The 114257-nt window shown below is 59.2% G+C and carries 106 protein-coding genes, 2 pseudogenes and 1 riboswitch (2 of these 109 cut by a window edge); of the genes and pseudogenes, 52 read left to right on the top strand and 56 right to left on the bottom strand.

The genetic code is table 11. From position 1 onward, the window contains the following. Together CGA21_RS29795 and CGA21_RS02925 are read left to right on the top strand one after the other, a co-directional pair. Positions 1 to 371 carry the 3' portion of a hypothetical protein gene (locus CGA21_RS29795; RefSeq protein WP_223193979.1) on the top strand. Its footprint begins 148 nt before the window's first position, so only the last 371 of its 519 coding nucleotides appear in the window; its start codon lies off the left edge, out of view; its stop codon occupies positions 369 to 371. A gap of 164 nt (positions 372 to 535) precedes the next feature. Further along, positions 536 to 1372, top strand: a complete 837-nt coding sequence (locus CGA21_RS02925; protein WP_188263483.1) for an RHS repeat-associated core domain-containing protein — start codon at positions 536 to 538, stop codon at positions 1370 to 1372. Between the two features lie 58 nt (positions 1373 to 1430). On the opposite strand, the gene CGA21_RS02920 is transcribed toward CGA21_RS02925, so the two are convergent. Next, entirely contained in the window at positions 1431 to 1937 is a 507-nt protein-coding gene (locus tag CGA21_RS02920) for an ATP-dependent zinc protease (RefSeq protein WP_110750450.1), read from the bottom strand. A gap of 273 nt (positions 1938 to 2210) precedes the next feature. On the opposite strand from CGA21_RS02920, the gene CGA21_RS02915 reads away from it, so the two are divergent. After that, on the top strand, positions 2211 to 3098 hold the full coding sequence (locus CGA21_RS02915; protein WP_188263482.1) for an acyltransferase: 888 nt from the start codon (positions 2211 to 2213) through the stop codon (positions 3096 to 3098). A gap of 1 nt (position 3099) precedes the next feature. Here the strand turns inward: CGA21_RS02915 and CGA21_RS02910 are convergent, their stop codons facing one another. The 9 genes from CGA21_RS02910 to CGA21_RS02870 form a co-directional block, all read right to left on the bottom strand. Then, complete coding sequence (locus CGA21_RS02910) at positions 3100 to 3681, bottom strand: DUF2780 domain-containing protein (RefSeq protein WP_188263481.1); 582 nt, start codon at positions 3679 to 3681, stop codon at positions 3100 to 3102. Positions 3682 to 3944: 263 nt separating this feature from the next. Beyond that, positions 3945 to 5144: a formaldehyde dehydrogenase, glutathione-independent gene (gene fdhA / locus CGA21_RS02905; protein WP_020796056.1), complete on the bottom strand. Its 1200-nt coding sequence runs from the start codon at positions 5142 to 5144 to the stop codon at positions 3945 to 3947. A gap of 174 nt (positions 5145 to 5318) precedes the next feature. Then, complete coding sequence (gene purU, locus CGA21_RS02900; RefSeq protein WP_110750444.1) at positions 5319 to 6176, bottom strand: formyltetrahydrofolate deformylase; 858 nt, start codon at positions 6174 to 6176, stop codon at positions 5319 to 5321. A gap of 170 nt (positions 6177 to 6346) precedes the next feature. After that, entirely contained in the window at positions 6347 to 6979 is a 633-nt protein-coding gene (locus tag CGA21_RS02895; protein ID WP_020796059.1) for a sarcosine oxidase subunit gamma, read from the bottom strand. Between the two features lie 170 nt (positions 6980 to 7149). Continuing rightward, positions 7150 to 10167 carry a sarcosine oxidase subunit alpha gene (locus CGA21_RS02890; protein WP_110750442.1) on the bottom strand — a complete coding sequence of 1006 codons (3018 nt, stop codon included), beginning with the start codon at positions 10165 to 10167 and terminating at the stop codon, positions 7150 to 7152. Beyond that, entirely contained in the window at positions 10164 to 10493 is a 330-nt protein-coding gene (locus CGA21_RS02885) for a sarcosine oxidase subunit delta (protein WP_008057118.1), read from the bottom strand. The genes CGA21_RS02890 and CGA21_RS02885 overlap by 4 nt, the downstream gene beginning before the upstream one ends. 14 nt (positions 10494 to 10507) lie before the next feature. After that, a complete protein-coding gene (locus tag CGA21_RS02880; protein WP_007980419.1) occupies positions 10508 to 11758 on the bottom strand; it encodes a sarcosine oxidase subunit beta in 1251 nt (416 codons plus the stop codon). A gap of 23 nt (positions 11759 to 11781) precedes the next feature. Beyond that, on the bottom strand, positions 11782 to 13035 hold the full coding sequence (gene glyA, locus CGA21_RS02875) for a serine hydroxymethyltransferase (protein ID WP_110750440.1): 1254 nt from the start codon (positions 13033 to 13035) through the stop codon (positions 11782 to 11784). Between the two features lie 283 nt (positions 13036 to 13318). Then, positions 13319 to 14047: a TraX family protein gene (locus CGA21_RS02870; RefSeq protein ID WP_110750438.1), complete on the bottom strand. Its 729-nt coding sequence runs from the start codon at positions 14045 to 14047 to the stop codon at positions 13319 to 13321. Between the two features lie 131 nt (positions 14048 to 14178). Between CGA21_RS02870 and CGA21_RS02865 the strand changes: the two genes are divergently transcribed. Next, positions 14179 to 15219, top strand: a complete 1041-nt coding sequence (locus CGA21_RS02865) for a low specificity L-threonine aldolase (protein WP_188263480.1) — start codon at positions 14179 to 14181, stop codon at positions 15217 to 15219. Positions 15220 to 15409: 190 nt separating this feature from the next. Beyond that, entirely contained in the window at positions 15410 to 15595 is a 186-nt protein-coding gene (locus CGA21_RS02860) for a hypothetical protein (protein ID WP_188263479.1), read from the top strand. 77 nt (positions 15596 to 15672) lie between these two features. Here CGA21_RS02860 and gbcB read toward each other — a convergent pair whose 3' ends face one another. Then, on the bottom strand, positions 15673 to 16773 hold the full coding sequence (gene gbcB, locus CGA21_RS02855) for a glycine-betaine demethylase subunit GbcB (RefSeq protein WP_188263478.1): 1101 nt from the start codon (positions 16771 to 16773) through the stop codon (positions 15673 to 15675). A 295-nt stretch (positions 16774 to 17068) separates the two neighbouring features. Between gbcB and gbcA the strand changes: the two genes are divergently transcribed. Beyond that, positions 17069 to 18364, top strand: a complete 1296-nt coding sequence (gbcA, locus tag CGA21_RS02850) for a glycine-betaine demethylase subunit GbcA (protein WP_110750432.1) — start codon at positions 17069 to 17071, stop codon at positions 18362 to 18364. A 28-nt stretch (positions 18365 to 18392) separates the two neighbouring features. After that, a complete protein-coding gene (locus CGA21_RS02845) occupies positions 18393 to 18905 on the top strand; it encodes a hypothetical protein (RefSeq protein WP_188263477.1) in 513 nt (170 codons plus the stop codon). A gap of 377 nt (positions 18906 to 19282) precedes the next feature. Here the strand turns inward: CGA21_RS02845 and CGA21_RS02840 are convergent, their stop codons facing one another. From CGA21_RS02840 to CGA21_RS02805, 8 genes are all read right to left on the bottom strand, one after another. Continuing rightward, entirely contained in the window at positions 19283 to 20128 is an 846-nt protein-coding gene (locus CGA21_RS02840; protein WP_158539254.1) for an RHS repeat-associated core domain-containing protein, read from the bottom strand. A gap of 176 nt (positions 20129 to 20304) precedes the next feature. Then, positions 20305 to 20871 carry a GNAT family N-acetyltransferase gene (locus tag CGA21_RS02835; protein WP_110750428.1) on the bottom strand — a complete coding sequence of 189 codons (567 nt, stop codon included), beginning with the start codon at positions 20869 to 20871 and terminating at the stop codon, positions 20305 to 20307. Positions 20872 to 20893: 22 nt separating this feature from the next. Then, positions 20894 to 21664 carry an electron transfer flavoprotein subunit beta gene (locus tag CGA21_RS02830; RefSeq protein ID WP_110750426.1) on the bottom strand — a complete coding sequence of 257 codons (771 nt, stop codon included), beginning with the start codon at positions 21662 to 21664 and terminating at the stop codon, positions 20894 to 20896. A gap of 15 nt (positions 21665 to 21679) precedes the next feature. Next, positions 21680 to 22900, bottom strand: coding sequence for an electron transfer flavoprotein subunit alpha/FixB family protein (locus CGA21_RS02825; protein WP_188263476.1), 1221 nt, complete (start codon positions 22898 to 22900; stop codon positions 21680 to 21682). Next, positions 22900 to 24846, bottom strand: coding sequence for a dimethylglycine demethylation protein DgcB (dgcB, locus tag CGA21_RS02820; protein ID WP_188263475.1), 1947 nt, complete (start codon positions 24844 to 24846; stop codon positions 22900 to 22902). Before dgcB ends, CGA21_RS02825 begins: the two co-directional genes overlap by 1 nt. 134 nt (positions 24847 to 24980) lie before the next feature. Beyond that, positions 24981 to 27041 carry a dimethylglycine demethylation protein DgcA gene (dgcA, locus tag CGA21_RS02815; RefSeq protein WP_110750421.1) on the bottom strand — a complete coding sequence of 687 codons (2061 nt, stop codon included), beginning with the start codon at positions 27039 to 27041 and terminating at the stop codon, positions 24981 to 24983. Positions 27042 to 27056: 15 nt separating this feature from the next. Continuing rightward, on the bottom strand, positions 27057 to 27587 hold the full coding sequence (locus CGA21_RS02810) for a DUF5943 domain-containing protein (protein WP_020796073.1): 531 nt from the start codon (positions 27585 to 27587) through the stop codon (positions 27057 to 27059). A 78-nt stretch (positions 27588 to 27665) separates the two neighbouring features. Continuing rightward, the gene (locus tag CGA21_RS02805) at positions 27666 to 28643 is read right to left on the bottom strand and encodes a dipeptidase (protein WP_008019494.1); all 978 of its coding nucleotides are present in this window, start codon (positions 28641 to 28643) and stop codon (positions 27666 to 27668) included. Between the two features lie 235 nt (positions 28644 to 28878). Here CGA21_RS02805 and CGA21_RS02800 point away from each other — a divergent pair, with 235 nt between their 5' ends. From CGA21_RS02800 to CGA21_RS02785, 4 genes are all read left to right on the top strand, one after another. Then, positions 28879 to 29280: a lysozyme inhibitor LprI family protein gene (locus CGA21_RS02800; protein ID WP_110750511.1), complete on the top strand. Its 402-nt coding sequence runs from the start codon at positions 28879 to 28881 to the stop codon at positions 29278 to 29280. A 92-nt stretch (positions 29281 to 29372) separates the two neighbouring features. Beyond that, the gene (locus CGA21_RS02795) at positions 29373 to 29618 is read left to right on the top strand and encodes a type II toxin-antitoxin system RelE family toxin (protein WP_188263474.1); all 246 of its coding nucleotides are present in this window, start codon (positions 29373 to 29375) and stop codon (positions 29616 to 29618) included. Continuing rightward, entirely contained in the window at positions 29602 to 29925 is a 324-nt protein-coding gene (locus CGA21_RS02790; RefSeq protein ID WP_179056962.1) for a helix-turn-helix domain-containing protein, read from the top strand. Before CGA21_RS02795 ends, CGA21_RS02790 begins: the two co-directional genes overlap by 17 nt. 33 nt (positions 29926 to 29958) lie before the next feature. Then, positions 29959 to 30375 (top strand): DUF3010 family protein, encoded by a 417-nt coding sequence (locus CGA21_RS02785; protein ID WP_110750414.1) that lies wholly within the window; start codon positions 29959 to 29961, stop codon positions 30373 to 30375. Between the two features lie 161 nt (positions 30376 to 30536). Here CGA21_RS02785 and CGA21_RS02780 read toward each other — a convergent pair whose 3' ends face one another. Then, entirely contained in the window at positions 30537 to 31481 is a 945-nt protein-coding gene (locus CGA21_RS02780) for a GlxA family transcriptional regulator (protein WP_110750412.1), read from the bottom strand. A 209-nt stretch (positions 31482 to 31690) separates the two neighbouring features. Here CGA21_RS02780 and CGA21_RS02775 point away from each other — a divergent pair, with 209 nt between their 5' ends. The 6 genes from CGA21_RS02775 to CGA21_RS02750 all read left to right on the top strand — a co-directional run bounded on the left by CGA21_RS02775 (position 31691) and on the right by CGA21_RS02750 (position 37130). After that, positions 31691 to 32635: a choline ABC transporter substrate-binding protein gene (locus CGA21_RS02775; RefSeq protein ID WP_110750410.1), complete on the top strand. Its 945-nt coding sequence runs from the start codon at positions 31691 to 31693 to the stop codon at positions 32633 to 32635. A gap of 74 nt (positions 32636 to 32709) precedes the next feature. Further along, a complete protein-coding gene (locus tag CGA21_RS02770) occupies positions 32710 to 33597 on the top strand; it encodes a 3-keto-5-aminohexanoate cleavage protein (RefSeq protein WP_110750408.1) in 888 nt (295 codons plus the stop codon). A gap of 138 nt (positions 33598 to 33735) precedes the next feature. Next, the gene (locus CGA21_RS02765; RefSeq protein ID WP_110750406.1) at positions 33736 to 34701 is read left to right on the top strand and encodes an L-carnitine dehydrogenase; all 966 of its coding nucleotides are present in this window, start codon (positions 33736 to 33738) and stop codon (positions 34699 to 34701) included. 137 nt (positions 34702 to 34838) lie between these two features. After that, a complete protein-coding gene (locus CGA21_RS02760; RefSeq protein WP_110750404.1) occupies positions 34839 to 35315 on the top strand; it encodes a thioesterase family protein in 477 nt (158 codons plus the stop codon). A 12-nt stretch (positions 35316 to 35327) separates the two neighbouring features. After that, the gene (locus tag CGA21_RS02755) at positions 35328 to 36491 is read left to right on the top strand and encodes a gamma-butyrobetaine dioxygenase (RefSeq protein WP_110750402.1); all 1164 of its coding nucleotides are present in this window, start codon (positions 35328 to 35330) and stop codon (positions 36489 to 36491) included. 372 nt (positions 36492 to 36863) lie between these two features. Continuing rightward, a complete protein-coding gene (locus CGA21_RS02750; protein ID WP_110750400.1) occupies positions 36864 to 37130 on the top strand; it encodes a hypothetical protein in 267 nt (88 codons plus the stop codon). Between the two features lie 102 nt (positions 37131 to 37232). Here CGA21_RS02750 and CGA21_RS02745 read toward each other — a convergent pair whose 3' ends face one another. After that, positions 37233 to 38336 carry a GlxA family transcriptional regulator gene (locus CGA21_RS02745; protein ID WP_007975492.1) on the bottom strand — a complete coding sequence of 368 codons (1104 nt, stop codon included), beginning with the start codon at positions 38334 to 38336 and terminating at the stop codon, positions 37233 to 37235. Between the two features lie 526 nt (positions 38337 to 38862). Then, on the bottom strand, positions 38863 to 40239 hold the full coding sequence (locus CGA21_RS02740) for an L-serine ammonia-lyase (protein ID WP_179056956.1): 1377 nt from the start codon (positions 40237 to 40239) through the stop codon (positions 38863 to 38865). A gap of 438 nt (positions 40240 to 40677) precedes the next feature. Here CGA21_RS02740 and CGA21_RS02735 point away from each other — a divergent pair, with 438 nt between their 5' ends. The 3 genes from CGA21_RS02735 (at position 40678) to choV (ending at position 43723) form a co-directional block, all read left to right on the top strand. Then, positions 40678 to 41625, top strand: a complete 948-nt coding sequence (locus CGA21_RS02735) for a choline ABC transporter substrate-binding protein (protein WP_020796088.1) — start codon at positions 40678 to 40680, stop codon at positions 41623 to 41625. 77 nt (positions 41626 to 41702) lie between these two features. Further along, on the top strand, positions 41703 to 42548 hold the full coding sequence (gene choW / locus CGA21_RS02730) for a choline ABC transporter permease subunit (RefSeq protein WP_020796089.1): 846 nt from the start codon (positions 41703 to 41705) through the stop codon (positions 42546 to 42548). Beyond that, a complete protein-coding gene (choV, locus tag CGA21_RS02725; protein ID WP_020796090.1) occupies positions 42545 to 43723 on the top strand; it encodes a choline ABC transporter ATP-binding protein in 1179 nt (392 codons plus the stop codon). The genes choW and choV overlap by 4 nt, the downstream gene beginning before the upstream one ends. A gap of 194 nt (positions 43724 to 43917) precedes the next feature. Here the strand turns inward: choV and CGA21_RS02720 are convergent, their stop codons facing one another. Next, a complete protein-coding gene (locus tag CGA21_RS02720; RefSeq protein ID WP_238543155.1) occupies positions 43918 to 45858 on the bottom strand; it encodes a BCCT family transporter in 1941 nt (646 codons plus the stop codon). Positions 45859 to 46237: 379 nt separating this feature from the next. Here CGA21_RS02720 and betI point away from each other — a divergent pair, with 379 nt between their 5' ends. From betI to yccS, 9 genes are all read left to right on the top strand, one after another. Beyond that, complete coding sequence (gene betI, locus CGA21_RS02715) at positions 46238 to 46831, top strand: transcriptional regulator BetI (RefSeq protein ID WP_188263473.1); 594 nt, start codon at positions 46238 to 46240, stop codon at positions 46829 to 46831. 62 nt (positions 46832 to 46893) lie between these two features. Then, complete coding sequence (gene betB, locus CGA21_RS02710; protein ID WP_188263472.1) at positions 46894 to 48366, top strand: betaine-aldehyde dehydrogenase; 1473 nt, start codon at positions 46894 to 46896, stop codon at positions 48364 to 48366. Between the two features lie 183 nt (positions 48367 to 48549). After that, entirely contained in the window at positions 48550 to 50250 is a 1701-nt protein-coding gene (gene betA, locus CGA21_RS02705) for a choline dehydrogenase (RefSeq protein ID WP_110750392.1), read from the top strand. A 251-nt stretch (positions 50251 to 50501) separates the two neighbouring features. Further along, positions 50502 to 51944: a TldD/PmbA family protein gene (locus tag CGA21_RS02700; protein ID WP_110750390.1), complete on the top strand. Its 1443-nt coding sequence runs from the start codon at positions 50502 to 50504 to the stop codon at positions 51942 to 51944. Next, positions 51944 to 53281, top strand: coding sequence for a TldD/PmbA family protein (locus CGA21_RS02695; RefSeq protein ID WP_188263471.1), 1338 nt, complete (start codon positions 51944 to 51946; stop codon positions 53279 to 53281). The genes CGA21_RS02700 and CGA21_RS02695 overlap by 1 nt, the downstream gene beginning before the upstream one ends. Before the next feature lie 173 nt (positions 53282 to 53454). Beyond that, entirely contained in the window at positions 53455 to 54882 is a 1428-nt protein-coding gene (gene mdtD, locus CGA21_RS02690; RefSeq protein ID WP_110750386.1) for a multidrug transporter subunit MdtD, read from the top strand. A 105-nt stretch (positions 54883 to 54987) separates the two neighbouring features. After that, positions 54988 to 56325 (top strand): ATP-dependent RNA helicase DbpA, encoded by a 1338-nt coding sequence (dbpA, locus tag CGA21_RS02685; RefSeq protein WP_231989930.1) that lies wholly within the window; start codon positions 54988 to 54990, stop codon positions 56323 to 56325. Positions 56326 to 56469: 144 nt separating this feature from the next. Next, positions 56470 to 57648 (top strand): NAD(P)/FAD-dependent oxidoreductase, encoded by a 1179-nt coding sequence (locus CGA21_RS02680; protein ID WP_188263470.1) that lies wholly within the window; start codon positions 56470 to 56472, stop codon positions 57646 to 57648. A gap of 226 nt (positions 57649 to 57874) precedes the next feature. Next, positions 57875 to 60058, top strand: coding sequence for a YccS family putative transporter (gene yccS, locus CGA21_RS02675; RefSeq protein WP_188263469.1), 2184 nt, complete (start codon positions 57875 to 57877; stop codon positions 60056 to 60058). 31 nt (positions 60059 to 60089) lie between these two features. Here yccS and CGA21_RS02670 read toward each other — a convergent pair whose 3' ends face one another. Then, complete coding sequence (locus CGA21_RS02670) at positions 60090 to 60827, bottom strand: substrate-binding periplasmic protein (RefSeq protein ID WP_188263468.1); 738 nt, start codon at positions 60825 to 60827, stop codon at positions 60090 to 60092. A 254-nt stretch (positions 60828 to 61081) separates the two neighbouring features. On the opposite strand from CGA21_RS02670, the gene CGA21_RS02665 reads away from it, so the two are divergent. Then, positions 61082 to 61534, top strand: coding sequence for a GNAT family N-acetyltransferase (locus CGA21_RS02665; protein ID WP_110750378.1), 453 nt, complete (start codon positions 61082 to 61084; stop codon positions 61532 to 61534). Positions 61535 to 61634: 100 nt separating this feature from the next. Here CGA21_RS02665 and CGA21_RS02660 read toward each other — a convergent pair whose 3' ends face one another. Genes CGA21_RS02660 through CGA21_RS02650 form a run of 3 tightly spaced genes read right to left on the bottom strand, consistent with a single transcriptional unit; the run spans position 61635 to position 64668 of the window. Further along, complete coding sequence (locus CGA21_RS02660) at positions 61635 to 61934, bottom strand: helix-turn-helix domain-containing protein (RefSeq protein ID WP_020800873.1); 300 nt, start codon at positions 61932 to 61934, stop codon at positions 61635 to 61637. 58 nt (positions 61935 to 61992) lie between these two features. Then, entirely contained in the window at positions 61993 to 62499 is a 507-nt protein-coding gene (locus tag CGA21_RS02655; RefSeq protein ID WP_110750377.1) for a M48 family metallopeptidase, read from the bottom strand. Between the two features lie 45 nt (positions 62500 to 62544). Further along, positions 62545 to 64668 (bottom strand): putative bifunctional diguanylate cyclase/phosphodiesterase, encoded by a 2124-nt coding sequence (locus CGA21_RS02650; protein ID WP_188263467.1) that lies wholly within the window; start codon positions 64666 to 64668, stop codon positions 62545 to 62547. A 322-nt stretch (positions 64669 to 64990) separates the two neighbouring features. Between CGA21_RS02650 and CGA21_RS02645 the strand changes: the two genes are divergently transcribed. Both CGA21_RS02645 and CGA21_RS02640 read left to right on the top strand, forming a co-directional pair. Beyond that, positions 64991 to 65659, top strand: a complete 669-nt coding sequence (locus tag CGA21_RS02645; protein WP_110750373.1) for a polysaccharide lyase family 7 protein — start codon at positions 64991 to 64993, stop codon at positions 65657 to 65659. A gap of 402 nt (positions 65660 to 66061) precedes the next feature. After that, positions 66062 to 66442: a hypothetical protein gene (locus CGA21_RS02640; protein ID WP_110750371.1), complete on the top strand. Its 381-nt coding sequence runs from the start codon at positions 66062 to 66064 to the stop codon at positions 66440 to 66442. 50 nt (positions 66443 to 66492) lie between these two features. Here CGA21_RS02640 and CGA21_RS29790 read toward each other — a convergent pair. Next, positions 66493 to 66603: pseudogene (locus tag CGA21_RS29790) on the bottom strand (fructose-1,6-bisphosphate aldolase); the annotation flags it as partial. Positions 66604 to 66937: 334 nt separating this feature from the next. Here CGA21_RS29790 and CGA21_RS02635 point away from each other — a divergent pair. Continuing rightward, complete coding sequence (locus CGA21_RS02635) at positions 66938 to 67390, top strand: hypothetical protein (RefSeq protein WP_110750369.1); 453 nt, start codon at positions 66938 to 66940, stop codon at positions 67388 to 67390. 205 nt (positions 67391 to 67595) lie between these two features. On the opposite strand, the gene fba is transcribed toward CGA21_RS02635, so the two are convergent. The 6 genes from fba to tkt form a co-directional block, all read right to left on the bottom strand. Then, positions 67596 to 68660, bottom strand: a complete 1065-nt coding sequence (gene fba / locus CGA21_RS02630; protein ID WP_007975467.1) for a class II fructose-bisphosphate aldolase — start codon at positions 68658 to 68660, stop codon at positions 67596 to 67598. Positions 68661 to 68899: 239 nt separating this feature from the next. Then, positions 68900 to 69232 carry an MliC family protein gene (locus tag CGA21_RS02625; protein ID WP_110750367.1) on the bottom strand — a complete coding sequence of 111 codons (333 nt, stop codon included), beginning with the start codon at positions 69230 to 69232 and terminating at the stop codon, positions 68900 to 68902. A 56-nt stretch (positions 69233 to 69288) separates the two neighbouring features. Continuing rightward, positions 69289 to 69510 (bottom strand): hypothetical protein, encoded by a 222-nt coding sequence (locus CGA21_RS02620; protein ID WP_188263466.1) that lies wholly within the window; start codon positions 69508 to 69510, stop codon positions 69289 to 69291. Between the two features lie 35 nt (positions 69511 to 69545). Beyond that, complete coding sequence (locus CGA21_RS02615) at positions 69546 to 70709, bottom strand: phosphoglycerate kinase (RefSeq protein WP_020800881.1); 1164 nt, start codon at positions 70707 to 70709, stop codon at positions 69546 to 69548. Between the two features lie 26 nt (positions 70710 to 70735). Next, on the bottom strand, positions 70736 to 71791 hold the full coding sequence (gene epd / locus CGA21_RS02610; protein ID WP_033044723.1) for an erythrose-4-phosphate dehydrogenase: 1056 nt from the start codon (positions 71789 to 71791) through the stop codon (positions 70736 to 70738). A gap of 173 nt (positions 71792 to 71964) precedes the next feature. Beyond that, positions 71965 to 73962 (bottom strand): transketolase, encoded by a 1998-nt coding sequence (gene tkt / locus CGA21_RS02605; RefSeq protein WP_020800883.1) that lies wholly within the window; start codon positions 73960 to 73962, stop codon positions 71965 to 71967. A 272-nt stretch (positions 73963 to 74234) separates the two neighbouring features. Here tkt and CGA21_RS02600 point away from each other — a divergent pair, with 272 nt between their 5' ends. The 4 genes from CGA21_RS02600 to CGA21_RS02585 all read left to right on the top strand — a co-directional run bounded on the left by CGA21_RS02600 (position 74235) and on the right by CGA21_RS02585 (position 78772). Continuing rightward, complete coding sequence (locus CGA21_RS02600) at positions 74235 to 75230, top strand: ArsR/SmtB family transcription factor (RefSeq protein ID WP_110750361.1); 996 nt, start codon at positions 74235 to 74237, stop codon at positions 75228 to 75230. An 18-nt stretch (positions 75231 to 75248) separates the two neighbouring features. Beyond that, positions 75249 to 76439: a methionine adenosyltransferase gene (metK, locus tag CGA21_RS02595; RefSeq protein ID WP_110750359.1), complete on the top strand. Its 1191-nt coding sequence runs from the start codon at positions 75249 to 75251 to the stop codon at positions 76437 to 76439. A gap of 159 nt (positions 76440 to 76598) precedes the next feature. Next, positions 76599 to 78272 (top strand): NAD-dependent DNA ligase LigB, encoded by a 1674-nt coding sequence (gene ligB, locus CGA21_RS02590; protein ID WP_110750357.1) that lies wholly within the window; start codon positions 76599 to 76601, stop codon positions 78270 to 78272. A gap of 104 nt (positions 78273 to 78376) precedes the next feature. Then, positions 78377 to 78772 (top strand): DUF1090 domain-containing protein, encoded by a 396-nt coding sequence (locus tag CGA21_RS02585; protein ID WP_110750355.1) that lies wholly within the window; start codon positions 78377 to 78379, stop codon positions 78770 to 78772. Between the two features lie 116 nt (positions 78773 to 78888). Here CGA21_RS02585 and CGA21_RS02580 read toward each other — a convergent pair whose 3' ends face one another. After that, positions 78889 to 79338, bottom strand: a complete 450-nt coding sequence (locus CGA21_RS02580) for a c-type cytochrome (RefSeq protein WP_110750354.1) — start codon at positions 79336 to 79338, stop codon at positions 78889 to 78891. A 128-nt stretch (positions 79339 to 79466) separates the two neighbouring features. Here CGA21_RS02580 and CGA21_RS02575 point away from each other — a divergent pair, with 128 nt between their 5' ends. After that, a complete protein-coding gene (locus CGA21_RS02575; RefSeq protein WP_188263465.1) occupies positions 79467 to 80639 on the top strand; it encodes a murein transglycosylase A in 1173 nt (390 codons plus the stop codon). 123 nt (positions 80640 to 80762) lie between these two features. Here the strand turns inward: CGA21_RS02575 and CGA21_RS02570 are convergent, their stop codons facing one another. Together CGA21_RS02570 and CGA21_RS02565 are read right to left on the bottom strand one after the other, a co-directional pair. After that, positions 80763 to 81146, bottom strand: coding sequence for an MAPEG family protein (locus CGA21_RS02570; RefSeq protein WP_110750350.1), 384 nt, complete (start codon positions 81144 to 81146; stop codon positions 80763 to 80765). Between the two features lie 31 nt (positions 81147 to 81177). Continuing rightward, entirely contained in the window at positions 81178 to 82011 is an 834-nt protein-coding gene (locus CGA21_RS02565) for an EamA family transporter (protein ID WP_110750348.1), read from the bottom strand. Positions 82012 to 82293: 282 nt separating this feature from the next. Here CGA21_RS02565 and CGA21_RS02560 point away from each other — a divergent pair, with 282 nt between their 5' ends. Further along, on the top strand, positions 82294 to 83463 hold the full coding sequence (locus CGA21_RS02560; protein WP_188263464.1) for an MFS transporter: 1170 nt from the start codon (positions 82294 to 82296) through the stop codon (positions 83461 to 83463). Here CGA21_RS02560 and CGA21_RS02555 read toward each other — a convergent pair whose 3' ends face one another. Next, the gene (locus CGA21_RS02555) at positions 83464 to 84351 is read right to left on the bottom strand and encodes a formate/nitrite transporter family protein (RefSeq protein ID WP_188263463.1); all 888 of its coding nucleotides are present in this window, start codon (positions 84349 to 84351) and stop codon (positions 83464 to 83466) included. It abuts the gene before it with no gap. 72 nt (positions 84352 to 84423) lie between these two features. After that, positions 84424 to 84828, bottom strand: coding sequence for an acyl-CoA thioesterase (locus CGA21_RS02550; RefSeq protein ID WP_188263462.1), 405 nt, complete (start codon positions 84826 to 84828; stop codon positions 84424 to 84426). Between the two features lie 198 nt (positions 84829 to 85026). After that, a riboswitch (S-adenosyl-L-homocysteine riboswitch) is annotated at positions 85027 to 85129 on the top strand. A 23-nt stretch (positions 85130 to 85152) separates the two neighbouring features. On the opposite strand from CGA21_RS02550, the gene ahcY reads away from it, so the two are divergent. The 4 genes from ahcY to CGA21_RS02530 all read left to right on the top strand — a co-directional run bounded on the left by ahcY (position 85153) and on the right by CGA21_RS02530 (position 90685). Next, positions 85153 to 86562 (top strand): adenosylhomocysteinase, encoded by a 1410-nt coding sequence (ahcY, locus tag CGA21_RS02545; protein WP_188263461.1) that lies wholly within the window; start codon positions 85153 to 85155, stop codon positions 86560 to 86562. A 180-nt stretch (positions 86563 to 86742) separates the two neighbouring features. After that, entirely contained in the window at positions 86743 to 87588 is an 846-nt protein-coding gene (gene metF / locus CGA21_RS02540; protein ID WP_020797416.1) for a methylenetetrahydrofolate reductase [NAD(P)H], read from the top strand. 187 nt (positions 87589 to 87775) lie between these two features. Continuing rightward, positions 87776 to 88591 (top strand): substrate-binding periplasmic protein, encoded by an 816-nt coding sequence (locus CGA21_RS02535; RefSeq protein ID WP_110750341.1) that lies wholly within the window; start codon positions 87776 to 87778, stop codon positions 88589 to 88591. Between the two features lie 225 nt (positions 88592 to 88816). Continuing rightward, entirely contained in the window at positions 88817 to 90685 is a 1869-nt protein-coding gene (locus tag CGA21_RS02530; RefSeq protein ID WP_188263460.1) for a DEAD/DEAH box helicase, read from the top strand. Between the two features lie 159 nt (positions 90686 to 90844). Here CGA21_RS02530 and CGA21_RS02525 read toward each other — a convergent pair whose 3' ends face one another. From CGA21_RS02525 to CGA21_RS02515, 3 genes are all read right to left on the bottom strand, one after another. Beyond that, positions 90845 to 91432, bottom strand: coding sequence for a YceI family protein (locus tag CGA21_RS02525; RefSeq protein ID WP_008057034.1), 588 nt, complete (start codon positions 91430 to 91432; stop codon positions 90845 to 90847). Between the two features lie 32 nt (positions 91433 to 91464). Continuing rightward, positions 91465 to 92016: a cytochrome b gene (locus CGA21_RS02520; protein WP_110750337.1), complete on the bottom strand. Its 552-nt coding sequence runs from the start codon at positions 92014 to 92016 to the stop codon at positions 91465 to 91467. A gap of 639 nt (positions 92017 to 92655) precedes the next feature. After that, positions 92656 to 94392, bottom strand: coding sequence for a flavin monoamine oxidase family protein (locus CGA21_RS02515; RefSeq protein ID WP_110750335.1), 1737 nt, complete (start codon positions 94390 to 94392; stop codon positions 92656 to 92658). Between the two features lie 221 nt (positions 94393 to 94613). Between CGA21_RS02515 and CGA21_RS02510 the strand changes: the two genes are divergently transcribed. After that, positions 94614 to 96020: an adenosylmethionine--8-amino-7-oxononanoate transaminase gene (locus tag CGA21_RS02510; RefSeq protein ID WP_188263459.1), complete on the top strand. Its 1407-nt coding sequence runs from the start codon at positions 94614 to 94616 to the stop codon at positions 96018 to 96020. A gap of 134 nt (positions 96021 to 96154) precedes the next feature. Then, positions 96155 to 96874, top strand: a complete 720-nt coding sequence (locus tag CGA21_RS02505) for a 16S rRNA (uracil(1498)-N(3))-methyltransferase (RefSeq protein WP_188263458.1) — start codon at positions 96155 to 96157, stop codon at positions 96872 to 96874. Between the two features lie 81 nt (positions 96875 to 96955). On the opposite strand, the gene CGA21_RS02500 is transcribed toward CGA21_RS02505, so the two are convergent. The 3 genes from CGA21_RS02500 to CGA21_RS02490 are packed head-to-tail and all read right to left on the bottom strand — an operon-like array spanning position 96956 to position 99503. After that, entirely contained in the window at positions 96956 to 97858 is a 903-nt protein-coding gene (locus CGA21_RS02500) for a transporter substrate-binding domain-containing protein (RefSeq protein WP_110750329.1), read from the bottom strand. Between the two features lie 25 nt (positions 97859 to 97883). After that, on the bottom strand, positions 97884 to 98234 hold the full coding sequence (locus CGA21_RS02495; RefSeq protein WP_188263457.1) for a RidA family protein: 351 nt from the start codon (positions 98232 to 98234) through the stop codon (positions 97884 to 97886). Positions 98235 to 98261: 27 nt separating this feature from the next. Next, the gene (locus tag CGA21_RS02490; protein WP_188263456.1) at positions 98262 to 99503 is read right to left on the bottom strand and encodes a D-amino acid dehydrogenase; all 1242 of its coding nucleotides are present in this window, start codon (positions 99501 to 99503) and stop codon (positions 98262 to 98264) included. A 109-nt stretch (positions 99504 to 99612) separates the two neighbouring features. Between CGA21_RS02490 and CGA21_RS02485 the strand changes: the two genes are divergently transcribed. After that, entirely contained in the window at positions 99613 to 100518 is a 906-nt protein-coding gene (locus CGA21_RS02485; protein ID WP_020797405.1) for a LysR family transcriptional regulator, read from the top strand. A gap of 26 nt (positions 100519 to 100544) precedes the next feature. On the opposite strand, the gene trhA is transcribed toward CGA21_RS02485, so the two are convergent. Then, positions 100545 to 101162 (bottom strand): PAQR family membrane homeostasis protein TrhA, encoded by a 618-nt coding sequence (gene trhA, locus CGA21_RS02480; RefSeq protein ID WP_020797403.1) that lies wholly within the window; start codon positions 101160 to 101162, stop codon positions 100545 to 100547. A 179-nt stretch (positions 101163 to 101341) separates the two neighbouring features. Here trhA and CGA21_RS02475 point away from each other — a divergent pair, with 179 nt between their 5' ends. After that, positions 101342 to 102256: a LysR substrate-binding domain-containing protein gene (locus tag CGA21_RS02475; RefSeq protein ID WP_110750323.1), complete on the top strand. Its 915-nt coding sequence runs from the start codon at positions 101342 to 101344 to the stop codon at positions 102254 to 102256. A 111-nt stretch (positions 102257 to 102367) separates the two neighbouring features. Here CGA21_RS02475 and CGA21_RS02470 read toward each other — a convergent pair. Further along, a pseudogene (locus CGA21_RS02470) lies at positions 102368 to 102577 on the bottom strand (malonate transporter subunit MadM); the annotation flags it as partial. A 421-nt stretch (positions 102578 to 102998) separates the two neighbouring features. Between CGA21_RS02470 and CGA21_RS30110 the strand changes: the two are divergent. From CGA21_RS30110 to CGA21_RS02450, 5 genes are all read left to right on the top strand, one after another. Continuing rightward, positions 102999 to 103124, top strand: coding sequence for a hypothetical protein (locus CGA21_RS30110; RefSeq protein ID WP_262927123.1), 126 nt, complete (start codon positions 102999 to 103001; stop codon positions 103122 to 103124). Positions 103125 to 103382: 258 nt separating this feature from the next. Then, positions 103383 to 105146 (top strand): B12-binding domain-containing radical SAM protein, encoded by a 1764-nt coding sequence (locus CGA21_RS02465; protein WP_188263455.1) that lies wholly within the window; start codon positions 103383 to 103385, stop codon positions 105144 to 105146. 24 nt (positions 105147 to 105170) lie between these two features. Continuing rightward, positions 105171 to 106034: a DUF692 family multinuclear iron-containing protein gene (locus CGA21_RS02460; protein WP_110750319.1), complete on the top strand. Its 864-nt coding sequence runs from the start codon at positions 105171 to 105173 to the stop codon at positions 106032 to 106034. Continuing rightward, positions 106015 to 106542 carry a hypothetical protein gene (locus tag CGA21_RS02455; RefSeq protein WP_110750318.1) on the top strand — a complete coding sequence of 176 codons (528 nt, stop codon included), beginning with the start codon at positions 106015 to 106017 and terminating at the stop codon, positions 106540 to 106542. Before CGA21_RS02460 ends, CGA21_RS02455 begins: the two co-directional genes overlap by 20 nt. Then, entirely contained in the window at positions 106539 to 107804 is a 1266-nt protein-coding gene (locus CGA21_RS02450; protein ID WP_188263454.1) for a hypothetical protein, read from the top strand. The genes CGA21_RS02455 and CGA21_RS02450 overlap by 4 nt, the downstream gene beginning before the upstream one ends. A 156-nt stretch (positions 107805 to 107960) precedes the next feature. On the opposite strand, the gene madM is transcribed toward CGA21_RS02450, so the two are convergent. From madM to mdcA, 9 genes are all read right to left on the bottom strand, one after another. After that, entirely contained in the window at positions 107961 to 108725 is a 765-nt protein-coding gene (gene madM, locus CGA21_RS02445) for a malonate transporter subunit MadM (RefSeq protein ID WP_179055099.1), read from the bottom strand. A gap of 1 nt (position 108726) precedes the next feature. Continuing rightward, positions 108727 to 109143 carry a malonate transporter subunit MadL gene (gene madL / locus CGA21_RS02440; RefSeq protein WP_188263453.1) on the bottom strand — a complete coding sequence of 139 codons (417 nt, stop codon included), beginning with the start codon at positions 109141 to 109143 and terminating at the stop codon, positions 108727 to 108729. 63 nt (positions 109144 to 109206) lie between these two features. Continuing rightward, the gene (mdcH, locus tag CGA21_RS02435; RefSeq protein ID WP_188263452.1) at positions 109207 to 110118 is read right to left on the bottom strand and encodes a malonate decarboxylase subunit epsilon; all 912 of its coding nucleotides are present in this window, start codon (positions 110116 to 110118) and stop codon (positions 109207 to 109209) included. After that, a complete protein-coding gene (locus tag CGA21_RS02430; protein WP_188263451.1) occupies positions 110115 to 110735 on the bottom strand; it encodes a malonate decarboxylase holo-ACP synthase in 621 nt (206 codons plus the stop codon). The genes mdcH and CGA21_RS02430 overlap by 4 nt, the downstream gene beginning before the upstream one ends. Beyond that, positions 110729 to 111532, bottom strand: coding sequence for a biotin-independent malonate decarboxylase subunit gamma (gene mdcE / locus CGA21_RS02425; RefSeq protein WP_110750306.1), 804 nt, complete (start codon positions 111530 to 111532; stop codon positions 110729 to 110731). The genes CGA21_RS02430 and mdcE overlap by 7 nt, the downstream gene beginning before the upstream one ends. Next, positions 111529 to 112380 (bottom strand): biotin-independent malonate decarboxylase subunit beta, encoded by an 852-nt coding sequence (locus tag CGA21_RS02420; RefSeq protein WP_110750304.1) that lies wholly within the window; start codon positions 112378 to 112380, stop codon positions 111529 to 111531. Before CGA21_RS02420 ends, mdcE begins: the two co-directional genes overlap by 4 nt. Then, complete coding sequence (locus tag CGA21_RS02415; RefSeq protein ID WP_188263450.1) at positions 112373 to 112672, bottom strand: malonate decarboxylase subunit delta; 300 nt, start codon at positions 112670 to 112672, stop codon at positions 112373 to 112375. Before CGA21_RS02415 ends, CGA21_RS02420 begins: the two co-directional genes overlap by 8 nt. Beyond that, positions 112672 to 113547, bottom strand: a complete 876-nt coding sequence (locus CGA21_RS02410; protein ID WP_188263449.1) for a triphosphoribosyl-dephospho-CoA synthase — start codon at positions 113545 to 113547, stop codon at positions 112672 to 112674. Before CGA21_RS02410 ends, CGA21_RS02415 begins: the two co-directional genes overlap by 1 nt. Next, on the bottom strand, positions 113547 to 114257 hold the end of the coding sequence (mdcA, locus tag CGA21_RS02405) for a malonate decarboxylase subunit alpha (RefSeq protein ID WP_188263448.1). The gene runs 960 nt beyond the window's last position; the window shows 711 of its 1671 coding nt (coding positions 961-1671); its start codon lies off the right edge, out of view; it ends in the stop codon at positions 113547 to 113549. Before mdcA ends, CGA21_RS02410 begins: the two co-directional genes overlap by 1 nt.

The raw sequence follows: 114257 nt of genomic DNA, 5'->3' as shown, positions 1-114257 counted from the left end.
CCGGCCAGGCTTATCAGCGGTTAGGGGGCATTGATTATAACATCTATATAAAACCTTTTAAGAGCTCCAAAGGCTATGACAATATCAAAATCAAGGCAGCCGCACGACGCCCCGAAAGCACTCTTCCTAATCTGACACTGTCTGATTTTCACAAACTGCGTTCGAGCACAAAAGGTAAGAATATTGGAGAGCCGGCTGCTTTGGAGCGTCGACTTATGGAGACCGTCTCCGGTAGATTCGACCAATCCTCACCTGAGTTTTCAGCTTTGCAGAAAAAATTTCAGATGTCTCTAAATCAGGAAAGTACAAGCACTCGTGAAAACGTGATGTTCAAAAAAGTTGCTGGCGGCGTAAGGGAGATTCGCCGCTGAAGCGTCTTAGAATAAGTAGAAACAAGGGGACAGATGTACTTTGATTCGGCAGCATTGGGCTATTGATTGTTGCACCATGGCCTATCTGTTCTGCAAGTAGGCAATGGCTGAAAAAGGATCGATGCTCAAGGAACAGCTTTTGGACATTGCTCGGAGCTCAATCAATGACTAATCCTTCACGTAAAACGATACTGTTGGCAACCGATCAACAGCGGTCGGTGCTGAACGCCCACGCAACGAATCAAGCCCATCCCCTCGCCTACTCACCCTATGGCCACCGTCCATGGGATAACGGTTTTCTCAGCCTACTTGGGTTCAATGGCGAACTTCCGGACCGATTCACCGGGCATTATCATCTGGGGAAAGGGTATCGGCAGTTCAATCCGGTGTTGATGCGATTTAACAGTCCGGATAGTTGGAGTCCGTTTGGGGAGGGAGGGATCAATGCGTATGCTTATTGTTCTGGAGATCCCATTAATAGAGTAGATCCAACAGGGCATTCATTTTGGGCACTTTTACCCTTCGTCCGACCGTCAAAATCTTTAGCAAAAGTTCCTACTATCAGTAAAAAAACAATAGACACCGCTGCCAGAATTGCGAATATGCAACAGGGGATGCTCTACAAAAAACAAACGCTAGGCTATCAACTCGGCGACAAAGCCTCCAGGCTGGATCTGAACGGCAAAAGCGTTGAAAAAATCAATAAATACACCAACATTATCAAGGAAAACAACGATATATTAAAAGACAAAACAAAACAATTACTTGATCAAATGCCAGACTCCCAGGAAAAGGCGACAGCAGTTAAAAACTTTCGGGATCATTTCATTCAATTTCCAACCGTCATAAATCCCACCTCGCATAAAGATCGTGCAGTCGTGGAACTCCATTCACAAGCAATGTACTTCCAAACACAAAAAAACCATATAGAACACCTCCAGAAAATTCAAAGAAGGCAACGACCAGCAATCGCAAACTCATCCATAAGACAACTCACATAAATACCATCAACTATAAGATCGCCTTAAAAGACTCAAGAGAATAAATGAACATTGTCAATCAACAGTCCGGCTTGTCCGCCGTAAACCTGCGAGCCGGATTCACCGCCGCGCCAAACTCGCGCAACGCCTTGGCGCCGATCAACAATGGGTAATTGAAGCTACTGCGATCTGTCAAATTGACCTCGACCGTGCGTTTCACATTGCCCAGGCACAATTCCAGATCGACCACCGGTCGCTTGGTGGGCGCGATCACTTCGCTGTCATCCTCGTCCTCTTCGGAACGGGTCTTGATCTTGCTGATGCGCGCGACCTTGTGTTCGTAAACCTTATTGCTCGCATCCTTCGTGGCGAGGCGGAAGCGCACCCAGTCTTCGCCGTCGCGGGTGAAGGTTTCGATGTCCTTGGCCGACAGCGACGCGGTCAGGGCGCCGGTGTCCATCTTGGCCTTGAGGACTTCGCCGCCGATTTCCGGTAGCGCGATGTATTCGTAGCGACCGTACAGGGTCGGCTCGGCAGCCATGACCGGTAGGGCGATGAGTGAAAGCAGTGCAAGAAGGGATTTCACGTACTGGGAGTCCTTGAGGGTGGGCAGCGCAATTTTAGACCGTTGTTGAATAGATCGTTCCCACGCGCCGCAAAGGATTGCCTCAACGTACGCTTCGCGTTCGGCCCCTGATTTGGGACGCAGAGCGTCCCGGGCTGCATTCCCACGCAGAGCGCGGGAACGATCGGTGTCAGGAGGTTAGCGCGTCAAAGGTGAAACATTCGTCACCGGCGATTTGGCCTGCCGCCCGAAGCTGCTTATCATGGCGCGCCCAAACGCTTCCAAGAGTTCTTTATGCGCCGCCTGCTCACCGGCTGTTTCGTTACATTGCTGCTGTTGCTCAACACCCTGGTCCTGATCGGCCCCTTGATGGTGTTTGCCCTGCTCAAGCTGGTCCTGCCCGGCCGTTTGCGCGATTACGCGTCCTGGGTGGTGATGTGGATTGCCGAGACCTGGTCGGAAATCGACAAGCTGATCTTTCGCCTGTGCATCCCCACGCGATGGGATATTCGCGGCGGCGACGATCTGCGCCGTGACACTTCGTATCTGGTGATCAGCAATCATCAGTCCTGGGTCGATATCCCGGCGCTGATCCAGACGCTGAACCGACGCACACCCTTCTTCAAATTCTTTCTCAAGAAAGAACTGATCTGGGTGCCGTTCCTCGGCCTGGCGTGGTGGGCGCTGGATTACCCGTTCATGAAGCGCTACAGCAAGGCGTTCCTGGCGAAACACCCGGAACTGGCTGGCAAGGATCTGCAGATTACCCGGCAAGCTTGCGAGTTGTTCAAGCGCCAACCGGTGACGGTGGTCAATTATCTGGAAGGCACCCGCTTTACCACCGCCAAAAGCGTTCAGCAGCAGTCGCCGTTCACTCACTTGCTCAAGCCCAAGGCCGGTGGCGTGGCGTTTGTGCTGGCGGCGATGGGTGAACAACTGGATGCGGTGCTGGACGTGACTGTGGTGTATCCGCAGCAGGCGATCCCGGGGTTCTGGGACTTGATCAGCGGTAAGGTGCCGAGGGTCATCGTCGACATCAAGACCCGCGAACTCGACCCGGAGCTGTGCCAGGGCGATTACGAAAACGATCCGCTGTTTCGCGAAAAAATCCAGAACTGGGTCAACCAGCTCTGGATCGAGAAGGACCGGCGTATCGACGATTTGCGCGCCGAGAGTCGCTGAGTCAGCTACCGGTGCTGGTGCCGAAGCCTGTGCCTGTGCCTGTGCCTGTGCCCCAGATGCTGCCCAAGCTACTTAGCAGGGAACCGCCGACGCCTTGTTGACCTAGGTACTGCAGGATCACCGGGGTAAACATCCCGATCATGCCGGTGTCCATGCCCAGGGCGCTGAAGGCGTTGTTCAGGTCATTGGTGTCCTTGACGTTGCCCAGGGCGTTATCCAGCCCTGCGGCCTTGCCGCTCGAACCGAGCAAACCGGCGAGCGCCCCCAGCTCTCCCCCACCCGAGAGAATGTCGATGCCCGGCACGCTTTTGGCCAGCTCCGAATAATCGGTCGAACTCAGCTGATTCTTCGCCAACCCAAGCATCGCCCCGGCGCCGCCGACGGCTTGCTCTGGCGTGATGTTCAATTGGGTCAGCGCGCCCAGCAGGTCTGCTGTCTCAGAGGTCGGCGCCGCCTCCGTGGCCTCGTTGCCCTTCATGCCGGAAATGACACTGGCTGCATCGCTCAGGCTGAATTGTGCAAAAGCCGGGCTGACCACCAGGGTCATAAGCGATGCCAGGACAAAACCGCGTGAAATCTTCATTCAGACATCCTCTTGCGTCGAGAAAAAACACCCAGCTTTCGGGCGCAAAGCTGCCGGTTTGACCGGGCAGCCGCGGGCATGTTCCTCAGGCCTGCATCCATTTCTCATCCGTTCGTCACAAAGGAGCCCTGAAGCCTGCGGCAATATCAGATTTTCAAACGAAAAAGTGATGTGCACACGCAGCTCTAAAAAACGCGCATTGAGCAAATGCAACTTACAAAAAAAGGGCGATCCAAGATCGCCCTTTTTTACCTATACAGCGTTTACGCCGCACTGAACAACTTATGCGGATCAATCACAAACTTCTTCGGCACGCCCGCATCAAACTCGCCATACCCTTCAGGCGCCTGATCCAGGCTGATCACCTGCACACCCACCACTTCGGCAATGTTGATGCGATCCCACATGATCGCCTGCATCAACTGGCGGTTGTACTTCATCACCGGGGTCTGACCGGTGTGGAAACTGTGGGATTTGGCCCAGCCCAGACCGAAGCGGATGCTCAGGCTGCCCATTTTCGCGGCGGCGTCCACGGCGCCCGGGTCTTCGGTGACGTAAAGACCTGGGATGCCGATCTTGCCAGCTACGCGTACTACGCCCATCAGCGAGTTGAGCACGGTGGCCGGAGCTTCGTGCTTCACGCCGTCATGGCCGTGGCCGCGGGCTTCGAAACCTACGGCGTCGATGGCGCAATCCACTTCTGGCTCGCCCAACAGTGCGGCGATTTGCTCGTGCAGCGGGGTGTCCAGGGACAGGTCGGCGATTTCGAAACCCTGGGCCTTGGCGTGGGCCAGGCGCACGGTATTGACGTCACCGACGATCACCACGGCCGCGCCCAGCAGGCGAGCGGAAGCGGCGGCTGCCAGGCCGACCGGGCCGGCACCGGCAATGTATACGGTGCTGCCTGGGCCAACACCGGCGGTCACTGCGCCGTGGTAGCCGGTCGGCAGGATGTCGGAGAGGCAGGTCAGGTCGCGGATTTTTTCCATCGCGCGATCGCGATCCGGCAGTTTCAGCAGGTTGAAGTCGGCGTAAGGCACCATCGCGTATTCAGCCTGGCCACCGGTCCAGTCACCCATGTCGACGTAACCATAAGCACCACCGGGACGTGCCGGGTTAACGCTCAGGCACACGCCGGTGTGCATTTCCTTGCAGGAACGGCAGCGCCCGCAAGCCACGTTGAACGGCACGGACACCAGGTCGCCGATCTGCAGGTTCTCGACGTCGCTGCCCTTCTCGATTACTTCACCGGTGATCTCGTGACCCAGGACCAGGCCGGTTTGCGCAGTGGTACGGCCGCGCACCATGTGCTGGTCGGAACCACAGATATTGGTGGAAACCACGCGCAGGATGACGGCGTGGTTGATTTTCCTGCCGCGCGGGTCCTGCATTTTCGGATAGTCGATTTTCTGTACTTCGACCTTGCCAGCGCCGAGATACACCACACCACGATTGCCAGACATGCTTTCACCTCGCTGTTGTTTTTATGGAACCGCACTGCCCAATCAGGCAGCGCGTTAAGTGCTCGGGTACAGATGCTGTTTCTTGTGTTGCCTGTTATGGCCTCTTCGCTGGCAAGCCAGCTCCTACAGGAGATCGCGGTCAACTGTAGGAGCTGGCTTGCCAGCGAAGGCGATCTAAAGAACGACCGTACGATTGGCGTTCAAGAACACTCTTCTCTCAATGTGATAACCCACCGCCCGGGCCAATGTCAGCCCTTCGATATCGCGCCCCTTGGCGATCAGGTCTTCCGGGTAATGACTGTGATCCACCACCTCGACGCCCTGGGCGATGATCGGCCCTTCGTCCAGGTCGTTGTTGATGTAGTGCGCCGTGGCACCGACCAGCTTCACGCCTTTGTTGTAGGCCTGGTGATAGGGTTTGGCACCCTTGAAACCCGGCAGCAGGGAGTGGTGGATGTTGATCGCCCTGCCGTCGAGTTTGCGGCACAGCTCCGGCGACAGCACCTGCATGTAGCGGGCAAGAATCACCAACTCGGCACCGGACTCCTCGATCACCTGCAAGACCTGACGCTCCTGGGACGGTTTGTCGTTCGGGTCCAGCGGGAAATGGTAGTACGGGATCTGGTGCCAGTCGGCCAGCGGCTTGAGGTCCGGGTGGTTGGAGACCACGGCGACCACGTCCATCGATAATTGGCCGATGCGTTGGCGGTAGAGCAAATCGTTGAGGCAGTGATCGGCCTTGGAGACCATGATCACCACTTTCGGCCGGTAATGCGGCGGCGTCAGTTCGAAGACCATGCCGAAGGATTCACCGCGTTCGGCCAGGCCTGCGCGAAACGACTGTTCGTCGAAACCCTCCGGCTGACGGAATTCCACACGAATGAAGAAACGCCCCGAGAGGCGATCATCGAAGGAGTGGTGTTCGGTGACATAGCAGCCCTGCTCGAACAAAAAGCGGGTCACCGCGTCCACCGTGCCGAGCACGCTGGGGCAGTCGGCGGTCAAAATCCATGTGTCTGGGGCGCGGCTCATAGTGCGGTGACTCCTGAGGCATCGATAAACGAAAGCTGCATCTTGTGGGAGCGAGCCTGCTCGCGATGAACGTTAACGATAACGCGTATTGACTGAATCAACGCGTTGCCCTCAAGTTCATCGCGAGCAGGCTCGCTCCCACAGTTGATCGCCTCCATGACTGGCTCTAATCAAGCCTGAACGCTAAGGCCGTATTCGGCAGACGCATCCTGCAACCACAACCACCAGTAGTCCGAGAAACTGCGACGAATCAGCAGCTCCCAGGTGTCTTCAGCGGTGTGACGGATCACCAGTTGCGATTTGGCGAACACCGTGCCGACAGCCTTGCCCACCGGGAAGTTGTTGGGGTGCACGTCGTAGCTGGTGGACTTCATCAATACCTGGCGCACGTTCGGGCCGCTCAGTTCGAGAATCTGCTGGCCACCGCTGACGTTGACGATCTGGATGTGCAGGTCGCCCAGCGCTTTGCGCAGTTTTTGCTCGGCGGCGAATTCTTCGCCGGTCGGCACGATCAGCAGCCACTCATCCGGCCCCATCCATTGCAGGCTGGTCTCGCCTTTGACGATAACGGTCAGCGCGCCCGGCAATTCGATGCCCAGGGCCTTGTGCACACCCGCGGCAAATGCGGCGTCGTGGCCATCACCACGGATGGTCAGGTGACCGAGGAGTTTTTTCTCACGCACGGTCACGCCGGCGTTCTTGCGACCCTTGCCCACCAGGCTGGCGAGGTCGGCGTGATGCAGCGACGACTCGGCCTTGGCCCCATTGGTTGGGCGTTGTTGGTAAACATTGGCTGCGGTCATAAAGCACCTGTCTTGAATTCTGTTGGTTCCGGCCCTTGTGGTGGCATTACCGTCGCCTTCGCGAGCAAGCCCGCTCCCACATTTGACCGCGTTCCCCTGTGGGAGCGGGCTTGCTCGCGAATCGATCAGACGACTCGCAGCAATTGCCCGCCCACAGGCCCCGAAGCCGCTTACACGTTCTGGCGTTCGCCTTTCGGATCGAAGAACACCGAGGAAACGATTTCCGCCTCGATCACGCTGCCATCCGCCAGTGGCGCGAACACACGTTCGCCCATGCGGTTCAGGCCGCCCTTGACCACGCCCATGGCAAACGAATAGCCCAGGGAGTTGTGCAAGTAGCTGGAGGTCACGTGACCGACCATGGTCATCGGGATGGCTTGCTTGGTGTTGAACACCAGTTGCGCACCTTCCGGCAGCCACTTGTTCGGATCGATCGGCTTGAGGCCGACCAACTGCTTGCGCTGATCACGCACGCAGTCTTCACGGTTCATCCCGCGCCAGCCGATCCACGAGAACGGTTTGTTGCGACCGACACACCAGCCCATGTTCAAGTCGTCGGGGGTCATCGAACTGTCAGTGTCCTGGCCGACGATGATGAAGCCCTTCTCGGCCCGCAGTACGTGCATGGTTTCGGTGCCGTACGGCGTCAGGTTGTACTTCTTGCCCGCGTCGACGATTTTTTCCAGCACGCCCATGGCGTAGTCGGCTTGCACGTTGACTTCGTACGACAGCTCACCGGTAAACGAAATCCGGAAAATCCGCGCCGGCACGCCACCGACCAGGGCTTCTTTCCAGGTCATGAACGGGAAGGCTTCGTTGCTCAGGTCGGCGTCGGTGACTTCGCTGAGCAGCTTGCGGCTGTTCGGCCCGGACAGGGTCATGGTTGCCCAGTGATCGGTCACGGAAGTGAAGTACACCTTCAGGTCCGGCCATTCGGTCTGGTGGTAGATCTCCAGCCATTGCAGCACGCGTGCAGCGCCGCCAGTGGTGGTGGTCATCACGAAATGGTTGTCGGCGAGGCAGGCGGTTACGCCGTCGTCGAAGACCATGCCGTCTTCTTTGCACATCAGGCCGTAGCGGGCCTTGCCCACGTCGAGCTTGGTCCAGGCGTTGGTGTAGATGCGGTTGAGGAACTCGCGTGAATCCGGGCCCTGGATGTCGATCTTGCCCAGGGTCGAAGCGTCCAGCAGGCCGACGCTGTCGCGCACGGCTTTGCATTCGCGCTTGACTGCCGCGTGCATGTCTTCACCGGATTTCGGGAAGTACCATGGACGTTTCCACTGGCCAACATCTTCGAACTCGGCGCCATTTTTCAGGTGCCACTGATGCAGTGCGGTGTAGCGCACTGGCTCGAAGATGTGCCCACAGTGACGACCCGCTACCGCGCCGAAGGTCACCGGCGTGTAGTTTGGACGGAACATGGTGGTGCCCATCTGCGGGATGGTCACGTTCAGCGAACGGGCAGCAATGGCCAGGCCGTTGACGTTGCCGAGCTTGCCCTGATCGGTGCCGAAGCCCAGCGCGGTATAGCGCTTGACGTGCTCGACCGACTCGAAGCCCTCGCGGGTCGCCAGTTCGATGGCGGCGGCGGTGACGTCGTTCTGCAGGTCGACGAATTGCTTCGGCGCCCGTGCGGTGTTCTTTTCGTGCGGCACCTGGAACAGTGCCAGGGTCGGCTCTTCCAGACGGGTCAGGGCTTTTGGCAAGGTCGCTTCGACCGCACCGAAACCGGCTTCGCTGGCAGCGCGAACACCGCCTTCAAAACCGTCAGCCAGGGAATCGCCGAGGCCGTAGACGCCGTTGATGCCACCGACGCATACACGTTTCTGCGGTGCTTCGCCCGGTACGAAACCAAGGATATCTTCGCGCCAGATCGGCTTGCCGCCCAGGTGCGAGGCCAGGTGAACCACCGGGCTGTAACCGCCGGAACTGGCGACGATGTCGCAGTCGAGCCATTCACCAGGGCTGGTGACTTTGTGGCCTTTGACATCGATCGCGGCCACGCGGGCTGCGGTCACGTGCTTGGTGCCACGGGCCTCGATCACGGCGCTGCCGGTGAGGATGCGGATGCCCTTGGCGCGTGCTTCTTCCACCAGCGCACCGCGCGGGTTGCTGCGGGCGTCGGCGACGGCCACCACTTGCAGGCCGGCATCGAGCCAGTCCAGGGCCACGCGATAGGCGTGGTCGTTATTGGTCGACAGCACCAGCTTCTTGCCCGGTGCTACACCGTAGCGGCGCACATAAGTCGAGACGGCACCGGCCAGCATGTTGCCCGGCACGTCGTTGTTGCCGTAGACCAATGGACGCTCGTGAGCGCCGGTCGCCAGCACGACACGCTTGGCGCGAACACGGTGGATGCGCTGACGTACCTGGCCAATCGGCGCGCGGTCGCCGAGGTGATCGGTGAGGCGTTCGTGAATGGTCAGGAAGTTGTGGTCGTGGTAGCCGTTGACCGTGGCGCGCGGCAACAGCAGCACGTCCGGGGTGTTCTTCAGCTCGGCGATGACGCTGGCGACCCACTCGGTCGCAGGCTTGCCGTCGAGGCTTTCGCGGGAGTCGAGCAGGCTGCCGCCGAACTCTTCCTGTTCGTCCGCCAGGATCACCCGGGCACCGCTACGCGCAGCCGCCAGGGCAGCGGCCAGGCCTGCAGGGCCGGCGCCGACGATCAGCACGTCGCAGTGCTGGTTCATGTAGTCGTAGGTGTCCGGATCGTTCTCGGTCGGCGAGCGACCAAGACCGGCTGCCTTGCGGATGTACTTCTCGTAGGTCATCCAGAACGATTGCGGGTACATGAAGGTTTTGTAGTAGAAACCCGGTGGCATCAGCTTGCCGCCGACCTTGCCGAGAATCCCCATCATGTCGTTGTTCACGCTTGGCCAGCCGTTGGTGCTGGTGGCGACCAGGCCCTGGTACAGCGCTTGTTGCGTGGCGCGCACGTTCGGGATTTGCGTGGCTTCGGTGGCACCGATCTGCAGCACCGCGTTCGGCTCTTCGGCACCGGCGGCGAAGATGCCGCGCGGACGGGAATACTTGAAGCTGCGACCGATGATGTCGACGCCGTTAGCCAGCAGTGCTGCGGCCAGGGAGTCGCCTTCAAAGCCTTTGTAGCTCTGACCGTTGAAGGTGAATGTCAGGACTTTGTTGCGGTCGATCCGTCCGCCGCTGGACAGGCGATTGATCTGGCTCATACCTTCTCTCCCAGAGCCGTGGTGGCCGCTTTCGGGCTATCGGTCTTGTCAGTGAATTGTGGCTTGGTGCCGATCTTGTAGGTTTCGAGAATCTCGTAGGTCACGGTGTCGCGGGTGACGTTGAAGTACTGGCGGCAACCGGCAACGTGATCCCACAGCTCGTGGTGCAAACCGCGAGGGTTATCGCGGAAGAACATGTAGTCGCCCCACTCCTCGTCGGTGCAGCTGTTGGGGTCCAGTGGGCGCGGGATGTGCGCCTGGCCGGATGCGTGGAATTCCTCTTCGGAGCGCAGTTCGCCGCAGTGAGGACAGAAGATATGCAACATGGGGATTTCTCCTGTTAGTGGGCAACCGCAGCAGCGCCGTGTTCATCGATCAACGCACCGTTGTGGAAACGGTCGATGGAGAAAGGTGCGGCCAACGGGTGCATTTCACCCTTGGCCAGGCTTGCGGCAAACACGTTGCCCGAGCCAGGTGTTGCCTTGAAGCCACCGGTACCCCAACCGCAGTTGAAGAACATGTTCGGGACCGGGGTTTTCGAAATGATCGGGCACGCATCCGGCGTGGTGTCGACGATGCCGCCCCACTGACGGTTCATGCGTACGCGGGACAAGACCGGGAACATCTCGACGATGGCCTGGATGGTGTGCTCGATCACCGGGTACGAACCACGCTGGCCATAGCCGTTGTAACCATCGATACCGGCGCCGATCACCAGGTCGCCTTTGTCGGACTGGCTGATGTAGCCGTGTACGGCGTTGGACATGATCACGCTGTCGATAATCGGCTTGATCGGCTCGGACACCAGTGCTTGCAGCGGGTGGGATTCGATCGGCAGACGGAAACCGGCCAGCTTGGCCATGTGCCCGGAGTTACCGGCGGTCACTACGCCGACGCGCTTGGCACCGATGAAGCCCTTGTTGGTTTCCACGCCGATGCACACGCCGTTTTCCTTGCGAAAGCCAATCACTTCGGTCTGCTGGATCAGGTCCACGCCCAGTGCGTCGGCGGCACGGGCAAAGCCCCAGGCCACGGCATCGTGACGGGCCACGCCGCCGCGACGCTGGACGGTTGCGCCCATCACCGGGTAGCGGGTGTTTTTCGAGCAGTCGAGGTACGGGATCTCATCGGCCACTTGCTTGGCATCGAGCAGCTCGCCGTCCACGCCGTTGAGGCGGTTGGCGCTGACCCGACGCTCGGAATCACGGATGTCCTGCAGGGTGTGGCACAGGTTGTAGACGCCGCGCTGGGAGAACATCACGTTGTAGTTCAGGTCCTGGGACAGGCCTTCCCACAGTTTCATTGCGTGTTCGTACAGGTGCGCCGACTCGTCCCACAGGTAGTTGGAGCGAACGATGGTGGTGTTGCGCGCGGTGTTACCGCCGCCCAGCCAGCCTTTCTCGACCACGGCCACGTTAGTGATGCCGTGTTCCTTGGCCAGGTAGTAGGCCGTTGCCAGGCCATGACCGCCACCGCCGACGATGACCACGTCGTAGACCTTTTTCGGGGTCGGCGTGCGCCACATGCGCTGCCAGTTTTCATGGTGGCTGAGAGAGTGTTTGAAGAGGCCGAAGCCCGAGTAGCGTTGCATAGTCATTTACTCCAAAACCGCACTCAGCGATAAACCGGGAAGTCCGCGCACAGAGCCGACACTTGCTGCGCAACATTGGCCTCGACGTCGGCATCGCCGAGGTTGTCGAGGATGTCGCAGATCCAGCCGGCCAGCGTCACGCACTGGGTCACCTTGAAGCCGCGAGTGGTCACCGCCGGGGTGCCGATACGCAGGCCGGAGGTCACGAACGGCGACTGTGGATCGTTCGGGACAGCGTTCTTGTTCACGGTGATGTGGGCGCGACCGAGGGCTGCATCCGCCTCTTTGCCGGTGAGGCCCTGACGGATCAGGCTGACCAGGAACAGGTGGTTGTCGGTGCCGCCGGACACTACATCGTAGCCGCGTTTGATAAACACGCCGGCCATGGCCTGGGCGTTGTCGATCACTTGTTGCTGGTAGGCCTTGAAGCCTGGTTCCAGCGCTTCCTTGAAGCACACCGCCTTACCGGCGATCACGTGCATCAGCGGGCCACCCTGGGCACCGGGGAACACTGCAGCGTTGAGCTTCTTCTCGATTTCTTCGTTGGACTTGGCCAGGATCAACCCGCCACGTGGACCGCGCAGGGTCTTGTGGGTGGTGGTGGTGACCACGTCGGCATAAGGCAGCGGGTTCGGGTAGAGGCCTGCGGCGACCAGGCCGGCAACGTGGGCCATGTCGACGAACAGCAGCGCACCGACTTTGTCAGCGATCTGACGGAAACGTGGGAAGTCGAGGGTCTTGGAGTAGGCCGAGAAGCCGGCGACGATCATCTTCGGCTTGCACTCGACGGCCAGGCGCTCGACTTCGTCGTAGTCGATCAGGCCGGTCTTGGTGTCGATGCCGTACTGCACGGCGTTGTACAGCTTGCCCGAGGACGACACTTTCGCACCGTGGGTGAGGTGACCACCGTGGGCCAGGCTCATGCCGAGAATGGTGTCGCCGGCGTTCAGCAGGGCCAGGTACACGGCGCTGTTGGCCGAGGAACCGGAGTGCGGCTGCACGTTGGCGTAGTCGGCACCGAACAGCTGCTTGGCGCGTTCGATGGCCAGGGCTTCAACCTTGTCCACGTGCTCGCAGCCACCGTAGTAGCGCTTGCCCGGATAGCCTTCGGCGTATTTGTTGGTCAGGCCGCTGCCTTGCGCTTCCATCACGCGTTTGCTGGTGTAGTTCTCTGACGCGATCAGCTCGATGTGATCTTCCTGGCGTTGCTCCTCGGCATTCATCGCCGCCAGCAGTGCATCGTCGTAACCCTGGATCTGGTCTTGCTTGCTGAACATCGCGTCTCTCCCAGCGGCGGCACTGCGCCATTCGTCTCGGTGAGGCACTGGCTTTTCGGCAGTGCCCTTTGATAGCGATGGTATGACCGGCTTCGAGTCGTCAAATGCCTACGCGCGCCACGCAAAGGTGCGTTTACGACATGGCGGGAAATGGACATGCCGAACACAGTCGCAAGACCGATACGCCCCCCTGTGGGAGCGGGCTTGCTCGCGAAAGCGGTGGGCCAGCAACATGGATGTCGCCTGACACGCCCTCTTCGCGAGCAAGCTCGCTCCCACAGGGTTATGCGGCGATCTGACGGACAATTAGCAACACCAGGAAATGCACGGGATACAACGCATACGCCCAGCGCCGCATCGGCGGTGGTTTTACGTCACTGGCGTGTCGCAACAGGAACAGCCCCAGCCATGGCGCAATCAGGCAAGTGGCAATGGCCGCCATCGCCACCTCATTACCCTGTCGAACGGAGTAATAAAGCACCTGCCATTGGTTGGCCGCCAGGCACACCACTCCCGGCAACAGCGCGAAATACCAGGGACGGCGGATCACCAGCAGCAGCGCCAGCGGCAACATCACGCCGAAGAATCCGAACATCAGTTGGGGCGCAAACAGTGCCGCCAGCACGACGGCGCCGGCCGCCACCAGACGCGCCTGCAGGGTCCGGTCCTGCCAGCCGCGCACCACCAGCAGACCGAGTGCCAGCGTGGGCATCACATTCAACGTGTCGGGGCCGGGAATGAACATTCGGTAGGGAATTTCACTCACTGCGCTAAACATCAGTAACCAACCCAGATAGCGCCACTGTCCGCTGGTCTCCACCGCCGGCTTGCGCGCCAGATTGATCGCCATCGCCAGGCAAAACCACGGGAACGCCAAGCGCCCCGGCACATACAGCCAATCGGCGGAGTAACCGATATATCGCAGGTGATCGAGCACCATGCTCAAAAGCGCCAGCCACTTGAGTAAATCCAGTGCACGGTCGCGCTGCTTTAAGTGTGTAGCCGTGTGCATAATTGCCCGACATCCTTGTAATGTTCTGACAGTGACATCCCGTGCGCCTCCCGAACGATCTTCGGTACAGTGCGCACCATCATCGACCACGAGGCGCTTCACCATAAGCGCCCCGACCACGGAAGCAGGCCATGACCGATAAGAGCCAACAATTCGCCAGCGACAACTACTCTGGCATTTGCCCTGAAGCCTGGGCTGCCATGGAGCAGGCCAACCATGGCCACCAGCGCGCTTACGGCGACGACGAATGGACCGCCCGCGCGTCCGACGGTTTCCGCAAATTGTTCGAAACCGACTGCGAAGTGTTCTTCGCCTTCAACGGCACCGCCGCCAACTCGCTGGCCTTGTCGTCGTTGTGCCAGAGTTACCACAGCGTGATCTGCTCGGAAACAGCCCACGTCGAAACCGACGAATGTGGCGCCCCGGAATTCTTCTCCAACGGCTCCAAGTTGCTGATCGCCCGCACCGAAAACGGCAAACTGACGCCGGAATCGATCCGTGAAGTCGCCCTCAAGCGCCAAGACATTCACTACCCCAAACCCCGCGTCGTGACCCTGACCCAGGCCACCGAGGTCGGCAGCGTCTACACCCCGAACGAAATCCGTGCCATCAGTGCCACCTGCAAGGAGCTGGGCTTGAACCTGCACATGGACGGCGCACGGTTCTCCAACGCCTGCGCGTTTCTCGGGTGTACGCCAGCGGATCTGACCTGGAAGGCCGGTGTTGATGTGCTGTGTTTCGGCGGTACTAAAAACGGCATGGCGGTGGGAGAAGCGATTCTGTTCTTCAACCATAAGCTGGCTGAAGACTTCGATTACCGCTGCAAACAGGCTGGGCAACTGGCGTCGAAAATGCGCTTCCTCTCGGCACCCTGGGTCGGCATCCTGGAAAACGATGCCTGGCTCAAATACGCGCGCCACGCCAACAGCTGCGCGCAATTGCTGGCTGAACTGGTGAGCGACATTCCCGGAGTGGAACTGATGTTCCCGGTGCAGGCCAACGGCGTGTTCCTGCAACTGTCGGAACCGGCCATCGCCGCGCTGACCGCCAAGGGCTGGCGGTTCTACACCTTCATCGGCAACGGCGGCGCACGCTTCATGTGCTCGTGGGATACCGAAGAAGAACGCGTACGGGAATTGGCGGCGGATATTCGCGAAGTGATGTCGCACTGATAACTGGCGAGGCCGGGCGCGTTGGAATGCGCGCCTGACCGCTCGTCAGGCCTGATATTTCTGACAGTACCGCCACCTGACTTTTCAAGGTTACGTTCTTTCGACCTGAAAAGAGATCCTTGCAGTCTTTCGGGCCCATCTCCTGCCGATGTCAAGGCTGGAGAGTAATCCAACAGGAGATTGCAAAAAAATGGAAACCAAACATTCCAACGAAATATCCGACATTCAAAAATTCTATGAGCTCGTTCAGGTGGGGGATCACTTCAAAGAGAAAGACAAGACGCACCGCATCGTCAAAAAGACCTTTGATATCCTTCCGGGTGGGACACAGTTCGGAATTGAAATTGAATGGGAAGACATTCCTGCCGACAAGTAACCCGCGCGACTTCCGCACACAGGCTCTTAACCCGTGTGCGGAATTTCATGCCTTACACGCCAATATTGGCGGCGCGATCAAAACTCAATCCGCACATCCCCCTTCGGCACGCTACAGCACGACAGAATGTACCCTTCGGCTTCGTCTTCCTCGGTGATCCCGCCGTTGTGCTCCATCTCCACTTCACCTCCCAGCTTCAGCACCTTGCATGTGCCGCAGATGCCCATGCCGCAGGCTTTGGGAATCAGCAAACCGACCTTGGCCGCCGCCGCATGCACGGTCTCGCCAGGCGCCACGCGAATGCTTTTGCCCGAAGTGATGAACTCCACTTGATGCAGATCGGCCGCATCGACTTCCGGTGCTTCGGCCGCTTGTTCAGCGTGTTCCACAGCGTCGGCACGCGCCTCTGGCGGCGTCGCGCCGAAGGATTCCTCGTGATAACGCTTCATGTCGAATCCGGCGGCTTCCAGCAGACGCTTGACCGCATTCATATACGGTGTCGGACCGCAGCAAAACACTTCCCGCTCCAGGAAGTCCGGCGCCATCAATTCAAGCATTCTGTGGTTGAGGTAACCGCGATAGCCGGCCCAAGGCTCACCCATACCGTGCTTCTCGCAGATCAGGTGCAGGCTGAAGTTGTCGATCCGCGACGCCATGTGCTCCAGCTCGCGGTGGTAAATGATGTCCTTGGGCGAACGGGCGCTGTGGATAAACACCATGTCGACATTGCCGTTGGTGTCGTAGAACCAGCGCGCCATGGACATGACCGGCGTGATACCAACGCCGCCGCTGAGGTAAAGCACCTTTGGCGCAGTGAAATCCATGGCGTTGAACAGGCCGACCGGCCCGTGTACCGCCAGCTCCTGGCCTTCGTGCAAGGTATCGTGCAGCCAGTTGGAAACCTTGCCGCCCGGCACTCGCTTGATGGTCACCGAAAAGCTGTACGGCACCGACGGCGAGCTGGAAATGGTGTACGAACGCATGATCTGCTGGCCTTCGATTTCCAGCTCCAGGGTGACGAACTGCCCCGGCTTGAAGAAGAACATGATCGGCTGGTCGGCCATGAAGCAGAAGGTGCGCACATCCCAGGTTTCCTGGATGACTTTGACACAACGGACGATGTGCCGACCATTGGCCCAGGTCTGGGTGGTTACCGGGTTCAGGAAGCTGTTGGACATGCTGATCTCCACGGCCGACTGTCGGCCTTCATGTTGGCGATTCTGCGTATAGCGCGAAATAGCCATTTACCTATCTGCGACATTCACATGCTTATCGCGACCAGCCCCCAACGACCGGGGCTTGCGCGTCGGGAACAGATTGCACCATGTCGCCCATGGATAAGGTTCTGGCCAGCGCCGGCCCCACACTCGCCCCATACCAAGACACAATCTCTACACCTTGCGTAGCACCCTTAGCAGTACACCTGATCAGCCACTTTCGCCGGCCACGCAGATGGCCTTTGAGGATTAAACGATGGACGTCACTACTACCCTGAGCCTGGGCGATCCGCTGGAACCCGCACGCAAGGCCACCGCGCAGATGCTGCAAGAGCGCGAGCGCACGTTCTCGCTGCCGCAGCCTTTCTACTCTGACGAGCGCCTGTTTGATATCGACATGCAGGAAATCTTCCAGAAAGAGTGGTTGATCGCCGGTATGACCTGCGAAATCCCAGCCAAGGGCAACTACCTGACCCTGCAAGTGGGCAAAAACCCGATTATCGTGATTCGCGGTGCGGAGGGCGTGGTGCATGCCTTCCATAACGTCTGCCGCCACCGTGGTTCGCGCCTGTGCACCAGCGAAAAAGGCAAGGTCGCCAAACTGGTCTGCCATTACCACCAGTGGACCTACGAACTCGACGGTCGCCTGCTGTTCGCCGGCACCGAAATGGGCGCCGATTTCGACATGAAGCAGTACGGCCTGAAGCCGGTGAACGTGAAGACCGCCGGTGGTTACATCTTCATCAGCCTGTCGGAGAATCCGCCAGCCATTGATGACTTCCTGTCGACGCTCAGCCATTACATGGAACCGTACGACATGGAAAACACCAAGGTGGCGATTACCACCACCTTGATGGAAAAGGCTAACTGGAAGCTTGTGCTAGAGAACAACCGCGAGTGCTACCACTGCAATGCCTCGCACCCGGAGCTGCTGAAAACCCTGCTGGAATGGGACGACGTCACCGACCCACGCGCCGACCAGGCGTTCAAGGACCACGTGGCCGCCTCCGCCGCTGCCTGGGAAGCCGAGAAGATCCCTTACGCCCACGCCAGCTTCGGCCTGCGTAACCGTATCGTGCGCATGCCGTTGCTCAAGGGCACGGTGTCGATGACCCTGGACGGCAAACAAGGCTGCGCCAAACTCATGGGCCGCATCAAGAACCCGGACCTGGGCTCGATGCGCATCCTGCACCTGCCACACTCGTGGAACCACTGCATGGGCGACCACATCATCGTGTTCACCGTGTGGCCGATCAGCGCGCAGGAAACCATGGTCACCACCAAGTGGATCGTGCACAAGGACGCCGTTGAAGGTGTGGATTACGACGTGGACCGCATGCGCCAGGTCTGGGACGCCACCAACGACCAGGACCGTCGCCTGGCCGAAGAGAACCAGCGCGGCATCAACTCCACGGCATACCAGCCAGGCCCGTACTCCAAGACTTACGAGTTCGGCGTGGTGAACTTCGTGGATTGGTACAGTGAGCGCCTGCTGAGCAACTTGGGCGCCGAACCTGCGTCGTACCTCAAAGGCGTCCCTGTCCAGGGCTAACGCCCACGCCCCCCCTGTAGGAGCGAGCATGCTCGCGATGAACCTGAGAACGCCGCTGGGTGTCAGGTTGCCAACGTTATCGTTGACGTTCATCGCGAGCATGCTCGCTCCTACAAGGGCGGGTTCGCTCACGAACTCATATCCAAACCACCTATTTAGCACTGTACGAAATATGATCTATTTCGTTCAGAGCTATACCGCGCGTGCCTCCCAGCCTTCCGCAAACAAGTTATCCACAACTCCACCCACAGCAAATGGGGACAACTGTGGAATTGTTGAAAATTTTTTCCACAAAAGCCAAAGAAAATCCGTGACTTATCCAGAACACGGGTTTTCCATGGCAGCTGATCAATTATTAATCAAACTTCTGAAACGCACGATACACGTGGCCTGCAGCGGATCGCGAACACCTTATCCACAGAAGCGCCAACAGACTTTGGGGGCAACTCTTGCGCCTCTGTGGAAAAGCGCTGAAAGCCACGATTTTCGCGGGTTTGCGCAGGGGATAACCGTTAAAAACCTCTCTTTGATCAATTTTTAACCAGAATCCTGAAAGCCGCTATTTATAAGGCCCTCAGCAGTAAGCGAACATCTTATCCACAGAAGCGCCAACAGAGATTGGGGGCAAGTATGGACCTGCACCTGATAAAAAATCGTTGGAAAATCGCTACTTATCCTGGTTATTTTTTGATCTAAGACTTCAAGGCCACGGTTTTTATGGGGCGGAGCAAGGGGCGAACATGTTATCCACAGAAGCGCTAACAGGGATTGTGGGTAAACAGGTCAATCCTTATTGATGCGGATTGACCGCACGCCAGCCCAGCAAAAACGAAGGTGGAATGGCGGGACCTCAGAAAACTCCGTAGAGCCGTGTCTACCCTAACAGCGCTCAATGAAATGTAGCTCAACGAAGCTCGATTATTCTCTGATCTTCCGAGCGTCAACCGCTGGCGGGGCGGGCATTTCCGGTGTAGGAATATTGATCGTAATCGGGAGGTCCACATTCAGGACCACATTCGGCTGAGCAGGCGGTTTAACGACCTTCGCCGAATCAGACCAGCCCACAATGTTTTTGACGTTATCCCTGACGGTTTTCCACAGTACGTTATTCTGATAGGCCGTCTTCACCGCAACAGCGCCACGCGTCACAGCGCCGGCTAACAGAGCTGTGGTACCTGCGGCGGAGATGTACGTTCCGACTGGGTTTCCAGCCACACTGATGGCCGCCCCGGCAGCAGTGCCGACAGAACCAAGCAGGCTGAATCGCGTGGCATGCAACGCGACACCGGAAACTTTGGGCCCGAACACCATGCCCGCCGGGATGACGGTATGCAGCGCTATAAGCAGGCCTCGCTGAACAACCTGAAAAATAGCCGATAGATATTGACCCGTCGGATCCGTGTAGTTGACCGGGTCCCCCATGCAATAGACATAGGCGTTCAACCCTCCCTTATCAAACGGGCTTAACCTATCAGGACTGTGAAACCGCATCACCACTGGGTTATAGACCCGATACCCATTGCCCAAGTGATACCAACAGGTAGGGTTTTCTTTGAGTTGCCCGTTGAAACCCAAGCGCCCTCTGGCAAGACTCTCGCCACTTTGCAGGCCATACGGGGAATACAAGAAGTGGTTCGGACTGCTGCGGTCCAACTCGGCGAGTACGCTTTGTTGCAGGTCAGTCGCCAGCAAAAACGTTTGGGAAGACCGCGGATTGGCTGCTGGGGAGCGAGCTAAGGGCTGGGGCTGGCGTGAAATGTGCATTTTCCGCTGCGTCCTCAGAAAGGCGTTATTAACCCGCAGCGACATGCCTGATTCGAAGTCGGAACCACAGCCCAACCCTGCGGAGAAAGTGGGTATTAACTATTAAATACCCTACCAAACTGCCCGTTCCGCCAACACTAGCAGCTCTGCTAGTTTTATCCGCCAGCAGGAGCCCACTAAGGCCGATACATCAAATAGGCTTCCCCGGTGACCCGAATCATCGGATGCGGCGTGATCTGGCAAGTATCGACAATACGGAAGCCATGACGCTCGTAAAACCGACGGGCGCCGGTGTTCGCCGCGTAGTCGATCAAGCTCAAGCCATTGAGCCCAAGCCGGTTCGCGCGGTCGTAGGCGTAGGCAAGGAACTGCTTGCCCAGTCCCTGGTTGCGCCAGCCTTCATGCAGCGCCAGGCTGGAAATATAAAGGGTGTCGGGGATTTCCATCCTGGCGTACGGCGCCAGCACCGGGTCGGTCACCGGGGCTGCGAACGGATCGTGACGCATCACGTAGCTGTGCAGCATGCCAATGACTTTACCTTCGGCTTCGGCGATCAGGCAGTTCTGCCAGGAAAAATCCACATCGTCACGGGCGTAACGCAGCGCCCCTACATCCAGCAGATCCTGCCCAGGTTCTGCTATCTGGCTCCAGATATAATCTGCAGCACCTTCCGATGAAATCTGGAACAAACGCGCAATCTCGCGCGCATCCGCGCGCACTGCCGAACGAAATTCAACTGCCATTGACCTGCCCCCAAATGGACCGCTAGCGGACCACACCTTCTTCGATCAGCAACTTAAGGATGGCTTCAGCCCCCGCCTGCGCCGTCACGCCCTTGAGCACTTGCCCGCCACCACCACTGGCTTTCGCCGTTGCGGCCTTCATGCGATCGGCGCCGCTCTTGGCCTTGATTACCTTCAAGCGCTTCGGCCGTGGCTTGGCCGGTTGCAGGGTAGCGACTGCCAGCAATTCGTCGTCGATGACTTCCACATCATTGGCCTGCAGTACCCCGCGCCGGGCCGGGCCGTAGGCGCTCTGCCGAGGCTTGGGCGCGGCGTTATCCACTGTAGCGAGAAACGGCAACCGCACCTTCAAGCGACGCCGCTGACCGCGCGGCAAGGCTTGCAACACCAGCGCCGAACCGCCATCGATGGACTCGACCTGCGCCAACCCCACCACCAGCGGCCAACCAAGGCCTTCGGCCAGCAGGAACGGCAGCATGCCCGAGCCCTCGCCGGTCTCCGCCTGGCTGCCGGTCAGGACCACCTGTGCCCCGGCATCGCGCAAATAAGCGGTCAACGCCGGCAGCGCATCGGCGCCTTGCGGTTGTTCAAGCACATGCAATTGTTCCAGCCCCATGCCCAGGTAGGCGCGCAAGGCCGGTTCGCCAACGTCGCCGGCGTGCAGCACCTGCAAGTTATCCCCAGCCAGCTGCAAGCCCAGCTCCACCGCCCGTGCATCCTGTTCCGCGCGACGTGGTCGACCGGAAGTCGGGTGGGCGCCGATGGACACCAGGCTGATGATTTTCGTGCTCATAACCCTTTCCTTCCCTTAAGCCGCATCGCGCTTGGCGTCGTTGCGGTAGGCTTCTACCGCCGCGATCAAGGCCCGAAGAACCTCGGCACTCTCGCCGATTACCGACAGGTCGGCCCGTTTGATCATGTCGCAACCCGGGTCGAGGTTGATCGCCACCACCTTGTCGCAGGCACCGATGCCCTGCAGGTGCTGGATCGCCCCGGAAATCCCCACCGCCACATAGACCCGCGCGGTGACCCAGGTGCCGGACGCGCCGACCTGACGGTCGCGGGCCATGAAACCATCGTCCACCGCCACCCGCGACGCGCCTTCGGTTGCTCCCAGTGCTGCGGCGGTCTGGTGGAACAAGTCCCAATCCTTGACCCCGTTGCCGCCGGAGAAAATGAACTCGGCCTCGGCCATGGGAATCGCCGCCGGGTCCACCGCCACAGCCCCCAGGTCCTCGATGCGCGAGAGACTGCGGGCGACGGCTGTGGATAACTCCACCGGCAATACTTCGTGACGGGTTTCGCTGACCGGCTCGGCGCATTCGACGGCAGCCAGGATCAACCGTGCAACCGGACGCGCCAGATCTTGCAAACCGGCACCGGCGCGACCAATGCACTCCTGATCCTTGACCTGCCAGACCCGCGTGGCCGGGCGTTCGCCCAGGGCAGCGGCAAAGCGCCGACCCAATTCGCCACCGCCGCTGCGACTGTCCGGCAGCAGCCAGTGACGTGGGTTGAACTGGTTATCCACAGCCCGCAAGCCCTGGACGCGTTGTTCCGGTGCATAACCGCTGAACTCTTCGCCTTCGAGCACCAGCAGGCGATCGACGCCGGCTGTGGAAAACGCGTTTTCCTTGTGTTCGCCGAAGACCACGGCCAATACCGCACCGTCGCTGCCGGCCAGTTGATGGGCCAGGCCCAGCAAGTCCTTGTCGTGGCTGCTCAAGCGGCCGCCGACCATGTCCGGCACCACGCAGATGTAGAACGCCGGTGCAGGCACCTGATGCAGCGGCAATTGCACTTCAACGGCGGCCGAGCGTTTAATCGCCCCGCCCTGTTGAGCGCCGCTGCGGTCGATCCGCTTGATGCCGTTAGGTCCAATGAAACCAATGCCGTGCGGGTTCTTGCGAATGACGCCGTTAGGCCCCATCCAACTGTGCTGCGCCGGTTGCATGGCGGCGTGCAGAGGGTGCAGGCGGTTACGGGCGATCCATTCGGCACGGGGGTCGCGGCGGATAATGTCGCTCATCAGTGCACCTCCGCGGGTTCACGTTTGGCCGGCGTAGCCGACTTTGGGGCTTGATCTTCCAGGAGCGCGTCGGCCACCAGTTCGGCAATGTCCTTGATCAACGGTCGTGGTTCGACCACACCTTCAAGCATCGCGGTGCACTGGGGGCAGCCCACGGCCACCAGTTCGGCGCCCGTCTCACGGATGTCTTCCATGCGCATGTCGGGGATACGCTGCTTGCCCGGAATGTCGGTGATCGGCGCACCGCCGCCACCGCCGCAGCAGCGCGAGCGGAAACCGGAGCGTTGCATTTCCTTGACCTCGATGCCCAGCGCACGCAGAACCTGACGCGGCGCCTCGTATTCGCCGTTGTAGCGGCCGAGGTAGCACGGGTCGTGATAGGTCACGCTGTCGCCTTTGTGCTGGCCAAGGTTCAGCGCGCCGGCGTCGATGATTTCCGCCATGTAGGTGCTGTGGTGCTGCACCAGGTAGTTGCCATCGAAAGCGCCGTATTCGTTTTTCAGCACGTGGAAGCTGTGTGGATCGCAGGTGACGATGCGATTGAAGCTGTACTTGGCCAAGGTCTGGATATTGCGCTTGGCTAGCAACTGGAAGGTCGCCTCGTCGCCCAGGCGTCGGGCCACGTCACCGCTGTCGCGCTCTTCGAGGCCAAGGACCGCGAAGTCGATTTTTGCCGCTTTCAGCACTTTGACGAACGCGCGCAAGGTGCGCTGGTTGCGCATGTCGAAGGCGCCATCGCCCACCCAGAACAGCACGTCGGTGGATTTCTTTTCGCTGAGCAGATTGAGGTTCAAGTCCGCCGCCCAGTTCATCCGACCGCCTGGCGCAAAACCGCCCGGGTTGTCGGTGGCGATCAGGTTTTCCAGAACTTCAGCGCCCTTGTTCGGGGTCGCGCCTTTTTCCAGGGTCAGATGGCGACGCATGTCGACGATGGCATCGACGTGCTCGATCATCATCGGGCATTCCTCGACACAGGCGCGGCAGGTGGTGCACGACCACAGGGTTTCGGCGTCCACCAGACCGTTGACGATCGGTTGATGCGGATTACCGGCGTGTTCACCGATGGGCTTGCCCGGATACGGACTGCCGGCAAATTTGGCATCGGTGCCGCCAGCCAGGCCGACGACCATGTCCTGGATCAATTTTTTCGGGTTCAACGGCTGGCCGGCGGCGAAGGCCGGGCACGCGGCTTCACATTTACCGCACTGCACACAGGCATCGAAGCCGAGCAATTGGTTCCAGGTGAAATCCTTGGGTTTTTCCACGCCCAGTGGTGCGCTTGGGTCGTTCAGATCCAAGGGCTTCAGACCGGTGGAACGACCGCCGCCAAAGCGCTCCGCGCGACGGTGCCAGGCCAGGTGCAGGGCACCGGCGAAGGCATGCTTCATCGGCCCGCCCCAGGTCATGCCGAAGAACAGCTCGGACACGCCCCACAGCACGCCAATCCCGAGGATCACCACCAACAGCCAGCCGCCGAAGTTTTCCGGCAGGATACCGGCCACCGGCAGGGTCACCAGGAAGAACGACACCGAAAATGCCATCAGGCTTTTCGGCAGGCGCATCCACGGGCCCTTCGACAGGCGCGAAGGTGGATTGCGCCGACGCAGGTAAACAAAGACCGCACCGACGAACATCACCGCCGACATCAACAACAACGCATAACCGAGGAAGCGGTTATGCAATCCGAACCCATGCACCAGAATCGCCAGCACGATGGACGCCACTGCGCCGCCGGCCGTCGCGACGTGGGTGTTGGCAATGTATTTGTCCCGCGCCACTACATGGTGCAGATCGACCATGTAACGCTTGGGCATGGCGAACAGGCCGCCGATCAGATCGACCTTCGAGGCCCGGCCTCGGCGCCACATGTTTACCCGTCGCAATGCGCCGAGAGCCGCGAGGCCCAGGGCAGCAAAGATCAGGATGGGAAGTAGGGTGTTGAGCATGGTGAAGCTCCCAAAGACCGCGGGGTCTCATGTGGGAGCGGGCTTGCTCGCGAATCCGGCGACGCGGTGTATCAGGTGTACCGCGTTATCGTTCTTCGCGAGCAAGCCCGCTCCCACATTGGTTCGGTGTGATTTTAGAAGTCCTTGCACAGCCGCAGCGCGTCATAGATCGCCGCATGCACGTTGCGCTGGGCCACACAGTCGCCGATGCGGAACAGCAGGTAGCCGTCGCCGCTCTGTTCCAGGCATGGCTGCGGCTTGATCGCGAACAAGGCTTCGACGTCGATCTGGCCTTTGTTGCGCGAGCCTTCCTTCATTGCGTAGTAGATCTCCTCGTCCGGACGCACGCCGTTCTCGATGACCACCTGGTCCACCACCCGCTCCTCCTTGGCGCCGGTGTATTCGTTTTCCAGCACTGCTATCAGCTTGTCGCCTTCGCGGTAGACCTTCTCCAGCATCATGTCGCCGGTCATGATCACTTCTTTCGGATACATGCTGCGGTAGTAGGTCGGGAACGACGTACCGCCAATGGCCACGCCTGGCTTGATGTCGTCGGTGACGATCTCGACCTGGCTGCCCTTGTCGGCGAGGAAGTCGGCCGTCGACATGCCGGTGAACTCGCAAATGGTGTCGTAGACCAGCACGTTCTTGGCGGGTGCAACTTTGCCATCGAGAATGTCCCAGCTGCTGACCACCAGGCCTTCAGCCGCGCCCCAGTGCTCGTTCTGCTCGATGAACGGATGACCACCGACGGCCAGCACCACTACATCCGGACGCAGGTCCATGATGGTCGGCGCATCCGCCGCGGTGCCCAGGCGCAGGTCGACTTTCAACCGCGCCAGCTCCAGCTGATACCAGCGGGTGATACCGGCGATCTGGTCACGCTGCGGCGCTTTCGACGCCGTGGTGATCTGGCCACCGATAAAGTCCTTTTTCTCGAACAGGGTTACGTCGTGGCCCCGCTCGGCAGCCACACGGGCGGCTTCCATCCCGGCAGGACCGGCACCGACCACCACCACTTTGCGTTTAACGCCGGTGGTTTTTTCGATGATGTGCGGCAGGCCCATGTATTCACGGGAAGTCGCGGCGTTCTGGATGCACAGCACGTCCAGGCCCTGGTACTGACGGTCGATGCAGTAGTTGGCACCGACACACTGCTTGATCTGGTCGACCTGGCCCATCTTGATCTTGGCGATCAGGTGCGGGTCGGCAATGTGCGCGCGGGTCATGCCGACCATGTCGACGTAACCGCCTTCCAGGATACGGGTGGCCTGGTTCGGGTCCTTGATGTTCTGCGCGTGCAGCACCGGCACCTTGACCACTTCCTTGATACCTGCGGCCAAATGCAGGAACGGCTCCGGTGGATAACTCATGTTCGGAATCACGTTGGCCAAGGTGTTGTGGGTGTCGCAACCCGAGCCCACGACGCCGATGAAATCGAGCATGCCGGTGTCGTCGTAATACTTGGCGATCTGCTTCATGTCTTCATGGGACAGGCCGTCCGGGTGGAACTCGTCACCGCAGATACGCATGCCCACGCAGAAATCGTCACCGACCTCCGCGCGCACCGCTTTCAACACTTCCAGGCCGAATTTCATGCGGCCTTCGAAGGTGCCGCCCCATTCGTCGGTACGCTTGTTGACCCGCGGGCTCCAGAACTGGTCGATCATGTGCTGGTGCACCGCCGACAGTTCGACACCGTCCAGGCCACCGGCCTTGGCGCGGCGTGCCGCCTGTGCGTAGTTGCCGATCACCCGCCAGATCTCTTCCGGCTCAATGGTCTTGCAGGTAGCGCGGTGCACCGGCTCGCGCACGCCCGACGGCGACATCAGCGTCGGCCAGTTGAAGCCGTCCCAGCGCGAGCGACGGCCCATGTGGGTAATCTGGATCATGATCTTGGCGCCGTGCTTGTGCATGGCGTCCGCAAGATTCTGGAAGTGCGGGATGATGCGGTCGGTGGACAGGTTCACCGAGCTCCACCACTCTTGCGGGCTATCGATGGCGACGACAGACGAACCGCCGCAGATCGCCAGGCCGATCCCGCCCTTGGCCTTCTCTTCGTAATACTTGACGTACCGGTCGGTGGTCATGCCGCCGTCGGTGGCATAGACCTCGGCGTGCGCGGTGCTGAGCACGCGGTTGCGGATGGTCAGTTTGCCGATCTGGATCGGCTGGAACATTGCTTCGAAAGCCATGGCGGGTTCCTCGACTTACAACGGCTTGACGGTGAACAAGCCGTCTTCGTGGCCCTCTTCGGAGCCACCGTAGACTTGTTCGGCCACGGTGCGGATCTTGCTGCCGCGAGCGGCAAGGATCTGGTCCATCGCGCCGGCAAACCAGCCAGTGAACATGTAGTCGACCTTGCGCCCGACCTTGCCGTACACGTAGACGAATGCCGAGTGTTCGAGCTTGACGCTGCAGGTGCCTTTGTCGAGGTCGATGTCCTGGATCTTGAACAGCCCCCAGCCGCGTTGCGACAGGCGCTTCATGTAGTGCTCGAACACCGCAACGCCTTCGAGGCCATGGCATTCGGCTTCTTTTTCACACCAGTGCCAGGCGGACTTGTAGCCGGCCTTGTAGAGAATCTCGGCGTAAGCTTCGGCGCCCAGCACTTCCTCGATGCCCATGTGGTTATTGACGAAGAAATGACGCGGCACATACAGCATCGGCAGGGCGTCGGACGTCCAGACACCGGTTTCGCTGTCGACTTCGATAGGCAATTGCGGGGCGATCTTGGCCATGGAAACTTAACTCCAGAAAAATTTTGTTGTCGCCTGCGGCGCGGACGGCCGCAGGAAAGGATTCAGAAGAGCGGTGGCTTATTCGCCCCAGACGTCTTTCAAGACATTCACCCAGTTCTCGCCCATGATCTTGCGCACTACGCGCTCGGAATGGCCGCGCTTGAGCAAGGTTTCGGTGAGGTTCGGGAACTCGCCGACGGTGCGGATGCCCAGCGGGTTGATGATCTTGCCGAAGCTGGTCAGGCGGCGGGCGTAGCCCTTGTCGTGGGTCAGGTACTCGAAGAAGTCCTGGCCGTGACCCTGGGTGAAGTCGGTACCGATACCGATCGAATCTTCACCGACGATGTTCAGGGTGTATTCGATGGCTTCGGCGTAGTCGTCGATGGTCGAATCGATGCCCTTGGCCAGGAATGGTGCGAACATGGTCACACCGACGAAACCGCCGTGGTCGGCAATGAACTTCAGTTCTTCATCGGACTTGTTGCGCGGATGCTCCTTGAGGCCCGACGGCAGGCAGTGGGAGTAGCACACCGGCTTTTTCGATTCGAGGATGACTTCTTCGGACGTCTTGGAACCGACGTGGGACAGGTCGCACATGACGCCTACGCGGTTCATCTCGGCAACGATTTCACGACCGAAGCCCGACAGGCCGCCGTCACGCTCGTAGCAACCGGTACCGACCAGGTTCTGGGTGTTGTAGCACATCTGCACAATACCGACGCCCAGCTGCTTGAACACTTCGACATAGCCGATCTGGTCTTCAAACGCATGGGCATTCTGGAAACCGAAGAGGATGCCGGTCTTGCCCTGCTCCTTGGCCTTGCGGATGTCGGCGGTGGTGCGCACCGGAATCACCAGGTCGCTGTTCTCGCGGATCAGTTTCTGGCTGGCGGCGATGTTGTTGACAGTGGCCTGGAAGCCCTCCCATACCGACACGGTGCAGTTGGCTGCGGTCAAACCGCCCTTGCGCATGTCTTCGAACAGTTCACGGTTCCACTTGGCAATAATCAGCCCGTCGATAACGATGCTGTCGGCGTGCAATTCGGCTGGGCTCATCAGGCTGTCCCCTTGTTAGCGATTCATGCGCCGAATCGTCTGTCGGCGCTTTGGGGCCAGCATATGCCTCGGTGCATTGGTAGCCGGGTGCAAAAACGACAGGGGAATTGCCGAAAGCGTCAATCCGCGACAAAGGGTCGTCGCAAGGCACAATTGCCGACCTGTTCAAGGCAATCCGCTTGGGCCAGAATTCGCCACATCTCTTGATGCTTCACTGGATGGGAGCGGCAACCACATGAAATTCATCGTCCTGGCCTTGGCACTGATTGCGACCGGCGTACACGCCGCCGAGGAGTCTGAAGACACCCCCTGCGACAAAGTCGAAAACGACGTCCAGACCCTGGAATGCTCCGCCTTCAGCAAAACCACTGCTGAAGACTTGCTGAGCGAAAACTACAAAAGCCTGAACGAACGCATGCAGTCGCTCTACGGCAAGAACCCGTCGCAACTGGCCGACATCACCGCCAAGATCAAGGCCGCCCAGCAACAATGGCTGAAAACCCGCGACGCCGACTGCGCCATCGAAGCCTTCCCGGCCACCGCCGGCAGCAAGGCGTTCACTATTGCGCAGAATGATTGCGTGGCGCGGATGAGTGACGAGCGGTCGGAGTTTTTGGAGACGATTGGGCAGGAGTAACGCCGAGCAACATCCCGACATGCTTAGTTTATTGGCCAAAAGAGAAATATAAGTAAAGATTGGCAAATCTTATAAAAGACTTATATTCTCTCATGAACAGTATTCACTGGACTCGAAAGGCCGTTAAGCAGCTTTTGAAATTGCATTCCGTTCACCAGATCCAGGTTCGTGATGCCGTTTCGGCGCTGACTGACATGCCTGATACAGGCAACGTCAAAGCACTGGCCGGTCATGACTACGCCTACCGACTTCGAGTAGGTAACTATCGGGTCATGTTCGATTGGGATGGCACAGTCAAAGTTCAAGAGGTCAAAAAACGCGATGAACGCACCTACTGACGTTCAAATCATCAACGACGCAGACGGAAATCCTGCTTTCGTGGTCATTCCCTACGCGCAATATGTCGCGCAGAAGATTGAGCCCGATCTGATTCCCCATGAAGTCGTCAGCCGCATTGTCGATGGCGCGACGCCGATTCGCGCCTGGCGCGAACACTTGAACCTTACGCAGGATGAAGTGGCCAAACGCATGGGCATCTCCCAACCGGCCTTCGCCCAGCAGGAAAACGTCGCGAAGCCGCGCAAGGCCACCCGCGAAAAAATTGCCGCGGCGTTTGGCATCACCGCCAATCAACTGGAGCTGTAAGCTTCACGCCTTCAGCCAGAAAAGGGATTCACCATGAAAGTCTGCGGCATCGAAATCAAAGGCAGCGAAGCGATCATCGCCGTGGCAGCTCTCGACGGTTCCACGCTGGGCCATGTCGCGCTTGCGACCAAGAAAATCGCCCTGGAGGATGACGACGAAGCCGCCAATGTCAAAGTGTTTGCCGCTCAGGTCGCATCCTTTGTTCGCGAGAACTCGATAGATCGAATCGTGATCAAGAAGCGCAGCAAGAAAGGTGAGTTCGCCGGTGGGCCGACCACGTTCAAGATCGAGGGCGTTTTCCAGATGCTGGAGAATTGCGAGGTGACGCTGCTGTCGCCGCAGACGATCAATGCGCAGGCCAAGAAACATGGTTTTGAGCCGCCAGAGACGCTGAACAAGTATCAGCATGAGGCATACAAGACTGCCTGCTCGGCATTACTGAAGAAGTAACAGAACCTCCAGACAATGACGATCAAATGTGGGAGCGGGCTTGCTCGCGAAAGCGGTGTGTCATTCGATAAATATTTCGCCTGATACACCGTTTTCGCGAGCAAGCCCGCTCCCACATTGAGTTATATGTCGATTCTGGAAACCCGATTCAGTCAGCGCCATCAGGCTTTGGCGGTACGCCGATCCTCCCGTGGGCACCGCTCGAACCTTGCCCGATAACTGCGGGTGAAATACGACGGCGATTCAAACCCGCAGGCAATACTCACCTCCAACACACTCATATTGGTCTGGCGCAGCAGTTGCCGGGCTTTCTCCAGCCTCAGGCGCAGGTAGAAATTGCTCGGTGTGTCGTTCAGGTGCAGGCGGAACAGGCGCTCCAGCTGACGCCGGGTGACTTTGATCGATTCCGCCAATTCCAACGTACTCAGCGGCGGCTCGCTGTGCTGCTCCATCTCGCCAATCACGTGAACAAGCTTCTTGTTGCTGATGCCATAACGCGTCGCGACTTCCATGCGCTGGTGGTCTTTACGCGGACGGATGCGCCCGAGCACGAATTGCTCGCTGACCTGGATTGCCAGTTCCGGGCCATGGGACTGGGCGATCAGATCCAGCATTAAATCGATCGACGCGGTGCCGCCAGCGCTGGTGATGCGTCGACGGTCGATCTCGAATAACTCTTGGGTGACGCTGAGCTGCGGATAGGACTCCTTGAAGGCGTCGATGGCCTCCCAGTGCAGGGTCAGGCGATGGCCGTCGAGCAAACCTGCCTCAGCGAGGATGAAGCTGCCGGTGTCAATGGCGCCGAGCGTCACGCCTTCGTTGTCGAGGCGACGCAGCCAGTGCTCCAGCGCCGGTGTGGCGAATTTCAGCGGTTCGAAGCCGGCGACCACCCATAACGTCGCGCCTTTTTTCAACGGCTCCAGCGCCGCGTCGGCGTTGACCGACATGCCGTTACTGGCCAGCACCGCCCCACCATCGGCGCTCAATACATGCCAGCGATAGAGCTCGCCGCGAAAGCGATTGGCAACCCGCAATGGCTCGATGGCCGAGATAAATCCAATCGCCGAGAAACCTGGCATCAACAAGAAATAGAAATCCTGGGACATGGAGCGCACTCGATTGGCGGGTAGCGAGAGGGCGGGTAGCGTGAAGACGTTGATACGCCACTTGCAACAGGCATTCAAGAGCACAGGTCGCTGCAGTGCAAGAGTCGGTCGCCGCAGTGCGCTTTCGTGGCAGATTAGCTGCGTAACGTGACATCACCGGCGCACAGACGACCGGACCCACAATAATGAAACTGCCGAGGAACCTGAGAATGAAACGACTGATCAGCAGCTGTGTTCTTGCACTCAGTGGTACCGCTTTGCTGAGCGCCAGTGTCATGGCAGCCGAACCGGCGTCGTGCCAGAACGTGCGCATGGGCGTGGTGAACTGGACCGACGTGATCGCCACCAGTGCGATGACCCAGGTATTGCTCGACGGCCTCGGCTACAGCACCAAACAAACCAGCGCTTCCCAGCAAATCATCTTCGCCGGGATTCGCGATCAGCGCCTGGACCTGTTCCTGGGTTACTGGAACCCGCTGATGACCCAGACCATCACCCCGTTCGTCGACGCCAACCAGGTCAAGGTGCTTGAAGCGCCCAGCCTGAAGGACGCCCGCGCCACCCTCGCCGTTCCGACCTATCTCGCCGACAAGGGTCTGAAAACCTTCGCCGACATCGCCAAGTTCGAAAAAGAGCTGGGCGGCAAGATCTACGGCATCGAGCCAGGCTCAGGCGCCAACACCCAGATCAAGGCGATGATCGCCAAGAACCAGTTCGGCCTCGGCAAGTTCCAGCTGGTCGAGTCCAGCGAGGCCGGCATGCTCGCAGCGGTGGATCGCGCCGTGCGCCGCAAGGAAGCCGTGGTGTTCTTCGGCTGGGCACCGCACCCCATGAACGTCAACGTACAGATGACCTACCTTACCGGAAGCGATGACGCCCTAGGCCCGAACGAAGGCATGGCCACGGTCTGGACCGTGACCGCGCCGAAATATGCCGAACAGTGCCCCAACGTCGGTCGCCTGCTGAGCAACCTGACGTTCACCGCCGAAGACGAGAGCCGGATGATGCAGCCGCTGCTGGATCACAAGGACGCCTTCGAGTCCGCCAGACAGTGGCTTAAGGATCACCCGCAAGACAAGCAGCGCTGGCTCGAAGGCGTGACCACCTTCGACGGCAAGCCTGCGGCTGAAAACCTCAAGCTGACCAGCAAGTAACCCTTAATCGAACCACCGATTCGCAGCCCGACAGGGCTGCGAACGGGACCACCACGCCTGAAGGAAACCGCCAAATGAACCACGACGTCATCATCACCTGCGCACTCACCGGTGCTGGCGACACGACCGCCAAGAGCCCACATGTGCCGGTCACTCCGAAACAGATTGCAGCCGCTGCCGTGGAGGCCGCCAAGGCCGGCGCTACCGTGGTTCACTGCCACGTTCGCGATCCCGAAACCGGCAAGTTCAGCCGTGACGTGGCGCTGTACCGCGAAGTGATGGAGCGCATCCGCGAATCCGACGTCGACATCATCGTCAACCTCACTGCCGGCATGGGCGGCGACCTGGAAATCGGCGCGGGCGAGAACCCGATGGCGTTCGGCCCGAACACTGACCTGGTCGGTCCACTGACCCGCCTGGCGCATGTCGAAGAACTGCTGCCGGAAATCTGCACCCTTGATTGCGGCACACTGAACTTCGGCGATGGCGACACTATTTACGTCTCTACCCCGGCACAGCTGCGTGCGGGCGCCAAACGCATCCAGGAATTGGGCGTGAAGGCCGAACTGGAGATTTTCGACACCGGTCACCTGTGGTTCGCCAAGCAGATGATCAAGGAAGGCCTGCTCGACAATCCGCTGTTCCAGCTGTGCCTGGGCATCCCGTGGGGCGCACCGGCCGACACCACAACCATGAAAGCCATGGTCGACAACCTGCCGGCAGACGCCGTGTGGGCCGGTTTCGGCATCGGCCGCATGCAAATGCCGATGGCCGCGCAAGCCGTGCTGCTGGGGGGCAACGTGCGAGTCGGGCTGGAAGACAACTTGTGGCTGGACAAGGGTGTTTTGGCAACCAACGGCCAACTGGTCGAACGCGCCGGCGAAATCCTCAGCCGCCTCGGCGCCCGTGTACTCACGCCTGCTGAGGGCCGCAAGAAAATGGGCCTGAAACAGCGCGGTTAATCCCCCACACCCAACCCTGTAGGAGCCGGCTTGCTGGCGATGGCGCCGGTATAGCCACCACCTATTCTGTGACAGGAATGCCGCCTCGCCAGCAAGCCGGCTCCTACAGGGATTCACCGAACTCTCCAGGATGTGACAATGACCTTCATTACCGAAATCAAAACCTTCGCCGCACTGGGCAGCGGTGTCATCGGCAGCGGCTGGGTATCCCGCGCCCTCGCCCACGGCCTCGACGTGGTGGCCTGGGACCCGGCCCCCGGTGCCGAAGCCGCCCTGCGCCAACGCGTCGCCAATGCCTGGGGCGCCCTTGAGAAACAAGGCCTGGCGCCCGGAGCCTCGCAGGATCGCCTGCGCTTTGTCGCAACCATCGAAGAATGCGTGCGAGACGCCGATTTCATCCAGGAAAGCGCTCCTGAGCGCCTGGAACTGAAACTGGAGCTGCACAGCAAGATCAGCGCTGCGGCCAAGCCCGATGCCTTGATCGGCTCCAGCACCTCCGGCCTGTTGCCGAGCGAGTTCTACGAGAGTTCGACCCACCCGGAGCGCTGTGTGGTCGGGCACCCGTTCAACCCGGTTTACCTGTTGCCATTGGTGGAAGTGGTCGGCGGCAAGAATACCGCCCCCGAAGCCGTGCAGGCGGCAATGAAAGTCTACGAATCGCTTGGCATGCGCCCGCTGCATGTACGTAAGGAAGTGCCGGGATTCATCGCCGACCGCTTGCTCGAAGCGCTGTGGCGCGAGGCGCTGCACCTGGTCAACGACGGTGTGGCGACGACCGGCGAAATCGACGACGCGATTCGTTTTGGCGCCGGTCTGCGCTGGTCGTTCATGGGCACATTCCTGACCTATACCCTGGCCGGTGGCGACGCCGGGATGCGTCACTTCATGGCACAGTTCGGCCCGGCCCTGCAGTTGCCCTGGACCTACCTGCCGGCGCCGGAACTGACGGAGAAACTGATCGACGACGTGGTGGATGGCACCAGCGATCAGTTGGGTAAACACAGCATTTCGGCGCTGGAGCGCTATCGTGATGATTGCCTGCTGGCGGTGCTGGAAGCGGTGAAGACCACCAAAGAGAAGCATGGGATGGCGTTCAGCGAATAAACCTTAAATTATGAGGCCTGTAGTACCGGCCTCTTCGCGAGCAAGCCCGCTCCCACATTGGAATGCATCCACCCTGTGGGAGCGGGCTTGCTCGCGAATGCGGTAGTCCAGGTATCTAATCACTCGGATCAGTCACTATGCCCACCCTCACTACCTATCAAACCCGCATCATCCCCGACTGGGTCGACTACAACGGTCACCTGCGCGACGCGTTCTACCTGCTGATCTTCAGCTACGCCACCGACGCCCTGATGGACCGCCTCGGCATGGACAGCAGCAACCGCGAAGCCAGCGGCAACTCGCTGTTTACCCTGGAACTGCACCTCAACTACCTGCACGAAGTGAAGCTCGACGCCGAGGTCGAGGTGCACACGCAAATCATCGGCCACGACAGTAAACGCCTGCACCTCTACCACAGCCTGCACTTGGTGGGCGACGACAAGGAGCTGGCGGGCAACGAGCAAATGCTGTTGCACGTCGACCTCGCCGGACCACGCTCCACGCCATTCAGCGAGCAGACCCTGGGCCGGCTGCAAGCCATGGTCGCCGAACAGAGCGACCTGCCCGCCCCCGCCTGCATCGGCCGAGTGATCGCATTGCCGCCAAAAAAATAACAAGGAGATCCCATGAACACCGCCGCCGCTTTTGCCGATTTCCGTACTTATCCGCTGATCAGCGCGCTGACAGGCGTGCAGGCCATGGCCGATCGTATCCTGGTGACGTGGGCCGACAACCGCGTCAGTCCCTTCCACCACCCATGGCTGCGGGACAATTGCCCGTGTCCGCAGTGCGTCTACACGGTGACGCGCGAACAGGTGCTGGAAATCGTCGATGTGCCAGACAACCTGGCGCCTGTCCAAACCAGTGTCGACCCTGATGGTTGCCTGAACGTGCAGTGGCAGGATGGCCACCTCAGCCGCTTCGACCCTGGCTGGCTGCGGGCCCACGCCTATGACGACCAGTCCCGGGCCGAGCGTCTGGCAAGCAAGCCCAGGGCCAGGCTTTGGCACAGTGATATGCAGTTGCCGGTGTTTGATTATCAAGCACTGATGAACGACAACCAGGTGCTATTGCAATGGCTGTTGGCCGTGCGTGACACCGGCCTGACCCAGGTCCGTGGCGTACCCACCGAGCCTGGCTCGCTGAAGCTCGTCGCCCAGCGCATTTCCTTCATCCGCGAGAGCAATTTCGGCGTGCTGTTCAATGTGCAATCCAAGGCCGACGCCGACAGCAACGCCTACACCGCTTTCAACTTGCCACTACACAGCGACTTGCCGACGCGCGAGTTGCAACCGGGGCTGCAGTTCCTGCATTGCCTGGTCAACGATGCCGAGGGTGGCGAGAGTATTTTCGTCGACGGTTTTGCCATCGCCGAGGCGTTACGCCAGGAGGACCCCGAGTCGTTCCGTAGCCTGTGCGAAATCCCCGTGGAATTCCGCAATAAAGACCGCCACAGTGACTATCGTTGCCTGGCGCCGATCATCGCGCTGGATACCTTGGGGCGGGTCTCGGAAATCCGCATGGCGAACTTTCTGCGAGGACCGTTCGATGCATCGGTGGAGCAGATGCCCAGGCTCTATCACGCCTATCGCCGCTTCATAGCGATGACTCGCGAGCCTCGATTCAGGCTTATGCAAAGACTCAACCCTGGCGAACTCTGGTGCTTCGACAACCGCCGCACCCTGCACGCGCGCAACGCCTTCGATCCTGCCACTGGAGCACGGCATTTCCAGGGTTGTTATGTGGATCGGGATGAGTTGTTGTCGCGCATCCTCGTGCTACAGCGTTAAACCGCGTCATCGTTCTTCGCGAGCAAGCCCGCTCCCACAGGGGATTTGCGCATGACGCAGATCAAATGTGGGAGCGAGCCTGCTCGCGAAGGCGACTGTACAGACCACACAGAAACCACAGGCAAAAAAAAGCCCCGATCAAGCCGTGACAGGATCGAGGCAGAGGGTACTGTTGAGGAGCTGCCGTGGGAGGGTGACCAAACCCTCGTGAAGCAAGCTGGGTCCAGTGTGCCGACTCTCAGCGCAGGTAAATAGCACGAAAACGACCTGTTCATAGTCAATGCTGCCATAACGACAAATCGCCCTTGCCGCCACTGCGTGCCACTACCAGAATCGACCCACGACATCATTCCCAGAAGAAGGATTTGCGTCATGATGCACGCCGATTTGATAGACCAGGAAGACCTGTTGGGCCAGCTCAAGTCATTGGGTTTTCAAGTGCCGAGCGGCGCCACCGCCGAGCAGGCTTGCGAGTTTGCCGTGCGAGGTTTGAACAACGAACGGGCCATCGTGCTGCGCACCATGGTCAAGCAGATGTACACCAGCAGCGCGACAATCCTGCCGGCTGTGCGCCAGGCCATCGACAAGCAATTGCTGCCAGCCTTGGCGCAATACCAACAGAGCCACACCACCCGCTAAAACGCCTTCGCGAGCAAGCCCGCTCCCACATTCGACCACATCCCAATGTTGGAACTCGGTCAATGTGGGAGCGAGCCTGCTCGCGAATGAAGCGACTCGCTATTAGAGCCTTACGCTAGCGAAAGTCGACTCATTACGCGCCTGACTCAACGCCGACAACGGCCCGGACAACGGTGAAAGCACCAATGCCTGTGGCAGCGGCATCATTGCCACTTGCTGCGTGGTGTTGGACCCTACGCGCTCGTCGCGTGGCGGAATGCCGAAGTATTCGCGGTAGCACTTGGAGAAGTGCGGCGTGGACACGAAGCCACAGACCGACGCCACTTCGATGATCGACATTGGCGTTTGCTTGAGCAGTTGCCGAGCGCGGATCAAGCGCAGCTTCAGGTAGTACCGCGAAGGCGAGCAATGCAGGTACTTCTGGAACAGCCGCTCCAGCTGACGACGGGACACGGCGACGTACACCGCCAGTTCGTCGAGGTCGATCGGCTCTTCGAGGTTGGCTTCCATCAGTGCGACGATTTCCTGCAGTTTCGGCTGGTTGGTGCCGAGCATGTGCTTGAGCGGTACGCGCTGGTGATCCTGTTCGTTGCGGATGCGCTCGTAGACGAACATCTCCGAGATCGCGGCCGACAGTTCGCGCCCGTGATCGCGGCTGATCAGGTGCAGCATCATGTCCAGCGGCGCGGTGCCGCCGGAGCTGGTGAAACGGTTACGGTCGAGGGTGAACAGGCGGGTACTCATGGCCACCCGTGGAAACGCTTCCTGCATCGCCGCCAGGCATTCCCAGTGCACACTGCAATCGAAACCATCGAGCAGGCCGGCGCACGCCAGGGCCCAGCTGCCGGTGCACACCGCACCCAGGCGACGGGACTGCCGCGCCTGGCTCTGCAACCATGACACGTGTTCGCGGGTAACAGTGCGTTGAATACCGATACCGCCGCAGACAATCACGGTGTCCATTGGCGGGGCTTTGTGCATGGAGGCATCGGGGGTGATTTGCAGACCGTCACTGGCCCAGACTTGCCCGCCATCGACGGTGAGGGTGGTCCAACGATACAGCTCGCGACCGGACAGCTGGTTGGCCATACGCAGTGGCTCGACTGCGGATGCCAGGGAAATCAGCGTGAAATTGTCCAGTAACAAAAAGCCGATGGATTGTGGCGCACGGTTCTGGGGTTGGGCCCCGGAGTTGAACGTCGTCATCGCGGTATCTCCTCACACAAAGCGGGTGATGGCCTCAGGCGGAGGCTCTTGTTATTGCCATCGTTCTCGCGTGGGAGACGGGCTTTGTAATGACAGAGCAAATGCCATGCCTAAATTTGAATGCGCGTTCAATAACTCCTAAAAACGACGTCGGAATGTGTCTATATATGACGCGCAGGGAGTAAGGGTTATAAGTGCCATCAATGGCGGCAAGCGCTCTGCCCCGTTGCGTGTGAGCAAATCGGTAGCACTTGTGGGAACAGGGCTACAGGGAGCTCTGTAAGAGTGTCACCGCAGGCACGGGGTGACGGGCGGTCCGGGACGGGGCGGACCTGATTTTGAGGTCAGGTACTTATCTGTTAGCGACGCGCCAAAAGGTGGCGCGTTTTAAATCGGATGATCACTTTACGCGCAATTTTGACTGGTAGAGCCTCGTGTGTAGGAGCCGGCTTGCTGGCGATAAACGATTACGCGGCTTGACTGATTCACCGCGTCGCCTGAATCGCCAGCAAGCCGGCTCCTACACTCAGCACTCAACCGCGCTGACAGCCAACCCACCTCGCGACGTCTCTTTATACTTGTCATGCATATCGGCACCGGTATCGCGCATCGTGCGGATCACCCGGTCCAGGGAGATAAAGTGCTGGCCATCGCCGCGCAATGCCATCTGGGCCGCATTGATCGCCTTCACCGCGGCAATCGCATTGCGCTCGATGCACGGCACCTGTACCAGGCCGCCCACCGGGTCACACGTGAGCCCCAGGTTGTGCTCCAGGCCGATTTCCGCCGCGTTGCACAGTTGTTCCGGTGTGGCGCCCAGGATTTCTGCCAAGCCTGCCGCCGCCATGGCGCAGGCCGAGCCGACTTCGCCCTGGCAACCGACTTCGGCACCGGAGATCGAGGCGTTCTTCTTGCACAGAATCCCGACCGAAGCTGCGCCGAGCATGTAGTCGACGACATTGGCGTCGGTCACGTCCTCGCTGAACTTCATGAAGTAGTGCAGCACCGCCGGGATGATCCCGGCCGCGCCATTGGTCGGTGCCGTGACCATGCGCCCGCCGGCGGCGTTCTCTTCGTTGACCGCCAGGGCGAACAGGTTGACCCACTCCATGGCGCTCAGCGTCGAGCCGATCACGTTGGGCTTGTTCAGCTCCTGCAAGCTGCGATGCAATTTCGCCGCGCGACGGCGCACGTTCAGCCCGCCGGGCAGGATGCCCTCGTGCTTGAGGCCTTGCTCGACGCAATCCTGCATGGCGCGCCACAGGTGCATCAGGCCACTGCGGATTTCCTCTTCGCTGCGCCACACCTTCTCGTTGGCCATCATCAGTTCGGCCACGCGCAGGTTGTGCTTTTTACACAATTCCAGCAGCTCGGCGGCGCTGGAAAAATCGTACGGCAGTTCGGTGCGATCCATGTCGACCACCCCGCTGCTGGCTTGCGCCTCATCGACGACAAAACCGCCACCCACCGAATAGTAGGTGTCGCGATGCAACTCGCCGTCATCGCCCTCGACAATCAGGGTCATGGCATTGGGATGGAATGGCAGGTTTTCGTCGATCAGGCGCATGTCCCGAGCCCAGATGAACGGCACCGGCAGGCGGCCATCGAGTAACAGCGTGTCGGTTTCGCGCAGGGTGGCAATGCGGATGCCGATTTGCGACGGATCGATCGCGTCCGGCCACTCCCCCATCAAGCCCATGATCACCGCGTTGTCGCTGCCGTGGCCGATGCCGGTGGCCGACAGCGAACCAAAAAGCTGTACTTCGACACGCCGAACCTGCTCAAGCTGCCCGCGTTCGCGCAAGCCCTGCACGAACAGCGCCGCGGCCCGCATAGGCCCCACGGTGTGTGAACTGGAAGGGCCGATGCCGATTTTGAACAGGTCGAAAACACTGATAGCCATTACTGCCGGACTCCTGGATGTGCCAACTCCAGGCGCAGAAGCGCCCGGTGACGGAGCTGCTACGCTCAAGCTGCAATCCGTCGTGATGGCCGCATCATCAGGCTTTTATCCTGTCGTTCGACGTCTCACACCGACGCACTCATGTCCACGAACGCCGCGTGTCTTTCACGTCGTGTTTTCGCCGTTTTTTTGCGGCTCAGACGGACAAAAGAGGCTGAAAAAAGCTGTAAACGACGTCACCGACACTGGATGCGACCATCCCTGTACTGGTTACGACGCACCCTGTAGGCGTCAGATTTTCACTGGTACATGATCGTAACGACTCGATTGCAAGGCGCCGTGGTAGAGATGTCTCCAGAACGCCATCCAACCGCAACCTATAAGTGCGGTGGTTCCAGTCGGAAACTACTGCCAAAAAAAACACCAAGGAGTCCATCCATGAAAGGTTCCCCGTCGTTGTTGTTGGCCGCCCTGCTTAGTCTGCCGGTTATGGCGCAAGCCGCCGAACCGGCTCAATGCAGCACCGTAAACTTCTCCGATGTCGGCTGGACCGACATCACCGCAACGACCGCCACCACCAGCGTCGTGCTCAACGCCCTCGGCTACAAGACCAAGACCACCATGATTTCCGTGCCCGTGACCTACAAGTCCCTGGCCGACGGCAAGAACATGGACGTGTTCCTCGGTAACTGGATGCCGACCATGGAAAACGACATCAAGGCCTACCGCGATGCCGGCACCGTGGAAACCGTGCGCACCAACCTCAAGGGCGCCAAATACACCCTCGCCGTGCCACAAGCCCTGTACGACAAAGGGCTGCATGATTTTGCCGACATCGCCAAGTTCAAGAAGGAACTGGACGGCAAGATCTACGGCATCGAGCCCGGCAACGACGGCAACCGCCTGATCCAGAGCATGATCGACAAGAACGCCTTCGGCCTCAAGGACGCAGGCTTCAAGGTCGTCGAATCCAGCGAAGCGGGGATGCTCTCCCAGGTCGACCGCGCACAGAAACGCGACACCGCCGTGGTTTTCCTCGGCTGGGCGCCGCACCCTATGAACAAGCGCTTCAAGATTCAATACCTGACCGGCGGCGACGATTTCTTTGGCCCGGATTTCGGTGCTGCCACCGTGGCGACCAACACCCGCAAGGGTTACGCCGAGGAGTGCAGCAACGTGGGCCAACTGCTGAAAAACCTGGAGTTCACTGTCGACATGGAGAGCGAACTGATGGGCAACATCCTGGACGACAAGATGAAGCCTGACGCGGCCGCCAAGGCCTGGTTGAAAAAGAATCCACAGGTGCTCGATACCTGGCTCGCTGGCGTGACCACCATTGACGGTAAACCAGGCCTGGAGGCCGTGAAAGCCAAACTCGCGCCTTGAATCGGGGAGCATCGCTTATGCCGGGCGGCTCACGCCGTCCGGGCTGTTAATTTCCTTGCATGCGGACGTTCACTACCATGCTGATTGATCAGAAAATCCCTTTAGGCCAGCACATCGCGAGCTTTGTCGAATGGTTGACGCAACACGGCGCCAACACCTTCGACGCCATTGCCGTGACGCTGGAAACGATGATCCACGGCGTGACTTTCGCGCTGACCTGGTTCAACCCGCTGGCACTGATCGGCCTCATCGCCCTCCTGGCCCATTTCATCCAGCGCAAATGGGGGCTGACCGCTTTCGTCATCGCCTCCTTTCTGCTGATCCTCAACCTGGGGTACTGGCAGGAAACCATGGAGACCCTGGCCCAGGTGCTGTTTGCCACTTTGGTTTGCGTGGTCATCGGCGTGCCACTGGGCATCGTCGCGGCGCACAAGCCAATGTTCTACACTTTTATGCGTCCGGTACTCGATCTGATGCAGACCGTACCGACCTTCGTTTACCTCATTCCTACCCTGACCCTCTTCGGGCTGGGTGTGGTGCCAGGCCTGATCTCCACGGTGGTATTCGCCATCGCCGCGCCGATCCGCCTGACCTACCTGGGCATCCGCGATGTCCCGCAAGAACTGATGGACGCCGGCAAGGCCTTTGGCTGCTCGCGTCGCCAGCTACTGACACGGATCGAACTGCCCCACGCCATGCCGAGCATCGCGGCCGGCATCACCCAGTGCATCATGCTGTCGCTGTCGATGGTGGTGATTGCGGCACTGGTGGGCGCCGACGGACTAGGTAAACCGGTGGTCAACGCACTGAACACTGCTGATATCGCCCTGGGCTTCGAAGCGGGCCTGGCGATCGTACTGCTGGCGATCATGCTCGACCGTATCTGCAAACAACCCGACGCGAAAGTAGGGGGTGACGCATGAGCATAATTCGCTTCGAAGACGTCGACGTGATCTTCACCAAGGATCCACGCGAAGCACTGAAACTTCTCGATCAAGGCTTGACCCGTAGCGAGATCCTGAAAAAGACCGGGCAAATCGTTGGCGTCGAAAAGGCCAGCCTGGATATCGAAAAAGGTGAAATCTGCGTGCTGATGGGCCTGTCAGGCTCCGGTAAGTCCAGCCTGCTGCGTTGCATCAACGGTCTCAACACTGTCAGCCGTGGCAAGCTGTTCGTCGAGCACGAAGGCAAGCAGATCAACATCGCGTCCTGCTCCGCTGCCGAGCTGAAAATGATGCGCACCAAGCGCATTGCGATGGTGTTCCAGAAGTTCGCCCTGATGCCTTGGCTGACGGTGCGCGAGAACATCAGCTTCGGCCTGGAAATGCAGGGCCGTCCGGAGAAGGAACGCCGGAAACTGGTCGATGAAAAACTTGAGCTGGTGGGCCTGACCCAATGGCGCAACAAGAAACCCGATGAGCTGTCCGGTGGCATGCAGCAACGTGTGGGCCTGGCCCGTGCGCTGGCGATGGACGCCGACATCCTGCTGATGGACGAACCGTTCTCGGCACTCGACCCGCTGATCCGCCAGGGCCTGCAGGACGAACTGCTGGAGCTGCAACGCAAGCTGAGCAAGACCATTGTGTTCGTCAGCCACGACCTCGATGAAGCCCTGAAGCTCGGCAGCCGTATCGCAATCATGAAAGACGGCCGGATCATCCAGTACAGCAAGCCTGAAGAAATCGTCCTCAACCCTGCGGACGACTACGTGCGGACCTTCGTCGCCCACACCAACCCGCTGAACGTACTGTGCGGGCGCAGCTTGATGCGCACCCTGGACAACTGCAAGCGCATCAACGGCTCGGTGTGCCTCGATCCGGGCGGCGATTCGTGGCTTGACCTCGCCGAAGGCAACACCATCAAGGGCGCACGCCAGAACGGTGCGAGCCTGGACCTGCAGAACTGGATTCCAGGTCAGGCGGTCGAAGGCCTGGGCCGCCGGCCGACGCTGGTGGATTCCAACATCGGCATGCGCGACGCACTGCAGATTCGTTATCAGACCGGCAACAAACTGGTGTTGCACGACAACAACAAAGTGGTCGGGATTCTCGGCGACAGCGAGCTGTACCACGCGCTGCTCGGCAAGAACCTGGGCTAAGGCCACACACGCAAAAACGCCGCGAGAGATCGCGGCGTTTTTATTTGTGGGAAATCGGCTAATGCAGCATTGCGGCTGATGACCCCTTCGCGAGCAAGCCCGCTCCCACAGGGGAATGCATTCCAAATGTGGGAGCGGGCTTGCTCGCGAAGAAGGCGACGCGGTGTCACTGAAACACCGCATCACTTCACAACTCAGCTATACACCCGGCCAAGGAGCTGGCGATGGCTTTCAAACTGATCGAGCACGTCACGGGTGATCTGATCCTGGGTGAAGCCCATCAAGTCGTAGTCCTGGCTGCCGTTGTGCAAGTACACCTCGGCGCGGTAGTAACGCTGGCGCGCCTCATCGGACTGGGCTGACTCGGTTGGCGTAGCCAGATACCCGTCCAGGCTGACTTCGTAGACAAAAGGGTTACCCTCTTCCATCTCGACCCGCACGCCCATGCAGCGCTTGGACTTGCCCAGCAGCGTCTGCACTTCGAGGCCTTGAGCACGCATTTGCGTTGTCGCATCCTGCAATGCCGGGCTCACATGTTTATCCATGAAGCGTTGGACCACCGACTGGCTCGGCTGCAGGTCCAGCTGCGTCAAGCGCTCGCTGAAGCCACGACGACCGCGCGCTGCCAACTCCGCCTGCTCCTGTTCGATCTGCACGTCCTGGCGCATGGCCTTGTGCAAGCCGAACATGAAGAACACCAACACCACCGAGAACGGCAAGCCGGCCAGAACCACCATGGTTTGCATGGCTTCGAAGTTACCCGCGAACAGCAGGCCGATGGTCACCAGGGTGATCACCACCGACCAGAAGATTCGCAGCCAGTGCGGCGCATCTTCGTCGACGTTACCGCCCTTGCACGACAGGTTGGCCATCATCACCGCACCCGAATCCGCCGGCGTCAGGAACAACACGAAGCCCACGAAAATCGAGACACCGATCACCACTTTCGAGGCCGGGTAATGCTCCAGCAACTGGTAGATCGCCATGGACGGCTGCTCCAGCGCCGTCTTGCCGAGCTCCACCGCGCCGTGGTTCATCACCAGGTCCAGCGCCGAGTTGCCGAAGATCGACAGCCACGCCAGGGTGAAACCCAGCGGAATCAGGAGCACGCCAGCAACCATTTCACGCACCGTGCGACCACGGGAAATACGCGCGACGAACATGCCTACGAATGGGGCCCAGGAAATCCACCAGGCCCAGTAGAACAGGGTCCACAGGCCCAGCCAGCGGTCAGACTTCTCACTGTCGCCTTCGTACACATAAAGGTCGAAAGTCTTCAGCACCACACCGTTCAGGTAATCACCGACGTTCTGCACGAAGCCGTTGAGCAGGTGCAGGGTCGGGCCGAACAGCAGCACGAAAATCAACAGGCCGCTAAACAACACGATGTTGAGGTTGGACAGGCGGCGGATGCCGTTTTCCACGCCCGACACGGCAGCGATGGTCGCCACGGTGCTCATCACGATGATCACGATCAGCAGGTTGGTGTTGCTGTGCTCCATGCCGAACAGGTTTTCAAGCCCCGACGACACCTGCAGCGAACCAATCCCCAGGTTGGTCACCAGGCCCAGCAGGGTCACGAACATGCCAAAGCCGTCTACCGCATGACCGGCCGCACCCTTGACCCAGCGCTCACCCACCAGCGGATACAGCGCCGAACGCAGCGCCAGCGGCTGGTTGTGCCGGTAGGCAAAGTAAGCCACCGCCAGGCCAACCAAGGCGTAGATCGCCCAGCCGTGCAGGCCCCAGTGCAGGAACGTCAGCTGAACCGCCTGACGGGCGGCCAGGTTGCTGCCGGCCACGCCTTCGGGTGGGTTGAAATAGTGATCCAGCGGCTCGGACGCACCGAAGTACAGCAGCGAGATGCCGATACCCGAGGAGAACAGCATCCCCGCCCAGGCGCCGTAGCTGAAATCCGGGGTATCGTCCTTGCTGCCCAGTTTCAATTTGCCGTAGGACGAAAATGCCAGGCCGACGACGAAGATCAGGTAGGCGGCAATCACCACCATGTAGTACCAGCCGAAGCTGCGGGACAACCAGGCTTGCGCCGTACCGAGCAGTCTGCCGGCCTCTTGCGGGGCGATGATCAGAATGGCGGTCAACAACAGAATCAACGCGGTAGAGGTGTAGAACACCCAACCGTTGACCGTCACCTTCTCGGGTGGGGTCTTTATTAGCGAGGCAGAACTCATGGCACAGGTGCTCCGGGCAGTGCGAGAGAAGAACGCAAGACAAACGAGGTACCCGACCAATCGCTTAGTGGGCAGCCGACCAGCGGGTGATATAAAGACAACCCGATAAAGCTCGACCCCCCTTAACGCCGTGGCGCGTGGGTTTCGAGCAATTTCGGAAGTCGTTTTTTTCGCCGCTACGCGTAGGAAAAATCTGTAGGCAGCGACGATTTGTCGCAGATCTTATTCTTTGTTGATTGAACGTTCAATCAAAACAAAATAGACTGGCCCTCAAACCGATAGACGTCTTGCGTCTGCCGGAAGGCCTAAGGAGATGTGCAAGATGCCCAAGGTCGGTATGCAACCCATCCGTCGCCAGCAGTTGATCGAAGCCACCTTGCTGGCGGTCGACCAGGTCGGAATGGGGGACGCCAGCATTGCGCTGATCGCCCGTTTGGCCGGTGTCTCGAACGGCATCATCAGTCATTACTTTCAGGACAAAAACGGCCTGATCGCCGCCACCATGGGGTACCTGATGACCGTCCTGAGCGAGAACGTCACCGCGCGCCGATTGGCGCTGACAGATGACAGCCCGCGGGCGCATCTGCAGGTGATCATCGAAGGCAACTTCGACGCCAGCCAGGTCAACGGCCCGGCAATGAAAACCTGGTTGGCCTTCTGGGCAACCAGCATGCACCAGCCGTCTTTGCACAGGTTGCAGCGGATCAACGATCACCGCCTGTATTCCAACCTGTGCTGCCAGTTCCGCCGTGTGCTGCCGCTCCATGATGCGCGCAGTGCAGCCCGAGGCCTGGCAGCGTTGATCGACGGCTTGTGGTTGCGCGGTGCGCTGTCGGGAGACGCTTTCGACACCGAGCAGGCGCAACAGATCGCTTACGAATACATGGATATCCAACTGGCCAAGCAGGTGAGTTAGAGCACACATAGAACGCTCGACACCTGCACCGTGCCAATAACCAATGCACTTGCGAGGACTTTATGGCCCGTTTCGAACTGCAAAAACTCTACATCGATGGCGGCTACAGTGACGCTGGCAGCGATGCCACGTTTGAAGCCATCAACCCGGCTAACGGTGAAGTCCTCGCAAAAGTACAACGTGCGACCAAGGAAGACGTCGAGCGCGCCGTGGTCAGCGCCGAAAAGGGCCAGAAAATCTGGGCCGCGATGACCGCCATGGAGCGCTCGCGCATCCTGCGTCGCGCCGTGGACATCCTGCGCGAGCGCAACGATGAACTGGCCGCCCTGGAAACCCTGGACACCGGCAAGGCGTACTCCGAAACCCGCTACGTCGACATCGTCACCGGCGCCGACGTGCTGGAATACTACGCAGGCCTGGTACCCGCCATCGAAGGCGAGCAGATCCCTTTGCGTACAACTTCGTTCGTCTACACCCGTCGCGAGCCACTGGGCGTCGTGGCCGGTATCGGCGCGTGGAACTACCCGATCCAGATCGCCCTGTGGAAATCCGCACCGGCCCTGGCCGCCGGTAACGCGATGATCTTCAAGCCAAGCGAAGTCACCTCGCTGACCACCCTGAAGCTGGCCGAGATCTACACCGAAGCCGGCCTGCCAGCGGGTGTATTCAACGTCCTGACCGGCAGCGGCCGTGAAGTCGGCACCTGGCTGACCGAGCACCCGCGCATCGAGAAAGTCTCCTTCACCGGCGGCACCGACACCGGCAAGAAAGTCATGGCCAGCGCTTCGAGCTCTTCGCTCAAGGACGTGACCATGGAACTGGGTGGCAAGTCGCCGCTGATCATCTGCGACGACGCCGACCTTGACCGCGCTGCCGATACCGCGATGATGGCCAACTTCTACAGCTCCGGCCAGGTCTGCACCAACGGGACTCGCGTGTTCGTACCGGCGCACCTCAAAGCCGCCTTCGAAGCCAAGATCGTTGAACGTGTTGCGCGCATCCGCGTCGGCAATCCGGAAGATGAAAACACCAACTTCGGCCCGCTGGTCAGCTTCGCCCACATGGAAAGCGTGCTGGGCTATATCGCCAAGGGCAAGGAAGAAGGTGCCCGCCTGCTGTGCGGCGGCGAGCGCCTGACTGAAGTCGAATTCGCCAAGGGCGCGTTCGTCGCACCGACCGTGTTCACCGACTGCACCGATGACATGACCATCGTGCGCGAAGAAATCTTTGGCCCGGTGATGGCGATCCTCACCTACGAGACCGAAGAAGAAGTGATCCGCCGCGCCAACGACACCGACTTCGGCCTGGCCGCCGGTATCGTCACCCGGGACCTGAACCGCGCTCACCGCGTGATTCACCAGTTGGAAGCCGGTATCTGCTGGATCAACGCCTGGGGCGAGTCCGACGCGAAGATGCCGGTCGGCGGCTACAAGCAGTCGGGTGTTGGCCGTGAGAACGGCATCAGCTCGCTGAACAACTTCACCCGCATCAAATCGGTACAGGTCGAGCTGGGCGATTACGTCTCGGTGTTCTAAGACCCGAGACCTGTATTGCTCGCGAGGGCCTCTTCGCGAGCAAGCCCGCTCCCACAAGGGGCCAGAGGTGGACACAGATCCTGTGTACACCACAGATCAAATGTGGGAGCGGGCTTTCTCGCGAATCGAGTGCGCAGCACTTGCCGTGGCCTGACCTGACCAACTTCCAAGAGGGTGCATTCAATGTCCCAAGAATTCGATTACATCATCATCGGTGCCGGCTCGGCCGGTAACACCCTGGCGACCCGTCTGACTGAAGACGAAGGCGTCACCGTCCTGCTGCTCGAAGCCGGCGGCCCGGACTACCGCATGGACTTCCGTACGCAGATGCCGGCCGCCCTGGCGTTCCCGCTGCAAGGCCGTCGCTACAACTGGGCCTACGAAACCGATCCAGAACCGCACATGGACGGTCGCCGGATGGAATGCGGCCGCGGCAAGGGCCTCGGCGGCTCCTCGCTGATCAACGGCATGTGCTACATCCGTGGCAACGCCATGGATTACGACGGCTGGGCAAAACTGCCAGGTCTTGAGGACTGGTCGTACCTGGACTGCCTGCCGTATTTCCGCAAGGCGGAAACCCGCGACATCGGCCCGAACGACTACCACGGTGGCGACGGCCCGGTCAGCGTGACCACGCCGAAAGCCGGCAACAACCCGCTGTTCCACGCCATGGTCGAAGCGGGCGTACAGGCCGGTTATCCACGCACCGAAGACTTGAACGGCTACCAGCAAGAAGGCTTCGGCCCGATGGACCGCACCGTGACGCCCAAAGGCCGTCGTGCCTCCACCGCCCGCGGTTACCTGGACATCGCCAAGAAGCGTTCGACCCTGACCATCGTCACCCACGCCCTGACCGACAAGATCCTGTTCGAAGGCAAGCGTGCGGTCGGCGTGCGCTACCTGGTTGGCTCCGCCGAAGAGCGTGTTGAAGCCAAGGCCCGCAAGGAAGTGCTGCTGTGCTCCGGCGCCATCGCTTCGCCGCAGATCCTGCAACGCTCCGGCGTTGGCCCGGCCGAACTGCTGAAAAAGCTCGACATTCCAGTGGTCCACGACCTGCCGGGCGTCGGTGAAAACCTGCAGGATCACCTTGAGTTGTACTTGCAGTACGCGTGCACTCAACCCGTCTCGCTGTACCCGTCGCTGCTCTGGTACAACCAGCCGGCGATCGGTGCCGAATGGCTGTTCAACGGCACCGGCATCGGTGCCAGCAACCAGTTTGAAGCCGGCGGTTTCATCCGTACCCGTCCGGAATTCGAATGGCCGAACATTCAGTATCACTTCCTGCCGGTAGCGATTAACTACAACGGCAGCAACGGTGTGAAAGAACACGGTTTCCAGGCACACATGGGCTCCATGCGTTCGCCAAGCCGCGGGCGCATCCAGGCCAAGTCCAAGGACCCGCGCCAGCACCCGAGCATCCTGTTCAACTACATGGCCACCGAGCAGGACTGGCAGGAGTTCCGCGACGGCATCCGCCTGACCCGTGAAATCATGCAGCAACCGGCACTGGACGCCTTCCGCGGGCGCGAAATCAGCCCGGGCATCGAAGTGCAAACCGATGAGCAGCTGGACAAGTTCATCCGCGAGCACGCCGAAACCGCGTTCCACCCGTCTTGCTCGTGCAAGATGGGCACCGACGAGATGGCCGTGGTCGATGGCGAGGGTCGTGTGCATGGCATGCAAGGCCTGCGCGTGGTCGATGCCTCGATCATGCCGATCATCACCACCGGCAACCTGAACGCGCCAACGATCATGATGGCCGAGAAAATCGCCGACAAGATCCGTGGTCGCAAGCCATTGCCGCGCAGCAACGCCAAGTACTACGTAGCAGGCGATGCGCCGGTGAAGGGCAAGCCAGTGCGGGAAGTCAGCCAGCCCGCGTAAGGCATAACACCGCGTCACGGCTATTCGCGAGCAAGCCCGCTCCCACATTGATCTCCAGCGGACACAGATTTTGTGTACACCACGATCAAATGTGGGAGCGGGCTTGCTCGCGAAGGGGCCTGATGAAACAACACATCCTTCCAACCCTTCCCTTGATCCATCCCCCATGCAGGCCTACTCTAGTGCCGCGCAATCGTTTCATCCCCTCGCTGCACCGCTGCACCGCCACTCCATACCAAGGAGGTTCCCGAATGTTCGATTTCCACCCTCAGCTCAAGCAGCGCTTTGCTGCCTTGCGCACGGGCGCCGAATTCTTTTCCCTGCGTTATGTGCGCGAGTCCGGCCAGTACCTGTCGGTGCGCAAGAACGTCGCCGAACCGCCAAGCCTGAGCCGCGACGAAGGCGCGATGCTGACCGTGCGTGTCAATGGCGTCGAAGCCTATGCAGCCACCAATGACCTGTCGCAACAGGGCCTGCAAGCCGCCCTCGAACGCGCCGAACATCAGGCGCGCCGACTCAAGCCGCACGCGTTGCTGGACCTTCGTGAACAAGCCGTCTCCAGCGACCGCGCCGATTATTTCTCGCCGAATCTCGACCAGCCCTTCCCGCCCCTGGGAGACTGCTACCAGTTGCTGGGTGCCGAATCCGCCGCCGTGCCCAAGGACGAGCGCCTGGTGAGCTGGCAGGTCAGCCTCGGCATCACCCACGTCGAGCAGATCTACCTCAACAGCGCCGGCGCCGAACTGCGCCAGGCCCAGCGATTCGTCTACCCGGGTCTCGATGTCACCGCCTACGACGGTAACGACAGCCAGACCCGCAGCCTGGGTCGCGAGAATTTCGGCCAGCAGGGTGGCGCGGATGTGATCAGTCGCTGCGGCCTGGTCGGTGCTGGCCCGCTGGTCGCCGACCAGGCGCTGCAACTGCTGCTGGCACCGAACACGCCGCAAGGCCCACGCGATCTGCTGCTGATGCCCGACCAGATGATGCTGCAAATCCACGAATCCATCGGCCATCCGTTGGAACTGGACCGCATCCTCGGCGACGAACGCAATTACGCTGGCACCAGTTTCGTCAAGGCAGAAGACTTTGGCCGCCTGCAATACGGCTCCAAACTTCTCAACGTGACCTTCGATCCCGACATACCCGAACAGCTCGCCAGCTATGGCCATGACGACGACGGCACGGCCGCCAGCAAACAGTTCCTGATTCGCGAAGGCCTGTTGCTGCGCCCCTTGGGCGGTGCACTCTCGCAATTTCGCGCGGGCCTGGACGGTGTCGCCAACAGCCGTGCCTGCGGTTGGAACCGCCCGCCGATCGACCGCATGGCCAACCTCAATATCGAGCCTGGCGACCAGCCGCTTGCGCAACTGATCGGCAACATCGAGCACGGCATCCTGATGAGCACCAACCGCTCGTGGTCCATTGATGATGCGCGCAACAAATTCCAGTTCGGTTGCGAATGGGGTCAGTTGATCGAAAACGGCGAATTAAAGGGCGTGGTGAAGAACCCGAATTACCGGGCGATTTCCGCGCAGTTCTGGAAAAGCCTCAGCGCGGTCGGCGATGCCAGCACCTTCAAGGTCCTGGGTACGCCCAACTGCGGCAAGGGCGAACCAAACCAGGTGATTCGCGTCGGCCATGCCTCGCCGGCCTGCGTATTCAGCAACGTTGATGTTTTTGGGGGAGACAGCTGATGACTACGTCGAAAGCCCAGGCCGATTCGTTCAAGGCTTTGATCGCCCGATTGCGCGAAGCGTTACGCGAACCGGAACAGTTCACACTGAGCTACGCCGCCGAATCATCGGCCTTCGTGCGTTTCAACCACGCCAAGGTGCGTCAGGCCGGACAGGTGCAACAGGCCAGCATCGGTTTGAAATTGATCAACGATGGCCGCCACGCCGACCTGCAAATCACCTTGGCAGGCGACCCTGCAGTCGACCATGAGCGTCTGGCCGAAGGTCTGCAACAACTGCGCGAAACCTTGCCTTTGTTGCCCCAGGACCCGTACCTGCTGCTCAATCACAACGGTTGGCAAAGCCAGAACGTGCAGGAGCACCCGCTACCGGACACCGAGCAAGTGGTCGGCGAAATAACCCGGGCCGCCGAAGGCCTGGACCTGGTGGGGTTCTATGCGGCAGGGCCGATCAGCCGCGGTTTCGCCAGTTCCGCCGGGGCCTTCGGCTGGCATCAGGCCAACAGTTTCAACTTCGATTTCAGCCTGTTCCATGAAAACGGCCAAGCGGTCAAGGCCAGTTATGCCGGGCACGACTGGAACACCGAAGGCTTTGCCAGACGCTTTCAGCAGGCACGTGAACAGCTGGAATACCTGGGACGGCCGCTGCGCACTTTGGCGCCGGGCCAGTACCGTGCCTACCTGGCACCCGCTGCGCTGGAGGAAATCATGGGCATGCTGTGCTGGGGCGGTTTTTCGGCGCAGTCGATTGCCAGCAAAAGCAGTCCGCTGCAAAAGCTCTACGGGGGTGATCAAGCATTCAGCCCGTTGGTCTCGCTGGACGAAAAAGTCAGCGGTTCGCTGAGCCCGGCGTTCTCCGACGAAGGTTATCCGCGCAGCGACCTTGGATTAATCGTCGAGGGCAAGGCCGGCGCGCAACTCGTGGGTTCACGCAGCGCCGCGGAATACGGATTGACCGCCAACGGCGCCAGTGGTGGAGAGTCGCCAACGGCCCTGAACATGCAGGCCGGGGATTTGCCTGAAGCACAAATCCTCCAGCAACTCGGTACCGGCTTGTACATCAGCAACCTGTGGTACCTGAACTTCTCGGATCAACCGGCAGCACGCCTGACCGGCATGACGCGGTTTGCGACCTTCTGGGTCGAAGATGGCAAGATCCAGGCTCCGGTCAGCACCATGCGTTTCGATGACAGCGCCTACAGTCTGCTGGGCTCACAACTGGAAGCGCTGACCGCGGAGCGCGAATTGCTACTGTCGGCGAGCACCTACAGCCAGCGGGCGACAGCTTCGGCGTTGTTGCCGGGGGCGCTTGTCAGCCGGTTGACCTTGACCCTGTAAACACAAATCCCCAGCACACAGGGCAACCCTGTGGGAGCGGGCTTGCTCGCGAAGGCGGTGGGTCAGTCAACATTGATGTTGAACGTGATGACCTCTTCGCGAGCAAGCCCGCTCCCACAGGGACTGCGACCGACAATGGCCTTGCATTAACAACTTCAACTACAAGAGGTCCCATGCCCAACCGCCCGCCTCTCGATCCTGCCACCGCCCGCTGGGTGCCCTGGGTCGTCGCCATTGCCTTCTTCATGCAGTCCCTGGACGGGACGATCCTCAACACCGCCCTGCCCGCCATGGCCCGCGACCTGGCGGAAGATCCCCTGCGCATGCAGGGCGTAATCATTGCCTACATGCTCACGGTCGCCTTGCTGATCCCCGCCTCGGGCTGGATCGCCGACCGCTTCGGCACCCGCAAAATCTTCTTCGGCGCCATCTTGCTGTTCAGCCTCGGCTCGTTGCTCTGTGCAATGTCGAACACGCTGAGCATGCTGATCGGCGCCCGGGTTATCCAGGGGTTGGGCGGCGCACTGATGTTGCCGGTCGGGCGATTGGTGGTGCTGCGTGCCTACCCGCGCTCGGAACTGGTGCGGATCATGGGCTTCATCACCATCCCCGGCCTGCTCGGGCCGTTGATCGGCCCGACCATGGGTGGCTGGATGGTGGAATACCTGACCTGGCACTGGATCTTCCTGATCAACCTGCCGGTGGGATTGGTGGGCTGCTACGCCGTGTGGAAATTCATCCCGGACCTGCGCGGCTCCGAGCGTACCCGCTTCGACAGCCTGGGTTTCCTGCTGTTCGGCGCGGCGATGATCCTGATCACCATCGCCATGGAAGGCCTGGGCGAACTGCACCTGCCGCACCTGCGGGTGATGCTGCTGCTGTTCGGCGGCATGGCTTGCCTGGCAGCCTACTGGCTGCGCGCCGGCCACGTTGATAATCCGCTGTTTGCGCCGTCGCTGTTCAAGACCCGGACTTTTGCCGTCGGCATTCTCGGCAACCTCTTCGCCCGGCTCGGCAGTGGCGCCCTGCCGTTCCTCGTGCCGCTGCTGCTGCAAGTGGCGCTGGGTTATTCACCGTCCCAGGCCGGGATGAGCATGCTGCCACTGGCGGCCGCCGCGATGATCGCCAAGGGGGTGGCGCGACCGCTGATCGAACGCCTGGGCTACCGCATCGTGCTGACCGGAAACACGCTGGCGCTGGGGATCATGCTGGCGAGCATGGGCCTGGTCAGCGAACAGACACCGTACTGGCTGCTGTTGTGCCTGCTGGCCGTCCTGGGGGCGATCAACTCCTTGCAGTTCACCGCGATGAACACCGTGACCCTGATCGATCTCGACGACGCCAGTGCCAGCAGCGGCAATAGCCTGCTGTCGGTGGTGGCGCAATTGTCCCTGAGCCTGGGTGTGGCCTGCGCCGGCGCATTGCTCGGCGGTTTCACGGCGGGGATCGGCAATGACGGCGTGGAGACGGTGCTGGGCGCGTTCCAACTGACGTTTGTGACCGTCGGAATCATGGCCATGCTGGCGGCAGCGATCTTCTCCCAGCTCTCAAAGGAAGACGGACGGCGCGTCAAGCGTCCGGAAGAGCACATCGAACCTTAGGGCGAATGGCCATCGGACTGGTACACTGCGCGACATTTTGTTTTGCAGGCCAGTCCCGTGACCACCATCGCCACCGAATTTAATACTTTGCCGCTGTCCGCCGCCATGCTGGCTAACCTCGACTCCCTCGGTTATGCCCAGATGACGCCGATCCAGGCGCAAAGCTTGCCGGTGATCCTCAAGGGGATGGACCTGATCGCCCAGGCCAAGACCGGCAGCGGCAAGACCGCTGCGTTCGGCATCGGCCTGCTGAACCCGATCAATCCGCGCTACTTCGGTTGCCAGGCACTGATCCTGTGCCCGACCCGGGAACTGGCTGACCAGGTCGCCAAGGAAATCCGTCGCCTGGCCCGTGCCGAAGACAACATCAAGGTCCTGACCCTGTGCGGCGGCGTATCCCTCGGCCCGCAGATCGCTTCGCTGGAACACGGCGCGCACATCATCGTCGGCACCCCGGGACGCATCCAGCAACACCTGCGCAAGGGTTCGCTGGTCCTGCATGGCCTCAACACCCTGATCCTCGACGAAGCCGACCGCATGCTCGACATGGGTTTCTACGACTCCATCGAAGAAATCATCATGCAGGCCCCCGAGCGCCGCCAGACCCTGTTGTTCTCCGCCACCTACCCGGTGGGCATCAAGCAGCTGGCGTCGAAATTCATGCGTAACCCGCAGCAAGTGAAGGCCGAGGCGTTCCACGACGATACCCAGATCGAACAGCGCTTCTACGAAATTTCCCCGGACGATCGCATGAGCGCCGTGACCAAGGTGCTGGGCCATTTCCGCCCGGCGTCCTGCGTGGCGTTCTGCTTCACCAAGCAGCAGGTCCAGGAAACCGTCGATCACCTGACGGCCAAAGGCATCTCCGCCGTCGGCTTGCACGGCGATCTTGAACAGCGTGATCGCGACCAGGTGCTGGCGATGTTCGCCAACCGCAGCACGTCCGTCCTGGTTGCCACTGACGTCGCCGCCCGTGGCCTCGACATCGACTCGCTGGACATGGTGATCAACGTCGAGCTGGCCCGTGATTCGGAAATCCACATCCACCGCGTTGGCCGTACTGGCCGCGCCGGTGAAAAAGGCCTCGCCATCAGCCTGGTCGCACCGTCTGAAGCCCAGCGCGCCCAAGCCATCGAACAGCTGCAGAAATCCCCATTGACCTGGGATCAGGTGGACAACCTCACCTCCCAGGGTGGCGGTCCGCTGCTGCCGCAGATGAGCACCTTGTGCATTGCTGCCGGCCGCAAGGACAAGGTTCGTCCAGGCGACATCCTTGGCGCACTGACCGGTGAAGCTGGCATTCCCGGCGCCCAAGTCGGCAAGATCGCGATCTTCGACTTCCAGGCCTATGTGGCCGTGGAGCGCGGCGTCGCCAAGCAGGCCTTGCAGCGCCTGAACGACGGCAAGATCAAGGGCCGCTCGTTGCGCGTGCGCATCCTGTAACAACAACGCATCTCCCCCCTGTGGGAGCAAGCCTGCTCGCGAAGACTGAGTGTCAGATAACATTAAGGTGCCTGACACACCGCTTTCGCGAGCAGGCTCGCTCCCACAGTTTGCTTTGTGGTGACACATTTAGAGGACACCGTTTTGCGCTCTACCGAAGTCGTGATCATTGGCGCTGGCGCCGCAGGTTTGATGTGCGCACTGACCGCCGCCGGGCGCGGGCGCAAGGTGCTGCTGCTCGACCACGCCAACAAGGCTGGCAAGAAAATCCTGATGTCGGGCGGTGGCCGCTGCAATTTCACCAACATGTACACCGAACCTGGCAATTTTCTCTCGCAGAACGCCCACTTCTGCAAATCCGCACTGGCACGCTACACCCAGTGGGACTTCATCGGCATGGTGGCCAAGCACGGTGTGCCGTACCACGAGAAAAAGCTCGGCCAACTGTTCTGCGATAACAAGTCCAGCGACATCCTCGAAATGTTGCTCGATGAGTGCAATCAGGTCGGCGTCAGCCTGCACCTGGACACCTCGATCCAGACCATCGAGAAGCTTGAAAAGGGCTATTTGCTGGACACCACCTTGGGGCAGGTTACCTGCCAATCCCTTGTGATCGCCACGGGCGGCTTGTCGATCCCGACCCTGGGCGCCACCGGCTTCGGCTATCAAGTGGCCAAACAGTTCGGTCATGAGTTGCTGCCGACGCGCGCCGGGCTGGTGCCATTCACCATCACCGATCAGCTTAAGGAATTATGCACCGAGCTGTCCGGCACCTCGGTCGATTGCCTGGTCAGCTGCAATGACCAGAGCTTTCGCGAGAACATCCTGTTCACCCACCGCGGTCTCAGCGGACCGGCGATTTTGCAGATTTCATCGTTTTGGGAATCCGGCGACACGGTCGAAATCAACCTGCTACCCGACCACGACGTACCAAGCTGGTTGCAACAGCAACAAGCCGAACGCCCGAACAGTGAACTGAAAACCCTACTCGGTGAAATCTTCACCAAGAAGATGGCCAACCTGCTGGCGGACAACTGGTTCGTTTCCAAACCGATGAAGCAGTACACCCACGCGGAAATCGCCGCCATCGCCGAAAAACTGGCGAGCTGGAAAGTCGTGCCGGCAGGCACCGAAGGCTATCGCACTGCCGAGGTGACGTTGGGCGGCGTCGACACCAACGAGGTGTCGTCCAAGACCATGGAATCGCTTAAAAGCCCTGGCCTGTATTTCATCGGTGAAGTGCTGGACGTCACCGGGCACCTGGGCGGCTTCAACTTCCAGTGGGCCTGGGCCTCGGGTTACGCGGCTGCGCAGTACGTCTGACAAACACGAATCAAAACTGTGGGATCGAGCCTGCTCGCGAATGCAATCTGTCAGCCCCCATTGATGTTGGCTGACCCAGCGCTTTCGCGAGCAGGCTCGCTCCCACACTGACTGCGTGCTGATCGATAAAGGAACAGATTTTGCTGTCAGATGTGATCGCCGCCATTGCGTCGGCGTCATTACTGGCTCAATTTAGCGTCATTGCCTCGGAAGGCCTTCGCACTTCATGTCATCGACCTCGCTCCGTCAGTCTCTGCGCCGCCTTTGGGCACTGGATAAATTCAGCTACAGCGTGCGCGTATTCATCGCCCTGACCGGCACCATGGCGTTGTGCTGGTATCAGGATGAAATGGGGCTGCTGATCCCGTTGTTCCTGGGAATTATCGCCAGCGCCCTGGCCGAAACCGATGACAGCTGGCAGGGGCGCCTCAACGCGCTGGCGGTGACACTGGTGTGTTTTGCCGTCGCCGCGTTGTCGGTCGAACTGCTGTTCCCCTACCCCATACTCTTTATCATCGCCTTCGCCCTGGCCGCCTTCTGCCTGACCATGCTCGGCGCCCTTGGCGAGCGTTACGGGGCGATTGCCTCGGCGACGCTGATTCTTTCGGTCTACACCATGATCGGTGTCGATCAGCGCGGCGGTGCGGTCACCGATTTCTGGCATGAGCCGGTGCTGCTGGTGGCGGGTGCCGCCTGGTACGGGTTGCTCTCGGTGTTGTGGCAGGCACTGTTTTCCAATCAGCCCGTGCAGCAGAGCCTGGCGAAACTGTTCCGGGAGCTGGGTTATTACCTGAAGTTGAAGTCGTCGCTTTTCGAGCCGATCCGGCAGATGGACGTGGAGGCGCGGCGACTGGAGCTGGCCCAGCAGAACGGCCGCGTGGTTGCGGCACTCAACGCCGCCAAGGAAATCATCCTGCACCGGGTGGGCAACGGTCGACCTGGCTCGAAAGTCAGCCGTTACCTGAAGCTGTACTTCCTGGCCCAGGACATCCACGAACGCGCCAGTTCCTCGCACTACCCTTACAACGCCCTGGCCGAAGCATTCTTCCACAGTGACGTGCTGTTCCGCTGCCAGCGCTTGTTGCGCCAGCAAGGCAAGGCTTGCCGTGCGCTGGCCGAATCGATCCAGATGCGCCAGCCGTTCACCTATGACGCGAGTTTCGCCGAAGCCCTGGGCGACCTGCACGCGTCCCTCGAACACCTGCGTATTCAGAGCAATCCCGCCTGGCGCGGGCTGTTGCGCTCACTGCGGGCACTGGCGGCGAACCTGGCCACACTGGACCGCCTGCTCAGCGATGCCAGCAACCCCGACACCCTCGCCGACGCCACCGACAGCAGCCTGCTCGACCGCTCGCCGCGCAATCTAAAGGATGTCTGGGTACGCTTGCGCACACAGCTGACGCCGACCTCGCTGCTGTTCCGCCATGCCCTGCGCTTGCCCCTGGCCTTGAGCATCGGCTACGCCATGGTGCACTTGATCCACCCGTCCCAGGGTTACTGGATTATCCTCACGACGCTGTTTGTTTGCCAACCGAACTACGGTGCAACCCGGCGCAAGCTCGGCCAGCGGATCATCGGCACCGCGATCGGCCTGACCCTGGCCTGGGCCCTGTTCGACCTGTTCCCGAACCCGCTGATCCAGTCGAGTTTCGCGATTGCCGCCGGGGTGGTGTTCTTTACCAACCGCACCACGCGCTACACCTCGGCGACGGCGGCGATCACCCTGATGGTACTGTTCTGCTTCAACCAGGTGGGCGACGGCTACGGACTGTTCCTGCCTCGCCTGTTCGATACCCTGCTCGGCAGCCTGATCGCCGGGTTGGCGGTGTTCCTGTTCCTCCCGGACTGGCAGGGTCGTCGCCTGAACAAAGTGCTGGCCAACACCCTGACCTGCAACAGCATCTACCTGCGCCAGATCATGCAGCAATACGCCGCCGGCAAAAGCGACGACCTGGCGTATCGCCTGGCGCGGCGCAACGCTCACAACGCCGATGCGGCGCTGTCGACCACCCTGGCCAACATGCTGATGGAGCCAGGGCATTTCCGTAAGGAAGCGGATGTGGGGTTCCGCTTCCTGGTGTTGTCGCACACCTTGCTCAGTTATTTGTCCGGGCTGGGCGCGCACCGGGAAACCCAATTACCGCAGGATGTACGCGAACACCTGATCGAAGGCGCGGGAGTGAAACTGGCCGCCAGCATCGATGAAATTGCCCAAGGCCTGGCGAGTAAATCCGCCATTGCCATTCAGAGCGATGAGGAGGAAGCGTTGGCCAATACGCTCGAGCAGATGCCCGATGAAATCGACGAGGGCCAGCGATTGGTGCAGACGCAACTGGCGTTGATCTGCCGGCAGTTGGGGCCATTGCGTACGCTGGCGGCGCATTTGATCAAGGACACCAGCGAGGATTGAGAACGGTAGTGCCCGGACCAACAGCCACCGCCTACATGCCGTGTTGCTTCATCAGCCGCGCATAACTGCCGTCGGCCTTCATTGCCGCAATGGCGCGGTCAAAACCGGCGACAATCTGCTCATGCTGCGGATTCTTCAAGCTGACCAAAATGTGCAGGCCGTTCTCGCTCAGCGGTTTGGGCAAGAACTCCACGGCGTTACGGACTTTGGGAGATTCGCGGGCCAGGTAATAACGAGCGACGTATTCGTCTTCCAGGGTCAACTTGACCCTGTCGGCAGCAACCATGCGTACGGCCATGGCGAAGCTATGTACCGGAATCTTCTGCAATGAAACATCTTGATCGAAGGCTGGGGAATAGGCGTAGCCACGCACCACCGAGATCGGATACGTATATAGCTGCTGCAAGTTGCTGAATTCAATGGGTACATCCTTACGCTTGAGAAAACGCACGCGATTGATCAGGTACTCGCCCGAAAACTGGCCGAGCCGTGTGCGCTCCTCATCGAACCAGGCATTGACCAGAACGTCATAGCGACCCTCGCCCACCCCCAGCAACGCCCTCGCCCAGGGCACCTGCTCGAAATCACTGGCATAGCCGGCTCGAGCCAAGGCGGTACTGACAATATCCGTGGCCAACCCACCGTTGTACAACGTGGCGTCAGTGAAAGGAGGCCAGGCGTCCGCCACCAGCCGCAATTTTTCTGCTGCCACCGCTTCAGTCAGCAACAGCAATCCAAACAAGGCAAAGGCTCGATGCAATCGCGGCATGCCAGAAAATCCTTAGCGGGCGGCGGCCCGACATGTTTTCAGCGAAAACGCCAAGACTCCGTACCGGCACCCCCAGGCACTCGATGTCAGCTCGTTGCAGCACTGCACATCGCTGCGTTTCAGATTACACAAAGAAGACAGTGCCGCGCTAAATGAATGATGGCATTTTGGTCTTTGTCACAGATTACTACGCCACCGAGACATCTATCGTCCAGGCGCTTAGTATCACAAGGACGTTTTCAGGGAATCGGCACATGACAATCAACTGGGTCTGCAAACACCACAGCGATCTGGGCAAAGAGCAGCTGTATGCCATTTTGCAACTGCGCGCCGAGGTGTTCGTCGTGGAGCAGAAATGCATTTATCAGGACATCGATGGCCAGGACCTGGAGGGCGACACCTGTCATTTGATGGCCTGGGACGAAGATCGGCTGGTGGGCTACCTGCGCCTGCTCGACCCCGAGCTACAGGGCGGTGATGTCGTCATCGGCCGCGTGATCATTGCGCCACAGGCCCGAGGCACCGGGCTGGGCCATGAAATGATGGCCCAGGCGCTGAAGCAGATTGAAAAACGCTGGCCTGAGATGCCGGTCTATCTCTCGGCCCAGGCGCATTTGCAGGGGTATTACGGGCGGTACGGGTTTGAAGTCGCAGGCGAAGTGTATGTCGAGGACGGGATTCCACATATCGGTATGCGTCGTTCGTAAGGGCTCCTTCGCGAGCAAGCCCGCAGATCTTTGTCATGCCGAAGATCTACTGTGGGAGCGGGCTTGCTCGCGAAGGCGTCAGATCAAACACCGCAGAAACTCATGGATACTCCAGCACCGCCTTGATCTGCCGAAGGTTACGCTCGATCCAGCCGCGATCGATTGCTCCCCACCCGCGAATCCGATAGCGCCCGGCGTGGTTGCGCGCGCCTTCTTCCTGTTCGAACTCGCAAACGATATCCAGATCCGCCAGGGCGGCAATGGTGTCCTGGGCTGTGCGCCGGGGCATACCGGTGACTTCGGTCAATGCCGGAACGCTGCTGGCCAGGCCGCTGTCGATCAGGTACGCCACGTACAGGCGGCGGTAGAAGCTGCTCTTGGTCTTGCTTACGTCTGTCACGTTTGCTCCTGTTAAGATCAAAAGATCGTCCGATCGCGGCCCGAACCTGCGGCAGATCCTACACGCCTGTGGGCGCCCGCATATCCCGCCAGGTCAGGTACACCCGAACATCGAACTCCACCTGGTGATACCCGGGCAACATGTGCTCGCACAGTTTGTAGAAGGCCTTGTTGTGGTCGGACTCCTTGAAGTGCGCCAGTTCATGCACCACGATCATTTTAAGAAATTCCGACGGCGCCTCCTTGAACAATGAGGCAATGCGGATTTCTTTCTTGGCCTTGAGCTTGCCACCTTGCACCCGGGAGATCGTGGTGTGCAGGCCAAGTGCACGATGGGTCAGGTCCAAACGGTTGTCGAAGAGTACTTTGTCGATGGAGGGAGCGTTACGCAGGTATTCCTGCTTGAGGTCCAGCGCATAGGCGTACAGCGCTTTGTCGCTCTGCACCGCATGCTTTTGCGGATAGCGTTGGTTCAGGTAATCGCCCAGCCGGCCTTCGGCGATCAACTGGCGCACTTGGTCCTGCAAGGTAGCCGGATAGGCCTGGAGGTATTTCAACGCGGTCATCGGAACAGCAACGCAAATCAGCAAAAGGTAGCCAGTGTAGCGAATTCAGCGGGTCAGCGCGCCCCAGTCGAAGGGCTGCACAAAGCTTTCGGTGTCTTCGGCCATCATCGGCCGGGCGACCAGGAAACCTTGCACATATTCACAACCATTGGCGTGCAGCCACTGGTATTGCGCCATGGTTTCGACCCCTTCGGCAATCACCAGCATCCCGTACTCTTTGCACAGGTCGATCACATTACGCACCAGGGCCGCATCCCTTGAAGACTCAGGAATACGGCTGATCAGATGGCGGTCAAGCTTCAGCGTATCCATTTCCAGATCGCGCAAGTGGGACAAGGAACACGGGCCGGAACCGAAATCATCCAGCGCCACCCGCACCCCCAGATTGCGCAGCAACCGCAGCTGTTTGCGGGTTTCATCAGGGTTGTGCATCAAGGCCGCTTCCGTCACTTCGACTTCCAGATGACGCGGCTTCAAGCCATGGCGCTCCACGACCTGGCGCAATTCGGTGACCAGATTGGGCATGGCAAACTGAGTGCTGCTCAAACTGACGCTCAGCACCAGATCCTCGCCAAACAGGGTCTCCCAGGCTTTGCGCTGCCCGGCACTGTTCTGGTAAATCCAGCTGCCCAGGCGACTGATCAATCGCGCTTCTTCCAGCAGCGGCAAAAACAATCCTGGTGGAACGTCGCCGACGCTCGGGTGCTGCCAACGCAGCAACGCTTCGAACCCGCGAGTTCGCCCATCGGCAACAGCCACCTGCGGTTGATACACGAGATTGAAATCACGGTTTTCGATGGCCGTGCGCACGCTTTCTTCGAGCATCAGGCGCGAGCGTGCCCGACCGTTCATTTCGTGATCGTAAAACCGATACTGTTGACGACCGGCGCGCTTGGCCTCGTACATGGCAATATCGGACGCACGCATCAAACCATCGAGATTGGCACCACAGTCGGGAAAGGTGGCAATACCAATACTGGCACCAAGGACGATATCCAGACCGTCGATTTGCTGGCAGATCGATACCCGCTCGATGAGTTTTTCCGCAATTTTTGCCGCCTGCTCAGGAAATTCCAGGTCCAGCAGCGCGGTGAACTCATCGCCCCCCATGCGTGCCAGGATATCGAACGGGCGCAGACAGGCCTTCAACTGTTCTGACACCCACCGCAATACCCGATCGCCAGCATCGTGGCCGAGGGAATCGTTAACCCGCTTGAAGCCATCGAGGTCCAGGTACAGCAGGACCCATGCGCTGTCCGAGCGTTCGCCGCGCAACAGCAGGTTTTCCACGGTCTGGTAAAAGCCACGACGGTTGAGCAGCCCGGTCAGCGGATCGGTGACCGCCTGGAATTCAAGTTGCTGATGCAGGTGACGTACCACCGACATGTCCAGCACTGTCACGACCATCGCGTGCTGGTCCGAGGGCAGTGGCGCGCAAGACAGTGCCACCGGCACCTGTTGCCCGGGCGCGGTACGCAGCAAAGCGTCGTGCAGGCGCAAGGTTTCGCCGCGCTTGTAGCCACTCAACAGGTCAGAATCGGCCCACACCGGTATGTGTGGTTTTTGCAGGAAATCCAGGAACTCCTTGCCCTCCAGCTCCTGCACCGTAGCACTGAGCAAACGCGACATCGCCGGGTTGGCAAAACGAATCAGGCCATCCTCGCCAAGGACCAGGATGCCTTCGGCGGCATTGTCCAGCACAGAAGCGTTAAACGCGCGAGCGACCTCCAGGTCATGACTCAGTCGCTGCAAGGCCCGGCGATTACGCTGATGTTCGAGCAGCGCCTGGACCTTGGGTTTGAGAATCTGCGGGTCGAAGGGTTTGAACAGGTAATCCACGGCGCCACTGGCGTAACCCTTGATCACGGCGTCCTGGGACTGTTCATTGGCGGTCAGGAAAATGATCGGCGTCAGGCGCGTCCGTTGGCTGCCGCGCATCAGGCGCGCCACTTCGAAACCGTCCATGCCCGGCATCTGCACGTCCAGCAACACCAGGTCGATATCGTGCTCAAGCAACAGCCCGAGCGCCTCGAAACCGGAGGCAGCGGTGATGACCTGCCAATCCTGGCGCTGCAGCAATGCCCGCATGCTGACCAGGTTTTCAGGGTAGTCATCGACGATCAACAGGGTTGAATGGCCTTCAGCTGGCATTGGGTGCGCGCATTCCATGCTGCTTCTCTAGGTCTGTATGTCAGGCCGGCTTTGGGGTGAAAACCGGACAGATTCTGTGCCTTCACTCTAGACCGGGATCAGTGAAAGCAGTAGGTGTCAGTGCGCCATCATTCGACCGAAGCAGATTTAGCCGACTAACGGTCGGCGCTACAGCCCGCTAAAACCGGGAGGGATGGCATTTCGACAGGTTGTTGACGCCAGAAACCTGCCCGACGGGCGTTAACAAAATAGTTCACTGCGCTTATAAAGGCCGCCCAAAAAGTGCGTGCCAGAGCGTTTGGCACGCCCGTGCAGTATGAATTCGTGGAAGCTTTTGCATATGATCGATCTCGCAACCTGGAACCTCAGCGTTCCCGTCGGCAGCCCGCCTTATACCGTTGAAACATCCAAACTGGTTGACGGCTTCAAGGATCAATATTTCCATTCCGACACGGGCACATTGTTTTTCTGGTCACCGGTGACCGGCACGCGCACTGAAAATGCTAAATATCCACGTACCGAACTGCGGGAAACCTACAGCAACGGCACCCTGAAAAACTGGTACTACCCTGACGCCGACAACTTCCTGCGTGCCACCCTGGCGGTGAACCAGGTGCCTAGCTCTGGAAAGATCGTCATAGGTCAGATCCATGCCTACCAAAGCCAGAAACCTCTGGTCAAGGTCGAGTATCAATATACGACCAGCACCAAGAGCGGCAACATCGTCGCCAAAGTACGCATGCACCCCGATGACGACGAAGGTCGGGTAATCACTGTCGCCTCCGGCGTGAAACTGGACCAGGAGTTTTCCTACCTCATTCACCTCAGTCCTGGCGGCGCGCTGGGGGTCAGCGCCGCGGGTTACCAATGGGACACCAACATCAGCCAGACCTGGCGCGTCAAACCGCTGTACTTCAAGGCCGGGGTGTATGTGCAGGACAACACGGGATACACCACGGAGGGCGGCAAGGTGACATTCAGCAAACTCGATATCGATCACGATAAGTAAAAAGCACTTCCCATTGTTTCATTTCCGCTCACGCGGGAATGAACCTCGGGATTGAATACGCTCTTAAATAGCTGATGCTTAAGCCTCTTTAATGACTCCGGCATTCGTAATTGTGCCTTACAAAAAAAATCATGCTATTTCATTTCAGGATATACAGCACCGTAAGAACATGAAACACCGTCGCCAAGCATATGTCTACTGTCAAAATTAACAGGCAAGGGTTTATCTAGCCGAATCGGCGCATTTTATTTATGCTCTGAAGTTTTTATTTCTAAATCTTTGCATAAGCATAATAACATCGAATAAGCACCTGTCATTTATGACAGGTGAAAATCCACCATCCGGAAATTATTCTTGGCTGGCCCCCATTACCGTTTCTGCAGATTACCGAGAACAGACTCAATGAGTGCCAAGGAAGACATCAGCATGCTGGGCCGCATCACTGCCGTTTATAACGCTACGGATAAAGCCGGAACAACCTACGAACTGAACATCACTTCCAGCACGGATAGAAGCGGCGCCATGACAGGTACTCTACGTATTGGTGTGATCGAATACGGTCTGGTCGGGGACTATCGCTTCAGAAACGCGAACGGCATTCAAACCGACATTTACTTTGCCGGCTCAAACACCCGTGACCACAACGCGCGTTCTGGATACTTCATCCTCGAAGCCATCAATCGACGTTATGAATCCCTCAAGGGAAAACGCATATATAGCGACCCTCATACCCAGTCGCTCTACATACTTGACATAGAATTTTTCAGAAATCCCGCTCTCTGACAAAGAAGAACGTTTAGCATTCTGAATTATCGACCACGCGCGCCGCCAACGGCGATGCACACATCGCGCATGGCAGTCACAGTGGCGCCGAAGAATTTACGTGGGTCAAATTCGCTCGGGTTGGTGGCCATCAGGCGACGCATCGCACCGGTGGACGCCAGGTGCCTTTCGGCGAATTTTTATCAATGCAGTTTAGCTGCTCTAGCTCGTTTAACCCACCCTTTAAATACCCCTGATGCAAGGGAACAAAAGAAGGCCCATTAGCCTTGACTTGAGTCCGGCTAACAAGTTCCTCGACTTTCTCTTCTTAGTTATCTTTCTTAAAGCTATAGCAAAACGATATTAAAAACTGTTATTTTTTACAGGTGACCCCGTATAACTACAGAGCTAGCCTTATTTACGAAGCATAAAAAGACGAGCAGGATACTTAAATAAATCCGCTCCCTTTTTTTCTTTTATCGCCTTTCTTCTTAATTAGCAAAAAAGGATTTAGACATGTCAGAGGAAATCAAAGGAAATTATTCGACAAACGATAGTGACAGCATCCCATATAACCTGTTAATCGAACGTGCCGACGACTTAAAAGGACTTTTGCAAGGAAGCCTCACCATTGATAAAAAGATGTATGACGTACAGGGCAGCTATAGTTTCAAAGATGGAAAACACACACCAGCAGAAATAACCTTAAAAATCGCCAGGCGATTTGAAATGTATGATGCGAATTATTTTCGTGGAACTGGTTCTGGCAATATTCCTTCGAGAAGAAGTGACGATGACTATTATGCTCCGCTGCCTGATGCCTGCGGCGAGTTCAAATTAACTTCTGAAGCCAATACCTGGGATGATTTTAAAAAAAGCTTTGAACAGCTACGCGGCCAGGGCACATTTCAAGATAAAGAAACAGGTCAAACCAAAACAGTTGATAATTTGATTTTTAAGAAAACTTAAGCCATTTACAAATCACTCATCAAAACGAAAAAACCGTCTTTCCTGACGGTGTGAAAACCTAGCAATCTACGTGGCGATTCAAGAAAATACCGTATCGAAGACATTTGATTCGCCAAGCATAAGCAGCGCCGCATAAATCCCCACCCCCCCAAAAGAAACCCGCCTCTCGGCGGGTTTCTTATTCAGCGCAGCTTAACGCTCAGGCTCAGTTCACCTTGGCGTTCAACTCGCCTTTCAGATAACGCTGATACATCCCTTCCAGGGAGATCGGCTTGATCTTCGAAGCATTGCCTGCGGTACCGAAGGCTTCGTAACGGGCGATGCACACGTCGCGCATGGCAGTCACGGTGGCGCCGAAGAATTTACGGGGGTCAAATTCGCTCGGGTTGGTGGCCATCAGGCGACGCATCGCACCGGTGGACGCCAGGCGCAGGTCGGTGTCGATGTTGACCTTGCGCACGCCGTGCTTGATGCCTTCGACGATCTCTTCAACCGGTACGCCGTAGGTTTCCTTGATGTCGCCGCCGTACTGGTTGATGATCGCCAGCCACTCTTGCGGAACCGAAGACGAGCCGTGCATCACCAGGTGAGTGTTCGGAATGCGCTTGTGGATCTCTTTGATACGGTCGATCGCCAACACGTCGCCGGTCGGCGGTTTGGTGAACTTGTAGGCGCCGTGGCTGGTGCCGATGGCGATGGCCAGGGCATCGACCTGGGTGCGCTTGACGAAGTCGGCGGCTTCTTCCGGGTCGGTCAGCATCTGGCTGTGGTCCAGAACGCCTTCGGCGCCGATCCCGTCTTCTTCACCGGCCATGCCGGTTTCCAGCGAACCCAGGCAGCCCAGCTCACCTTCTACCGATACGCCGCAGGCGTGAGCCATGGCCACGGTTTGCTGGGTAACGCGTACGTTGTAGTCGTAATCGGTCGGGGTCTTGCCGTCTTCGCCAAGGGAGCCATCCATCATCACCGAGCTGAAGCCCAGTTGGATGGAACGCTGGCAGACGTCAGGGCTGGTGCCATGGTCCTGGTGCATGCACACCGGGATGTGCGGGAATTCTTCGATGGCCGCCAGGATCAGGTGACGCAGGAACGGTGCGCCGGCGTATTTGCGAGCACCGGCCGAAGCCTGGACGATCACCGGGGAGTCAGTCTTGTCAGCGGCTTCCATGATGGCGCGCATCTGCTCAAGGTTGTTGACGTTGAAGGCTGGAACGCCGTAGCCGAACTCGGCTGCGTGGTCCAGCATCTGGCGCATGCTGATAAGTGCCATTGTGTGTGTCTCTCCCGGTTTGGGTCGTTAATCGTGCCAGCCTGCCGTAGCGGCGGCGGCTATTCAAGTTATTGCAGATCGGGGGTTGATCCCGGCCTGCGAATTCGGTCAATGCATTACTTATCAACACATTCCCCGTAGGAGCCGGCTTGCTGGCGATGGCGTCGTCACAAACACCACACGCCTCAAGGGCCTCATCGCTGGCAAGCCAGCTCCTACAGGGTCTGCGTGAGCCGTTGTTATTCGGCTTTACAACCGCGGCCAATCAAATCATTGGTGGCGACCCAGTAGACCAGGCCTTCTTCACCTTTCATGTGAAACGCCAGCATGTTGTCGCTGTACAGCGAACCCGACGCGCCCGGCTCCTGCTTGAGGCGATGGACCTGATCGGCTCCGCCCAGGCGCACGTCGACTTCCTGGCGGCTGTCGTCGGTGTAGCGCCAAACCACCTTGGCCTGGCTGTCGCAGGTCCAGGTGGTCCAGTCATCCGCAGGGGTGGACGACTGGAACGGGTTCCAGTTCGCGCACCCGCCCAGCAATACCAACGCCGTAATGGCGATAAAGCCTTTCATCCGTGTCCCTCGACTGACGGCAGACACCGCCAGCGCTGAGTAAAGAGTCAGACCCGTCAAGGACAACCATGTTCCTTGGCGGGAGTCTGTGTCTCGTATTTGTCCAGGCCATCAGGCCCGGAACGCTTGTTGAGCACAGGATTGGTTTCTGCCTGCCAGTCGGCTTGATAGCAACCGTTCTGGGGCGCCGACGGCGCGGGTTCCGACGTAGCCTTGGAATTACTCCCGCAAGCCGCCAGCAATCCCGCTACGATCAACAGCGCTAAGGTCTTGACCATGTCAACACTCCCTTGCCTGGTCAAACGGGCGACCCTCAGGCCTTGGCCCGGCTTTCCAGGACTTCAACGGCTGGCAACACCTTGCCTTCGACGAACTCCAGGAACGCGCCGCCACCGGTAGAAATGTAGGAGATTTGCTCGGCAACGCCATATTTATCGATGGCTGCCAGGGTATCGCCGCCGCCAGCAATGGAGAATGCGGCGCTGTCAGCGATGGCCTGGGCCAGTACTTTGGTGCCGTTACCGAACTGGTCGAATTCAAACACGCCCACCGGACCGTTCCACAGGATAGTCTTGGATGACTTCAGCAGTTCGGCGAAGTTCGCCGCGGTCTGCGGGCCAATATCGAGAATCATGTCGTCATCGGCAACATCGGCGATCAACTTGACAGTAGCCGTCGCGCTTTCAGCGAATTCCTTGGCAACCACCACGTCCACTGGCAGCGGCACGCTGACCTTGGCGGCGATCGCGCGAGCAGTGTCCAGCAGGTCCGGCTCGTACAGCGATTTGCCGACCGGGTGACCAGCCGCCGCCAGGAAAGTGTTAGCAATACCGCCGCCGACAATCAGCTGGTCGCAGATCTGGCTCAGGCTGTTAAGAACGTCAAGCTTGGTCGATACCTTGGAACCGGCGACGATCGCGGCCATCGGCTGGGCCGGTGCGCCCAGGGCCTTGCCCAGTGCGTCCAGTTCGGCGGCGAGCAGTGGGCCCGCGGCGGCAACCTTGGCGAACTTGGCCACGCCGTGGGTCGAACCCTCGGCACGGTGCGCGGTGCCGAAGGCGTCCATGACGAACACATCGCACAGAGCCGCGTACTGCTTGGCCAGCTCGTCCGCGTTTTTCTTTTCGCCTTTGTTGAAGCGCACGTTTTCAAACAGCACGATGTCGCCGGCTTTCACGTCGACGCCGTCGAGGTAATCAGCCACCAGCGGCACTTCGCGGCCCAGAGCCTTGCTCAGGTAGTCTGCCACTGGCTTGAGGCTGTTCTCGGCCGAGAATTCGCCTTCGGTCGGACGGCCAAGGTGCGAGCAGACCATCACGGCCGCGCCTTTTTCCAGGGCCAGCTTGATGGTCGGCAGCGAAGCCAGGATTCGCGCATCGCTGGTGACTACACCGTCCTTGACTGGGACGTTGAGGTCTTCGCGAATCAGTACGCGCTTACCTTGCAGATCGAGGTCGGACATCTTCAACACGGTCATGGGTCGCATTTCCTGAGTAGCTGTTCTTAGAGAGCAGGTTTTTTTGAGGCTGTGTGCAGATAGTGTTCCGCAACATCCAGCATTCGGTTGGCAAAACCCCATTCGTTGTCGAACCAGGCCAGGATGTTCACCAGCCTTGGGCCGGAAACTCGAGTCTGACTGGCATCGACGATCGCCGAATGTGGGTCGTGGTTGAAATCACAACTTGCATGGGGCAACTCGGTGTAGGCCAGAAGGCCTTTGAGCGGGCCGCGGGTGGCAGCCTCGCGCAGGATCCGGTTGACCTCGGTGGCGTCGGTGTCGCTCACGGTCTGCATCGTGATGTCGAGGCAGGACACGTTAACCGTCGGCACGCGTACGGCTTTGGCCTGAATTCGGCCGGCAAGTTCCGGCAGCAAGCGTTCAATGCCGCGCGCCAGACCAGTGGACACCGGAATCACCGACTGAAACGCCGAACGGGTGCGGCGCAGGTCTTCGTGATGATAGGCGTCGATCACTGGCTGGTCGTTCATGGCCGAATGGATGGTGGTGATCGACACGTACTCGAGCCCGATGGCCTGATCCAGCAGTCGCAACAACGGCACGCCGCAGTTGGTTGTGCAAGAGGCGTTGGACACCAGCAACTCATCGCCCGTCAGGCAATCCTGGTTCACGCCGTAGACGATAGTGGCGTCGACATCCGCCTCGCTGGCCATCGGCTGGGAAAACAATACGCGCGGAGCGCCAGCGTCGAGGAACCGTTGGCCGTCTTCGCGGGTGTGGTAAGCGCCGGAGCATTCCAGCACCAGATCGACGCCCAGCGACGCCCAATCGATGCCTTCGGGAGTAGCACTGCGCAGGACCTTCACGCAGTCGCCATTAATATGCAGACAATCGCCATCGACCCTGACCTCACCGGGAAAGCGCCCGTGGGTGGAGTCGAAGCGTGTCAGGTATTCGATGCTGGCCATGTCGGCCAGATCGTTGATCGCGACAATCTCGAACCCGGCCTTATCGCCTCGTTCAAACAACGCACGCAATACGCAACGACCAATCCGGCCGTAGCCGTTGAGTGCAACTTTGTAGGGACGCGGTTGAGGCATGGGGGTTCTCGATAGACGCAGTCAGACGAATTTCTCTTTAACTACACCACCCACTGTAGGAGCGAGCATGCTCGCGATGGTAGCCCAGACAACGCGGGCATTGAGACACCCAGCGTTATCGTTGACGACCATCGCGAGCATGCTCGCTCCTACAGGGTTCGCGGCGGTAGTGCTTAGTCTTCCAGCAGCTCTTCAGCCTGACCCAGGATGTTTTCCAGGGTGAAGCCGAACTCTTCGAACAAGGCAGGCGCAGGCGCCGACTCGCCGTAGGTGGTCATGCCGATCACGCGACCTTCCAGGCCGACATACTTGTACCAGTAGTCGGCGATGGAAGCTTCGATGGCGATACGGGCGCTGACCTGCAGCGGCAGGACCGATTGCTTGTAGCCAGCGTCCTGAGCGTCGAACACGCTGGTGCAAGGCATGGAAACCACGCGCACCTTGCGGCCCTGCTCGGTCAGCTTGTCGTAGGCCTGAACGGCCAGGCCGACTTCCGAACCGGTAGCGATCAGGATCAGCTCAGGCTCGCCTGCGCAGTCCTTCAACACGTAGCCACCGCGACTGATGTCGGCGACCTGCAGGGCATTGCGGGTCTGGTGTTGCAGGTTCTGACGCGAGAAGATCAGGGCCGAAGGACCATCTTTACGCTCCAGCGCATACTTCCAGCACACCGCCGATTCAACGGCATCAGCCGGACGCCAGGTGTCGAGGTTTGGCGTGCAGCGCAGGCTGGCCAGTTGCTCGATTGGCTGGTGAGTCGGGCCGTCTTCGCCCAGACCGATGGAGTCGTGGGTGTAGACGTGGATCACGCGCTGCTTCATCAGGGCCGACATGCGTACCGCGTTGCGCGCGTATTCCATGAACATCAGGAAGGTCGCGCCGTAAGGCACCAGGCCGCCGTGCAGGGCAACACCGTTCATGATCGCGGTCATGCCGAACTCGCGCACGCCGTAGTACATGTAGTTGCCACTGGCGTCTTCGGCGGTGACGCCTTTGCAACCTTTCCACAGGGTCAGGTTGGAACCGGCCAGGTCAGCCGAACCGCCGAGGAACTCAGGCAGCAGCGGGCCGAACGCGTTCAGGGCGTTCTGGCTGGCTTTACGGCTGGCGATGGTTTCGCCCTTGGCGGCCACTTCGGCGATGTAGGCGTCGGCCTTTTCGCTGAAGTCGGCCGGCAGTTCACCGCTCAGACGACGGATCAGTTCATTGGCTTCGGTCGGGAACGCCGCGGAGTAGGCAGCGAAACGCTGATCCCACTCGGCTTCGACCGCGCGGCCGGCTTCCTTGGCATCCCACTCGGCATAAATATCGGCCGGGATTTCGAACGGGCCGTGGTTCCACTTCAGCGCCGCACGGGTCAGGGCGATTTCCGCGTCACCCAGCGGGGCGCCGTGGCAGTCTTCCTTGCCTTGCTTGTTCGGCGAACCGAAGCCGATGGTGGTCTTGCAGCAGATGAGCGTCGGCTGCGGGCTTTTGCGCGCCGTCTCGATCGCGATCTTGATCTCTTCCGGATCATGACCGTCGACATTGCGGATCACTTGCCAGTTGTACGATTCAAACCGCTTTGGCGTGTCATCGGTGAACCAGCCTTCGACTTCGCCGTCGATGGAGATACCGTTGTCATCGTAGAACGCGATCAGCTTGCCCAGGCCCAGGGTCCCGGCAAGGGAGCTGACTTCGTGGGAGATGCCTTCCATCATGCAGCCATCACCCAGGAACACGTAGGTATGGTGGTCGACGATGTTGTGGCCAGGACGGTTGAACTGCGCCGCCATGACTTTTTCAGCCAAGGCAAAGCCCACGGCATTGGCCAGGCCCTGGCCCAGCGGGCCGGTGGTGGTCTCGACGCCCGGCGTGTAGCCGAATTCCGGGTGACCCGGGGTACGACTGTGCAGTTGGCGGAACTGCTTGAGGTCTTCGATCGACAGATCGTAGCCGGTGAGGTGCAGCAGCGAGTAGATCAACATCGAACCGTGGCCATTGGACAGCACGAAGCGGTCACGATCGGCGAACGATGGATTGCTCGGGTTGTGCTTGAGGTAGTCGCGCCAAAGCACCTCGGCGATATCCGCCATACCCATGGGGGCACCGGGATGGCCGCTGTTGGCTTTTTGCACGGCATCCATGCTGAGGGCACGAATGGCGTTGGCACGCTCACGACGGCTAGGCATCGCTGTTCTCCTGCGGGTTCTGAATCGAGAGTGATAAAAATGAAACGGAAAAAAGGCGAGCATTTTCCCTCACCCGGACGCCTCGGGGCAATGACAGAAAGTCATCTGAAGGCGTTTTTCCAACGCTTGACGACAGATTAGGCGGGTGAAACCTTTCCGCTATCGGTTTGTAGAGTTAACCAGTTCGTAAGAAGTGCCATCTATCGATCAATATCAAAACTTTTTGATATTGATCTTGCGGTGCTTCCGGTGCGTGACTAGACTGCCGGCCTATGAATTTACGCGCGCCCTCCATTCGCCAGGACGATTGTGATGAGCTGGCGGCCTTGTGCAAGGCCGGCGGCGATCCCTTGCGCCTGAATGTCTTGCGCGCTTTGACCAACGATTCGTTCGGCGTACTGGAACTGGCGCAGATCTTCGGCATCGGCCAATCGGGCATGAGCCATCACCTCAAGGTGCTGGCCCAGGCCGATCTGGTAGCGACCCGCCGTGAAGGCAATGCGATTTTCTACCGTCGTGCCCTGCCACACACCGTGTTGCCGGGGGGCAAACTGCACGCGGCGTTGCTCGAGGAAGTGGATAACCTGCGTTTGCCTGTCGACGTGCAAATGCGCATCACCCAGGTTCACAAGCAACGCGAGGCGGCCAGCCAGGACTTTTTCTCACGGGTCGCCGAGAAATTTCGCGCCCAGCAAGACTTGATCGCCGGCCTGCCACAGTACCGCGAGAGCGTGGTGGCCCTGCTCGACAAACTGAGCTTCGGCAGCGCTGCCACCGCGATCGAAGTCGGCCCCGGCGATGGTGCATTCCTGCCGGAACTGTCGCGCCGCTTCACTCAGGTCACGGCGCTGGACAATAGCCAGGCCATGCTCGAGCTCGCACGCCAAGTGTGCGAACGCGATTCGCTGACTAACGTTAACCTGCAACTGGCCGATGCCCTGAACGGCGTCAGTCTCAAGGCCGATTGCGTTGTACTGAACATGGTATTGCATCACTTTGCCGCGCCGGCCGATGCGCTCAAGCACATGGCCAATTTGCTGCAACCAGGCGGCAGCCTGCTGGTGACAGAATTATGTAGCCACAACCAGAGTTGGGCCAAGGAGGCCTGCGGTGATCTCTGGCTGGGGTTTGAACAGGACGATCTGGCCCGTTGGGCCACCGCTGCGGGGCTCGTCCCCGGAGAAAGCCTCTATGTAGGCTTACGTAATGGTTTCCAGATTCAGGTCCGCCATTTTCAGCGGTCGGCTGGCGACACTCACCATCGGTAATTTCAGGAAAACATCGAGATGAGCGAATACTCCCTTTTCACCTCCGAGTCCGTGTCTGAAGGGCATCCGGACAAAATCGCCGACCAGATTTCTGATGCGGTGCTGGACGCCATCATCGCTGAAGACAAGTTCGCGCGCGTGGCGTGCGAGACCCTGGTGAAAACCGGCGTGGCGATCATCGCTGGCGAAGTCACCACCTCGGCTTGGGTTGACCTGGAGCAGATCGTTCGTGACGTCATCACCAACATCGGCTACACCAGCTCCAACGTCGGCTTCGACGGTGCGACCTGCGGCGTGATGAACATCATCGGCAAGCAGTCCCCTGACATCAACCAGGGTGTCGACCGTGCCAAGCCTGAAGATCAGGGCGCCGGCGACCAGGGCCTGATGTTCGGCTACGCCAGCAACGAAACCGACGTGCTGATGCCTGCACCGATCACGTTCTCGCACCAGCTGGTGCAACGCCAGGCCGAAGCCCGTAAATCCGGCCTGCTGCCTTGGCTGCGTCCGGACGCCAAGTCGCAAGTGACCTGCCGCTACGAAAACGGCAAGGTTGTCGGCATCGACGCGGTTGTCCTGTCGACCCAGCACAACCCGGAAGTGTCGTACGCAGACCTGCGCGAAGGCGTGATGGAGCTGATCGTCAAGCACGTGCTGCCTGCCGAACTGCTGTCCAAGGACACTCAGTTCCACATCAACCCGACCGGCCAGTTCATCATCGGTGGCCCGGTGGGCGATTGTGGCCTGACCGGCCGCAAGATCATTGTCGACAGCTACGGTGGCATGGCCCGCCACGGTGGTGGTGCGTTCTCCGGCAAAGATCCATCCAAGGTTGACCGCTCGGCTGCCTATGCCGGTCGTTACGTGGCCAAGAACATCGTTGCCGCCGGCCTGGCCGAGCGCTGCGAGATTCAGGTGTCCTACGCCATCGGCGTTGCCCAGCCGACTTCGATCTCGCTGAACACCTTCGGCACCGGCAAGATCAGCGACGACAAGATCGTCAAACTGGTCCGCGAAGTGTTCGACCTGCGTCCTTACGCAATTACCACCATGCTTGACCTGCTGCACCCGATGTACCAGGAAACCGCTGCGTACGGCCACTTCGGTCGTACCCCGGCAACCAAGACGGTTGGTGATGACACCTTCACCACCTTCACCTGGGAAAAAACCGACCGCGCCGACCACCTGCGCACGGCTGCCGGCCTGTAAGACTTTCCGTTGGTACCTGAAGCCCCGCACGGTCCGCCGTGCGGGGTTTTTTTATGGGTTGAAACTGAGTAGGTAGAAACAATCCGAAAAACAGCTGCACACCCATCAGCCTGCCGCTGACTAACCTTCAGGCACCTCTATCGAGCAAGGAAGCTCACTATGCTGCCCCGCCTGCTGACCGGCTTACTCCTGACCTGCCTGTGCCTGGGATCTGTTGCTGGCGAATGCCCGGCCTGGCCGCCGGCTCGTGCCGCGCAAGAACTCGCCGCCCTGCAAAAACAAATCGACCTCTGGGATGACAGCTATCACCGCGAAGGTCGTTCGCTGATCGCCGACGAACTGTACGATCAGTCCTTCGCGCGCCTGACCCGATGGCGCCAATGCTTCAGCCCCGGTCCGGCCACCGATCCATTGCGCACCGCAAGCGGTCCACTGGCCCATCCAGTGCCGCATACCGGCCTGGAAAAACTGCCAGACGCGGGCGCCGTCGAGCATTGGCTGCGGGGTCGAACTCAGGTCTGGGCCCAGCCCAAGGTCGACGGCGTGGCGGTGACCCTGGTCTACCGCAACGGCCTGCTGGTCCAGGCGATCAGTCGCGGCGATGGTGTGCATGGTCAGGACTGGACCGCCTCGGCCCGCCAGGTCGGCGCCATTCCTCAACGCCTGTCCGAGCCACGGGACCTGGTGGTACAGGGCGAGCTCTACTGGCGCCTGGCTGACCATGTGCAAGCCATCGCCGGCAGCCTGAACGCCCGCGGCACGGTAGCCGGCTTGATGGCCCGCAAGACATTGAGCGTCGAGCAGGCTGAGGGGATCGGCCTGTTTGCCTGGGAATGGCCCCACGGTCCGACGAGCTTGCCGGCCCGTATCGCGGAACTGGAAAAACTCGGTTTTTCCAGTTCCGCGCAGTACACCCAGGTCATCAGTTCAATAGCCGAAGTCGAGCGCTGGCGTGATCACTGGTATCGCTCGCCCCTGCCGTTTGCCAGCGACGGGATTGTCCTGCGTCAAGAGCAGCGCCCGCCCGCCGAGCGCTGGCAGGCAAAAGCGCCATACTGGATCGTTGCCTGGAAGTATCCCTTTGCCCAGGCACTGGCCGAGGTGCGAAAAGTTCATTTCAAGATTGGTCGCACTGGACGGATCACCCCCGTGCTGGAGTTGATCCCGGTGACGCTCGATGACCAACAGATCAAGCGCGTCAGTGTGAGCTCCTTGCAACGCTGGCAAACGCTGGATATCCGAGCGGGCGACCAGGTCGCCATCAGCCTGGCCGGCCTGACCATTCCCAGGCTCGATGGCGTTGTGCTGCGCAATACCGAGCGCCCTGAGATGGACGTTCCACTGGCTGCCAACTTTCACCCATTGAGCTGCTGGCAGCCGACGCCGGGATGCCAAAGCCAGTTTCTCGCACGCCTGACATGGCTCAGCGGCAAACACGGATTGGACCTGCCCCATGTAGGCCCCGGCACATGGGAAAAACTTCTTGAAACAGGTCACCTGAACGGCCTGTTGGATTGGTTGACCCTCGATGCCCAAGAGCTTGCTAACATTGACGGTTTCGGCGAACGCAGCGCTACTCGGCTGGCCAGCAGCTTCGACAATGCCCGGCAACGCCCATTCGCCCGCTGGCTGAAAGCCCTGGGTATGCCGCCGATCGGCCAGGCCCACCCGGGCGATTCATGGCGGGAGCTGGCACAACGAGACATCGAGCAATGGCAGGCCCAACCCGACATCGGACCAGGACGCGCCGCACAATTAAGCGCATTTTTTCGCGATCCGCAGGTCGTGGCGCTGAGTGAAACACTGCGCCGGGCTGCCATAGACGGTTTTTAGTTTTAGCCCCGGTGATGCCCATGCGCCCGGGAACCCTGAAGTCCCGATGGGCTCAAACATGCCATCGCTGCATCGACACGAATGCCTTTTCACCTGGAGCTTTTATGAAATTTCTTCCACCGCTGGTCCTGTTGACCCTTTGCAGCGTTATGGCCACTCCATTGATGGCCGTCGAAGACGCCCCAGGCCTGACCGGCTGCGCCGCCAAGAAGCAAGGCATCATCAATCAGATCGAACTGGCCAAATCCCACGGCAATGCCGAGCAGCAGGCTGGCCTGGAGAAAGCCTTGAGCGAAGTCAGCGCCAATTGCACCGATGCCTCGCTGAAGAAAGAACGGGAAAACAAGGTGCTCGACGCCAAGCATGAAGTCAGCAAGCGTCAGTCCGACCTTGATAAAGCCATGAAACAAGGCGACCCCGAGAAGATCAACAAGCGCAAGGACAAACTCGCCGAGTCCCGCAAGGAATTGCAGGAAGCGGTGGACGAGCTGGATAAATAAGAACAGGTAAAGATCGGCAATCCCTGGTGTTGCAAAATCCGCCTTCGCGAGCAGGCTCGCTCCCACAGTTGACCGCATGCCCCTGCTCGCGAAGACATCAGACCAGGTATCGTTGATCAATGATCCCGAAATTCTTTATGGCACGCACTGCAGGCATCTTCGACCTTCTGTACCGCCGGCCCCAGGTTACTGGCCTTGTAGGGTTGAACCTGACTGGCGATCACCAGCTCGCCGGTGGCCGCTTCAAGACTGCGAGCCATTTGCTCAAAGCGTGCCTGCTTCTCCCAGACGTCACTCTTGGCGCTGGTGTGGTCTTCTTCACGCACCTGCGGGAAATGTTTCCATGGCTCATGGGACAGCGCATCGAGTTTCACGGCGCCGTCAGCGAACTTCGGGCCATCGAACGCAATACGGCCTCGCAACATGCCACCCAGGTCTTCACCGGTCTTGAGCATCTGCTTGAAAATGGCCTTGCGCTGACCGAGGGGCGAGTTGGGATCGACGCCGCCACAAGCGCAAAGCGTCAGGCAGGCCAGCAATACAACAGAAAGTCTTTTAAGAGTCATGGTGGCTTCAGGTCACGGAAAACGGGGGCCAGTATCCTCGCGTCACCGGCAAACACCAATACCCCTATTATCAATACGGGTTGCATGAGTGCACACGACGCTCAGGCAACCGGCAAAGGAAATACTCCATGAACAGCCGTTTCAAGGCCTGGCGTCATCCCCTGGCCTGGACGCTTCCTATTGTGGCCGTGCTCGCGGGCTGCACCGGTGGCGAAGACAAACAACCGAAGACCCACGCCCTGGCCACCTACTCCAGCGCCACCTGGGAAGCGTTACCGGCAGTCTCCGACAATGACCTCGTCGCCGGTTTCGGTTCCTGGCGCAGCGCCTGCACCCGACTCAAGGCTGACCCGGTCTGGGGCGCCACCTGCGCAGCGGCGACCAACGTGCCGCAGAGTGCCAGCGACATCCGTGGATTTCTCAAGCAGAACCTGGATGTCTACGGCCTGCGCGCCGCCAACGACAATCCCAACGGTTTGATCACTGGCTACTACGAACCGGTCTACCCCGGCAGCCTGACCCAAACCGCAAAGGCGAACGTCCCGGTGTATGGCGTGCCTGAAGATATGATCATCGTCTCGCTGGACAGCATCTACCCGGAACTCAAGGGCAAACGCCTGCGCGGCCGACTTGAAGGCCGCGTGCTCAAGCCCTACGACGATGCAGCGACCATCGGCAGCAAGGGGCTCAAGGCTCCCGTCGTGGCCTGGTTGACCGATCCGATGAACCTGCAGTTCCTGCAAATCCAGGGATCGGGTCGTATCCAGCTCGACAGCGGTCGTCAGCTGCGAATCGCTTACGCCGACCAGAACGGCCACCCTTACCGACCGATCGGACGCTGGTTGGTGGAGCAAGGCGAGCTGAAGAAAGAAGACGTGACCATGGGCGCGATCAGCAACTGGGCCAAGGCCAACCCAACGCGCATTCCAGAGCTGCTCGGCAGCAACCCAAGCTACGTGTTTTTCACCCAGAACCCGGACAGCAACGAAGGCCCGCGCGGCTCGCTGAACGTGCCGTTGACGGCCGGTTATAGCGCGGCGGTGGATCGCAAAGTGATTCCGCTGGGTAGCCTATTGTGGTTATCCACCACCAAACCGGATGGCACGGCACTGGTACGCCCGGTGGCAGCCCAGGACACCGGCGGCGCAATTGCCGGCGAGGTGCGTGCGGATCTGTTCTGGGGTACTGGCGAGGCGGCCGGGCAACTGGCTGGCGACATGAAGCAGCAGGGGCAGATCTGGATGCTGTGGCCCAAAGGCGCGGCGCTGCCGCAAGTGCCGCAAGTCGCCGACAAGCTTTAAAGTCAAAAGATCGCAGCCTGCGACAGCGCCTACATTGACCTCATCCGCCGCATTATCGCGGATGCTCTCAATGCCTGTAGGAGCTGTCGAGTGAAACGAGGCTGCGATCTTTTGATCTTGCCCTTAAACCGACACGACAAAGAAACTGACAATCAACCCCATCCCCACAAACCACGCCAGCGATCGCAAGATCGCCAAGTCGGTCAGATAGAAGATGATGTAGAGCAGCCGACTGGTGATGAACAACACCGACAGCACATTGATCGTCACCAGTTCGGCAGTGCCCACCAGGTGCGCCACGATCACGGCGGCCGCGAACGCCGGGGTGACTTCAAAACTGTTCAATTGCGCCGCATGCGCGCGCCTGGCCAAACCATTGAGCGACTCTAGAAAGTCACGGGGATCGTGGTTGTCACTCAGACGAAACCCGCCACTGGCCTTGGCGATGACCGTACAGATATAAGGCAGGAAAATCGCGATCAAGATGCACCACAGAGCAACCGTCATAAAGCCGTCCCTTCTTCACGTTACAGACCCGTCAGAATTTCATTACCAGCATGCCGATCAAAACCAATCCACAGGCTAAGAGCCTTGGCCCGCCGAAAGGTTCTTTCAAGTAACGCATGCCGAACAGCACCACCAGGATCACGCTGATTTCGCGCAAAGCCGCCGCTTCGGCAATGGAGCCCAGCTGCATGGCCCACAGCACCAGAGCGTAGCTGAACAACACGCAGAATCCGACCGCCAGCCCCAATCGCCATTGCTCACGCCAGAACAGCTTGAACGCCGGCCGCTTGCTCACCCAGGCCAGCAATGGAAATGGCCAGGCACTGAGCAACGTCACCCAGACCAGGTAATCCAGTGGATGCGACCAGCGCCGCAAGGCCTGGCCATCGATGAAGGTGTAGCAACCGATGCACAAGCCGATCAACGCGACCACAGGCAGCATCGACCACGGCAAGCGAGCGCCGCCGCCCCCCTGCCAGAGCAGGCACAGCATGCCGAGCGGGATCAACAGAATTCCGAAGATCTGCTGGTGGGTCAGCACTTCCCCGGCAAAAACCAGGGTCAGCGCGAGCACCACCAGCGGCGACAACCCCCGCATCAGCGGGTAGACCAGCCCGAGGTCGCCGACCCGATAAGCCTGGATCAGCAAATAACGGTAGAGCAACTCGAACGCTGCCGAGGCGAGAATCCACGGCCAGATGTCCAATGGCGGCAGCGCCACGAACGGCAACATAAGCGCGACGAAGAGCATTGCCACGCTGTCCATGCAGGCCACTACCAGCAAACGCTCGGCGCTGAACTTGATCAGGGTATTCCACGCCGCATGCAATAGCGCCGCCACCAACACTAACGCCGTCGCAAGCACGGCCTACTCCTTTTTTAGTTGACCGCCCCCCCCTGTAGGAGCCGGCGTGCTGGCGACAGCGCTCCTGAGATCGCCATCGCCAGCAAGCCGGCGCCTACAAGGGCTGGGGAGAGAATTGATTCGCCATATGTCAGCAGCTGTTTATACTGCAACCGACCACGCCGCACTCAGTTGCGCACAGACTAATTCCAATAACAATGCCCTTGCCCGCTCTCATCGAGATCGGTCTTGGCATGCGTATGCCTGATCACAGCGCCAAGACTACCGACAGAGACCTTGCGCATGCCACTCGCCTTGCTTGCCCTTGCTGTTGCCGCGTTCGGCATCGGCACCACTGAATTCGTCATCATGGGCTTGCTGCCCGATGTTGCCCGCGACCTCGCGGTCAGCATCCCCCACGCCGGATTGCTGATCACCGGTTACGCCCTGGGCGTGGTGTTCGGTGCGCCAATCCTCGCGGTCGGCACTGCCAACATGCCGCGCAAAGCGACACTGCTGGGCATGACGCTGATGTTCATCCTGGGCAACATGCTTTGCGCACTGGCACCGAACTACGCCACGCTGATGGCCGCGCGCGTAGTGACTGCGCTGTGCCACGGCGCGTTCTTCGGCATAGGCTCGGTGGTTGCCGCCGGCCTGGTGGCGCCGAACAAACGCGCCCAGGCGATTGCCATGATGTTTACCGGCCTGACCCTGGCCAACGTGCTTGGAGTGCCGCTGGGCACCGCGCTGGGGCAGTACGCCGGCTGGCGCTCGACGTTCTGGGCGGTGTCGGTGATCGGCGTGATCGCGGCCATTGCGCAATGGGTCTGGCTGCCGAAGAACATCGTGATGGATAAAGCCAACCTGGCAAGCGAGTTCAAAGTACTGGGCAAGCCCAACGTGCTGCTGGCATTGGGCATGAGCGTATTGGCCTCGACCAGCCTGTTCAGCGTATTCACCTACATCGCACCTATCCTGCAGGACATCACCGGTGTCAGCCCCCATGGCGTGACCATCATGCTGTTGTTGTTTGGCGTAGGCTTGACGGCGGGCAGTATGCTCGGCGGGCGATTGGCCGACAGCCGCCTGTTGCCTTCACTGGTCGGCATGGCGCTGGCCGTGGTGGTGGTGCTGGCCGCGTTCAGCCAGACCAGCCACTCGGTAATACCGGCGGCGATTACCCTGGTGTTGTGGGGCATTTTCGCCTTTGCCCTGTGCCCGATCCTGCAACTGCTGATTATCGATCAGGCCCATGAAGCGCCCAACCTGGGCTCGACGCTGAACCAGAGTGCCTTCAACCTCGGTAACGCAGCAGGTGCCTGGATCGGTGGGCTGGTAGTCGCCAGCGGTGCAGATCTCGCGGACCTGCCATGGACCGGCGCACTGGTCAGTGGCTTGACGGTATTGGCCGCGCTGTATTTCATCTACCTGCAACGGCGCAGTGCCGCTGCGGTAAATGTGCCGAGTTGATTATTTTTTGAGCGCTTGCGGATCAGGTTTTTCAGCCTGCTCCGCCGCGCTTTTGGGTGGCCCGCTCTCACTGCGAATCTGCGCATGGCTGATCAATGCAAAGATAAAGCTGCCACCCACGATGTTCCCCACCAGCGTGGGACCTGCGAACACCAGCCAGAAATCTTTCCACGGCAGCTCGCCAGCGAACACCAGATAACCGACCTCCAGCGAACCCACCACGATGTGCGTGAAATCCCCCAGCGCCATGAGGTAGGTGATGAGGATGATGATCCACATCTTGGCGCTCTCCATCGACGGGATCATCCAGACCATGGTGGCGATCATCCAGCCCGAGACGATGCCCTTGGCGAACATCTGACTGACGTCGTTTTCCATGACCTTGCGGCCGATGTCGAGGAAGGCCTCGTCGGTCTTGCTGTCGAAAATCGGCAGCTCCAGCATGACGTAAGCCACCAGCAAGGTGCCGCAGAGGTTGCCCACCAGCACTACCCCCCACAGTCGCAGCAATCGGCCGAAATTGCCGAGCGTGGGTTTGCTCATGATTGGCAGCACGGCGGTCAGGGTGTTTTCGGTGAAGAGTTGCTGGCGGGCAAGAATCACCGCGAGGAAACCGGCGCAGTAACCGAAACTGGTAATCACCTTGAAACCTTCGCCGTCCGGCAGGCGGGAATTGAGCAAGCCCATGCCCATCAGCGAAAGCCCCATGGTCAGGCCGGCGGCCAACGCCGACCACCACAGCGCGGCAACGCTGCGCTCCAGTTCCTGATCGCCCTGGGTGCGGATAATTTCGTGCAGCACCGCCGCGCGTGGCGGTTGGTTTTTTTCGACTTCGTGCTGCTCTTTTTCCGAAAGGTCGGGGGTCTTGCCGTCTTTTTTAGTGTCCATGGAACTCCTGAACCGCTGGCGTGCGATGTAGTTACGACCCGCGCGGTTCAGATTCCGTTCGTCATCCACAAATTATTCGACGGCGCCTTCATCCTTGAACTGGTCCTTGACGTACTTGATCTCGGTCCGCTCGTGTGGCGCAGGCAATCCGTCTTCGCCCAAATTGACGAAAACAATCTTCTCCACCGTCAGGATGCTCTTGCGGGTGATCTTGTTACGCACTTCGCACGTGAGGGTGATCGAGGTGCGACCAAATTCGGTGGCAGTGATACCCAGCTCGATGATGTCGCCCTGGCGCGAGGCGCTGACGAAGTTGATCTCGGAAATGTATTTGGTGACCACGCGTTGATTGCCCAGCTGGACGATGGCATAGATCGCCGCTTCTTCGTCGAGCCAACGCAGCAGGCTGCCGCCGAACAGCGTCCCATTGGGGTTGAGGTCTTCGGGCTTGACCCATTTGCGGGTGTGGAAATTCATATGCACTCCTGAGCGTCTTGCCGAATGATGGACGGTATCTTGGCAGACCCCGGGCCAGAGCTCTATTCGGGATCTTCTATAGCCACTATTACCGTTCGCACATTGACCGACAGAAACCCTTTGGAAGATCAGCATAGCCCGCTATAATCGCCCCCGTTTCAAAACGGTAATCTTCATTTGCTACCGTTTTCCCGCCACCTGTCCGAGGGGCGCTGCAGCAGGCTAGACCTGTCAGGCTCGGATGGGGCGTTGCTTGGCCATCAACGGCCAGACACTAAACGCACAACGGCGCCCATTCGCATACATTACGAATGGAGACTCTTCATGAGCGCTGTTATCACGCCTGCAGATTTTAACGATTACAAAGTCGCCGACATGTCCCTGGCTGCCTGGGGTCGTCGCGAAACCATCATCGCCGAATCGGAAATGCCAGCCCTGATGGGCCTGCGCCGCAAGTACTCCGAAGAACAACCGCTCAAGGGCGCGAAGATCCTCGGCTGCATCCACATGACCATTCAGACCGCCGTGCTGATCGAAACCCTGGTTGCCCTGGGTGCCGAAGTACGCTGGTCGTCCTGCAACATTTTCTCGACTCAAGACCAGGCTGCTGCGTCCATCGCCGCTGCCGGCATTCCGGTTTTCGCCTGGAAAGGTGAAACCGAGCAAGAGTACGAGTGGTGCCTGGAGCAAACCATCCTCAAGGATGGCCAGCCATGGGACGCCAACATGATCCTCGACGACGGCGGCGACCTGACCGAACTGCTGCACAAGAAGTACCCGCAGGTGCTGGACCGCGTTCACGGCGTGACCGAAGAGACCACCACCGGCGTGCACCGCCTGCTGGACATGCTGGCCAAGGGCGAGCTGAAAATCCCGGCCATCAACGTCAATGACTCGGTGACCAAGAGCAAGAACGACAACAAGTACGGCTGCCGTCACAGCCTGAACGATGCGATCAAGCGCGGTACCGACCACCTGCTGTCCGGCAAGCAAGCGCTGGTCATCGGCTACGGTGACGTGGGCAAGGGCTCGGCCCAGTCCCTGCGTCAGGAAGGCATGATCGTCAAGGTTTCCGAAGTCGACCCGATCTGCGCCATGCAAGCCTGCATGGACGGTTTCGAACTGGTTTCGCCGTTCATCGACGGTATCAACACCGGCACCGAAGAAAGCATCGACAAAGCGCTGCTGGGCAAGATCGACCTGATCGTGACCACCACCGGTAACGTCAATGTTTGCGATGCGAACATGCTCAAGGCCCTGAAGAAGCGCGCTGTTGTCTGCAACATCGGCCACTTCGACAACGAAATCGATACCGCTTTCATGCGCAAGAACTGGGCATGGGAAGAAGTGAAGCCGCAGGTTCACAAGATCCACCGTACCGGCGCTGGCAGCTTCGATCCGCAGAACGACGACTACCTGATCCTGCTGGCTGAAGGCCGCCTGGTTAACCTGGGCAACGCCACTGGCCACCCGAGCCGCATCATGGACGGTTCGTTCGCTAACCAGGTACTGGCGCAGATCTTCCTGTTCGGCCAGAAATACGCCGACCTGTCGCCAGCCCAGAAAGCCGAGCGCCTGACCGTTGAAGTACTGCCGAAGAAACTCGACGAAGAAGTGGCCCTGGAAATGGTCCGCGGTTTCGGCGGTGTCGTGACAAAACTGACCAAGACCCAGGCCGACTACATCGGCGTGACGGTCGAAGGCCCGTTCAAGCCGCACGCTTACCGCTACTGATTTGACCGGCAATAGCGGTGTTCTGATACACCGCGTTGCCTGCATCGCCAGCAAGCCGGCTCCTACAGGGGAGCGGTCGTACGTGAGTAACGTGTACGACGCAAACCCTTTAGGAGCCGGCTTGCTGGCGATTGCGGACAAACCGGCCCCACAGGCTTAAGCGTTTTAAAGGATATGAGCATGTCCCAAGATCGTCGCTACAGCTTCGAGTTCTTCCCTACCAAGACCGATGCTGGGCATGAAAAGCTGCTTGCCACTGCCCGTCAGCTGGCCACGTACAACCCCGATTTCTTCTCCTGCACCTACGGTGCGGGTGGGTCGACCCGTGATCGCACGCTCAACACCGTGTTGCAGCTCGAAAGCGAAGTCAAAGTCCCGGCCGCACCGCACCTGTCGTGCGTCGGCGACAGCAAGGCCGACCTGCGCGGCCTGCTGAGCCAGTACAAGGCCGCCGGCATACAGCGCATCGTCGCTTTGCGCGGTGACCTGCCTTCGGGCATGGGCATGGCCAGCGGTGAAATGCGCCACGCCAACGACCTGGTCGAATTCATCCGGGAAGAAACCGGCGATCATTTCCACATCGAAGTTGCCGCCTACCCGGAGATGCATCCACAGGCACGCAATTTCGAAGACGACCTCAACAACTTCGTGCGCAAGGCCAACGCTGGCGCCGACAGTGCGATCACCCAGTATTTCTTCAACGCCGACAGCTACTTCTACTTCGTCGAGCGCGTGCGGGCCAAGGGTGTGAACATCCCGATCGTGCCGGGGATCATGCCGATCACCAACTACAGCAAGCTGGCACGCTTCTCCGATGCCTGCGGTGCGGAAATCCCGCGCTGGATCCGCAAGCAACTGGAAGCCTACGGTGACGATACCCAAAGCATTCAACGCTTCGGCGAGCAAGTCATTACCGAGATGTGCGAACGCCTGCTGCAGGGCGGCGCGCCAGGGCTGCACTTCTACACACTGAACCAGGCTGAAGCGAGCCTGGCGGTGTGGAACAACCTGAAGTTGCCGCGTTAAACACAGCAAGATCAAAAGATCGCAGCCTGCGGCAGCGCCTACAGGGAATACACATTCCAATGTAGGAGCTGCCGAAGGCTGCGATCTTTTGCATTCAACGCACGTTTACTGTGATGTAACACTCGGAGTTAGAGCATCTGCTGCCAGTTTCTGGCTCTTTCGCGTTTCTCGTCGTAATCTCAAGCCCATGCCTTTGATCACGCAGTTCGTCGCCCTGCTTGTTTTCACTTGCCTTAGCTTTGCCGCTAGGGGCGAGAAGCTGCGCATTGTCACCGAACCCTGGGCACCTTACGTGTACGAGGAAAACGGCAAGGCCCTGGGGCTGGACTACGAAACCACCGCCATCGTCTTCAAGCGCCTGGGCATCGAAGTGGAATGGCAATTCCTGCCATGGAAACGCTGCCTGTCGATGCTGGAAACAGGTCAGGCCGATGGCGCGCTGGACATTTTCCATAGCGATGAACGCGATGCGACCCTGCTCTACCCCAGCGAACCGCTCTCCGATGTCCAGTTCGTGATGTTCTACGCCAACGCCAGGCCCCATCCGTTTCGCACCCTCGACGAACTGCGCGGCCTGACCATCGGCATCTCTCCTGGCTACCTGTACAGCCAGGATTTCAGGGACTCGACCCTGTTCACCCGGGAACCGGCACCGAGCCACGAAGCGAACTTCGGCAAACTGGTGCGTGGGCGGATCGACCTGCTGATCACCGACCGCAGGGTGGGCCAGCACTTGCTCGACGAACTGAATATCCGCAACATAATTACCGAAAACCCCACGGTCATCAGTCAACAGAGCCAGTTTCTGGCGGTGCGCCGCAATGCCGGCATGGACTTGCTGGTGCAACGTTTCGGCGCCGAGCTCAAACGTTTCAAGCGCGAACCCGCGTACGCCGAGCTCAGCGCCCGATATGGCGCCGCGCCGGCCGCTACGATCAACGTCGGGCGGACCACGGCCAACACGGAAAAAACCGTTGAGCAGCAGGAAAGCGGCGCGCAGTGATTGCTCTGTTATACTCCGGCCTTCCCGCCAGGCTCACGCCCGGACGCTCGGAACCGTTCAAGGCATCTCGAACCCGCTACAGCGCAGCTTTTCAGCCCGCGCGAGCGCTCCAGACGAGCCTTCGTGACCGAAGCAGGACCGGACGGGATTGCGTTCCTCATAAACGCCATTCGCGCCAGGCAAGACTCCCATTGGGCCAAGCCCTAACTTAAAACAGGATTACTCATGTCCTTTGCTTCCCTCGGTCTCTCCGAGGCTTTAGTCCGCGCCATCGAGGCAGCGGGCTATACCGAGCCTACTCCGGTGCAACAGCGGGCCATTCCCGCCGTGTTGCAAGGTCGCGACCTGATGGTCGCGGCACAGACAGGTACTGGTAAAACCGGCGGCTTCGCCCTTCCGATCCTGGAGCGGTTGTTCCCCAACGGTCACCCGGACAAATCCCAGCGTCACGGCCCGCGCCAACCGCGCGTACTGGTCCTGACCCCTACTCGCGAACTCGCGGCGCAAGTGCACGAAAGCTTCAAGGTCTATGCCCGTGACCTGAAGTTCGTCAGCGCCTGCATTTTCGGTGGCGTCGGCATGAACCCGCAGGTTCAGGCCATGTCCCGTGGCGTAGACGTGCTGGTGGCCTGCCCTGGCCGCCTGCTCGACCTGGCCGGCCAAGGCAGTGTCGACCTGTCCCACGTGGAAATCCTCGTGCTGGACGAAGCCGACCGCATGCTCGACATGGGCTTTGTCCATGACGTGAAGAAAGTCCTCGCCCGATTGCCGGCCAAACGTCAGAACCTGCTGTTCTCGGCGACGTTCTCCAAGGACATCACCGACCTCGCCGGCAAGCTGCTGCACAACCCGGAACGCATCGAAGTCACGCCGCCGAACACCACGGTCGAGCGCATCGAACAGCGCGTATTCCGCCTGCCGGCCAGCCACAAACGCTCGCTGTTGGCGCACCTGATCACCGCCGGCGCCTGGGAACAGGTCCTGGTGTTCACCCGCACCAAGCACGGCGCCAACCGCCTGGCCGAGTACCTGGACAAACACGGCCTGAGCGCCGTCGCGATCCACGGCAACAAGAGCCAGAACGCGCGTACCAAAGCCCTGGCCGACTTCAAGGCCGGTACCGTGCGCATCCTGGTTGCCACCGACATCGCCGCTCGCGGCCTGGACATCGACCAGTTGCCACACGTGGTCAACTTCGAACTGCCGAACGTCGATGAAGACTACGTGCACCGCATCGGCCGTACTGGCCGTGCCGGTCGCTCGGGCGAGGCGATCTCGCTGGTGGCCCCGGACGAAGAAAAACTGCTGAAAAGCATCGAACGCATGACCAAGCAGAAAATCGCCGACGGCGACCTGATGGGCTTCGATGCCAGCGCCGTGGAAGCCGAGAAACCCGAAGCTCGCGAGCGTCCGGACATGCGCAACCCGCGCAATCCACGTGGCCCGCGCGGCGATGGTCCGAATGGCGGCGGTGGTGGTAGCGGTCGCAAGGACAAAGGCAAGGACAAGGGCAAGGAAAAACCGGCGGGTGAGCGCGGTGAGCGTCCAGCCCGTCAGCAGAAGCCCCGTGAAGGCACCCCGGCCCGCGAACAGCGTCAGCCAAGCCAGCCGCCGCGTGCCGCAGCTGATCGTGCGCCGGACGAGTTCCTGGACGACGATATCGATAACTTCGGTAACCGCGTCGACTACGTTCCGCAGCAGAAACCGGCCCAAGGCCGCGGCCGTCGTCCGGGTGCTCCGGCTCAAGGCACAGCCGCAGGCGCTCCACGTGGCGGCAAGCCGCAGGGCGGTCGCCAGAACGGTCCGCGCAACAGCGATGGCGCCAGCACCGGCACCCCGCCAGCCAAGCGCAGCGGTCCACGCAGCGGCGCTCCACGTGATGGCCAGGCCCGTCGCGAAGACTCCCGTAACCGCCGTCCGGCCCGTGACGATCAACCGCGTTCGGAACCGGCCGTGCAGAACCCGCGTGGTCCGGCGCCGAAGATCATGCACAAGGAGTCGAAGGCCGATCGCTTCCCGACACCTGAGCAACTGGATCAACTGCCAAGCCGTCCTCGTGGCGAAAAACCGGCATTGCTGACCCGCAATCGCTGAGTCATCGCTGAAATGAAAAATGCCCCATACCGAAAGGTCTGGGGCATTTTTTATGCGTAGTACCTGTAGGAGCCGGCTTGCTGGCGATTGGGGCGACTCGGTTTCTGCTGTGTCTCAAAAGACGCCATCGCCAGCAAGCCGGCTCCTACAGTCTCAGCATTACTTCGCTTTGACACCTTCAAAGGTCACGTACATTTCAACAGCATCGGACGATGGGCCCAGGTCTTTCTGCTTGCCGAAATCGGAACGCTTGAGGCTGAAGGTACCCTCGAAGCCTGCACGGTAGCCGCCCCACGGATCCTTGCCTTCACCCAGGAAGGTAGCCTTGACCACGATTGGCTTGGTCACGCCAAGGATAGTCAGGTCGCCAGCCACATCGGCAGTGTCCTTGCCAGCGGCGTTTTTGCCGGTTGGCTTGACGCTGGTGGAAACAAAGGTGGCTTTGCTTCCGTTCAGGAAGTCTTTGCTGGAGATGTGCTTGTCGCGCTCAGCGTTGTTGGTGAACACGCTGGCGGTGTTTACGTTGAACTCGATCTTGCTGTCTTCAGGCTTGGCGGCGTCAAAGCTGAACTTGCCGTCGATGTCCTTGAAAGTACCGGTGATGAAGCTGTAGCCCAGGTGGCTGATCTTGAAGTCAACGAAGGCGTGCTGGCCTTCCTTGTCGACCACGTAGTCAGCGGCCATGACGCTACCGGCGGACAACAGGGCGGAACTGATTGCCAGAGCGGCCAGAGTCTTTTTCAACATACTTTGTTTTCCTTTGGAGTCGAGGTTGAACTTCAGGCTTTGCGACCCAGCATTCGCTTGAGGGTCACATCACGGTCGATAAAGTGGTGTTTCAATGCTGCCAACGCATGGAGGCCGGAAAAAATTACCAGCACCCACGCCAGCCAGAGGTGAATCACACCGGCGGTGTCTGCCTGGTCCGGTAGCCCGGACACCAGCGCAGGCACTTCAAACAAGCCAAACACCGGGATACCGACACCTTCTGCGGTGGAAATCAGGTAACCGGCAATCATCACAGCGAACAGACTGAGATACAGAAAGCCATGGCCGAACTTGGCGCCCAGGCGCGTCATCCGGCTGTAGCTCGACAGGGTCGGCGGCGGCGGACTGATGAAACGCCACACCACCCGCAACACCATCACACCCAGCAACACCAGGCCGATGCTCTTGTGCAGGTCCGGCGCGTCTTTGCGCCAGGTGCTGTAGTAGTCGAGCCCGACCATCCACAGCCCCAACGCGAACAGGCTAAAAACCGCCAGCGCCACACTCCAGTGAATGAAAATGCTGACCCAGCCGTAGCGGGAAGTTGAATTTCGTAGCTGCATTGCCCAGATCCCTGTAAGTGCTGGCCCAAGACTATCGATTTATCTATCGGATTAAAGCGGAAAATTTCGCTTTGAAATATCGAGAAATGCGATCAAAAGCCTAAATCACGCGGGTTAAGGAAAGATTAAAGTCGAAATTGTGAAAAAAAGTGAATACAAAGCAGAGAACACCTGTATCAAAAGGTTTATTCGACTTCTTGCCTCATTTTTTCAAGCGTAAAAAAACGCAGCCTGGAACCGCGCTTGTTTGTGCTTGAACGCTACGTAGACTTAGCGGGGCGATATCGCACTTCCTAATTGTGGTACACGGAAGGGGGCTGCAGACAGTCAGGATTGTACGGATCCATATCGCATTTATAGGCCAGCTCATGCCCGTATCCGCGGCGATATCCCTCATGAAATATCTCCGCATTTGCACAACCCAAAAGGGTTATCAATATGATGATTACTGTCAGTTCTTTCATATGCTCTCCAGTTTTTGAAGAGCATGGGCCCAAGATCAAGCTCTACCCATCACCCCCTTCTGATTCGCTTGTGGGAAGTCTCTGATATCGCTGGCGCATGTAGGACGGGAGACAACGCCGAGATCTGGCAAAAAAAAACGCGGCCCGTGAGCCGCGTTTTTTTTACGCCTGAACGTTACTGGGCCTTGGTAACCGTGGTCACCGCTGGCTTCTTGGTCGGTTCGGCCTTTTTCGCCGGTGCCTTGGCCGACGTTTTCTTCGCCTCGGTCTTCTTCACTGGCGCTTTTGCCGGTGCTTTCTTCGCAGGCTCGGCTTTCACCGGTGCCACAGGCTTCGGTGCTTCGACCGGAGCAGGTGCAGGCGCCGGTGCCGGGGCTGGTGCAGGGGCCGGTGCGACTGGCTCAGGTGCCTTGACCGGTTCTGGCTTCTTCTCGTCATCCGAGCCGCCGAACAGGTTGCTGAAGAAGTTGCCCTTCTTCGCTGCCACCGCGCCGGCTGCAGCTGCAGCGGCTACTGGAGCGGCTTTCGCCGGGTCAAACGACTTGCCCGCCGCCAGGTCTTCAACCTGGCTGGCCGCACGCTGACCGGTGCGCAACGCGCCTTCCAGGGTGCCCGGGTACAGGGTGTCAGTGTGTTCGCCAGCAAAGGCTACACGCTGAACCGGACGCTCCCACAGGCGCCAGAACTTGCTGATCTGACCAGGGCCGAAGGCCAGGTAAGCGCCGCCCATCGAAGGGTCGGTGCTGTAGCGACGGATTTCATAACCGGTAAACGAACCGCGTGCCTGTGGGTAAAACGCGTGCAGGCGGATCAGTACCTGATCGACCATCTGCTTGTCGCCGAACGCCTGCATGACCCGCGAGTTGTCGCCGGACAGGTTGATCACCACGTTGGCGCCACCCTTCAGCGCCGGCTCGACCCACAACATGCCCAGGCCGGTGTTGCTGTAGATCTCACCGGACATGCGCGCCTTGCTTTCCCACACTGGCGTCTTGAACTTCAGCATGATCTGGTCGCGCCAACCGTAGTTGGTGCCCTTGATCGCAGCCTGGTGCTGGGCGTCCAGTGCCGGGGTCATCTGGATCTTGTTCAGGGCGCGCAAAGGCACGGCCACTACGACGTAGTCAGCCTGATAGCCCACGCTGCCGACCTTGACGGTGACGCCGTCCTTGTCCTGGGTGATGGCCGAGACCGGGGAGCTGGTCTTGATGGTTTTCAGTTCTTTGACGAAGGCCTGGGCCAACACCGGGCTGCCACCGACCAGGCGCGACGCGCGCAGGTCACGGTCGGAAACGCCACGATAAACGCGACTCTGCTGTGCGAAGTACAGCAGCGAGATACGCGAAGGCTCGTCATAACGGGTGCGAATCTGCTGGTTCACCAACTGACGGGCAGTGGCCGGCAGGCTCAGGCGATCGAGCCAGTTGGACACGTTGATCTGGTCCAGGGCGTGCAGCGTGTTGTTGGCTGACGGGTTCTGCGGGTCTTCGATCGAGCGCGCCAGGTCGTCCACCGTCTTTTCGTAGCGCTTGAGCGCTTCGGCAGTGGTTGGATCCTTGGTGGCCAGGTCGGCCGCGGTGTAATAGACACCGTCGATCAGGTAGCCCGGGGTGCGCACGAATTCAGGTGCTGGCGTGGTGCTCAGCTTGAACGTCGAGACGTACTTGTTCAGGACCGGCTGGGTCTTGTCGTTGCCGATCCACTCGCTGGTGGCCATGCCGGAACGGCCGCCCAGGCCTGGCTTGGCTTCCAGCAGCGTGACCTGCCAGCCTTTGTTCTGCAGCTCATAAGCAGCCGTGAGGCCCGAGACCCCGCCGCCGATCACGATCGCGGTTTTATCCTTGGCCAGCGCAGACACGCTGAACAGCCCCAACATCACCAGCGCACAGGCGCGCAGCCAACCGACAGACATTCAGCGAACTCCGGAAATACAGGAAAAATAGCGGTTTTTGCGAGCCAGGCGGCTCCAGAACCGCGAAGGATACGTCAGCCGTCAGACGCCCGCCAGCAACGTCTACCGTCCTATACAAAGTAGCTCAAACAACACAATGGGTTGTTCCCGAGGCACGCATTGCATAGGCTTGCGCGATTGTATGTCCGCGCACGACACGGACCGCCTCGAGGAGACTGAACATGGGCCTGAACAATCAGTGGATGCAACGCGATCTCGCGGTGTTGTGGCATCCCTGCACCCAGATGAAAGATCACGAACAACTGCCGCTGATCCCGATCAAGCGCGGTGAAGGCGTGTGGCTGGAGGATTTCGAAGGCAAGCGCTACCTCGACGCGGTGAGCTCCTGGTGGGTGAACGTGTTTGGCCATGCCAACCCGCGCATCAACCAGCGCATCAAGGATCAGGTTGATCAACTGGAACACGTGATCCTCGCCGGGTTCAGCCATCAGCCGGTGATCGAGTTGTCCGAGCGCCTGGTGAAGATGACGCCGGAGGGCCTGACCCGGTGTTTCTACGCCGATAATGGGTCGTCCTGCATCGAAGTCGCGCTGAAAATGAGTTTTCACTATTGGCTTAACCGCGGCCTGCCGAACAAGAAGCGCTTTGTTACCCTGACCAACAGCTACCACGGCGAAACGATGGCGGCGATGTCGGTGGGCGACGTGCCGCTGTTCACCGAAACCTACAAGGCGTTGCTGCTCGACACCATCAAGGTGCCAAGCCCCGATTGCTACCTGCGCCCCGAAGGCATGAGCTGGGAAGAGCACTCGCGCAACATGTTCGCCGCCATGGAACAGACCCTGGCCGAGAACCATGACAGCGTCGCCGCGGTGATCGTCGAGCCGCTGATCCAGGGCGCCGGCGGCATGCGCATGTACCACCCGGTGTACCTCAAGCTGCTGCGTGAAGCCTGCGACCGCTATGGCGTGCACCTGATCCATGACGAAATCGCCGTCGGCTTCGGCCGCACCGGGACGATGTTCGCCTGTGAACAGGCGGGTATCCGGCCGGACTTCCTCTGCCTGTCCAAGGCCCTGACCGGCGGCTACCTGCCGCTGGCGGCGTGCCTGACCACCGATGACGTCTACAGCGCCTTCTACGACGATTACCCGACCCTGCGCGCCTTCCTGCATTCCCACAGCTACACGGGCAACCCTTTGGCGTGCGCGGCGGCCCTGGCAACGCTGGATATCTTCGAAGAAGACAAGGTCATCGAGAACAACAAGGCCCTGGCGCAGCGCATGGCCTCCTCCACTGCACATCTGGTCGACCACCCGAACGTCAGCGAAGTGCGCCAGACTGGCATGGTGCTGGCCATCGAGATGGTCAAGGACAAAGCCAGCAAAGAGGCCTACCCCTGGCAGGAACGCCGCGGCCTGAAGGTGTTCCAGCATGCACTGGAGCGCGGTGCCTTGCTGCGGCCGTTGGGCAGTGTGGTGTATTTCCTGCCGCCGTACGTGATCACCCCGGAGCAAATCGACTTCCTCGCCGAGGTCGCCAGTGAGGGCATCGACATTGCCACCCGCGAAAGCGTCAGCGTGGCGGTGCCGAAGGACTTCCACCCCGGTTTCCGCGATCCGGGCTAGCGTTCGCCTGCTCGTTCCCACGCTCTGCGTGGGAACACAGCCCGGGACGCTCCGCGTCCCAAAAGCGGACGCAGAGCGTCCGATGAGGCATTCCCACGCAGAGCGTGGGAACGATCCAACTACAGAGATTTAGCATGAGACTGTCCCGCTTCTTCATCGACGCCCCCCTGAGCACCGGCGAGCACGAATTGCCCGAAGCCCAGGCCCATTACATCGGGCGCGTGCTGCGCATGGCCGAGGGTGATGCGTTGCAACTGTTCGACGGTTCCGGCCATGAGTTTCGGGCTACGCTCGTTGAAGTCGGCAAAAAACGCGTGGTGGTCCAGATCCATGAGGAGTTTGCCGGCCAGGTGGAATCGCCGTTGCAGATCCACCTCGGCCAGGGCTTGTCCCGTGGCGAGCGCATGGACTGGGCGATCCAGAAAGCCACCGAATTGGGGGTCACGCAGATCACGCCGATTTTCAGTGAGCGCTGCGAAGTGCGACTCAAGGACGAACGCGCCGACAAACGCCTGCTGCACTGGCGCCAGGTAGCGATCAGTGCCTGCGAACAATGCGGGCGCTCACGGGTGCCGGTGATTCATCCGCCGGTGCTGTTGGCCGACTGGTTGAAACAGACTGAGGCTGAACTGAAGCTGGTGCTGCACCCGGTGGCCGAGCCATTGGTCAGCCATGCCAAGCCTTCAAGCCTGGCCTTTCTGATCGGCCCGGAAGGTGGTTTGGCCGATGCCGAAGTCGATCTGGCCAAGGCCAGCGGCTTCCATGCCGCCCGCCTCGGCCCGCGAGTGTTGCGCACCGAGACCGCGCCGGTGGTTGCACTGGCGGTTGCCCAGCAGCTCTGGGGGGATTTCTAAAACGATCGCAGCCTGCGGCAGCTCCTACAGGCTGGAGCGCAATCCCGTGTAGGAGCTGCCGAAGGCTGCGATCTTTTGATTTTATTGCACCGGATCACTCACCGGCTTGGCAATGATCGCCTTGAGTTCGCTGGTCATCGGGAACTCAAGGTTCAACCCCTTCGGCGGAATCGGCTGCTCGAACCAGCGCTGGTAGATGCCATTGATCTCGCCCGAGCTGTACAGATCCGCCAACACGCCGTTGACCAGGGCGAGGAACTGCGGGTCGTCCTTGCGCACCATGCAGCTGTAGATCTCCCGCGATTGCTCCTCCCCGACGACCACCCACTTGTGCGGGTCATTGGCCTTGGCACGCTCGCCATAGAGCAGCGCGTCGTCCATGTAGAACGCCGCGGCCCGCCCCGATTGCAGCATCTGGAAGGCTTCCCCGTGGTCCTTGGCGCTGATCACGAACATGTCGATCTTGTGATCGACGTTGTAGCTTTTGAGGAAGCGCTCGTTGGTGGTGCCGGCGGTCGTCACTACGTTCTTGCCGCGCAGGTCGGCGAAACCCTTGATGCCGCTGTCCTTGGCGGTGAGCAACTGGCCTTTGACGTAGATGAAGCCATAGGAGAACGCCACCTGCTTCTGCCGCTCGGCAGTGACGCCGGTGGAACCGCATTCCAGGTCCACGGTGCCATTCTGTACCAATGGAATGCGGGTCTGAGAGGTGACCAGGTTGTACTTCACCTTCAGGTCAGGCCGTGCCAGTTGCTGCTGGATGCGCTCGACGATCTTGCCCGCCAGATCCACCGAGTAACCCATCGGCTTGCCGCTGTGATCACCCACGTAGGAAAACGGCACAGACGCATCGCGATAACCCAGGGTAATGCTGTTGGTGCTGGCGATCTTGCCCAGGGTGCCGGTCAGCGGCGTTTCATTGGCTTGTACCTGGCTGCCAAGCAACAGGCCGAGGCTGCAAGCGAGCAACGTGATTTTTTGCATTGTTATTCTCCGTTGTGGGTGTTGATCAGACGCGTGCAGCGATGACGGTGATTTCCACGAGCACGTGCGGGCGAGCCAGCTCGGCCTGCACGGTGGTGCGGCTCGGGGCCTGCCCCGGCGATAGCCAGGCCGACCATTCCTCGTTCATCGCGGCGAAATCCTCGGTGATGTTCTTCAGGTAAATGGTCGCGCTGAGCAGATGATCCTTGTCGCTGCCAGCCTCGGCCAGCAAGGCGTCGATTTTCCCCAGTACTTCCCGGGTCTGTCCGCTGGCATCCAGGGCATCGCCCGGTACTTGCCCGGAAAGAAACACCAGGTCGCCAAAAGTCACGGCGCCTGACAGGCGCGGGTTGCTGTGCAGTCGGGTAATGCTCATTGCAGTGTCCTCTTCAGAAATGGCTATTCAGGCGGCCCGGTGATTGAACCCCTGCAGGTCGATGGAAGGTGGACGCTCGGCGATCAACTCGCTGAGCAATCGCCCGCTGCCGCACGCCAGGGTGAACCCCAACGCACCGTGGCCGAGGTTGAGCCACAGGTTGCGATAGGCCGTCGCGCCCAGCAACGGTACGCCGCTGGGGGTGGCCGGGCGCATGCCGGCCCACTCGACGGCTTGGTCATAAGCGCCGGCATTTGGAAAGGTGTCCTGGGCCTGACGCTTGATCAGTGCCAGGCGCTTGGGGTCCAGCGCAGGGTCGAAGCCGACGATGTCGACCATCGCCGCCACGCGCAATTGCTCGCCGATGCGGGCGTAGACGATCTTGCGGTCGTAGTCGGTGATGCTCACGTCGGGCACCCGGTGACCGACGCCGATGGGCACGGTCAAGCTGTAGCCCTTTAGCGGGTACAGCGGCAGTTGCAGCCCAGGCAGCGCCAACAGCGGACTGCGGTGGCCGGCAGCGATCACCAGTTGCTCGACCGGCAGCAGGTGTTCGCCCAACTCGATGGCGTTGACGCTGCCGTGGCCATGGCGAATCCCGGTCACTGCTTGCCCGAGACGAAACTCGCAACGACCGGACGCTTGCAGCCGGGCGGCCAGTTGTTGGCAGAAACCGTGGCAATCGCCGACCTCTTCGTCCGGGGTGTAGATCGCCCCGACGAAGGGTGCATCCATCAGCGCCGGCTCCAGCTGCGCGCATTCGGCCGCCGACAACACCTGCTGTTGTTGCGGGTCGGCCAGCCCCTGGCGCGCATGTTCGAAGCTGCTGTTCTGGCGGAACGTCACCAGCTTGCCATTGCGCCGCCACTGGAAACCCGCCAGTCCATCGTCCTCGCGCCAGGACTTCAAGGTGGCCTGGCTCAAGAGCGCCAGGCGCAGCAAATGGGCGGCGTTCGCGCGGTTGACCGAACGGCGGCAGGCGCCGAGGAACGATGCCATCCAGCGCCATTGCGCCAGGTCGAAGCGCGGGCGCAGCTTCAGCGGTGAATCGCCGCGCAACATCCAGCCGATGGCCTGTAATGGCACACCGGCGTCGGCCAGGGGTGCGACGTAGCGATAAGACAACTGGCCGCCATTGGCGAAACTGGTTTCGCTGCCCAATGAGTCCCGAGCCTCGACCACCGTGACCTCAAAGCCGTCGCGCACCAGCGCATAGGCCGTAGCCAGGCCAATCACGCCACCGCCGATGATGCACACACGCTGAGCCATGTCCGTCCTTAAAACCGTTGTGAAGACAAGGCCGAGGTTAGAGCCAGGTGACAGACGTTGAACAATGCATAAATATGTCAAACCCATAAACAAAGGTTATGGACTTGCCATGCGTCTTCGCCATATCGAAATTTTCCAGGCCATCCGCCAGACCGGCTCGATCAGCGCCGCCGCACAGCTGCTGCACGTCTCGCAACCGGCGGTGAGCAAGGTGTTGCAGCACGCCGAGCAGCAATTGGGCTTCCCGTTGTTCCTGCGGGTGCGCGGCAAGTTGCAGGCGACACCGGAAGCGCTGGAGCTGGAGCGCGAAGTGGACAAGGTCAGTGAAAGCCTGCAAGGCGTACGACGCCTGGCCCAGAGCCTGCGTCGCGAGCCGGGGCACAGCCTGCGCATCGGCGCGACCCCGGCACTGGCCCTGTCGTTGCTGCCGCCGGCCATTCACGAATGGACCGGACGCTACCCGGACATCGTCTGCGAGTTGTCCAGCGCCCACAGTCGCGAACTGGTCCAGAACCTGTTGATGCGCGAAGTGGATGTCGCCTTGACCCTGCAACGCCCGGATCACCCGGGACTCAAGGCCCAAGCCCTGGCGTGCGGCGTGCTGGTGGCGCTGGCGCCGATTGGTTACTGGCCGCCGCAAGAGGCAGGCAGGCCGTTACCGCTTATGGCGCTGGCGAATGCGCCGCTGATCGGTTTATCCAGTGCCGATCCTCTGGCCGCACGGCTCGACAGCTACTTGGAAGCCGTCGAACCACCTCCTCGCGTACGCATCGCCGTGCAGACCTACTCATTGGCACGGGCGATGGTGGAATCTGGCGCGGGTGTGGCGGTGATCGATCCGTTCACCGCCCTTGGTGCGTCTCCCGACACCACAACGATTCGCCCTCTGGCGCCGCCGTTGCCCATTACCCTGTACGCAGTCACCCGCGCCGCCGAACCCCCGCCCCACACGTTGAACGACCTGTTGCAGGTGTTCGGCCGCCAAGCCCAGGAGCAATTGGATCGCCTCTGCTGACCCTGAAACCTGCAAGGCAGTTTCGCCTACAAGACGTAAAAGAATATCGCCACGAAGTGCAGCAAACTCCCGGCGATCACGAACAGATGCCAGACCCCGTGGGCATGGCGCAGGCGATGGTCGAGGGCAAAGAAGATAATCCCCACGGTATAAAAAATCCCCCCCGACGCCAGCCACGCAAATCCGGCGCTGCCGAGCGCCGCCAGCAAGGGTTTGACCGCCACCAGCACGATCCAGCCCATCACCGCGTAGATCACGATCGACAGGATCCGCGCTTCCGACCTGGGCTTGATCTCTTGCAGGATGCCGATCAGCGCCAGCCCCCAGACGATCCCGAACAACGTCCAGCCCCACGGCCCGCGCAGGGTCACCAGGCAGAATGGCGTGTAGCTGCCGGCGATCAACAGGTAGATCGAAAAATGATCGACCTTTTTCATGATCGCTTTCTTGCGTCCGCGCACGCTGTGGTACACGGTCGATGCGCTGTACAACACCAGCAAGGTAAAGGCGTAGATCGCCATGCTGACTATTTTCCACGGATCGCCGTCGAGGCTGGCGGCCACGATCAGCCACACTCCACCGACAAACGCCGCCACCGCCCCGAACAGATGCGTCCAGGCGTTCAATCTTTCCCCGTGGTACATCGCTTACCCCCAAGCCTGAAGAGTAAATGCACAACATTTCCAAACGACACGATTCCTGTAGGAGCTGCCGCAGGCTGCGATCTTTTGATCTTGATCTTTAAAAGCAAGATCAAAAGATCGCAGCCTGCGGCAGCTCCTACAAAAGATACAATCGAGCCATTCCTACAAGAGTCCGCCCCATGCTGATCGACGAAGAGTTGACCCTGAAAAAGCTCGAGGTGTTCCTGGCCTTCATGCGAACTGGCAACCTGGCCCGTGCCGCCGCCGAATTGCAGACCAGTAACGTTAGCGTACATCGGGCGATCCACTCCCTGGAAAGCGCCCTGCGCTGCCCGTTGTTCAAGCACGAGGGGCGCAACCTGACGCCACTGGAAAGCGCCTACGTCCTGGAAGAACGGGCGCACAAGCTGATCCAGGATGTCGTGGAAACTGTGCGCCTGACCCGCGAAGCCGCCGGATTTTCCGCCGAGCGTTTCAAATTGGGCTCGCTGTATTCGCTGACGGTGAAGACCGTGCCGCAGCTGATCATGGGCCTGAAGATCCGCCGCAGCGAACTCAACATCGACCTGATCCTGGGCTCCAACATCGACCTGCTGTACAAGCTCAAGAACATGGAAGTCGACGCGATCCTGGTGTCCCTGGATGACACCGTCAACGATCCGGATTGCGAGCAGATCCCGCTGTTCTCCGACGACATTTTCCTCGCCACGCCCGCCGATTCCAGGTTCGCCCAGCGCAGCGAAGTCGACTTGGCCGAGGTCCGCGATGAAACCTTCATCACCCTGACCCAGGGCTTCGCCACGCATCAGGACGGTAAACGGGTTTTCGAGCAGGCGGGGTTCGAGCCGAAGGTGGCGATGCAGGTCAACGACATCTTCACCCTGCTGAGCATGGTCAGCTCGGGGGTTGGTTATGCGTTGCTGCCGGGCAGGATTGCGGCGGTGTACGAGAACCGGGTGAAGCTGATTGCGCTGCAGGAGAAGTACCGGTTGCAGCAGCACATTGGTGTGGTGTTCCTGAAGGCCAAAGAGCGTGATCCGAATCTGCTGGCGTTATTGGCGGAATGCCGGATGTACGCCAATCGCCAGGCTTGAGACCGAGTCGCGCCCTTCGCGAGCAAGCCCGCTCCCACATTGGAATGCAATCAAATGTGGGAGCGGGCTTGCTCGCGAAGACGGCGCTACATTCAACGATTATCTAACGGATCAGCCGACAATCCCGCGAACAATGAAGTACAGCAACGAAGGCCCCAACAAGCACCCAAGCCCGGTGTGAAAGGTCGCCGTCAACGCGCCATAAGGCACCAACCGCCGATCCGTCGCCGCCAACCCCGCCGTCACACCGCTCACCGTGCCGGCCAGGCCGCCGAAGACCATCGCCGAACGCGGGTTGTCCAGGCCCATCCAGCGCGCTGCGTCCCTATTATCGGACGCTCTATAGCAATGAAAAAACCTTAACTTCGCCTTCAAAATGATCCATAGAGCAATCTAACGTGCTGTTCTCTAGAAATACAGTCGCCACTGTTAACTTACGATTCGCACCAAAGCGACAGACCCAAACACCTATATCAACTACCTATTTGTAGGAAAATTCCCTTCAAGTAGGATTCAACCTACAAAATCACAATTATCTTAGGAAATTTCTGAAATTTTGTTTTTTATTTGACTGCAATCTGATTCGATACTTATATGAAACGGTCACTGATAGCTATCAATCAGTTTCAGGAGGTTAGACCCTCAGCTGTGCACACTTGCATATTTGCCGAGCACTAACCTAAACGATGTCAAACCGGAGTTATCCTGTGACTTAGCTGTCACATTTCAGAAGGAGAAAGGTATGAATGACGAAATAATTTATGATGAAAACCAATTAGATGAATTGGCCTCCGATGTTGAGGTTATGACTCCTGTTCCAGATGGAACATATGATATGGTTGCTGGAAAAACAGCGCCAGAGTTCTGATTAAATAACCAGGGCATCGTTTATCGATGCCCACTTCTAAAATCCAAGGCTGCCAACACATGAGAGCTACAATCAATGAAGGTGTTCTATGCTTAACAGAACTCGGATATTGTTTTTTCCACAACGGCACACACCTCCTGAAAATCCCCAAAAAAAAGTTTATTGAAGCATTGGATTCCCATGAAGATTCCTTAGCGCTAACAGAACGCTATCCAGCTTTTTTCAATATGTCTGAGGCCAAAGAGGCAAGGAGTGCGTATGAACGAAGTGTGCTGGAACTCGCTAAACATTGGCAGTGACATTTATGATCCAACTCGACTAGCGTTAGTTTCGCTACCATACGGTGAAGGTCCGCAAAAAGTAATGCCTTTGGGGCTACAGAACATATCAGCCTACGTAAAAAAACATGCAGCACATGTAAAATGCAAAATATTTGATTATTCTGACTTATATACATCAGACACTCATGAATTAAAAGACCTGATAGACTGGCAACCTGCCCTGGTAGGGATATCCATTTACAGCAGCCATGTTCAAGCAGCGATCGCTTGGGGGCAATTAATTAAAGCCGCGCTACCTGATACAGTTTTATTCTGCGGCGGCCCACATATAAGCCTTGCAGCGAAAGATTTTTTACGTGTATCAAACGGAATCTTTGAACTGGCACTTTATGGGGAAGGAGAACACTCTACAACCAGACTAACAAACTTATTCAACAAATCGCGCATGAAAGCTCCAGCCCCATCTCCCACAAAAAGCATTAACAAAACCCCTACACCAAAACAGATATTTATAGACACCCACTTACAAGACATACCAAATGCAGTTTGGATCTCCGCAACTGGGGAAATCTACGAAACCTTTAAGCAGAAGATACAACTGCCTGCAACCGAGTGGGAAAATCCATTATTGGATTACTGTTCAGAGCGCTTACAAAATCTTTACTTCACGGACAGGAGAGATGGTAAAAAAAGAAGATCAATAGCACTCACCAGTAGTCGGGGCTGCCCTTTAGCGTGCTCATTCTGCGCTATCGTTGCGGCAGATAAAAATGGTCCAAAGTGGCGTGCTGTTGACGCGACCACTCTTGTTAATTGGATTGCAGAAGCTCACAAACAATACTCTTTTGAACACATATACATGATGGACGCTAATTTTTTTGTGCGAAAAGACAGAGTATTGGAATTCTCTGAAAAACTATACAATCTGTTCGAAGGCAAAGTTACATGGAGCAGTTCGTCTACAGTAGGATACCTGCTTAAGTTACGCACAGAATTGCCAAAATTAGTTACGCAAGGATTAAGACTCGTCGAAATGGGCATTGAGTCTGGATCACAAACACAACTCGACTATATGAACAAGAGAGTCACAGTAAAGGACAATATAGACGCAATTAGGGCCTTACAGATCAATGGAATTGACGTCGGCCTCGACTTTATCATGTTCTATCACGACCAACAAAAAAGAGAAATCATAGAAAACCTGAGCTTTCTGCTGAACTCTGGAATGACTGAACATGAATCCTTTGATCATTATTTCAACATCATGATGATATATCCAGGCACGCCTGTTAGAGATAATCTTGAAAGAAAAATTGGCTTTAAATTTGATTTGATCGATTTACCTAACAGCAGACAGCTTATAGAAAATCAAGAGGTCAAGGAAATATACGGCGCCTATATAGATCATTTTGCAAAGCCTTTCCTAAACTCCCTAGAGGATGCAATCTCTATAAATATAGAAAAAATCTCACAATGCGACTCGCTAGGAGAAATTGCGCACCTATCCTTGCTCAATATTTACCTAAGACATATGCCATTCAAAATCCTGTGGGGGCTCTGTCAGCAGACGGGAGAGCGGACGATGATGTTTACAGGAAAAGAATTCTTAAAATACACCTCCATTATAAAAAAGATCTTGAACGGCAAAGAACCAAGCGGCTCACCGAGACCAGTCGTTTTAGAGACCTTTACGCTTGGTGTTGGCGGTAGAAAAGGTGAATTAATCGGAAAATCTTCATAATTATCGTTGGAGCAGGTCAATTTTATGGACATGAATTCGATAAGTCTAGGTGTGAGTGGTGATATAAATAAATTAAAGCAATTCATTTGTTTACATAGAGATACCACTAGCGCTTACCATGGCGCCCCGATCAAACACTTCAGCCTGGGCGTGCGCCCTTGGGATAGGCTGGATAACTCAATTATTGATTTCTGCGCAACTGCTGATTTTACTATTTCCGTACACCCAGTAGATATAAATTTTTCTGGAGTGATCGACATGGCAGAGTTAGCTAATCTGAAAAAAATAACTGATAGTCTTCCAGTAAGTTATATTGAAGAAGACATAGGCATATGGAGAAATGGCAATCTTTTTCTAGGCGCCCATCAAACCAACCCACCCCTAAACAAAAAATCATTACAAACAACAATACTTAACGCCAATATGGCAAAGCATTTTTTTGAACTACCCATATTTTTAGAAAACCCTCCCGTATATAGCGAGCTCGGAAACATACCGTTTTGGGACTTCTACTTAGAGCTATGCATTCAGTCTGATTGCTCCATGGCCTTTGACATAGGACACTACTTGGGCTATTGCAAAAGTAAAGATATTGCTTTCGCCATACCTGATGCAAAACATGAAATCTGGAACTTTATCAAGACGTTACATATCTCAGGAATAAAATCCTGGATGTGGAATGGTATTCCCGTATGGCTCGACCAGCACTCAGACCCTTTCAATATTGAACTGATGGATGCTTTTAAACCAACCATCACTCAGGCATACAACACGAAAAATATTTTGCTGGAAATGGAGGGTTCATCCGTTGAAGTTGAGCGCAGCAACATTGATCTCGTAAAAAAATCACTCAAAGAGGTATCAGAGAATGACAATAAAAAACACTGATGCTATCGACCTGATCTTCACTGAAATATATAAATCTAAAAACATTCTCACTTCCCCGACCTCTGCATGCGAAAAACATTTCACTTTTGAATGCGTCAGACGATATCTAGACATATCCAGGCATTTGAATAGAAGATGGCCTTATGCAATTAGATACCTACAGTCAATCTATGGGGATGATATTTTAATTAACGTATTTGAGCGATTTGATACGACCGGGAGCACCTACAAAAATCTCAATGATGCAGCCTGCGGTATTTTCTTTAACAATACCGCCAAGAACGCACACATTGATGTCGAGCTATTACTTTACGAAGACTTTAGAAACGGTAAAACTGGAAGTCCGGCATACACAACCACACAACCTAAAGAGAAATTCACGCTAATCCCTTACGATCTTGATTCAATATATACAACGCTCATGTTTTACGGTCGAGCCTACGCGCCGTCCGCTCTATATGAAAACCTTATTCTAGAGCCTGGCACAACTTATAGAGTCAACGCATGAAAAGTGCACACACACTCATCGCGAGATCAGATGCCTTGTATGGTGGTGTTGCGATGGGAGCAACAATTCTCGAACTAGCCTTAATTGCAAGCAACCCAAATTTAGGACAGTTTTCGTTAGAGTTCTCGCTTGTAACGCAGTTAATCATCTCCTTGATTGTGGAGTTTTACATTGGACACTACTTTGTATGTGGGCTAGGTGTTGCCAATACAACCGTATATGGCTTTATATTCAAACTAGCATGCGCTATTTTCCTGACATTGGGTTTCTGGGCAGCACTGCTTGAACATTGGTATACAGGCTGGAGTTTAATCCTGATCGCTTTCGTATGCGACTCGGCAGGAACAGGCTGCCTAAAAGCATCTTTCAGGCCAGCTTATAATGCCCTACATATAAAAATGACTGGCAAAACTGCAGATTACGTCAAAGCATTCAACCATTTTTTATACATGCGAATTGGAACGCCTTTTGTTTTATTGCTGACGGCCTCCCTTGCAATAAATTACACCTCATATTTATATGCTGTAACAGCGATAATGTCGATGCTGCTGGTACTCAGATCAGCGCAAATATACATATCAAAAAATGATCTTCGACCCACCAACACCAGCAGAACTAACGTAATGCACTCGACCCGACATGCATATCTTAAGCATTTCACTGTTGCCGTCAAATGTCCGGTGCAAATAATCGGCTATGTTGCGGGAAACGTATTTGAATCTCTAATACTTATGTATGCAATAGGCTTGCTCTATCGGCATAGCGACCTCTTGGGCTTAGCCCAGCAATTTTCCTGGTTAGGAAGCTCAGCGATTGCGTACATGGTCTTTTTAGCATCAACTGTATTAGGGCGGCTTGTGATATCCAAATTTACCATCAGCAAATCCAGCACCACACTCGCAGCCTCCTGTTTGATTGTGACTATTATCACATCTCTGCTGCTGGCACTGACCAACAAGGACATTACGTTTTTTTTATCACTTGCTTTTTTTTGCCTATTAGGCGTGATAGTCGGAACAATATTCACCAGACTAACATCAAATGAAATCTTCCATACCGCGAACGATAGCGATGCAGTATCTTTTTTTCTTATTAGCGAACTTGCCACAACGTTAACCATCATCCTGATCATCACTGCGAGCAGCTTAATTTTTAAGCCTGAAAGGATAATTGACGGCCTAAGCTATGGCCTAATTGCACTGATGACGGCATACTGCCTGTCCATATTTTTTATCAAGACCACAGCAAAAACATTCAAATGACATCAAAAAATATTTCGACCTCCTCATAAAATTTCAGCATCAACAACCTGAGCCGGCTCCAACTTTATTAAGATTATATTTGTATATTTCCACATTTACCGAGCAACTCATGAAACCCGGTAAATGCGGAGACGAACATTAGAAAATTCGGAAGACCTATCCCACAATCCCCCGAACAATGAAGTACAGCAACGAAGGCCCCAACAAGCACCCAAGCCCGGTGTGAAAGGTCGCCGTCAACGCGCCATAAGGCACCAACCGTCGATCCGTCGCCGCCAGCCCCGCCGTCACACCACTCACCGTACCGGCCAGGCCGCCGAAGACCATCGCCGAACGCGGGTTATCCAGGCCCATCCAGCGCGCCGCCATCGGCGTGCCGACCATCACCAGGATCGCCTTGATCAACCCGGTGGCAATCGACAGCGCCATCACATCCGAGGTCGCGCCAATTGCCGCACCGGTCACCGGCCCGACGATGTAGGTCACCGCGCCCGCGCCAATCGTGGTCATGCTCACCGCATCGCGATAACCGAATACCCAGGCCATGCATGCGCCGACAATGAACGGCAGCACCGTGCCCAGCAGCAGGGCGATCACGCCGATCAGCCCGGCCTTTTTCGCTTCGGTGGCCTGCACCTCGAAGGCCGTGGCGACAATGGCGAAGTCGCGCAGCATGGCGCCGCCCATCAGGCCGATGCCGGAGAACAGCGTCAAGTCCGCCAGGCCTTTTTGCCCGCCGGTCAGGGTGCCGCCGACCCAGGCCAGGACCAGACCGATGACGATGGCAATCGCCGACCCATGGATGCGCCCGAAGGTCAGGCGTTTGGAGAGGATGACCGACACCCACATGATCACGCCGACGAAGGCGAATGCGGTGACCAGGCCGTTGTGTTCCAGGCCTTTCTCGATGAGATCCCACATATCAGCGACCTCCTACAGGTGTGCCGACTGGGGTAATTTCCGAGGGCTCATCGGGCAAGGGTTCACCTTTATGGGTCCGGCTGATCAAGGCAATGGTGCAGCCGCAGACCACCACCGAACCGATCGCCGCCAGCACCGCCACCGGACCGCCATGCAAGGCCGTGACCACGTTCTGTTGCGCGGCCATCGCCACCACCACGGGGATGTACATGGCACCCCAGAAGCCCACGCCCATTTCGCAATCCTTGGTCATGCCACCGCGTTTTTGCATCCACAACCGTGCGCAGATCAACAGGATCATTGCGATCCCGACCCCGCCGACGTTGGATTTTACGCCCAGCAGGACGCCCAGCATGTCACCCATGATCACCCCTGCCAGCGTACAGATCGCGAGCAGCGTCACACCGTAAATAATCATTGTTGTCGTCCTCAAAGTGCATCGTCGAATGTTGTTCTTGTTGTTCGAAGCCTCAGGGCTGCTCTAGGGGTGGCGGCTTCCCTCCTCACGCAACAGCGCCTGCAGTGTGTCGAGCCTTGCACCGTCGAACGCTATCACGGTGCCCTGTTCGAAGACCCGGCGCGCCAGCCCGGTCAGCACCGCACCGGGCGGCAGTTCGATCTGTAGACGTACGCCGCGCTCATAAGCGCTTTGCACCGTGCCGCGCCAATCCACCACGCGGCACATGTTGAAGGCCAGGTCGTCGCGCAAGGCGTCAACCTTGATCACCGGGCGCGCGCGACTGCCGCTCAGGTAGCCGATCTTTGGTGTTTGCAGCGTCACCCTGGCGAACGCTTCGGCCAGGGTTTGCGCCGGTACGTCCAGCAGCGGGCAGTGCGACGGCACACTCACCGCCAGACGCTTGACCATCCCCGCCCCACGCTCCCTTGCCAGCTCGGCCAGCGCTTTCATCCCAGCGTCGCTGCCGGCAATCACCACCTGGTTATCGGCGTTGATATTGGCCAGGTAAACCGGCGTATCAACGCTGTGAACCCGGGCCAGCAAGCCCTCCACCACCGCCAGTTCCAGGCCGATGATCGCGGTCATCCCGTAGCCCTGTGGATAAGCCTGCTGCATCAACTCGCCACGCAGGCTGACCAGATGCAGCGCATCGCTGAAACCCAGGGCACCGGCGACCACCGCGGCCGGGTAGGCACCAATGGACAGCCCGGCGACGTAATCCGCCGGCAATGACAACTGCCGCGCCGCCGCCACACCGGCGATCAGCAGGCAGAGCTGCACCGCCCTTGTCGATTGCAGCGCCTGGGCGGAATCGAGCAGCCGAACGTCTTCACCCAACAGGTCGCTGGCCTCGATCAGCGTGTCCCCAGGCAACCCCTGGAGCATGCCCGGCCGCTGCGCACCCTGCCCCGGGAACACCAGCAAGCTGCTCACGCTGCCTGCTCCTGCGGGGTCCATGGGTCGGTGACCAGACAGGCTCCCGTTGCGTTCTTGAGCAAAACCCGTGAGGAAGAACCCGCCCACTCACGCAAGGCGACAGCGCCGAATGAGGTCTGCAATTGCATGTCCACCACACAGGGCGCCTTGTCGAACAACGCCAGCAACTCCCGAGCCTGATCCCGCGCCAGAGGCTGTGGTGTGCGCAGGATCAGATCCAGATCGCTGGCCTCATGCAGGGCTGCAAAACCGCTGGCCAACTCGAACCCGGCACTGCCGCTGACACCCCAGGCCCAACCGCAGGCATCGAGTGCGGGGCGCAATTGAGCCAGGGCTTCGAGCGCCGGCAGGTCGCGGTGGCTGTCGACGTGACAAAGCGCTTCCGGGCTGACACGACGGGTTACCGCGGCCATTGCCATCGACGTCCCATAGCGCTGTTCACGCAAACGGCCACGCACGCCGACCGCAATCCGATCCTCCGTCGACACCGCACGGCGCACCACCACGGGCTGACCGGTGCCGATCGATTCGACCGCCCAGGCAGGCGCCCCCTCACGCAGCTGCCGAGGGGTCATGCCCCAGAGCAGGTCGTGGGCCAGAAACTTGCTCACCACTGCTCTCTCAGCAATTGGCGGACCCTGCTGGAGGCCGCACGATTGGTCGCCCCGAGGCGTCCGCTGAGATCAACGCCCTTTTGCGCGACATCGGCAATCGCCTGCGTCAGGCACTCGCTCACCCGCGCCACATCCGCCGTGGTGGGCTGTTCGATCTGCTGCACCGACAAGGTTTCCCAGAGCAGGCCGAGGCTGGCGTAGCTGTCGATGTCATAGGCCATCGGTGGCACGCTGGCGGCCAGGGTTTCCAGCTCTTCGACACTGCGCAAGGTCACCCGCGCCGCCGAAGCCTTGCCCATGGCATGCACCATCACCCCTGGATCGCGCAGGGCAATCAAGCGGTTAGCCTGATAACCGTGAGCCAGAAACGCCCCGGACATCGCCTTGCCCACCAGCAAGCCGATCACGGCATGACCGGCCAACCGGGCGCGGGCATAACTGTCCGCCGCGCCGGCCAAGGCTTGATGAATACCGAGGGCTTCTTCGCGGCGCCCGTAGGCCTGGCTCGGCACATCGACGATGGCGATCAAGGCGCGTTTTTGCGGCGTGTGCTGATCGGCAACGATGACGTCATTCACCGCCTTGGCCAGGCCCCAGCCTTCGAGCAGCCCGACTTCACCATGGCGGGCACGCACGAACCGGTTGTCCGGATCGGCCACCACGGCGATGAAGCGCGCGGCTTGTTCACCCACAAATCCATCCGCCACTTTCAGCGAGGCCGGCAAACCCTCGACCGGCCGGGCATCGCCGCTCAAGGCGTTGAACCAGTTCAAGCCCCTCAGGGAATACGAACTCATGAGCGCTCTCCTTGATACAGGTCGCGAACCGTGGCCGGCTCGATTTGCGGCTCGGCGTCCAGACGCGCCAGCCGTTGCAGAAACAGGTCGGCCTGAGTACTGCGTTGCTGTGCAGGCAAACCCTGCTTGAGCAATTCGCCGACCTGCTCGCGAATCTGCGCCACGTCATCATCGGCAAAGCGATCCACCAGCCCCGTGGCGAAACGTTGCTCGCCGCCGGTCAGGCTCCAGATGAAGGGGCGATCGCGCGAGTCGTATTCCTCGAGCCCCGCCTCCTGTTCGATCACCTGTGGACCGTTCAGGCCCAGGCGGGCTTCCTGGGTCACCAGCAGGTAGCTGCACAAGCCCGCGGCAATCGACATGCCGCCAAAACAACCGACGCTGCCCGCCACCACACCGATCACCGGTTGGTACTGGCGCAAATCGACGATCGCCGCATGAATATCGGCAATGGCCGCCAAACCGAGATTGGCTTCCTGCAGGCGCACACCACCGGTTTCCAACAGCAGTACGGCGCGGGTCGGAACGCCTTTGCGGTTGTCCTCGGCGGCCAGTTCCAATGCGCCGGCAATTTTTGCCCCGCCGACTTCACCGAGACTGCCACCCTGGAATGCCCCTTCGATCGCCGCGATCACCACCGGCAAACCCTCAAGGCTGCCCTTGGCGATGACCACGCCGTCATCGGCTTGCGGGACCACGCCCTGGCGCGACAGCCACGGCGACATGATGCGTTGAAACGGATCGAGCAATTCGCGGAAGGTGCCGGCATCGAGTAGAGCTTTTGCCCGCTGCCGGGCACCGAGCTCAACGAAGCTGTGCTTGTTGAGAAGCGCTGCGCTGTCAGTCATGGCCGATCTCCTCGAAGCCCTGTTCCAGGCGCAGGCGGACCACGCCGGGGGTGGCGCCAAAATCGTGGATGTCGATGTCCATGGCCGGCGGGGTCTGACCGTCGAACATCCGTGCGAACAGGTGCTGCCAGCGTTGCTCGCTGCCGTTGACCGAAGTCTGCACGGTGATGTTCAGCTTGCCGGGTTGACCCGGTTCGATGAGCACTTCCAGATCGCCCGAGCCGACACAACCCACCAGCGTGCGACCGCGTGGCGGCTGCCCGGCGGGGAATTCAAAAGATAAGGTTTCCATTAAAACGCTCCCTGGGTAATGCGGTCGCCGGCCTCGATGCGGTCGATGAACAGGCAGGCTGCGAGCAAATCCGCAGCACCACCGGGCGAGGCATTCAATGCGATCAATTGTTGGTCCAGCTCATGCAGCCGACGACGTCCGGCGAGGCTCGCACTGCCACCCGCGTCGAGCACGGCCTGGGCGCCGAGCTGCATGGTGTTCAGGCCTTCCTCGCCGGCGCGGTACAGCACGCAGGTGTCGGCCAGATTCGTCATGATCGCCAGTAGCGCATCGAGCCGGGCGTTCTGCTCGCCATGGCCGGTAGCGCGGCTGCACTTGAGTTGCGGCAGTGCGCGTTGAATCACTGCCGGAAAACCGAGTTGCGCTTCCTCGCGGGCACCGCGCACACCGTAGCGTTGGGCGACTTGCGCACCATGGCTCAGTGGACGCGGCGCATAACGGTCGTCGAGCAAGGCCAGGCGTGCCGCGCGCAAGGCGATGGCACCGGCGGCGGTGGATTGCGGCTCCAGCGCAACAGCGGCGACCAGCAGGCCCAGCGCCCAGATGGCCCCGCGATGGGTATTCACGCCGTTGGTGGTGGCGAGCATCGCTTGTTCGCCTTCACGTCCGATCAGGCCAATCGCCTCGCGTAGCGGCAATCCAACCTCGCCCATCTCGATAGCGGCTTGCGCCATTTCCTTGAACGCCGGCCACAGGGCCAGCGCCGAGGCGTGCATCAGCCCCAGGTGCAAATCGGTGTGGGCGCCATTGCCGCGACGGTCGACCAACGCCGGTTTTGGCGACAGGTCAGCCTCGTCTATCAGCGCATCCACCGCCAGGTCCGCCAGGCGTTCGGCCAGGCTCAGAGTTTTCGGTTGCAGGTTGAGTGCGTGCATTACCAGCTCCTGAACTTGGCGGGCGGGTTGTAGAGGCCACCGGACCACTCCACCAAGTCCGCTACGCTTTTCGCGGCGAGCAATTCGCGGGTGGCGTCGGTACGGCGGATGCCGAGGTCTTCGGGCAAGGCGATCAAGCCTTCGCGGCGCATGCGCGCGGTGTCTTTCGGGTTGTGGCGCAGGCCGATGGCGGTCACGCCAGCGACGGCGGCGATCATTGCCTGACGCTCTTCCAGCGTTCGGGCCTTGTACAGATAGGCGATGCCTTCTTCGGTCAGCAGGTGGGTGACGTCGTCGCCGTAGATCATGATCGGCGCCAGTGGCATGCCGCTTTTCTTCGCCACCTCCACCGCATCGAGGGTCTCGACGAAGGTCGGTTTGCCGCCTTCCTGGAAGGTCTCGACCATTTGCACCACCAGCTTCTTGCCGCGTTCGAGCATCGGCTCGGTCGCGTCGGCGTGGCGCATGTCGAGCCAGGCTGGCGTACCGTGGCGTCGACCGCGCGGGTCGTGCCCCATGTTCGGCGCGCCGCCGAAACCGGCCAGGCGCCCGCGGGTCACGGTGGAAGAATGGCCGTCGCCGTCGACTTGCAGGGTCGCGCCGATGAACAGGTCCACCGCGTATTGGCCGGCCAGTTGGCTGAACATCCGGTTGGAACGCAGCGAGCCGTCGCGCCCGGTGAAGAACACGTCGGGCCGCGCGGCGATGTA

Source organism: Pseudomonas sp. PSB11, from assembly GCF_014596605.1.
In the GTDB taxonomy this organism is placed as follows: domain Bacteria; phylum Pseudomonadota; class Gammaproteobacteria; order Pseudomonadales; family Pseudomonadaceae; genus Aquipseudomonas; species Aquipseudomonas umsongensis.
The sequence above is the reverse complement of the archived record's forward strand: the minus strand, read 5'-3'. Positions and strand labels throughout refer to the sequence as shown.

What these genes read in the sequence shown, in the direction of transcription:
- CGA21_RS02925 (WP_188263483.1), top strand. Translation starts at nt 536, where the DNA reads ATGACTAATCCTTCACGTAAAACGATACTGTTGGCAACCGATCAACAG.
- CGA21_RS02915 (WP_188263482.1), top strand. Translation starts at nt 2,211, where the DNA reads ATGCGCCGCCTGCTCACCGGCTGTTTCGTTACATTGCTGCTGTTGCTC.
- CGA21_RS02910 (WP_188263481.1), bottom strand. Translation starts at nt 3,681, where the DNA reads ATGAAGATTTCACGCGGTTTTGTCCTGGCATCGCTTATGACCCTGGTG.
- fdhA (WP_020796056.1), bottom strand. Translation starts at nt 5,144, where the DNA reads ATGTCTGGCAATCGTGGTGTGGTGTATCTCGGCGCTGGCAAGGTCGAA.
- purU (WP_110750444.1), bottom strand. Translation starts at nt 6,176, where the DNA reads ATGAGCCGCGCCCCAGACACATGGATTTTGACCGCCGACTGCCCCAGC.
- CGA21_RS02895 (WP_020796059.1), bottom strand. Translation starts at nt 6,979, where the DNA reads ATGACCGCAGCCAATGTTTACCAACAACGCCCAACCAATGGGGCCAAG.
- CGA21_RS02890 (WP_110750442.1), bottom strand. Translation starts at nt 10,167, where the DNA reads ATGAGCCAGATCAATCGCCTGTCCAGCGGCGGACGGATCGACCGCAAC.
- CGA21_RS02885 (WP_008057118.1), bottom strand. Translation starts at nt 10,493, where the DNA reads ATGTTGCATATCTTCTGTCCTCACTGCGGCGAACTGCGCTCCGAAGAG.
- CGA21_RS02880 (WP_007980419.1), bottom strand. Translation starts at nt 11,758, where the DNA reads ATGCAACGCTACTCGGGCTTCGGCCTCTTCAAACACTCTCTCAGCCAC.
- glyA (WP_110750440.1), bottom strand. Translation starts at nt 13,035, where the DNA reads ATGTTCAGCAAGCAAGACCAGATCCAGGGTTACGACGATGCACTGCTG.
- CGA21_RS02870 (WP_110750438.1), bottom strand. Translation starts at nt 14,047, where the DNA reads ATGCACACGGCTACACACTTAAAGCAGCGCGACCGTGCACTGGATTTA.
- CGA21_RS02865 (WP_188263480.1), top strand. Translation starts at nt 14,179, where the DNA reads ATGACCGATAAGAGCCAACAATTCGCCAGCGACAACTACTCTGGCATT.
- CGA21_RS02860 (WP_188263479.1), top strand. Translation starts at nt 15,410, where the DNA reads ATGGAAACCAAACATTCCAACGAAATATCCGACATTCAAAAATTCTAT.
- gbcB (WP_188263478.1), bottom strand. Translation starts at nt 16,773, where the DNA reads ATGTCCAACAGCTTCCTGAACCCGGTAACCACCCAGACCTGGGCCAAT.
- gbcA (WP_110750432.1), top strand. Translation starts at nt 17,069, where the DNA reads ATGGACGTCACTACTACCCTGAGCCTGGGCGATCCGCTGGAACCCGCA.
- CGA21_RS02845 (WP_188263477.1), top strand. Translation starts at nt 18,393, where the DNA reads ATGCTCGCGATGAACCTGAGAACGCCGCTGGGTGTCAGGTTGCCAACG.
- CGA21_RS02840 (WP_158539254.1), bottom strand. Translation starts at nt 20,128, where the DNA reads ATGCACATTTCACGCCAGCCCCAGCCCTTAGCTCGCTCCCCAGCAGCC.
- CGA21_RS02835 (WP_110750428.1), bottom strand. Translation starts at nt 20,871, where the DNA reads ATGGCAGTTGAATTTCGTTCGGCAGTGCGCGCGGATGCGCGCGAGATT.
- CGA21_RS02830 (WP_110750426.1), bottom strand. Translation starts at nt 21,664, where the DNA reads ATGAGCACGAAAATCATCAGCCTGGTGTCCATCGGCGCCCACCCGACT.
- CGA21_RS02825 (WP_188263476.1), bottom strand. Translation starts at nt 22,900, where the DNA reads ATGAGCGACATTATCCGCCGCGACCCCCGTGCCGAATGGATCGCCCGT.
- dgcB (WP_188263475.1), bottom strand. Translation starts at nt 24,846, where the DNA reads ATGCTCAACACCCTACTTCCCATCCTGATCTTTGCTGCCCTGGGCCTC.
- dgcA (WP_110750421.1), bottom strand. Translation starts at nt 27,041, where the DNA reads ATGGCTTTCGAAGCAATGTTCCAGCCGATCCAGATCGGCAAACTGACC.
- CGA21_RS02810 (WP_020796073.1), bottom strand. Translation starts at nt 27,587, where the DNA reads ATGGCCAAGATCGCCCCGCAATTGCCTATCGAAGTCGACAGCGAAACC.
- CGA21_RS02805 (WP_008019494.1), bottom strand. Translation starts at nt 28,643, where the DNA reads ATGAGCCCAGCCGAATTGCACGCCGACAGCATCGTTATCGACGGGCTG.
- CGA21_RS02800 (WP_110750511.1), top strand. Translation starts at nt 28,879, where the DNA reads ATGAAATTCATCGTCCTGGCCTTGGCACTGATTGCGACCGGCGTACAC.
- CGA21_RS02795 (WP_188263474.1), top strand. Translation starts at nt 29,373, where the DNA reads ATGAACAGTATTCACTGGACTCGAAAGGCCGTTAAGCAGCTTTTGAAA.
- CGA21_RS02790 (WP_179056962.1), top strand. Translation starts at nt 29,602, where the DNA reads ATGAACGCACCTACTGACGTTCAAATCATCAACGACGCAGACGGAAAT.
- CGA21_RS02785 (WP_110750414.1), top strand. Translation starts at nt 29,959, where the DNA reads ATGAAAGTCTGCGGCATCGAAATCAAAGGCAGCGAAGCGATCATCGCC.
- CGA21_RS02780 (WP_110750412.1), bottom strand. Translation starts at nt 31,481, where the DNA reads ATGTCCCAGGATTTCTATTTCTTGTTGATGCCAGGTTTCTCGGCGATT.
- CGA21_RS02775 (WP_110750410.1), top strand. Translation starts at nt 31,691, where the DNA reads ATGAAACGACTGATCAGCAGCTGTGTTCTTGCACTCAGTGGTACCGCT.
- CGA21_RS02770 (WP_110750408.1), top strand. Translation starts at nt 32,710, where the DNA reads ATGAACCACGACGTCATCATCACCTGCGCACTCACCGGTGCTGGCGAC.
- CGA21_RS02765 (WP_110750406.1), top strand. Translation starts at nt 33,736, where the DNA reads ATGACCTTCATTACCGAAATCAAAACCTTCGCCGCACTGGGCAGCGGT.
- CGA21_RS02760 (WP_110750404.1), top strand. Translation starts at nt 34,839, where the DNA reads ATGCCCACCCTCACTACCTATCAAACCCGCATCATCCCCGACTGGGTC.
- CGA21_RS02755 (WP_110750402.1), top strand. Translation starts at nt 35,328, where the DNA reads ATGAACACCGCCGCCGCTTTTGCCGATTTCCGTACTTATCCGCTGATC.
- CGA21_RS02750 (WP_110750400.1), top strand. Translation starts at nt 36,864, where the DNA reads ATGATGCACGCCGATTTGATAGACCAGGAAGACCTGTTGGGCCAGCTC.
- CGA21_RS02745 (WP_007975492.1), bottom strand. Translation starts at nt 38,336, where the DNA reads ATGACGACGTTCAACTCCGGGGCCCAACCCCAGAACCGTGCGCCACAA.
- CGA21_RS02740 (WP_179056956.1), bottom strand. Translation starts at nt 40,239, where the DNA reads ATGGCTATCAGTGTTTTCGACCTGTTCAAAATCGGCATCGGCCCTTCC.
- CGA21_RS02735 (WP_020796088.1), top strand. Translation starts at nt 40,678, where the DNA reads ATGAAAGGTTCCCCGTCGTTGTTGTTGGCCGCCCTGCTTAGTCTGCCG.
- choW (WP_020796089.1), top strand. Translation starts at nt 41,703, where the DNA reads ATGCTGATTGATCAGAAAATCCCTTTAGGCCAGCACATCGCGAGCTTT.
- choV (WP_020796090.1), top strand. Translation starts at nt 42,545, where the DNA reads ATGAGCATAATTCGCTTCGAAGACGTCGACGTGATCTTCACCAAGGAT.
- betI (WP_188263473.1), top strand. Translation starts at nt 46,238, where the DNA reads ATGCCCAAGGTCGGTATGCAACCCATCCGTCGCCAGCAGTTGATCGAA.
- betB (WP_188263472.1), top strand. Translation starts at nt 46,894, where the DNA reads ATGGCCCGTTTCGAACTGCAAAAACTCTACATCGATGGCGGCTACAGT.
- betA (WP_110750392.1), top strand. Translation starts at nt 48,550, where the DNA reads ATGTCCCAAGAATTCGATTACATCATCATCGGTGCCGGCTCGGCCGGT.
- CGA21_RS02700 (WP_110750390.1), top strand. Translation starts at nt 50,502, where the DNA reads ATGTTCGATTTCCACCCTCAGCTCAAGCAGCGCTTTGCTGCCTTGCGC.
- CGA21_RS02695 (WP_188263471.1), top strand. Translation starts at nt 51,944, where the DNA reads ATGACTACGTCGAAAGCCCAGGCCGATTCGTTCAAGGCTTTGATCGCC.
- mdtD (WP_110750386.1), top strand. Translation starts at nt 53,455, where the DNA reads ATGCCCAACCGCCCGCCTCTCGATCCTGCCACCGCCCGCTGGGTGCCC.
- dbpA (WP_231989930.1), top strand. Translation starts at nt 54,988, where the DNA reads ATGCTGGCTAACCTCGACTCCCTCGGTTATGCCCAGATGACGCCGATC.
- yccS (WP_188263469.1), top strand. Translation starts at nt 57,875, where the DNA reads ATGTCATCGACCTCGCTCCGTCAGTCTCTGCGCCGCCTTTGGGCACTG.
- CGA21_RS02670 (WP_188263468.1), bottom strand. Translation starts at nt 60,827, where the DNA reads ATGCCGCGATTGCATCGAGCCTTTGCCTTGTTTGGATTGCTGTTGCTG.
- CGA21_RS02665 (WP_110750378.1), top strand. Translation starts at nt 61,082, where the DNA reads ATGACAATCAACTGGGTCTGCAAACACCACAGCGATCTGGGCAAAGAG.
- CGA21_RS02655 (WP_110750377.1), bottom strand. Translation starts at nt 62,499, where the DNA reads ATGACCGCGTTGAAATACCTCCAGGCCTATCCGGCTACCTTGCAGGAC.
- CGA21_RS02650 (WP_188263467.1), bottom strand. Translation starts at nt 64,668, where the DNA reads ATGGAATGCGCGCACCCAATGCCAGCTGAAGGCCATTCAACCCTGTTG.
- CGA21_RS02645 (WP_110750373.1), top strand. Translation starts at nt 64,991, where the DNA reads ATGATCGATCTCGCAACCTGGAACCTCAGCGTTCCCGTCGGCAGCCCG.
- CGA21_RS02640 (WP_110750371.1), top strand. Translation starts at nt 66,062, where the DNA reads ATGAGTGCCAAGGAAGACATCAGCATGCTGGGCCGCATCACTGCCGTT.
- CGA21_RS02635 (WP_110750369.1), top strand. Translation starts at nt 66,938, where the DNA reads ATGTCAGAGGAAATCAAAGGAAATTATTCGACAAACGATAGTGACAGC.
- fba (WP_007975467.1), bottom strand. Translation starts at nt 68,660, where the DNA reads ATGGCACTTATCAGCATGCGCCAGATGCTGGACCACGCAGCCGAGTTC.
- CGA21_RS02625 (WP_110750367.1), bottom strand. Translation starts at nt 69,232, where the DNA reads ATGAAAGGCTTTATCGCCATTACGGCGTTGGTATTGCTGGGCGGGTGC.
- CGA21_RS02620 (WP_188263466.1), bottom strand. Translation starts at nt 69,510, where the DNA reads ATGGTCAAGACCTTAGCGCTGTTGATCGTAGCGGGATTGCTGGCGGCT.
- CGA21_RS02615 (WP_020800881.1), bottom strand. Translation starts at nt 70,709, where the DNA reads ATGACCGTGTTGAAGATGTCCGACCTCGATCTGCAAGGTAAGCGCGTA.
- epd (WP_033044723.1), bottom strand. Translation starts at nt 71,791, where the DNA reads ATGCCTCAACCGCGTCCCTACAAAGTTGCACTCAACGGCTACGGCCGG.
- tkt (WP_020800883.1), bottom strand. Translation starts at nt 73,962, where the DNA reads ATGCCTAGCCGTCGTGAGCGTGCCAACGCCATTCGTGCCCTCAGCATG.
- CGA21_RS02600 (WP_110750361.1), top strand. Translation starts at nt 74,235, where the DNA reads ATGAATTTACGCGCGCCCTCCATTCGCCAGGACGATTGTGATGAGCTG.
- metK (WP_110750359.1), top strand. Translation starts at nt 75,249, where the DNA reads ATGAGCGAATACTCCCTTTTCACCTCCGAGTCCGTGTCTGAAGGGCAT.
- ligB (WP_110750357.1), top strand. Translation starts at nt 76,599, where the DNA reads ATGCTGCCCCGCCTGCTGACCGGCTTACTCCTGACCTGCCTGTGCCTG.
- CGA21_RS02585 (WP_110750355.1), top strand. Translation starts at nt 78,377, where the DNA reads ATGAAATTTCTTCCACCGCTGGTCCTGTTGACCCTTTGCAGCGTTATG.
- CGA21_RS02580 (WP_110750354.1), bottom strand. Translation starts at nt 79,338, where the DNA reads ATGACTCTTAAAAGACTTTCTGTTGTATTGCTGGCCTGCCTGACGCTT.
- CGA21_RS02575 (WP_188263465.1), top strand. Translation starts at nt 79,467, where the DNA reads ATGAACAGCCGTTTCAAGGCCTGGCGTCATCCCCTGGCCTGGACGCTT.
- CGA21_RS02570 (WP_110750350.1), bottom strand. Translation starts at nt 81,146, where the DNA reads ATGACGGTTGCTCTGTGGTGCATCTTGATCGCGATTTTCCTGCCTTAT.
- CGA21_RS02560 (WP_188263464.1), top strand. Translation starts at nt 82,294, where the DNA reads ATGCCACTCGCCTTGCTTGCCCTTGCTGTTGCCGCGTTCGGCATCGGC.
- CGA21_RS02555 (WP_188263463.1), bottom strand. Translation starts at nt 84,351, where the DNA reads ATGGACACTAAAAAAGACGGCAAGACCCCCGACCTTTCGGAAAAAGAG.
- CGA21_RS02550 (WP_188263462.1), bottom strand. Translation starts at nt 84,828, where the DNA reads ATGAATTTCCACACCCGCAAATGGGTCAAGCCCGAAGACCTCAACCCC.
- ahcY (WP_188263461.1), top strand. Translation starts at nt 85,153, where the DNA reads ATGAGCGCTGTTATCACGCCTGCAGATTTTAACGATTACAAAGTCGCC.
- metF (WP_020797416.1), top strand. Translation starts at nt 86,743, where the DNA reads ATGTCCCAAGATCGTCGCTACAGCTTCGAGTTCTTCCCTACCAAGACC.
- CGA21_RS02535 (WP_110750341.1), top strand. Translation starts at nt 87,776, where the DNA reads ATGCCTTTGATCACGCAGTTCGTCGCCCTGCTTGTTTTCACTTGCCTT.
- CGA21_RS02530 (WP_188263460.1), top strand. Translation starts at nt 88,817, where the DNA reads ATGTCCTTTGCTTCCCTCGGTCTCTCCGAGGCTTTAGTCCGCGCCATC.
- CGA21_RS02525 (WP_008057034.1), bottom strand. Translation starts at nt 91,432, where the DNA reads ATGTTGAAAAAGACTCTGGCCGCTCTGGCAATCAGTTCCGCCCTGTTG.
- CGA21_RS02520 (WP_110750337.1), bottom strand. Translation starts at nt 92,016, where the DNA reads ATGCAGCTACGAAATTCAACTTCCCGCTACGGCTGGGTCAGCATTTTC.
- CGA21_RS02515 (WP_110750335.1), bottom strand. Translation starts at nt 94,392, where the DNA reads ATGTCTGTCGGTTGGCTGCGCGCCTGTGCGCTGGTGATGTTGGGGCTG.
- CGA21_RS02510 (WP_188263459.1), top strand. Translation starts at nt 94,614, where the DNA reads ATGGGCCTGAACAATCAGTGGATGCAACGCGATCTCGCGGTGTTGTGG.
- CGA21_RS02505 (WP_188263458.1), top strand. Translation starts at nt 96,155, where the DNA reads ATGAGACTGTCCCGCTTCTTCATCGACGCCCCCCTGAGCACCGGCGAG.
- CGA21_RS02500 (WP_110750329.1), bottom strand. Translation starts at nt 97,858, where the DNA reads ATGCAAAAAATCACGTTGCTCGCTTGCAGCCTCGGCCTGTTGCTTGGC.
- CGA21_RS02495 (WP_188263457.1), bottom strand. Translation starts at nt 98,234, where the DNA reads ATGAGCATTACCCGACTGCACAGCAACCCGCGCCTGTCAGGCGCCGTG.
- CGA21_RS02490 (WP_188263456.1), bottom strand. Translation starts at nt 99,503, where the DNA reads ATGGCTCAGCGTGTGTGCATCATCGGCGGTGGCGTGATTGGCCTGGCT.
- CGA21_RS02485 (WP_020797405.1), top strand. Translation starts at nt 99,613, where the DNA reads ATGCGTCTTCGCCATATCGAAATTTTCCAGGCCATCCGCCAGACCGGC.
- trhA (WP_020797403.1), bottom strand. Translation starts at nt 101,162, where the DNA reads ATGTACCACGGGGAAAGATTGAACGCCTGGACGCATCTGTTCGGGGCG.
- CGA21_RS02475 (WP_110750323.1), top strand. Translation starts at nt 101,342, where the DNA reads ATGCTGATCGACGAAGAGTTGACCCTGAAAAAGCTCGAGGTGTTCCTG.
- CGA21_RS30110 (WP_262927123.1), top strand. Translation starts at nt 102,999, where the DNA reads ATGAATGACGAAATAATTTATGATGAAAACCAATTAGATGAATTGGCC.
- CGA21_RS02465 (WP_188263455.1), top strand. Translation starts at nt 103,383, where the DNA reads ATGAACGAAGTGTGCTGGAACTCGCTAAACATTGGCAGTGACATTTAT.
- CGA21_RS02460 (WP_110750319.1), top strand. Translation starts at nt 105,171, where the DNA reads ATGGACATGAATTCGATAAGTCTAGGTGTGAGTGGTGATATAAATAAA.
- CGA21_RS02455 (WP_110750318.1), top strand. Translation starts at nt 106,015, where the DNA reads ATGACAATAAAAAACACTGATGCTATCGACCTGATCTTCACTGAAATA.
- CGA21_RS02450 (WP_188263454.1), top strand. Translation starts at nt 106,539, where the DNA reads ATGAAAAGTGCACACACACTCATCGCGAGATCAGATGCCTTGTATGGT.
- madM (WP_179055099.1), bottom strand. Translation starts at nt 108,725, where the DNA reads ATGTGGGATCTCATCGAGAAAGGCCTGGAACACAACGGCCTGGTCACC.
- madL (WP_188263453.1), bottom strand. Translation starts at nt 109,143, where the DNA reads ATGATTATTTACGGTGTGACGCTGCTCGCGATCTGTACGCTGGCAGGG.
- mdcE (WP_110750306.1), bottom strand. Translation starts at nt 111,532, where the DNA reads ATGAGTTCGTATTCCCTGAGGGGCTTGAACTGGTTCAACGCCTTGAGC.
- CGA21_RS02420 (WP_110750304.1), bottom strand. Translation starts at nt 112,380, where the DNA reads ATGACTGACAGCGCAGCGCTTCTCAACAAGCACAGCTTCGTTGAGCTC.
- CGA21_RS02415 (WP_188263450.1), bottom strand. Translation starts at nt 112,672, where the DNA reads ATGGAAACCTTATCTTTTGAATTCCCCGCCGGGCAGCCGCCACGCGGT.
- CGA21_RS02410 (WP_188263449.1), bottom strand. Translation starts at nt 113,547, where the DNA reads ATGCACGCACTCAACCTGCAACCGAAAACTCTGAGCCTGGCCGAACGC.